The 114922-nt window shown below is 66.4% G+C and carries 110 protein-coding genes and 1 pseudogene (1 of these 111 cut by a window edge); 47 read left to right on the top strand and 64 right to left on the bottom strand.

Translation table 11 applies throughout. The annotated features are described in order from the left end of the window. The 4 genes in view from ACNQVK_RS05375 to ACNQVK_RS05360 are tightly spaced (at most 48 nt apart) and all read left to right on the top strand, a layout consistent with a single transcriptional unit that may run on beyond the window. A protein-coding gene (locus ACNQVK_RS05375) for an acyl-CoA dehydrogenase family protein (protein WP_418028698.1) crosses the window boundary here: on the top strand, positions 1-835 show its 3' portion. Its footprint begins 368 nt before the window's first position; the window shows 835 of its 1203 coding nt (coding positions 369-1203); its start codon lies off the left edge, out of view; its stop codon occupies positions 833-835. A gap of 25 nt (positions 836-860) precedes the next feature. Then, positions 861-2021, top strand: coding sequence for an acyl-CoA dehydrogenase family protein (locus ACNQVK_RS05370; RefSeq protein ID WP_418033972.1), 1161 nt, complete (start codon positions 861-863; stop codon positions 2019-2021). A gap of 48 nt (positions 2022-2069) precedes the next feature. Further along, positions 2070-2918, top strand: a complete 849-nt coding sequence (locus tag ACNQVK_RS05365) for an alpha/beta fold hydrolase (protein WP_418028697.1) — start codon at positions 2070-2072, stop codon at positions 2916-2918. Continuing rightward, positions 2915-3820 carry a fumarylacetoacetate hydrolase family protein gene (locus ACNQVK_RS05360; protein ID WP_418028696.1) on the top strand — a complete coding sequence of 302 codons (906 nt, stop codon included), beginning with the start codon at positions 2915-2917 and terminating at the stop codon, positions 3818-3820. Before ACNQVK_RS05365 ends, ACNQVK_RS05360 begins: the two co-directional genes overlap by 4 nt. Here the strand turns inward: ACNQVK_RS05360 and hrpA are convergent. Next, a pseudogene (hrpA, locus tag ACNQVK_RS05355) lies at positions 3821-7764 on the bottom strand (ATP-dependent RNA helicase HrpA). A 138-nt stretch (positions 7765-7902) separates the two neighbouring features. Between hrpA and ACNQVK_RS05350 the strand changes: the two are divergent. Next, complete coding sequence (locus ACNQVK_RS05350) at positions 7903-9732, top strand: acyl-CoA dehydrogenase (RefSeq protein ID WP_418028695.1); 1830 nt, start codon at positions 7903-7905, stop codon at positions 9730-9732. A 24-nt stretch (positions 9733-9756) separates the two neighbouring features. Continuing rightward, positions 9757-10467 (top strand): fumarylacetoacetate hydrolase family protein, encoded by a 711-nt coding sequence (locus tag ACNQVK_RS05345; RefSeq protein WP_418028694.1) that lies wholly within the window; start codon positions 9757-9759, stop codon positions 10465-10467. On the opposite strand, the gene ACNQVK_RS05340 is transcribed toward ACNQVK_RS05345, so the two are convergent. Continuing rightward, positions 10433-11263, bottom strand: a complete 831-nt coding sequence (locus tag ACNQVK_RS05340) for an IclR family transcriptional regulator (RefSeq protein WP_418033970.1) — start codon at positions 11261-11263, stop codon at positions 10433-10435. The genes ACNQVK_RS05345 and ACNQVK_RS05340 overlap by 35 nt on opposite strands. A gap of 117 nt (positions 11264-11380) precedes the next feature. Here ACNQVK_RS05340 and ACNQVK_RS05335 point away from each other — a divergent pair, with 117 nt between their 5' ends. The 3 genes from ACNQVK_RS05335 to ACNQVK_RS05325 are packed head-to-tail and all read left to right on the top strand — an operon-like array spanning position 11381 to position 13642. Further along, complete coding sequence (locus ACNQVK_RS05335) at positions 11381-12433, top strand: alcohol dehydrogenase catalytic domain-containing protein (RefSeq protein ID WP_418028693.1); 1053 nt, start codon at positions 11381-11383, stop codon at positions 12431-12433. After that, a complete protein-coding gene (locus tag ACNQVK_RS05330; protein ID WP_418028692.1) occupies positions 12430-12834 on the top strand; it encodes a nuclear transport factor 2 family protein in 405 nt (134 codons plus the stop codon). Before ACNQVK_RS05335 ends, ACNQVK_RS05330 begins: the two co-directional genes overlap by 4 nt. Further along, positions 12827-13642 carry an SDR family NAD(P)-dependent oxidoreductase gene (locus ACNQVK_RS05325; protein WP_418028691.1) on the top strand — a complete coding sequence of 272 codons (816 nt, stop codon included), beginning with the start codon at positions 12827-12829 and terminating at the stop codon, positions 13640-13642. Before ACNQVK_RS05330 ends, ACNQVK_RS05325 begins: the two co-directional genes overlap by 8 nt. A gap of 151 nt (positions 13643-13793) precedes the next feature. On the opposite strand, the gene ACNQVK_RS05320 is transcribed toward ACNQVK_RS05325, so the two are convergent. Further along, positions 13794-14687 (bottom strand): mycobacterial-type methylenetetrahydrofolate reductase, encoded by an 894-nt coding sequence (locus ACNQVK_RS05320; protein ID WP_418028690.1) that lies wholly within the window; start codon positions 14685-14687, stop codon positions 13794-13796. Between the two features lie 307 nt (positions 14688-14994). Here ACNQVK_RS05320 and ACNQVK_RS05315 point away from each other — a divergent pair, with 307 nt between their 5' ends. Next, positions 14995-15756 (top strand): alpha/beta hydrolase family protein, encoded by a 762-nt coding sequence (locus tag ACNQVK_RS05315; RefSeq protein ID WP_090429616.1) that lies wholly within the window; start codon positions 14995-14997, stop codon positions 15754-15756. A 9-nt stretch (positions 15757-15765) separates the two neighbouring features. Beyond that, positions 15766-16218: a 6,7-dimethyl-8-ribityllumazine synthase gene (locus ACNQVK_RS05310; protein ID WP_418028689.1), complete on the top strand. Its 453-nt coding sequence runs from the start codon at positions 15766-15768 to the stop codon at positions 16216-16218. Here the strand turns inward: ACNQVK_RS05310 and ACNQVK_RS05305 are convergent. From ACNQVK_RS05305 to ACNQVK_RS05295, 3 genes are all read right to left on the bottom strand, one after another. Continuing rightward, entirely contained in the window at positions 16215-17576 is a 1362-nt protein-coding gene (locus ACNQVK_RS05305) for an FAD-dependent oxidoreductase (protein ID WP_418028688.1), read from the bottom strand. The genes ACNQVK_RS05310 and ACNQVK_RS05305 overlap by 4 nt on opposite strands. 78 nt (positions 17577-17654) lie before the next feature. Continuing rightward, a complete protein-coding gene (locus ACNQVK_RS05300; protein ID WP_418028687.1) occupies positions 17655-18572 on the bottom strand; it encodes an alpha/beta hydrolase in 918 nt (305 codons plus the stop codon). A gap of 24 nt (positions 18573-18596) precedes the next feature. Further along, positions 18597-20123 (bottom strand): PPE domain-containing protein, encoded by a 1527-nt coding sequence (locus ACNQVK_RS05295; protein WP_418028686.1) that lies wholly within the window; start codon positions 20121-20123, stop codon positions 18597-18599. A 75-nt stretch (positions 20124-20198) separates the two neighbouring features. Between ACNQVK_RS05295 and ACNQVK_RS05290 the strand changes: the two genes are divergently transcribed. Next, positions 20199-20819, top strand: a complete 621-nt coding sequence (locus ACNQVK_RS05290) for a TetR/AcrR family transcriptional regulator (protein ID WP_418028685.1) — start codon at positions 20199-20201, stop codon at positions 20817-20819. On the opposite strand, the gene ACNQVK_RS05285 is transcribed toward ACNQVK_RS05290, so the two are convergent. The 17 genes from ACNQVK_RS05285 to ACNQVK_RS05205 all read right to left on the bottom strand — a co-directional run bounded on the left by ACNQVK_RS05285 (position 20798) and on the right by ACNQVK_RS05205 (position 36136). Then, positions 20798-21220 (bottom strand): hypothetical protein, encoded by a 423-nt coding sequence (locus ACNQVK_RS05285; RefSeq protein WP_418028684.1) that lies wholly within the window; start codon positions 21218-21220, stop codon positions 20798-20800. The two genes, ACNQVK_RS05290 and ACNQVK_RS05285, sit on opposite strands and share 22 nt — an antisense overlap. A gap of 74 nt (positions 21221-21294) precedes the next feature. Beyond that, complete coding sequence (locus tag ACNQVK_RS05280; protein ID WP_418028683.1) at positions 21295-21834, bottom strand: hypothetical protein; 540 nt, start codon at positions 21832-21834, stop codon at positions 21295-21297. 40 nt (positions 21835-21874) lie between these two features. After that, positions 21875-23125, bottom strand: a complete 1251-nt coding sequence (locus tag ACNQVK_RS05275) for a cytochrome P450 (protein WP_418028682.1) — start codon at positions 23123-23125, stop codon at positions 21875-21877. A gap of 9 nt (positions 23126-23134) precedes the next feature. Further along, positions 23135-23566 carry a hypothetical protein gene (locus ACNQVK_RS05270; RefSeq protein WP_418028681.1) on the bottom strand — a complete coding sequence of 144 codons (432 nt, stop codon included), beginning with the start codon at positions 23564-23566 and terminating at the stop codon, positions 23135-23137. Between the two features lie 19 nt (positions 23567-23585). Further along, positions 23586-24281, bottom strand: a complete 696-nt coding sequence (locus ACNQVK_RS05265) for a hypothetical protein (RefSeq protein WP_418028680.1) — start codon at positions 24279-24281, stop codon at positions 23586-23588. Further along, positions 24278-24406, bottom strand: coding sequence for a hypothetical protein (locus tag ACNQVK_RS05260; RefSeq protein ID WP_036430807.1), 129 nt, complete (start codon positions 24404-24406; stop codon positions 24278-24280). Before ACNQVK_RS05260 ends, ACNQVK_RS05265 begins: the two co-directional genes overlap by 4 nt. Beyond that, positions 24406-25215: a CbbQ/NirQ/NorQ/GpvN family protein gene (locus tag ACNQVK_RS05255; protein ID WP_418028679.1), complete on the bottom strand. Its 810-nt coding sequence runs from the start codon at positions 25213-25215 to the stop codon at positions 24406-24408. Before ACNQVK_RS05255 ends, ACNQVK_RS05260 begins: the two co-directional genes overlap by 1 nt. 16 nt (positions 25216-25231) lie before the next feature. Further along, positions 25232-26755, bottom strand: coding sequence for a nitric oxide reductase activation protein NorD (locus ACNQVK_RS05250; protein WP_418028678.1), 1524 nt, complete (start codon positions 26753-26755; stop codon positions 25232-25234). Between the two features lie 154 nt (positions 26756-26909). Then, a complete protein-coding gene (locus tag ACNQVK_RS05245; protein ID WP_418028677.1) occupies positions 26910-27629 on the bottom strand; it encodes a hypothetical protein in 720 nt (239 codons plus the stop codon). 79 nt (positions 27630-27708) lie between these two features. After that, entirely contained in the window at positions 27709-28308 is a 600-nt protein-coding gene (locus ACNQVK_RS05240; protein WP_044514148.1) for a TetR/AcrR family transcriptional regulator, read from the bottom strand. A gap of 33 nt (positions 28309-28341) precedes the next feature. Continuing rightward, positions 28342-29028 (bottom strand): hypothetical protein, encoded by a 687-nt coding sequence (locus ACNQVK_RS05235; RefSeq protein WP_418028676.1) that lies wholly within the window; start codon positions 29026-29028, stop codon positions 28342-28344. Beyond that, positions 29025-29951: a hypothetical protein gene (locus tag ACNQVK_RS05230; RefSeq protein WP_418028675.1), complete on the bottom strand. Its 927-nt coding sequence runs from the start codon at positions 29949-29951 to the stop codon at positions 29025-29027. The genes ACNQVK_RS05235 and ACNQVK_RS05230 overlap by 4 nt, the downstream gene beginning before the upstream one ends. Beyond that, positions 29948-30910: a hypothetical protein gene (locus ACNQVK_RS05225; protein ID WP_418028674.1), complete on the bottom strand. Its 963-nt coding sequence runs from the start codon at positions 30908-30910 to the stop codon at positions 29948-29950. The genes ACNQVK_RS05230 and ACNQVK_RS05225 overlap by 4 nt, the downstream gene beginning before the upstream one ends. Beyond that, positions 30901-31374 carry a hypothetical protein gene (locus ACNQVK_RS05220; RefSeq protein ID WP_418028673.1) on the bottom strand — a complete coding sequence of 158 codons (474 nt, stop codon included), beginning with the start codon at positions 31372-31374 and terminating at the stop codon, positions 30901-30903. The genes ACNQVK_RS05225 and ACNQVK_RS05220 overlap by 10 nt, the downstream gene beginning before the upstream one ends. Next, a complete protein-coding gene (locus ACNQVK_RS05215; protein WP_418028672.1) occupies positions 31364-32230 on the bottom strand; it encodes a DUF58 domain-containing protein in 867 nt (288 codons plus the stop codon). Before ACNQVK_RS05215 ends, ACNQVK_RS05220 begins: the two co-directional genes overlap by 11 nt. Before the next feature lie 7 nt (positions 32231-32237). Continuing rightward, positions 32238-33239 (bottom strand): AAA family ATPase, encoded by a 1002-nt coding sequence (locus ACNQVK_RS05210; RefSeq protein ID WP_418028671.1) that lies wholly within the window; start codon positions 33237-33239, stop codon positions 32238-32240. A 65-nt stretch (positions 33240-33304) separates the two neighbouring features. Next, the gene (locus ACNQVK_RS05205; RefSeq protein WP_418028670.1) at positions 33305-36136 is read right to left on the bottom strand and encodes an RND family transporter; all 2832 of its coding nucleotides are present in this window, start codon (positions 36134-36136) and stop codon (positions 33305-33307) included. A 59-nt stretch (positions 36137-36195) separates the two neighbouring features. On the opposite strand from ACNQVK_RS05205, the gene ACNQVK_RS05200 reads away from it, so the two are divergent. Next, positions 36196-36915 (top strand): TetR/AcrR family transcriptional regulator, encoded by a 720-nt coding sequence (locus ACNQVK_RS05200; protein WP_418028669.1) that lies wholly within the window; start codon positions 36196-36198, stop codon positions 36913-36915. Positions 36916-36918: 3 nt separating this feature from the next. Here the strand turns inward: ACNQVK_RS05200 and ACNQVK_RS05195 are convergent, their stop codons facing one another. Next, positions 36919-37638 carry an NUDIX hydrolase gene (locus ACNQVK_RS05195; protein ID WP_418028668.1) on the bottom strand — a complete coding sequence of 240 codons (720 nt, stop codon included), beginning with the start codon at positions 37636-37638 and terminating at the stop codon, positions 36919-36921. 52 nt (positions 37639-37690) lie between these two features. Beyond that, on the bottom strand, positions 37691-38101 hold the full coding sequence (locus ACNQVK_RS05190) for a nuclear transport factor 2 family protein (RefSeq protein WP_418028667.1): 411 nt from the start codon (positions 38099-38101) through the stop codon (positions 37691-37693). Between the two features lie 90 nt (positions 38102-38191). Here ACNQVK_RS05190 and ACNQVK_RS05185 point away from each other — a divergent pair, with 90 nt between their 5' ends. Beyond that, on the top strand, positions 38192-38887 hold the full coding sequence (locus tag ACNQVK_RS05185; protein WP_418028666.1) for a cutinase family protein: 696 nt from the start codon (positions 38192-38194) through the stop codon (positions 38885-38887). Here the strand turns inward: ACNQVK_RS05185 and ACNQVK_RS05180 are convergent. Next, positions 38838-39695, bottom strand: coding sequence for an adenylate/guanylate cyclase domain-containing protein (locus ACNQVK_RS05180; RefSeq protein WP_418033968.1), 858 nt, complete (start codon positions 39693-39695; stop codon positions 38838-38840). The two genes, ACNQVK_RS05185 and ACNQVK_RS05180, sit on opposite strands and share 50 nt — an antisense overlap. An 86-nt stretch (positions 39696-39781) precedes the next feature. Here ACNQVK_RS05180 and ACNQVK_RS05175 point away from each other — a divergent pair, with 86 nt between their 5' ends. The 5 genes from ACNQVK_RS05175 (at position 39782) to ACNQVK_RS05155 (ending at position 46964) form a co-directional block, all read left to right on the top strand. Next, on the top strand, positions 39782-40255 hold the full coding sequence (locus ACNQVK_RS05175) for a carboxymuconolactone decarboxylase family protein (protein WP_409551856.1): 474 nt from the start codon (positions 39782-39784) through the stop codon (positions 40253-40255). Between the two features lie 56 nt (positions 40256-40311). Continuing rightward, complete coding sequence (locus tag ACNQVK_RS05170) at positions 40312-42843, top strand: DEAD/DEAH box helicase (protein ID WP_418028665.1); 2532 nt, start codon at positions 40312-40314, stop codon at positions 42841-42843. Between the two features lie 115 nt (positions 42844-42958). Further along, positions 42959-45124 carry an RNA polymerase recycling motor ATPase HelR gene (gene helR, locus ACNQVK_RS05165; RefSeq protein WP_418028664.1) on the top strand — a complete coding sequence of 722 codons (2166 nt, stop codon included), beginning with the start codon at positions 42959-42961 and terminating at the stop codon, positions 45122-45124. After that, on the top strand, positions 45117-46322 hold the full coding sequence (locus ACNQVK_RS05160; RefSeq protein ID WP_418028663.1) for an FAD-dependent oxidoreductase: 1206 nt from the start codon (positions 45117-45119) through the stop codon (positions 46320-46322). The genes helR and ACNQVK_RS05160 overlap by 8 nt, the downstream gene beginning before the upstream one ends. Positions 46323-46328: 6 nt before the next feature. Continuing rightward, positions 46329-46964 carry a TetR/AcrR family transcriptional regulator gene (locus ACNQVK_RS05155; RefSeq protein ID WP_418028662.1) on the top strand — a complete coding sequence of 212 codons (636 nt, stop codon included), beginning with the start codon at positions 46329-46331 and terminating at the stop codon, positions 46962-46964. On the opposite strand, the gene ACNQVK_RS05150 is transcribed toward ACNQVK_RS05155, so the two are convergent. Beyond that, the gene (locus ACNQVK_RS05150) at positions 46929-47708 is read right to left on the bottom strand and encodes an SDR family NAD(P)-dependent oxidoreductase (protein ID WP_418028661.1); all 780 of its coding nucleotides are present in this window, start codon (positions 47706-47708) and stop codon (positions 46929-46931) included. The two genes, ACNQVK_RS05155 and ACNQVK_RS05150, sit on opposite strands and share 36 nt — an antisense overlap. A gap of 85 nt (positions 47709-47793) precedes the next feature. Between ACNQVK_RS05150 and ACNQVK_RS05145 the strand changes: the two genes are divergently transcribed. Then, positions 47794-48147, top strand: a complete 354-nt coding sequence (locus ACNQVK_RS05145; RefSeq protein ID WP_418028660.1) for a VOC family protein — start codon at positions 47794-47796, stop codon at positions 48145-48147. Here the strand turns inward: ACNQVK_RS05145 and ACNQVK_RS05140 are convergent. After that, positions 48144-49040 (bottom strand): LysR family transcriptional regulator, encoded by an 897-nt coding sequence (locus tag ACNQVK_RS05140; RefSeq protein WP_418028659.1) that lies wholly within the window; start codon positions 49038-49040, stop codon positions 48144-48146. The genes ACNQVK_RS05145 and ACNQVK_RS05140 overlap by 4 nt on opposite strands. 75 nt (positions 49041-49115) lie before the next feature. Here ACNQVK_RS05140 and ACNQVK_RS05135 point away from each other — a divergent pair, with 75 nt between their 5' ends. Next, on the top strand, positions 49116-50180 hold the full coding sequence (locus tag ACNQVK_RS05135) for an alpha/beta fold hydrolase (protein WP_418028658.1): 1065 nt from the start codon (positions 49116-49118) through the stop codon (positions 50178-50180). A gap of 75 nt (positions 50181-50255) precedes the next feature. Here ACNQVK_RS05135 and ACNQVK_RS05130 read toward each other — a convergent pair whose 3' ends face one another. After that, positions 50256-51401, bottom strand: a complete 1146-nt coding sequence (locus tag ACNQVK_RS05130) for a 1,4-beta-xylanase (protein ID WP_418033966.1) — start codon at positions 51399-51401, stop codon at positions 50256-50258. Between the two features lie 155 nt (positions 51402-51556). Between ACNQVK_RS05130 and ACNQVK_RS05125 the strand changes: the two genes are divergently transcribed. Then, positions 51557-52408, top strand: coding sequence for a class I SAM-dependent methyltransferase (locus ACNQVK_RS05125; protein ID WP_418028657.1), 852 nt, complete (start codon positions 51557-51559; stop codon positions 52406-52408). Here ACNQVK_RS05125 and ACNQVK_RS05120 read toward each other — a convergent pair whose 3' ends face one another. Then, complete coding sequence (locus ACNQVK_RS05120; RefSeq protein ID WP_418028656.1) at positions 52409-53248, bottom strand: SDR family oxidoreductase; 840 nt, start codon at positions 53246-53248, stop codon at positions 52409-52411. Between the two features lie 219 nt (positions 53249-53467). On the opposite strand from ACNQVK_RS05120, the gene ACNQVK_RS05115 reads away from it, so the two are divergent. Then, positions 53468-54331: a DUF732 domain-containing protein gene (locus ACNQVK_RS05115; RefSeq protein WP_418028655.1), complete on the top strand. Its 864-nt coding sequence runs from the start codon at positions 53468-53470 to the stop codon at positions 54329-54331. 247 nt (positions 54332-54578) lie between these two features. Further along, positions 54579-55079: a hypothetical protein gene (locus tag ACNQVK_RS05110; RefSeq protein ID WP_418028654.1), complete on the top strand. Its 501-nt coding sequence runs from the start codon at positions 54579-54581 to the stop codon at positions 55077-55079. Positions 55080-55300: 221 nt separating this feature from the next. On the opposite strand, the gene ACNQVK_RS05105 is transcribed toward ACNQVK_RS05110, so the two are convergent. Both ACNQVK_RS05105 and ACNQVK_RS05100 read right to left on the bottom strand, forming a co-directional pair. Then, a complete protein-coding gene (locus ACNQVK_RS05105; protein ID WP_418028653.1) occupies positions 55301-56110 on the bottom strand; it encodes a L,D-transpeptidase in 810 nt (269 codons plus the stop codon). A gap of 169 nt (positions 56111-56279) precedes the next feature. Continuing rightward, positions 56280-56540, bottom strand: coding sequence for a hypothetical protein (locus tag ACNQVK_RS05100; RefSeq protein ID WP_418028652.1), 261 nt, complete (start codon positions 56538-56540; stop codon positions 56280-56282). Positions 56541-57035: 495 nt separating this feature from the next. Here ACNQVK_RS05100 and ACNQVK_RS05095 point away from each other — a divergent pair, with 495 nt between their 5' ends. The 9 genes from ACNQVK_RS05095 (at position 57036) to ACNQVK_RS05055 (ending at position 65638) form a co-directional block, all read left to right on the top strand. Further along, positions 57036-57857, top strand: a complete 822-nt coding sequence (locus tag ACNQVK_RS05095; RefSeq protein ID WP_418028651.1) for a hypothetical protein — start codon at positions 57036-57038, stop codon at positions 57855-57857. Positions 57858-57946: 89 nt separating this feature from the next. After that, positions 57947-59266: an IS256 family transposase gene (locus ACNQVK_RS05090; RefSeq protein ID WP_016894482.1), complete on the top strand. Its 1320-nt coding sequence runs from the start codon at positions 57947-57949 to the stop codon at positions 59264-59266. 45 nt (positions 59267-59311) lie between these two features. After that, positions 59312-61159 carry an ATP-binding protein gene (locus tag ACNQVK_RS05085; protein ID WP_418028650.1) on the top strand — a complete coding sequence of 616 codons (1848 nt, stop codon included), beginning with the start codon at positions 59312-59314 and terminating at the stop codon, positions 61157-61159. Next, entirely contained in the window at positions 61156-61611 is a 456-nt protein-coding gene (locus tag ACNQVK_RS05080) for a roadblock/LC7 domain-containing protein (protein WP_418028649.1), read from the top strand. The genes ACNQVK_RS05085 and ACNQVK_RS05080 overlap by 4 nt, the downstream gene beginning before the upstream one ends. After that, positions 61608-61985, top strand: coding sequence for a DUF742 domain-containing protein (locus tag ACNQVK_RS05075; protein WP_110917870.1), 378 nt, complete (start codon positions 61608-61610; stop codon positions 61983-61985). The genes ACNQVK_RS05080 and ACNQVK_RS05075 overlap by 4 nt, the downstream gene beginning before the upstream one ends. Then, positions 61966-62550 (top strand): GTP-binding protein, encoded by a 585-nt coding sequence (locus ACNQVK_RS05070; protein ID WP_418028648.1) that lies wholly within the window; start codon positions 61966-61968, stop codon positions 62548-62550. The genes ACNQVK_RS05075 and ACNQVK_RS05070 overlap by 20 nt, the downstream gene beginning before the upstream one ends. A gap of 40 nt (positions 62551-62590) precedes the next feature. Further along, positions 62591-63376: an MHYT domain-containing protein gene (locus tag ACNQVK_RS05065; RefSeq protein WP_418028647.1), complete on the top strand. Its 786-nt coding sequence runs from the start codon at positions 62591-62593 to the stop codon at positions 63374-63376. 100 nt (positions 63377-63476) lie between these two features. Beyond that, positions 63477-65009: an LVIVD repeat-containing protein gene (locus ACNQVK_RS05060; RefSeq protein WP_418028646.1), complete on the top strand. Its 1533-nt coding sequence runs from the start codon at positions 63477-63479 to the stop codon at positions 65007-65009. Next, positions 65006-65638: a DUF305 domain-containing protein gene (locus ACNQVK_RS05055; RefSeq protein ID WP_418028645.1), complete on the top strand. Its 633-nt coding sequence runs from the start codon at positions 65006-65008 to the stop codon at positions 65636-65638. Before ACNQVK_RS05060 ends, ACNQVK_RS05055 begins: the two co-directional genes overlap by 4 nt. 10 nt (positions 65639-65648) lie before the next feature. On the opposite strand, the gene ACNQVK_RS05050 is transcribed toward ACNQVK_RS05055, so the two are convergent. Genes ACNQVK_RS05050 through ACNQVK_RS05040 form a run of 3 tightly spaced genes read right to left on the bottom strand, consistent with a single transcriptional unit; the run spans position 65649 to position 66882 of the window. After that, entirely contained in the window at positions 65649-66134 is a 486-nt protein-coding gene (locus tag ACNQVK_RS05050; RefSeq protein WP_409551835.1) for an SRPBCC family protein, read from the bottom strand. Positions 66135-66137: 3 nt separating this feature from the next. After that, complete coding sequence (locus ACNQVK_RS05045) at positions 66138-66476, bottom strand: ArsR/SmtB family transcription factor (RefSeq protein ID WP_211156685.1); 339 nt, start codon at positions 66474-66476, stop codon at positions 66138-66140. Positions 66477-66516: 40 nt separating this feature from the next. Continuing rightward, positions 66517-66882 carry a hypothetical protein gene (locus tag ACNQVK_RS05040; RefSeq protein WP_418028644.1) on the bottom strand — a complete coding sequence of 122 codons (366 nt, stop codon included), beginning with the start codon at positions 66880-66882 and terminating at the stop codon, positions 66517-66519. A 280-nt stretch (positions 66883-67162) separates the two neighbouring features. On the opposite strand from ACNQVK_RS05040, the gene ACNQVK_RS05035 reads away from it, so the two are divergent. Beyond that, complete coding sequence (locus tag ACNQVK_RS05035) at positions 67163-69028, top strand: hypothetical protein (RefSeq protein WP_418028643.1); 1866 nt, start codon at positions 67163-67165, stop codon at positions 69026-69028. Positions 69029-69038: 10 nt separating this feature from the next. On the opposite strand, the gene ACNQVK_RS05030 is transcribed toward ACNQVK_RS05035, so the two are convergent. After that, positions 69039-69455, bottom strand: coding sequence for a nuclear transport factor 2 family protein (locus ACNQVK_RS05030; protein ID WP_276130298.1), 417 nt, complete (start codon positions 69453-69455; stop codon positions 69039-69041). Between the two features lie 103 nt (positions 69456-69558). On the opposite strand from ACNQVK_RS05030, the gene ACNQVK_RS05025 reads away from it, so the two are divergent. Next, positions 69559-70134, top strand: coding sequence for a PadR family transcriptional regulator (locus tag ACNQVK_RS05025; RefSeq protein WP_418028642.1), 576 nt, complete (start codon positions 69559-69561; stop codon positions 70132-70134). Here the strand turns inward: ACNQVK_RS05025 and ACNQVK_RS05020 are convergent. Then, positions 70091-71308: a hypothetical protein gene (locus tag ACNQVK_RS05020; protein WP_418034592.1), complete on the bottom strand. Its 1218-nt coding sequence runs from the start codon at positions 71306-71308 to the stop codon at positions 70091-70093. The two genes, ACNQVK_RS05025 and ACNQVK_RS05020, sit on opposite strands and share 44 nt — an antisense overlap. A 111-nt stretch (positions 71309-71419) precedes the next feature. Between ACNQVK_RS05020 and ACNQVK_RS05015 the strand changes: the two genes are divergently transcribed. Continuing rightward, positions 71420-72442, top strand: a complete 1023-nt coding sequence (locus ACNQVK_RS05015) for a fused (3R)-hydroxyacyl-ACP dehydratase subunits HadA/HadB (protein ID WP_418028641.1) — start codon at positions 71420-71422, stop codon at positions 72440-72442. A gap of 15 nt (positions 72443-72457) precedes the next feature. On the opposite strand, the gene ACNQVK_RS05010 is transcribed toward ACNQVK_RS05015, so the two are convergent. The 5 genes from ACNQVK_RS05010 to ACNQVK_RS04990 all read right to left on the bottom strand — a co-directional run bounded on the left by ACNQVK_RS05010 (position 72458) and on the right by ACNQVK_RS04990 (position 78230). Beyond that, positions 72458-75355 (bottom strand): RND family transporter, encoded by a 2898-nt coding sequence (locus ACNQVK_RS05010; protein WP_418028640.1) that lies wholly within the window; start codon positions 75353-75355, stop codon positions 72458-72460. Beyond that, complete coding sequence (locus ACNQVK_RS05005) at positions 75352-75777, bottom strand: MmpS family transport accessory protein (protein ID WP_418033964.1); 426 nt, start codon at positions 75775-75777, stop codon at positions 75352-75354. The genes ACNQVK_RS05010 and ACNQVK_RS05005 overlap by 4 nt, the downstream gene beginning before the upstream one ends. Before the next feature lie 242 nt (positions 75778-76019). Next, a complete protein-coding gene (locus tag ACNQVK_RS05000; protein WP_418028639.1) occupies positions 76020-76667 on the bottom strand; it encodes a maleylpyruvate isomerase family mycothiol-dependent enzyme in 648 nt (215 codons plus the stop codon). A 13-nt stretch (positions 76668-76680) separates the two neighbouring features. Continuing rightward, positions 76681-77439 (bottom strand): SCO6745 family protein, encoded by a 759-nt coding sequence (locus tag ACNQVK_RS04995; RefSeq protein WP_418028638.1) that lies wholly within the window; start codon positions 77437-77439, stop codon positions 76681-76683. Between the two features lie 11 nt (positions 77440-77450). After that, positions 77451-78230: a DUF1906 domain-containing protein gene (locus ACNQVK_RS04990; RefSeq protein WP_418028637.1), complete on the bottom strand. Its 780-nt coding sequence runs from the start codon at positions 78228-78230 to the stop codon at positions 77451-77453. A gap of 264 nt (positions 78231-78494) precedes the next feature. Here ACNQVK_RS04990 and ACNQVK_RS04985 point away from each other — a divergent pair, with 264 nt between their 5' ends. Genes ACNQVK_RS04985 through ACNQVK_RS04975 form a run of 3 tightly spaced genes read left to right on the top strand, consistent with a single transcriptional unit; the run spans position 78495 to position 82537 of the window. Then, on the top strand, positions 78495-80576 hold the full coding sequence (locus tag ACNQVK_RS04985; RefSeq protein WP_418028636.1) for an AMP-binding protein: 2082 nt from the start codon (positions 78495-78497) through the stop codon (positions 80574-80576). Next, positions 80564-81913: an MFS transporter gene (locus tag ACNQVK_RS04980; protein ID WP_418028635.1), complete on the top strand. Its 1350-nt coding sequence runs from the start codon at positions 80564-80566 to the stop codon at positions 81911-81913. Before ACNQVK_RS04985 ends, ACNQVK_RS04980 begins: the two co-directional genes overlap by 13 nt. A gap of 57 nt (positions 81914-81970) precedes the next feature. Further along, positions 81971-82537, top strand: coding sequence for a dihydrofolate reductase family protein (locus tag ACNQVK_RS04975; RefSeq protein ID WP_418028634.1), 567 nt, complete (start codon positions 81971-81973; stop codon positions 82535-82537). A 17-nt stretch (positions 82538-82554) separates the two neighbouring features. Here ACNQVK_RS04975 and abc-f read toward each other — a convergent pair whose 3' ends face one another. After that, positions 82555-84201: a ribosomal protection-like ABC-F family protein gene (gene abc-f / locus ACNQVK_RS04970; RefSeq protein ID WP_418028633.1), complete on the bottom strand. Its 1647-nt coding sequence runs from the start codon at positions 84199-84201 to the stop codon at positions 82555-82557. Between the two features lie 150 nt (positions 84202-84351). On the opposite strand from abc-f, the gene ACNQVK_RS04965 reads away from it, so the two are divergent. From ACNQVK_RS04965 to ACNQVK_RS04935, 7 genes are all read left to right on the top strand, one after another. After that, positions 84352-86385 (top strand): toprim domain-containing protein, encoded by a 2034-nt coding sequence (locus tag ACNQVK_RS04965; protein WP_418028632.1) that lies wholly within the window; start codon positions 84352-84354, stop codon positions 86383-86385. A gap of 20 nt (positions 86386-86405) precedes the next feature. Further along, positions 86406-88535, top strand: coding sequence for a DNA gyrase subunit A (locus ACNQVK_RS04960; protein WP_418028631.1), 2130 nt, complete (start codon positions 86406-86408; stop codon positions 88533-88535). 28 nt (positions 88536-88563) lie between these two features. Beyond that, complete coding sequence (locus ACNQVK_RS04955; RefSeq protein WP_418028630.1) at positions 88564-88704, top strand: hypothetical protein; 141 nt, start codon at positions 88564-88566, stop codon at positions 88702-88704. A gap of 93 nt (positions 88705-88797) precedes the next feature. Beyond that, positions 88798-89562, top strand: a complete 765-nt coding sequence (locus ACNQVK_RS04950) for a DUF1906 domain-containing protein (RefSeq protein WP_418028629.1) — start codon at positions 88798-88800, stop codon at positions 89560-89562. Between the two features lie 39 nt (positions 89563-89601). Then, positions 89602-90645 (top strand): alpha/beta fold hydrolase, encoded by a 1044-nt coding sequence (locus ACNQVK_RS04945; RefSeq protein ID WP_418028628.1) that lies wholly within the window; start codon positions 89602-89604, stop codon positions 90643-90645. Positions 90646-90725: 80 nt separating this feature from the next. Further along, entirely contained in the window at positions 90726-91436 is a 711-nt protein-coding gene (locus ACNQVK_RS04940; RefSeq protein ID WP_418028627.1) for a class I SAM-dependent methyltransferase, read from the top strand. A gap of 65 nt (positions 91437-91501) precedes the next feature. Further along, entirely contained in the window at positions 91502-92419 is a 918-nt protein-coding gene (locus ACNQVK_RS04935; protein ID WP_418028626.1) for a serine hydrolase, read from the top strand. Between the two features lie 30 nt (positions 92420-92449). Here the strand turns inward: ACNQVK_RS04935 and ACNQVK_RS04930 are convergent, their stop codons facing one another. From ACNQVK_RS04930 to ACNQVK_RS04915, 4 genes are all read right to left on the bottom strand, one after another. Beyond that, on the bottom strand, positions 92450-93469 hold the full coding sequence (locus ACNQVK_RS04930; RefSeq protein WP_418028625.1) for a glycoside hydrolase: 1020 nt from the start codon (positions 93467-93469) through the stop codon (positions 92450-92452). Between the two features lie 140 nt (positions 93470-93609). Then, positions 93610-94200, bottom strand: a complete 591-nt coding sequence (locus tag ACNQVK_RS04925; RefSeq protein WP_418028624.1) for a TetR/AcrR family transcriptional regulator — start codon at positions 94198-94200, stop codon at positions 93610-93612. Between the two features lie 39 nt (positions 94201-94239). Beyond that, positions 94240-95358 carry an agmatine deiminase family protein gene (locus tag ACNQVK_RS04920; RefSeq protein WP_418028623.1) on the bottom strand — a complete coding sequence of 373 codons (1119 nt, stop codon included), beginning with the start codon at positions 95356-95358 and terminating at the stop codon, positions 94240-94242. 1916 nt (positions 95359-97274) lie between these two features. Continuing rightward, a complete protein-coding gene (locus tag ACNQVK_RS04915) occupies positions 97275-97667 on the bottom strand; it encodes a hypothetical protein (RefSeq protein WP_067771825.1) in 393 nt (130 codons plus the stop codon). An 81-nt stretch (positions 97668-97748) separates the two neighbouring features. On the opposite strand from ACNQVK_RS04915, the gene ACNQVK_RS04910 reads away from it, so the two are divergent. After that, complete coding sequence (locus ACNQVK_RS04910; RefSeq protein ID WP_067771823.1) at positions 97749-98408, top strand: winged helix-turn-helix transcriptional regulator; 660 nt, start codon at positions 97749-97751, stop codon at positions 98406-98408. A gap of 71 nt (positions 98409-98479) precedes the next feature. Here the strand turns inward: ACNQVK_RS04910 and ACNQVK_RS04905 are convergent, their stop codons facing one another. The 17 genes from ACNQVK_RS04905 to ACNQVK_RS04825 all read right to left on the bottom strand — a co-directional run bounded on the left by ACNQVK_RS04905 (position 98480) and on the right by ACNQVK_RS04825 (position 114864). After that, positions 98480-99613 carry an NDMA-dependent alcohol dehydrogenase gene (locus ACNQVK_RS04905; protein WP_067771820.1) on the bottom strand — a complete coding sequence of 378 codons (1134 nt, stop codon included), beginning with the start codon at positions 99611-99613 and terminating at the stop codon, positions 98480-98482. Between the two features lie 40 nt (positions 99614-99653). Beyond that, entirely contained in the window at positions 99654-100478 is an 825-nt protein-coding gene (locus ACNQVK_RS04900; protein WP_067771817.1) for an SDR family NAD(P)-dependent oxidoreductase, read from the bottom strand. Next, entirely contained in the window at positions 100475-101833 is a 1359-nt protein-coding gene (locus ACNQVK_RS04895; RefSeq protein ID WP_067771814.1) for a cytochrome P450, read from the bottom strand. Before ACNQVK_RS04895 ends, ACNQVK_RS04900 begins: the two co-directional genes overlap by 4 nt. Next, positions 101830-103173: a cation:proton antiporter gene (locus tag ACNQVK_RS04890; RefSeq protein ID WP_067771810.1), complete on the bottom strand. Its 1344-nt coding sequence runs from the start codon at positions 103171-103173 to the stop codon at positions 101830-101832. Before ACNQVK_RS04890 ends, ACNQVK_RS04895 begins: the two co-directional genes overlap by 4 nt. An 8-nt stretch (positions 103174-103181) precedes the next feature. Then, positions 103182-104972 (bottom strand): NAD(P)/FAD-dependent oxidoreductase, encoded by a 1791-nt coding sequence (locus tag ACNQVK_RS04885; protein ID WP_418028468.1) that lies wholly within the window; start codon positions 104970-104972, stop codon positions 103182-103184. Further along, positions 104965-105861: an alpha/beta fold hydrolase gene (locus ACNQVK_RS04880; RefSeq protein ID WP_231965756.1), complete on the bottom strand. Its 897-nt coding sequence runs from the start codon at positions 105859-105861 to the stop codon at positions 104965-104967. The genes ACNQVK_RS04885 and ACNQVK_RS04880 overlap by 8 nt, the downstream gene beginning before the upstream one ends. Beyond that, complete coding sequence (locus ACNQVK_RS04875; protein WP_067771974.1) at positions 105858-106757, bottom strand: alpha/beta fold hydrolase; 900 nt, start codon at positions 106755-106757, stop codon at positions 105858-105860. Before ACNQVK_RS04875 ends, ACNQVK_RS04880 begins: the two co-directional genes overlap by 4 nt. A gap of 5 nt (positions 106758-106762) precedes the next feature. Continuing rightward, positions 106763-108154: an NAD(P)/FAD-dependent oxidoreductase gene (locus ACNQVK_RS04870; protein ID WP_082957774.1), complete on the bottom strand. Its 1392-nt coding sequence runs from the start codon at positions 108152-108154 to the stop codon at positions 106763-106765. Further along, positions 108151-109551, bottom strand: a complete 1401-nt coding sequence (locus ACNQVK_RS04865; protein ID WP_082957773.1) for an NAD(P)/FAD-dependent oxidoreductase — start codon at positions 109549-109551, stop codon at positions 108151-108153. The genes ACNQVK_RS04870 and ACNQVK_RS04865 overlap by 4 nt, the downstream gene beginning before the upstream one ends. Before the next feature lie 12 nt (positions 109552-109563). Then, entirely contained in the window at positions 109564-110571 is a 1008-nt protein-coding gene (locus ACNQVK_RS04860) for a DUF2156 domain-containing protein (RefSeq protein ID WP_067771805.1), read from the bottom strand. After that, positions 110568-111029, bottom strand: coding sequence for a type II toxin-antitoxin system RatA family toxin (locus ACNQVK_RS04855; protein ID WP_067771802.1), 462 nt, complete (start codon positions 111027-111029; stop codon positions 110568-110570). Before ACNQVK_RS04855 ends, ACNQVK_RS04860 begins: the two co-directional genes overlap by 4 nt. Before the next feature lie 25 nt (positions 111030-111054). After that, positions 111055-111660: an aminotransferase class III-fold pyridoxal phosphate-dependent enzyme gene (locus ACNQVK_RS04850; protein ID WP_418033962.1), complete on the bottom strand. Its 606-nt coding sequence runs from the start codon at positions 111658-111660 to the stop codon at positions 111055-111057. Positions 111661-111781: 121 nt separating this feature from the next. Next, positions 111782-112111 carry an aminotransferase class III-fold pyridoxal phosphate-dependent enzyme gene (locus tag ACNQVK_RS04845; RefSeq protein WP_418033960.1) on the bottom strand — a complete coding sequence of 110 codons (330 nt, stop codon included), beginning with the start codon at positions 112109-112111 and terminating at the stop codon, positions 111782-111784. 238 nt (positions 112112-112349) lie between these two features. Continuing rightward, entirely contained in the window at positions 112350-112508 is a 159-nt protein-coding gene (locus ACNQVK_RS04840; protein WP_418028622.1) for a hypothetical protein, read from the bottom strand. 223 nt (positions 112509-112731) lie between these two features. After that, positions 112732-113331: an SDR family oxidoreductase gene (locus tag ACNQVK_RS04835; RefSeq protein WP_418028621.1), complete on the bottom strand. Its 600-nt coding sequence runs from the start codon at positions 113329-113331 to the stop codon at positions 112732-112734. A 211-nt stretch (positions 113332-113542) separates the two neighbouring features. After that, positions 113543-113770, bottom strand: coding sequence for a hypothetical protein (locus ACNQVK_RS04830; RefSeq protein ID WP_418028620.1), 228 nt, complete (start codon positions 113768-113770; stop codon positions 113543-113545). A 725-nt stretch (positions 113771-114495) separates the two neighbouring features. Next, a complete protein-coding gene (locus tag ACNQVK_RS04825) occupies positions 114496-114864 on the bottom strand; it encodes a hypothetical protein (protein ID WP_418028619.1) in 369 nt (122 codons plus the stop codon). Between the last annotated feature and the right edge of the window lie 58 nt (positions 114865-114922).

The raw sequence follows: 114922 nt of genomic DNA, 5'->3' as shown, positions 1-114922 counted from the left end.
ATCGGACCTGGCCGGGCTGGCCACGTCCGCGGTCCGCGACGGTGACGAATGGGTGCTGAACGGGCAGAAGGTGTGGACCAGCCTGGCGCACCGGGCGCGCTGGGGTCTGCTGCTGGCCCGCTCGAATCCCGATGTGGCCAAACACAAAGGCCTCACGTACTTCGTGCTGGACATGCACGGGCCGGGCGTAGAGACCAGGCCGCTGCGGCAGATGACCGGCCAGGCCGAGTTCAACGAGGTGTACATCACCGACGCCCGTATCCCCGATGCTCATCGGCTCGGGGAGGTCGGTAACGGCTGGAACGTCGCGATGACGACGCTGATGAACGAGCGCAGCGCGCTCGGCGGCAGCGGCAACCGTCGCGGCGCCGGGACCATCTCGGATGCCGTTGCGCTGTGGGCATCACGCCCGGATCTGCGCACTCCCGTGCTGCGGGATCGGCTGACCCAGCTCTGGCTGCGCTCCGAGGCCCAGCGCCTGACCGCGGAGCGGTCTCGTGCGGCCGCCACCGTCGGCGGGCCGGGTCCCGAAGGGTCTATCGGAAAGCTCGTCGGCGCCGAGCTCAACCAGCACATCTACCAGTGGTGCATGGATCTTCTTGGGCCCGAAGGGATCCTGTATCACGGATACGGGACGGGCGACCGAGACGACGACGAGAAGAACAGCGACTGGCGCGGCCCCATCCAGCAGCGCTTTCTGCGGAGCAAGGCCAACACCATAGAAGGCGGCACGTCAGAGGTGATGCGCAACATTCTCGGCGAACGGATCCTCGGGCTGCCCGGCGATCTGCGGGCCGATGCCGGTATGGCGTGGAAGGAGATCCCGCGTGGCTGAGAAGCTTGCGGATCAGCCCGAGAGCATGGCTGATTCTGAGTTCACGTTCACCGACGAACAGGCTCAGCTGCGGACGGCAGTCCGCAAGTTCTGTGCCGAGAACTTCGACGAGCAGACCGTGCGGGGCCTGATGGAGTCCGAACCCCGGTTCGATCCGTCGGTGTGGGCGCGGTTGGGCGCCGAGCTCGGGGTGCTCGGCCTGGCGGTTCCCGAGGCCGACGGGGGCGCGGGCGGCACGCTCGTCGACCAGGCCATCGCGGTCGAGGAACTCGGCGCGGCATTGGCGTGCGGCCCGGTGTTCGGCACCGTGTTGCTGTCGATCCCGGCGCTGGTCGCCTCCTCGGCAGGTCCGGTGCGCGACGAACTCCTCGGCGCACTCGCCGAAGGCACCCGCACGGCGGCGTTCGCGGTCCCGGATCAGGCGGGCGCCTTCGATCCCGCCGCGGTGAATGTCAGTGTCGCCGAGGATGGAACACTCACCGGCACGGTGGAACGGGTCCTAGACGGTGACGCCGCGGATGTGTTGCTGGTGGCCGCCACGGGACCCGACGGTGTGGCTCTGTACACGGTCGAGGCGACGGGCCCTGGCGTGCAGCGCAACCCGCTGACCACGCTCGACCTCACCCGGCCGCAGGCCACCGTCGTCTTGACCGCGGCCCCCGCGCAGCTGGTGGCCGGTAGCGACGAGGCCGACCGCGTCATCACCCACGCATTCCAGGTGGCCTCGGCACTGCTGGCCGCCGAACAGGTCGGTGCCGCACAGCATCTGCTGGATCTGTCCGTGGAGTATGCGAAGTCGAGGCTGCAGTTCGGCAGGCAGATCGGCTCCTTCCAGGCCGTCAAGCACCGGCTGGCGGACTGCCTGGTGGATCTGGAGCACGCCCGCTCGGCCACCTATCACGCGGCGTGGGCGCTGACAGACGGCACCGACGACCCGGCGCTGGCGGCCAGCATCGCCCAGGCCATCGCGTCGGCGGCGTTCGCAAAGGTTGCTGCCGACACCATCCAGGTGCACGGCGGGATCGGATTCACCTGGGAACACCAGGCGCACCTGTACTTCAAGCGAGCCATCACCGATGCCGCGCTGCTGGGCAGTGCGGAGGCCCACCGGTCGCGGGTGGCCGAACTGGTACTCGACGACGTGGAAGCCGAGCGCGCGCCGTGGGTGGCGACGGGTACGCAATGATCGGTTGAAAACGCGCGGCAGGCGTTGCGCGACCGTAAAATCCCGCTGATGGACAGCGCTGCCGAACACCGCACGCTGGCTGTCGACGGGGTGCGGTCGCCGGTGCTCGTTGCCGGTCCCTCGGGCCCGGACCGGCAAAGAGCATCAGAAGCAGTGGTGTTCGTGCACGGCAACAATGCCGGGGCCAAATGGGATCGGTTGCTGACGCCGGTCGCCGGTTTCGCGCGGGTGATCGCTCCGGAGATGCCTGGTTTCGGCGCGGCCGACAAGCCGGCCCAGTGGCCGTACACGGTGGCTGCCTACGCGGCACACCTCGACGCGATCCTGGACCAACTCGGCGTCGAACGCGCGCATCTGGTCGCCCATGACTTCGGCGGGCCCTGGGCGCTCGCGTGGGCCGTCGACCATCTCGACTCGGTCGCCAGCATCACGTTGATCAACGCCCCGGTGGTGATCGACCACTTCGCCGCCAAGCTGTGGCGGATACCCGTGCTGGCCGAGGCACTGTCACGGGTCGGCAACCCGGCCGTTCTACGCCGCGTGCTCGCGATGCGGGACCCGGGGCTGCCGCCCGATGCGCTGGAATCGATCGCCGAGCACATGTTCGCCCGTGGAACACCCGATGCGGTGGTGAAGCTGTACCGGTCCACCGGTCCGAATGCCCTTGCCCCGTATGTCGATCGGCTCGCCGATTACGACGGCGACGTCCTGGTGGTGTGGGGTGCCGATGACCGTTACGTGCCGTTCGCACAAACCGACGAGTACCGCCGGATCTTCCGGAACTGTGAGGTCCAGCCGGTGCCCGGTACCGGCCACTGGCCCTGGCTCGAACAACCCGATGTGGTGGCCGGGCACGTCACCGCGTTCCTGCGCAGGCAACTCGGATGTGCCCGGTGAAGCTGCGTCGTATCCGCACGGCCACCGGGCTGAGTGTGGAAGCGCTTGATTCCGATGGCAACTGGACTGCGCACTCCGACCTCACACCACTCGGCGGCCGGGTGTTCGACGACGCGTGGCTCGCCGCCTCGGCCGAACGTCAGCTGCGGCACAGCGCCCATCTGCTGCCGTTTCAGCCGCTGTCGTTCCGCGACTTCATGCTGTACGAGCAGCACAACATCGACGCCGCCCGCGGGCTGATCCGGCGCTTCCATCCCGGCCTGTACCGGGTGACGTCGCTGTATGAACGCATGACCGGCCGCCCGGTGCCGCAGTTCAAACCCAAGCCGCTGTTCTACCAGCAGCCGATCTACTACATGTCCAACGCGCAGACCTTCGTCCCGACCGGCACGCCGGTTGCGATACCGGACTATTCGCAGGCGCTCGACTTCGAGCTGGAGATCGGATTCGTCCTCGCCGCACCGTTGTTCAACGCGACGCCCGAGGAAGCGGCCGGGGCGATCGGCGCGTTCGTCGTACTCAACGATTTCAGCGCCCGCGATGTGCAGCGTCCGGAGATGCTCAGCGGCTTCGGGCCGCAGAAGTCCAAACATTTCGCCAGTTCGATGTCGGACACCGCGGTCACCGCCGATGAGATCCTGCCCCGGGTCGGCGCCCTCACCGGTTCCGTCGCTCTCAACGGGGCGGTGGTCAGCACGGTCAGCAGCGCCGGGATGCAGCACAGCCTGGGTGAGGTGCTGGCGCACGCGTCACGTAGTGAACCGCTCTCTCCCGGTGAACTTTTCGGCACCGGGACACTTCCCGGGGGAAGCGGCATGGAGACGGGTCACTGGCTGCGCCCCGGAGACACTCTCACCCTGACCCTGGACGACATCGGCCGCATCGAACACACCATCGCCTGACTACTTGATGACAGCGTCGATCGCCTTGTAGATGCGCTGCTCGCTGACCGGTCGTGGGGTGCCGAGTTGCTGGGCCCACAGGCTGACCCGTAGTTCCTCGATCTGCCACGCGATGTCACGGATGTCTGCGGCCGCCGCCGGCCCGGCGAAAGCGCCTGGACCAGTTCGTCATAGGCGTCCTCGACGGCGTGCACACGCGACATTCGCTCCCGATCGGCGGCGAGTGCCTGCGGCAACCGCTCCAACCGGCGGGTGATCGCGGTGACGTATCGGGTCAGGTCGTGCAGCCGCGCTATGCCGGTCGCTGTGACGAAACCCTTGGGCAACAGGCGATCCAGTTGCGACCGGATATCCGCGACCGCATCGGCCTGGGTGGGCGACGGCTTGTCGGGCAGCGCGACCTGCGCTTCGTGCACGGCGGCCAGCACCTTCTCGACCCGGGTCACCCCGGCTTGCGTGGTGGGGCCGAGTTCCTTGCCGGCCCGGGCCAGGATGCCGGCGAACTCGGCCTTCGTCCACACCGGCTTGGGGACCAGCACGTCAGCGGCCGCATCGGCGCAATCGTCGAGCAGCGCCGCCAGCGTGCCGTCAGGATTGGCGTTGAGCGCCAGCCGGGTACGGGTGCTCAGGCCTCGTTCGATCGCCTTGACCGGTGACGGCGCGGTCAGCCGCAGCAGCCGGCGAAGACCGGGGCGCATAGCCGCGGCCTGGTCGGCCGGATTGGCGAACACCTTGACGTCGACGGCCTTTCCGGTATCCACGAAGGCCGGGTATCCGCGCACGGTGTGCCCGCCGCTGACGTTCTCCACCGTGCGCGGCAGCTCGTCGAGGTCCTCGGGCCAGGCCCGCAACCCGGTGCGTTCAAGGTCGCCGCCCAGCGCCTCGGCCACCGCCTGGGCGACGGGCACGGCCAGCTGCTCGCGCAGCGCGTCGATGTTCTTGCCGCGGGCCACCTCTTTGCCGTCGGCCGATTCCACGGCGAACGTCATCCTCAGATGGTCCGGGATCTTGCTCAGGTCGAACGCGTCGATCGGCACCAGGATGCCACTGCGCCTGCGCAGTTCGCGCTGGATCTCGTCCAGCAGCGACCCCGCGGACGGATCGATGTCACCCAGGATGGCCCGCGCGGTGTCGGGCGCCGGGACGAAGTTGCGCCGCAGATCCTTGGGCAGTGACTTGATCAGTGCGGTGACCAGTTCCTCCCGCAAAGCCGGTACCTGCCAGGCGAAACCGTCGCCGCCGAGCCGGGCCAGCACGCCGACCGGCACGTGCACGGTGACACCGTCGTCGGCGGCGCCCGGCTCGAACCGGTAGGTCAGCGGCAGTTCGAGATCGCCGGTCTGCCAGGTGTCGGGATTGTCCGCACCGTCCTCGGACCGCAGCAGATCGTCGCGGGTGAAGGTGAGCAGGTCAGGTGTCTTGTGCCGCTGCTTCTTCCACCACGCGTCGAAGTGGCGGGCGGAGACGATGTCGGCCGGGATGCGGGCGTCGTAGAGGGCGTAGATCTCGTCGTCGCCGACCAGCAGGTCACGCCGGCGGGCCCGTTCCTCGATCTCCTCGAGTTCGGCCCGCAGCCGGGCGTTGTCACGGAAGAAGTGGTGCCGGGTCTGCCAGTCCCCCTCCACCAGCGCGTGCCGGATGAACAGCTCCCGGCACAGCTCCGGATCGATCTCGGTGTATCCGATCTTCCGGCGCGGAACCAGAGGCAACCCGTAGAGCGTGACCCGCTCGAACGCCACCACCGAGCCCCGCCGGGCCTCCCAGTGCGGCTCGCTGTAGTTACGTTGCACCAGATGTCCGGCCACCCGCTCGATCGCCTCGGGTTCGACCTTGGCGGCGATGCGGCCGAACAGCCGGCTCGTCTCGACCAGGTCGGCCACCACGATCCAGCGCGGCGGCTTCTTCGTCAGCACCGAGCCCGGCGCGAGCACGAACTTCGAGTTGCGCGCGCCCGCGTAGTCGCGGGACTCCCCCTCACGCAGCCCGACGTGGGACAGCAGGCCGGCGGTCAGCGCGGCGTGGATTGTGGCCGGCTCGGCAGCCTCGTCACTCTCGCGGATCCCGATGTCGCGGGCGATGCTGCGCAGCTGGCCAGTCAGGTCTTGCCACTCCCGGATCCGCAGGTAGTGCAGGAACTCCTCCCGGCACATCCGCCGGAAAGCACTGCCGGAACGCTGATTTCGCTGCTCCCGCAGGTAGTTCCACAGATTCAGGTACGAGATGAAATCCGAGTGCTCATCGGCGAACCGGGCGTGTTTCTGCCGCGCCGCTTCTTCCTTGTCGCTCGGGCGCTCGCGCGGATCGGGGATCGACAGCGCGGCGGCCAGCACCAGCACCTCACGCACGCAGCCCTCGGTGTCGGCCTGCAGGATCATCCGCCCGACGCGCGGGTCGAGCGGCAGCCGGGCCAGGCGCCGTCCGACGTCGGTCAGCGCGCCCGCCGTATCGAACGCGCCGAGTTCCTGGAGCAGCTGCACACCGTCGCGGATGCTGCGGGGATCCGGCGGGTCGAGAAACGGGAACTCGGCGATGTCGCCGAGCTGCAGGGCGGCCATCTGCAGGATGACCGCAGCCAGGTTGGTCCGCAGGATCTCCGGATCGGTGTAGCGCGGCCGGGATTCGAAATCCTGCTCCGAGTACAGCCGGATGCAGACGCCGGGCGCGGTACGCCCGGAGCGGCCTGCCCGCTGGGCGGCCGAGGCCTGGGAGATCGGCTCGATCGGCAGGCGCTGCACCTTGGTGCGACGGCTGTAGCGAGAGATCCGCGCGGTGCCCGGATCGACGACGTAGCGGATGCCCGGCACGGTGAGAGAGGTCTCGGCCACGTTGGTGGCCAGCACGATTCGCCGGCCGCTGCGGCTGGGTTGGAAGACTTTCTGCTGATCGGCGGTGGGCAGGCGGGCATAGAGAGGCAGCACCTCGGTGTTCCGAAGGTCCTTCAATGCTTCTGCGGTGTCGCGGATCTCGCGTTCACCTGACAGGAACACCAGCACATCGCCGGGCGGTTCGGACTCGAGCTCGCGGACCGCGTCGACGATGGCCTCGGTCGGATCCCTTACCTCGGTGCGCACGATCTCGTGGTCGGGGTCGTCGGGATCCTCGGCGTCGTCGTCTGCGCCGCGAACAGTGACTTCCAGGGGCCGGTACCGGATCTCGACCGGATAGGTGCGGCCCGAGACCTCGACGATCGGAGCACCACTGCTGAGTCCATTTTCGGCACCGCCGCTGAGTCTATTTTCGGCACCGCCGAAGTGCGCCGCGAACCGTTCCGGCTCGATGGTGGCCGACGTGACGATGACCTTGAGGTCGGGCCGACGCGGCAACAGCTCGCGCAGATAGCCGAGCAGGAAGTCGATGTTGAGGCTGCGCTCGTGCGCCTCGTCGAGGATCAGCGTGTCGTAGCGCAGCAGTCGGCGGTCCCTTTGAATCTCGGCGAGCAGAATGCCGTCGGTCATCAGCTTGATCAGGGTCGAATCGCTGGCCTGGTCGGTGAAGCGCACGGTGTAGCCGACCGCGTCGCCGAGCGGGGTGCCGAGTTCGTCGGCGATGCGCTGCGCGACCGTGCGCGCCGCGAGCCGGCGGGGCTGCGTGTGGCCGATGGTGCCGCGGATCCCGCGGCCGAGGTCCAGGCAGATCTTGGGCAGCTGGGTGGTCTTGCCCGAGCCCGTCGCACCGGCGACCACCACCACCTGGTTCTCGCTGATGGCTTTCGCCAGCTCATCGCGGTGCTGGCTGACCGGCAGGTCTGGGTAGGTGATGGCCGGGACGGCGGCCTGACGGGTGAGCACGAGGGCCTCCGCTGCCGCGACCTGCTCGGCGATCTTCTCGATCTGGGCCGGCTCGGTGCCGCGGAGATTGCGCAGGCGCCGACGCAGCCGGTCCGCGTCGCGGATGGTCAGGTCGTCGAGACGGGAGCGCAGCTCGGCGACTGACGGTTCGGACACTCGGTCAAGGATAGGTGCACGATCAAATGTGATGTAGCTCACATCCGGCGCGGAGCTGGCAACCTCCGGTTCCGTAGCCGTAGGTTGCTGCAACCTACGCTTGCGTACCCCATCGGGCCTCGTCGACGCTTGCCCATCGTGGCTCACTACATCGCCAATGTCCGCGATATCGAATTCAATCTCTTCCAGGTTCTCGGCCTGGGTCCGGTCCTCGACTCGGGCGCCTTCGGCGACCTCGACACCGAGACCGCACGGACCATGCTCGACGAGGTCGCCCGCTTTGCCGAAGGCGTCGTCGCAGAATCGTTCGCCGACGGCGACCGCAACCCGCCCGAGTTCGACCCGGCCACCCACGAGATCACGGTGCCCGGGCCGCTCGCAAAAACAGTGCAGGCCGTCAAGGACGCCGAGTGGTGGCGCATCGGTCTCGCCGAGAATGCCGGTGGGACACCGGCGCCCGCGTCGTTGGTGTGGGCCATCCAGGAAATGATCATGTGCGCCAACCCGTCGGCGATGTTCTTCTACGGTCTCGGCCCGGCGATGGCGCACACCCTGGCCGAGGTCGGCACCGAACAGCAGCAGCACTGGGCGCGCATGAGCATGGACAAGGGCTGGGCCGGCACCATGGTGCTGACCGAGCCCGATGCCGGATCCGATGTGGGAGCCGGGCGCACGAAAGCCATCGCGCAGCCCGACGGCACCTGGCACATCGACGGGGTGAAACGCTTCATCTCCGGCGGCGAGGTCGGCGACACCGCCGAGAACGTCTTCCATCTCGTCCTGGCCCGCCCCGAGGGTGCCGGGCCCGGTACCAAGGGGCTGAGCCTGTTCTACGTCCCAAAGTTCCACTTCGACCCGGAGACCCTCGAACTCGGGGAGCGCAACGGCGTGTTCGTCACCGGACTCGAGCACAAGATGGGCATCAAGTCGTCGCCGACGTGCGAGGTCACCTTCGGCGCGCACGGCACCCCGGCCGTCGGCTACCTCGTCGGCGACGTGCACAACGGCATCGCGCAGATGTTCCGCGTGATCGAGAACGCCCGCATGACCGTGGGCGTGAAATCGGCGGGCACCCTGTCGACGGGCTACCTCAACGCACTCGCCTACGCCAAGGACCGCATCCAGGGCTCGGACATGCTCAAGATGACCGACAAGACCGCACCGCGGGTCGCGATCATCGAGCATCCCGACGTGCGGCGCAGCCTGCTCACCCAGAAGGCCTACGCCGAGGGCCTGCGGTCGGTGTACCTGTACACCGCCGCGCACCAGGATTCCGTGGTGGCGCAACATGTCTCGGGCGCCGATGCCGGCCTGGCGCACCGCGTCAACGATCTGCTGCTGCCGATCGTGAAGGGCGTCGGCTCCGAACGGGCCTATGAGCTGCTCACTGAATCGCTGCAGACCCTCGGTGGATCCGGATACCTGCAGGACTACCCGATCGAGCAGTACATCCGCGACGCCAAGATCGACTCGCTCTACGAGGGCACCACCGCCATCCAGGCGCTGGACTTCTTCTTCCGCAAGATCGTCCGCGATCAGGGCGCGGCGCTGGCCCACGTCGCGGCGCAGATCTCGGCGGCGATCGAGGCCAAGACCGATGGGCTGGAATCCGAGACCGCCCGGCTGGCCACTGCGCTGGCCGATGTGCAGTCGATGGCGGCCACTCTCACCGGCTACCTGATGGCCGCGCAGGAGCAGCCCGAGCAGCTGTACAAGGTCGGCCTCGGTTCGGTGCGGTTCCTGCTGGCGGTGGGCGACCTACTGATCGGCTGGCGCCTGCTGGTCGGCGCGCAGGTCGCTCAGGCCGCGCTGGTCACGGCGACCGACCGCGACCGGCCGTTCTACGAAGGCAAGATCGCGGTGGCGAAGTTCTTCGCGCACAACATGTTGCCGCTGCTGACGGCGGTCCGTGAAGTCGTGGAGTCGGTCGACGGCGAGGTCATGCGACTGGGCAACGACGCGTTCTGAGACAGGCCGGGGAAGATGGTTCCCATGGCCGACTTCGTGATCCCACTCCCACCGCAGGCGTCGCTTCCGGTGAGCACCGGGCCTGAACGCTTCCCGGTGCGGCGGGTGTTCTGCGTCGGACGCAACTACGCGGCCCACGCGCGGGAGATGGGCAAGGACCCCGACCGGGAGCCGCCGTTCTTCTTCATGAAGCCGGCCGACGCCGTGATCGATGCGGCGGGCACTGTCCCCTACCCGTCGCTGACCTCGTCGTTTCACCATGAGATCGAACTCGTGGTGGCGCTGGGTGCCGGTGGCCGCGACGTGGCACCGGACGACGCCCTGGGCCTGGTCTGGGGCTACGGTGTCGGCGTCGACCTGACCCGGCGCGATCTGCAGGACGAGGCCAAGAAACTCAGCCGGCCCTGGGATTGGGCCAAGGGGTTCGACGCATCCGCCCCGTGCACCTCGATCCATCCGGTCGACGAAGTCGGTCACCCCGACAGCGGCGAGATCTGGCTGCGGGTCAACGGCGAGCTCAAGCAGCACGGTGACCTCAAGGACCTGATCTGGTCGGTGCCGGAGGTCATCAGCGCGATCTCGGCAGCCGTCGACCTCGCGCCCGGCGACCTGATCTACAGCGGAACCCCGGCCGGGGTCGGTCCAATGCAACCCGGCGATGTGGTGTCCGGTGGTGTCGACGGGGTTGCGGAGTTCAGCTTCACGGTCGGCTCAGCCGATCGGCGGCCCGCCTGACCCGCTGCCCCGCGGCGTCCACCTGGCGGGCGGTCATGGATCGCAGCGGGTGTACCGACAGGATCAGCGCGACCCGGCCGTGAGCGTCGAACACCGGTGCGGCGATCGTGGCCACCGGCTGCGACTTGCCCGCCGTGGCACCGGCCGGGGCCAGGCAGATGGTGGTGAACTCGGCGAGCAGTTGATCGGTGATGCCGCGGACATGGTCGGGCAGCCCGTCACTCGGTAGCGAGCCGACCATCTGCGCCGCCCGGGTCAGCTCCGGTGTCGTCCAGTCGACGTCGAAACCGCGCTCCCGGGTCTGGGCCAGAACCTCGTTGAGCCGTTCGGTGAGTGCATCGCCCGTCGTGGGCGCCCGGTCGATCCAGGCCCGTTGCTGCGAAGGCGAGTCCCAGGCTGCGAAGGCGACGCCGAACGGTGGTGCGTACCGGATGCGATCGCCCGGTGTGCCCGCGGGCCGTGGCCCGGCGCCTTCGAAGGCGGTGATCACGAGCTCGTCCGCAGCCCGCTCGACCACCGAGGCGGCGTAGCCGAGCTGCTGTGAGAGTTCCTGCGCGGCAATGCGGGCCGCATGTGCCAGCGGACGCACCGCCTCGGTTCGGGCGGCCACCACAGCCAGGCCCGGTCCGAGGGCGAACGTCTTGTCCATGGGGTCCCGGATCAGCCAGCCCCGGTCGCACAGGGTCTTGAGGATCGCATGCGCGGTGGCCTGCGTCAGGTCCAGTGCGCTGACCACGTCGGAGAACCGCAACCGCGCATCGCTTGCGCTCGCCAGCAACTCGATCACGTCGAGCACCCGACCGGTCGGCGCCGAGCCCGCACCACGCACCCTTGACTCCATTCTGGGCGGTTCCTACAGTCGGTTTTGTTAATTCGAGAGACTATCTCGATTATTCGAGAAATGGTAGGTCAGATGCGCGCAGTCGTCCTCCGGGCCGGTCAACTCCAGGTACGTGAGATCGCCGATCCCGCACCAGGTCCGGGGGAGCTCCTGCTGCGGGTGCGCAGTACCGCGATCTGTGCGTCCGATGTGCACTTCATGGACCACCCGGAACTCGGGCTCAATGATCCGACCGGCCGATCGCTGTATGACACCGCGCAGGACGTGGTGCTCGGGCACGAGTTCGTCGGCGAGGTCATCGGCCACGGGCCCGGCTGCACCGATCAGTTTCCCGTCGGCACCCGCGTCACCTCGATCCCCATCAAACTGATCAACGGCGGCGCCGACGGCGCACACATCATCGGCCAGCACCCCGATTCACCGGGAAGTTTTGCCGAGTTGGTGGTGGTCACCGAGGCGATCGCCCGTGCGGTCACAGGAGACGCCTCCGACGATGCCGTAGCGCTCACCGACGCCTTCGCGGTCGGCGAGTTCTATGTGCGCAGCGCTCGACTCGAACCCGGCGAGATCCCCATCGTGATCGGTGCCGGTGCGATCGGGCTGTCCGCAGTGGCGGCGCTGGCCCGCCGCGGCGTCGAACCGATCATCGTCTCGGACTACCAGGCCGACCGACGTGCACTGGCCTGCAAGGAGTTCGGCGCCCACATCGCCGTCGACCCGGCCGAACGCTCCCCGATGGAGGTCTGGCGCGAGGTGCGCGCCGAGCGCAACCTATGGGGAGCGGCGGTGGTGTTCGAATGCGTCGGCGCGTCAGGACTGATCCAGAAGATCGTCGGAGAATCCGACATGGGCACCCGCATCTACTGCGCCGGCGGCTGGTACACCGGGGACACCCTCGACATCACCACCGCCACCCGCCAGGGGGTGACCCTGCAGTTCGGCGGCGGGCCGTGGCCGCAGGACTGGTACGGGACGCTGGACGCCATCGTCGCCGGCGACCTGGACCCGACACCCAGCATCGGCATGGTGGTGCCCCTCGACGAGGTTCCCGACGCCCTCGACCTGGCCCGCCGGTCAGCGGGGCCGGCCCGAATCATTGTGCACCCGAACGGAGATCACGCATGACCTACCACGAAGACCGCCTGGACATCGTCGACGTGCTGGTCCGCTACGCGACCGGTATCGACCGGCGGGACTGGCCGTTGTTCCGGACCGTGTTCACCGATGACTGCGTGCTGGACTACGGCCAGATCGGCGCCTGGAACGGAGTCGACGCGGTCACCGAGTTCATGGATCAATCCCACGCGATGGCCGGGCACACCATGCACCGGCTGAGCAACCATGCCATCGCCGTCGACGGCGATGCGGCAACGGCGCGGACCTATATCGACGGCCTGATCATGGCGCAGGACAACAACTCCGGCGTCAACGCAGTCGGTTTCTACGACGACGAACTGGTGCGCACCGCCGACGGTTGGCGGATCGCACGACGGGTGTTCACTGCGGTGCGGATCGTCAATGTCTGAGAACTTCGCGGACAAGTACGGCCCGTGGGCACTCGTGGCCGGGGCCTCCGACGGGGTCGGCTCGGCGATGGCCGAAGAGCTGGCCCGGCGCGGCCTCAACGTGGTACTGCTGGCCCGGCGCCAAGCCGTCCTCGATGATGTCGCGGCAGGTATCGCGGCCCGCACCGGAGTGCGAACCCGCACGCTGGCAATCGATCTGGCCGCACCCGGCGCCTCCGGAGAGGTGATCTCGGCGACCGCGGATCTGGACATCGGCTTCCTGGTGTACTGCGCGGGCGCCGATCCCAAGTTCGCACCGTTCTTGTCCGGGCCGCTCTCGGACGCCGAATCGCTGGTGCAGCGCAACTGCATGGTGCCGATGCAGCTGTGCCACCACTACGCACAGCCCATGGTGGACAGGGGCCGCGGCGGCATCATCATCTTCGGGTCGGGCGCCGGATTCGCCGGCGGCCCGAACATGGTGGCCTACGGTGCGAGCAAGGCCTTCGACATGGTGTTCGCCGAGGCGCTGTGGACCGAACTGCACGACAAGGGCGTCGATGTGCTCGGGCTGATTCTGGGCAAGACCGACACCCCCGCACTGCGCAGGCTCGAGCACGAACGAGGCCAGATCGAGTCCGCGGAACAGACGCCGCCGGGCGCGGTCGCCGTCGGCGATGTGGTGACGACGGCATTCGCCAACCTGACCGAGGGACCGACGTGCCTGGTGGGCCTCGAGACCCAGGCCGCCGCACAACTGATGGCCTCGGTCAGCCGCAACGACGCCGTGCGGTTCATCGCGCAGGCGGTCACCGCGGCGATGGGTTAGAAAACGCGGCGGGAGCGCCAGATCCCAACTGTCACACCAGTATCGCCGCGAACGTGCAGTAGCAGATTCGAAACGTGGTACTGCCGGTGATACCAGGTTGCCAATTCACCTGTCGGTCCCCTCGCGGTGACGCGTGTGACTGACGAGGGAATTACACCCGGTCCGGCGCCCAGTAGGCGAGCATCTCGGCGAAGGTCTCGAAAGCCGGCTTCGACACCCCGTAGGCCGCCTCGAAGTGGATGCTCAGCGGGAAGCCGAGTTCGGCCACCCCGTCGATCACCCGCTTGTAGAGGTCGACCATCGCCGTGCGCTTGTCGGCCGGGTCGAGTTCGGCCAAGCGGCTGACGAACTCCTGCTCGGCGGCAACGGCCGGATTGCCCGGGTCCTGGATGAGCCAGTTGATCAGACCGACCTTGGTCTCCATCTTCGGCACGAAACCGAACGACAGCAGGATCTCGGGCCGGTGATCGGTGGTCTCGGCGAACTCGGTCAGGTATTCGACGATCGCGTCGGAGTACAGCAGCTGGGTCATGCCGTAGGTGGCGCCCTGCGCGCACTTGAAGTTGAACCGGCCCTGCTCGCCGTCACGGGTCGGGATCAGGATGGCGCCACGGTTGGGCACCAGCTCCTCATAGATCGACAGGGCATCGGTAGGGGCGACGCCCTCACCTTCGCCGTCCTTCATGGTCCGGGGCACGCCGACGAAGGCGATGCCGTCGAAACCGGCCCCGCTGAGGTCGGTCAGGCGCTTGCCCAGCGACTCCTGATCCAGGAACGAGGTGACCTGTGTGCACAAGCCGCGCAGGCCCGGCAGCTCGGGCCGCAGGATGTTCCAGTAGTCCAGGACATCCATCCGCGGCTTCATCTCGACCGGGCGGTCGTCGTCCTCGTCGATCATCCCGGGGATCATGACGTGCTGTATCCGGCCTTCGATGCCGGTTTCGGCAGCCAGGGCGAGCACTTTCCGCGCCTCGTCGACGGGGTACTGCACGCCGCGTTCCAGGTTCGGCGGGACGAGTTCCAGCGCGATGGTGTTCAGGGGCACCTATTGCTCCACATCTGACGACATACCTACCCGGCAGGCGGGCCACGCTGCCCGTCACGGACCACTGTCCGCATGCCACCGGACACTCCACATTACGGAGCCGGGCTGGCAACCGCGCGGGTACCTCCGCTCAACGCCGCATTTCGGGCTACATACGGTGCCAGGCTAACTACAGGGCCGGCCGGGTGGTCGCCGCATCGGGCCGGGAGAACGGTTGATCCCGCACGGGCTGGGTGGCACCCAACTGGATGCCGACGAGCTCCGTGGCGTCGTCGCGGCGCTGCTCGTCCCGTGGTAGACCACCGTCATGGGTGAGCGCGTCACGTTCGCGGGTTCGACCGGCCCGACGCTGGCCGGTGTCATCGATCGGCCCGACGGGCCGGTCCGCGGATGGGGGGTGTTCTCGCACGGTTTCACGCTGGGCAAGGATTCTCCGGCCTCCTCGCGCATCTGCAAGCAGCTGGCCGCCGACGGCATCGGGATGTTGCGCTTCGACGCACTGGGTCTGGGCGACTCCGGGGGCGACTGGGGCGACGGTTCGTTCACCGTGAAAGTCAATGACGTGATCAAGGCCTGCACGTTCATGGCCGAACGCGGTACGCCCGCCGAGATCCTGATCGGGCATTCGTGGGGCGGTTCAGCGGTGATCGCCGCGGCCCGGCAATCCCCCGGCGTGCGCGCCGTGGTGACGGTGGGCGCCCCGTTCGACGTCGGGCACGTCGAACACCAATACGACGCGTGCCTGGAGCAGGTGTTCGCCGAGGGCAGCGGCCAGTGGATGGTCGGAGGCAAGACGCTGACCCTCAAGCGGTCGTTCGTCGAAGATGTCCGGGCCGCCGAACTGCGCGACAAGATCGAGGCCCTCAAGATGCCGTTGCTCATCCTGCACTCCCCGACCGACAACACCGTCAGCATCCAGAACGCCAGCGACATCTTCTGGGCCGCCCGCCATCCGCGCAGCTTCGTCTCCCTGGAAGGTTCCGAGCACCTGCTGACCGGGCCCGGGCAGGCCAAACGCGCCGGACGGATCATCGGCGCCTGGGCGGACGCCTACCTCGGCGTGCGATAGCGTCGCTACATGTCTGACGCAGCCACTCAGATCGCGTTCGTGCAAGCCACCTGGCATCGCAACATCGTCGACAAGGCCCGCGAGGGATTCACCGAGCAGATCCGCACCCATGGTTTCGACGCCGCGGCCCTCGAGTTCTTCGAGGTTCCCGGGGCCTTCGAGATTCCGCTGACCGCAAAGCGTCTGGCACTCACCGGGCGTTACCGGGCGGTGATCGCGGCCGGACTCGTGGTCGACGGCGGCATCTACCGCCACGACTTCGTCGCCACCGCGGTGATCGACGGGCTGATGCGCGTGCAACTCGACACCGACGTGCCGGTGTTCTCGGTCGTGCTCACCCCGCACCATTTCCACGAGCACGACGAGCACATCGACTACTTCACGAAGCATTTCGTCAAGAAGGGTGCCGAAGCGGCCAACGCCGTCGCGGCCACCCTGGCCCTGCACAGCTCAATGGGCTAGTCACGCACGAGTGCGTCGCGACCGGCCTGGACCATGTCCTCGCGCGGCACCACTTTCACGCGTTCCCGGCCCTGCACCTCGCCCAGCGACACCTCGTGGGCGTCGAGGCGCTCCCACTCGGCCCAGGTGGTGTAGTCGACACCGCCGGCCGCCAGATGCGCGAGTATCGCGTCGGGGTCGGCGGTTTCGGGGGCGCGCAGGCCCGGCAGGTCATTGAGCAGACTCGTGACAGTTTCGGCCGCGTCGGACTTGGTGTGCCCGATCAAGCCGATCGGTCCACGTTTGATCCATCCCGTCACGTAGGCGGCATCGATCAGCCCGCCGTCGATGTCGAGCACCCGGCCCGCGTCGTTCGGGACCACCCCGGCGTGGTGATCGAACGGCAGGTTCGCCAGATGGGTGGACAGGTAGCCGACGGCACGGTAGACGGCTTCGACCGGCCAATCGGTGAATTCTCCGGTCCCCCGGACATTTCCGTCCCCGCAGAGCTCGGTTCGTTCGGTACGAAGCCCCTCGACCCGGTCGGTGCCCAGCACCGCCACCGGCGCCTGGCACAGGTGGAGATGAATCCGGTGCGGCGCGCCGGTCGGCTCACGCTGCAGATACTTCATCATCGTGTCCACCACGAGTCGGGTCGACTTGCTCGTGTTGATGGCCTGCTGGCTGGCCTCGTCGATCTCGAAACCCTCGGGATGCACGATGACATCGACGCTCGGCGAGTGCGACAGCTCACGGAACTCCATGGGGCTGAACTTGATCTGTGCCGGCCCGCGGCGGGCGAACACGTGGACGTCGGTGGCCTGATTGGCGGCAAGGCCCTGGTAGACGTTGCCGGGGATCTCGGTGCCGAGCTGCTCGTCGGCCGGCTTGGCGAGCATCCGGGCGACGTCGAGCGCCACGTTGCCCGCACCGAGTACCGCGACGTGCTTCGCGGTGAGCGGCCAGGTGCGCGGCACGTCGGGATGTCCGTCGTACCAGGACACGAAGTCGGCCGCGCCGTAGCTGCCCGGCAGTTCGATACCGGGGATGTCGAGGGCCCGGTCCGCCCGCGCCCCGGTGGAGAAGATCACCGCGTCGTAGTGACGGCGCAGATCGGCCAGGGTCAGGTCGGTCCCGTAATGGACGTTGCCGATGAATCGAACGGCGTTCTCGTCACGGGAGAGCACCCGGCGCAACGCCTTGATGATCTCCTTGATCCTCGGATGGTCCGGGGCCACGCCGTAGCGTACGAGCCCGTAAGGCGCAGGCAGCCGGTCGAATACGTCGACGCGCGCGTGCTCGTACTCCTTGGTCAGGATGTCGGCGGCATAGATGCCTGCCGGGCCCGCGCCGATGACTGCTACCTGGATCTTCCTCATGACCGCCCTTACGCATTTAGGTAAGGCAAGCCTAAATACAGAGCAGTTTCCCGCAAGACCTCCCCAACGAGATCCGCGTCACTGTGCGGTGGCGCGGCGGACGTGCCCGGCCATCCGCTCGTAGACGCGACGGGTGACCTCGGCCGCACTGCTCATGATGTTGTAGCCGTGGTCGACACCGGGCACCTCGTGATACTCGGCCAGGGCGCCCACCGCGTCGAGCTTCTGCGCGTACTGCCACGCCTCGTCGCGCAGCCGGTCGTATTCGGCGGTGACGATCAGCGCCGGCGCGATCCCGTCGAGCCCGTCGGCGTTGGTCCCCCAGACCGGGGAGACCAGCCGGTCGGTGCGCTGCGCACGATCAGGGACGTACGCGGTGTCGAAGACCTCGCCCATCCACGGCTTCAACACCGCCTTGGCGCCGACCGGGGAATGCTTGTCCTTGGTGGCGGTGACGAGGTCCAGCGGTGGGTAGTGCAGAACCTGCAATGCGATCTTCGGCCCGCCGTTCGCTGTGCCGTTCTCGAAAGCCAGCCGGGCGGCCCCGGCGGACAGGCTGCCACCCGCGCTCTGGCCTCCGACGCACAGCCGGGTGCCGTCCCAGTCCCGCTCGGGCGCCGCGGCCCAGCTGAGCACGTCATAGATCTGCTCGACCGGAGTGGGGAACCGGTGCCCCGGGGCCAACAGATAATCGACGTTGACCACAACGACATTCGCGTGTTCGGCCAGGAATCGGCACCACGGGTCGTCCTGTTCGCGGTGCCCGACGACGAAACCCCCACCGTGCACGTTCACATAGACCGCGGGCCTTTCCTCCCCCGATGGCGGGTGATACACGGTGGCGGCAACCTCACCGTGACGGGTTGGGATCTGCACAAGCGTTGTGCGGCCTGGGATTTCAGGGAACCGGACGCCCCGCATGGGCCCCGGTCTCACCCCGACCGAGAACAAGCGGGCGAGGGTATCGGCCAAGATCGGCGTGGACAGTATCGACACCGCCTCCACGCTACCAACGGGGAGTCAGCCCGCGCGCCAGCTTCCGGGCAACAGCGGGTCGGACGGACCGCCGCGAAACGGGTCGCTCTCCAGCGTGACCAGCCCCTCGGCATCGGCAACCCCGGCCTGGTGCCCGGTTCCGGCGAATCCCCCTGCCGCACCGATCTTTCCACCACCGCGGTCGGATGCCTCGGCGCGGGGAGGCGCAGCGGCGGCGGGCCCGGCGTCGTCATCCAGGGTCATGAACTCGTCGCGGTATCCCCGCTCCTTCAGATCGCCGCCGCGGCGGCGGCGCGCCTTGCGCCGGGCCCGGGTGGCAGCCAGGGCCGCCGCCGAACTCGACGCGACGATGTCGCCCGCCGGAGCCTTGGCCCCGGTGCCCTCGGTCAGCGTGGGGCCGACCCCCTCGTCCGGATCGAGTCCGGACACCGCATAGGGCGCGAAGACTGCCTGCCCGACGGCCGGCGCCGCAGTGGCCCCACCACCGGCTGCCGGGGCCGACGCGCCCGATGCGCCACCCGCACCCGTCGCTGTGGTCGGCAACGCGGCCAGCGGCTGAATGTTGTTGTGTTCGGCGCGAACCGGCGACTGTGCCGGCATGTCGGCACCGGCGGGTGGGGCATCCCCGGCCGGCGGCACCAGGCCGACCAGACCGATCAGGCCCAGCGAGGCGGCCATCAGAAGCGGCGACGCGAGCAACAGCCCGTAGATCGTCCACCACAGCGGCCAACCCCAGACCAGGTTGTAGCTGACCAGAAAGAAGGTCGGGCCCCAAGTGATGAGCGCCTGCACCGGATTCGTCGCGAAGCCCGTGAGAAATGCCCGGATCATCGCTTCCGGGTTCTTGAGGAACTCGATGGTTTCCTGACCGCCGGGGGCGGTGGCCAGATAGTCCTCCAGGAACTGCCAGATGGTGTCGGCGATGTTCAGCGAGGCCCCGGATTCGCCGGCTCGGGACTGGGCATCGGTCTGCGCCATCGAAGCCATCGCTGAACCGGTCTCGCCGGCTCCAGGGGCGACCACCATGGGTGCCGGCACAGCCTGTGGCACCGCCGCCAGGGCTGCCCCCGATACTGCCTGGTAGGTCGACATGGTGGTCGCGGCCTGGAGCCACATCCGGACGTAGTCCGCTTCGTTGATGGCGATCGGGATGGTGTTGATGCCGAAGAAGTTGGTCGCCGACAGCACGCCGTGGGCGACATGATTGGCAGCCAACTCCCCCAGTGTCGGCATCGCGGCCAACGCGGTGGAGTAGGCCGCTGCCGCCGATTCGTGTTGTGCGGCAGCCACGCCGCTGCTCACGCTCTGTGAGTTCAACCACGCGAGGTAGGGAGCGTGTGCCGCGGCATAGCGTTCGGCGCTGGGTCCCTCCCATGCCCCCGCCTTCACGACGCCGAGCACTGCGGTCAGCTCCGACGCCGCCGATGCGTACTCGGTCGCCAGGTCATGCCAGGCACCCGCGGCGACCAGCAGCGATCCAGGCCCTGGGCCGCTGGACAGCAGCGCGGAGTGCACCTCGGGCGGCGCGGCGAACCAGGTCGGTGCGGTCATCGGGCCACTCCTGGGGCTTTCGGACAATCGTTAACATGAATCGGGTTCATGTTAACGATGTGCGACGATTTGTAGGTGGTCACCCACAAGCCACTACGGCGACGCCAGCCGGTGCAGGAGCGCAGCAGACGACGGGTCGAAAGAATCCGGGCCGCAGCACTCGAGCTCCTCGAAACCCAGGGCGTAGACGCCGTCACCACCCGCGCCATCGCCCACCGGGCCGAAGTCCCGGTCGCGACCGTCTATCAGTTCTTCCCCAACCGCGACGCGATCCTCCAGGAGATCGTCGCCGACCATCTCGACCGGCGCGACGCCGAGGGCGCGGCCATCCTGGCCGCACTGGCCCCCACCAGCCTGGCCGAAGTCGCCCACGGCATCTTCGAATTCCACTACGAGCACCTGCGCAACCACCCGCACCTCGTCACCCTGCACTACACGAGCCTGGCCAGCGGGCTGCTGGCCGATCCGCGGGCGCGCCGGGCCGAGTTCGCCAACGCCCTGCACGCCGGACTGATGCACTGGGGTCTGCTGCGCGAGGGCACCGACCCCCTGGTGACGATGGTTGCGGTGGAGATGGGTGATCGCCTGCTGGAGATGGCCTTCCACGCCGGCCCGGGACAGGACCGCGCGATCCTCACCGAGGGAGAACGGGCACTGACCCAGTATCTGCAGGCCTACGCCGCGCCCACCGCCTGATCGGCGGTCCGATCCTGCTTGGCCAGGGCGAATCGCGCGAGCGTCCCGACGAACCGATCGAGATCGACGACCCGGGGACACAGGCCCGGGCCCGGAACCCAGCGCGTGCCGCGGCGTTCGAGCACCAGAGCCTCGACCGGCTCGCCGAATACCGGGGTCGCCACCCCTGGGTCGGTCGCACCCCGCCAGTCCGCGACGATGTGCACCTGCAGACGCCGGCCGTCGAGGCGGCGCACCCGCACCGATGAGGCCGTCACCGAGACGGCGACGACGGTGGTCGGAAAGTCGCCGCCGATACCCACCTGGATGACGTCGTCGACGAGCGGAACCGTCAGACAGATCGTTCCGGGTCTGAGATGGTCCAGATCCGGTGCCTGCAGGGACGACGAGCACTCACGCATACCGTTAATGATTATCATTTTCATTGCCGGCATTCAACGGCACGAGCAATGGCGCAGGTCAGCGAGCTAAGCGGTCAGCGACGAGCACCGCCGCCACCGACTTCGGCCGCCAGCGGCGGCGGTAGCGGGGTCGTCGGCGTTGGCGCCGCCGTCGCCGGAGCCGGGGCCGCGCCCGGAGACTTCGGCGAGTCCGCGGCAGCGGGCGCTCCCGGGCGGTGGAAGTCGATCATCGCCTCCTCGCGGATCACCTTCTCCCCCACGCTGAGCACGAGCGATTTCGCGGTCACCAGGTATTCGATCCCGGCGTTCTCCACGCGGAAGGCACCGTCGTCGTTGCGCGTGGCGGGCACGATCAACTTGGCACCGTCGCGCAACCGCACACCGCGGTACTCGTACTTGCCGCCCGGCACCGAACAGATCGCCACCCGTGAGGCGTCGGTGCTGCCGAACAGCACGGTCGCGTCCGTACTGGCGCACCGCGCCGTGGAATCGACATATCCCCGGGCATCACTGGCCGGGGCAGCCCAGGCCGACGGAATCCCTACCGCGAGCAACGAAATACCCGCCGTCACCGCAGCGGTGATACAGCGACGCGGGGACCAGGTTCCAGACATCGGTTACCACTGAACCACGGCTTTGCTGCTTACACGACCGTCAACCCCGAGAGACCACCGAATCGTTAGGTCCCCGCAACACAGTCGACCGCTCGCCCGCCGTGAACACGATCGGGATCCGGCGGTAGCCACGCGTCACGGAGTTGCCGTGGAACACCGCGGTGTCCTCGGGATCCAACGCGAGATCGGGCATCCGGGCGAGCACCCGCTCGAGTCCGACGGCGAACTCCAGGCGCGCCAGATTCGAGCCGAGGCACCGGTGCACACCTGCCCCGAAGCCGAGGTGCCGGTTCGCCGAGCGGTCCAGCACACAGCGATCCGGATCGGGGAACTGCGCGGCATCCCGGTTGGCCGCCGCGTAGTTGATCAGAACCGAGTCGCCAGGGCAGAACCGCTGCCCGCTCAACTCGGCGTCCTTGGCCACCGTGCGGGGCAGGCTGTGGATCGACCCGGCGAAGCGGATGAACTCCTCGACCGCCCTGGGCAGGATCTCGGGCTCGGCGATCAGCCGGTCGCGCTCGCTGGGGTGGGTGGCCAGGTAGTGGAATGCGAAAGACATTGCGCTGGCCGTGGTTTCCAGCCCGGCCTGTACCAGCAGAATCGCATTGGCGACGATGTCGTTGAACGGCAACGGTTCTCCGTCGATCTCGGCATGCAGTAGCACGTCGATCATGTCGTCGCGGGCAGGTGCGGTGGTCCGGGCCGACACCGCGTCGTGCAGATGCTGATACAACCCGCCCCAGGCCAGCATGCGAGCCTGCTCGGTGCCGCCGTTGAGCGCGGTGTCGACCAGCTCGATGCACAACGGGACGTCGCCGACAGGCATGCCGAGCAGGTACTTGAAGAACACGATGCCGGGCTGCTGCCAGGCGACCTGAGCCAGATCCCCCGCGCCGTGCTCGATGAAAGCATCGATCAGCTGGTCGGTTTCGGCCCGGATCTGCGGTGCCAGCGCCTTCATCCGGGCCGGAGAGAAGTACGGGTTGAGCACCTTCCGGAACTTCTGCTGTCGTGGCGGGTCGAGGGTGATCACCAGATCGCCGCCGGCCTGAAGGGCACCCTCGGGTGTCGGGTTGCTGGAGAAATGCTGCCAGTCCTGCGCGATCTGATAGCACTCGTCATAACCCACCGCGACCCAGGCGCCGTCGGTCGGGAAGAACGGTGACTCGGTGCGTGCGATCGGCGCCTGCCGGCGCATCACCGAATACACCTCGTAGAGCAGGTCGTGGTCGTTGAAGTCCTCGTGGCGCAGATCCCAGTTGCGGGCATGCTCTTCAGGCGATTTGGGCACGGCCGGTCCCTACCTGGGCTGCTGTTCTTGGGCCTGGCGGGCCAGGCGTTCCTCGTGACGGCGCACCAGTTCCCGGAAGCCCAACCGGTCGTACTTCGGGGTCGGCTGGATACCCCACTCGTCGCGGGCGGTGTCCTTACCCTCCGCCCCCTCCGGAGGACCGAACATCGGGTAGGGGTGCTTGCACTCGAGCGTGTCGTCGGAGTACCGCACCTTGAGCAGTTCGCTGCAGATCTCGGTCATGCTCAGCGTCGGGTAGCCGTAGTAGACGGCCATGAACGGCAACGTGAACGCGCCTTCGACGACCAGGGCGACCAGGCACACCAGCACGGCCCGCTTGATCCATTTGTGCATGTTCGCGTAGTACGGGGTGGTGCCCGGCGGTAGATCCTGGGCCGGGGTCTGTTCTGTTTCTGTGCTTTCTGCGGGGCTCGACACCATGCGCTCCTTTCGAAGTTGTTCAGTCGGAAAAGATTTCGCGGTTGACCGTGTGTAGGTACGGGATCGCCAGGAACGGGGTGATGTAGAAGATGTCGTAGAGCCACCAGCCGATCACCGGGAAGATCACCCCGGCGTAGCGGACATCGGCGAACATCGTCATGTTGAAGACGTAGACGCACCAGATGAGCACGCCCATCCAGCAGGTGACGACCATCCACTGGTGGCCCCAGCGCTTCATCTGGAGGAATCCGATGGCGGCGGCGCAGCGCATCGCGAAGACCGTGACGATCATGCCGAATACCATCGACTTCTCACCCGGCCCGGCCGAACCGCCGACCCACAGTTCGTTGTAGTGCCAGAAGTAGCCGGCGTCGAACATGTTGCCCCAGCCGACCATCAGCACGCGGTTGATCAGGGTGTGGTTGGCCACCAGGTCCAGGGCCCAGCCCAGGCTGTTGAGTGCGCCGTCGATCAGTACCAGGTAGCCGATCAGCGTGACGATCATCGGCCGTACCGACAATCCGTCGCGCTGGGCCTGGCGCTGCAGCCAAACCCCGCGCATGAAGATCGGGAAGCCGATCAGCCCGGGAATCCACATGCCCATCAGCAGCGCCCCGACGATCATCCACTTGTCGGCCCGGCGCTGAGCCAGCCGGGACTGCTCGTGATGATCTTCGAGCGACACCGAATCCGATTGGGCCAACGGCAGGTTCACAGGTCCCACCAGCCCCGGGCGAACGACATGTACAGCTGGATGCAGAACATCGCGAACAGGTAGCCGTAGATGACCACCTGCAGAACGATCAACGCCCGCTTCCGCTTTCGCTCCTGTTCGTTCATCAGACTTCCTTTCCTCGGTTCCGGGTGGTGCCGTCGAGCAGCCCTGCCGCCGCGACCTCGCGCAGCCCGTCGTTGATCGCGCCGTCGGTGCTCAGCGGTGCAAGCACGCAGGCCTGCGCGGCATCCAGTTCGGTGGCGCCTTCGGCAACCAGCTGCGCCGCGGTGACCAGCACCCGCGTCGATGGCGGCTCGAAATGGAAGGCGGCGTCCGCGCTGCGGATCGCCGTCGCACAGGCCACCAGGCGCTGCGCGGTGTCGCGGCCCACGCCGGTCTCTGCCACGATCACCTCGGCCTCGCGATCGGGCGGCAGGTAGGTCATCGGCAGCGTGGCAAACCGTTGCCGGAAGGACGGTTTCAGCTCCTTGAGCGAGCTGCGATAGGCCGGGTTGTAGGAGCACACCAGCATGAAGGTCTCCGGTGCCCGCACCACCTCCCCGGCCCGGTCGAGGTAGAGCGCACGACGGTGGTCGGTGAGCGAATGCAGGATGGCCAGCGAATCGTGGCGGGCCTCGACCACCTCGTCGAGATAGCAGATGGCGCCGGACTTGACCGCCCGGGTCAGCGGCCCGTCGGTCCACACCACATCGCCTCCGGTGACCATGAACCGGCCCACCAGATCCGAGCTGGTGAGGTCGTCGTGGCAGCTGATCGTCACCACCGGGCGCTGCAACAACGAGCCCATGTGCTCGACCAGCCGGGTCTTGCCGCAGCCGGTCGGCCCGGTCAGCATCACCGGGATCCGGCGGGCGTACGCCTGCTCGAACAGCTGAATCTCGTTGGCGTTGGAGTAATAGACATCTGTGTTCACGGTGTTCCTTCCGTCCTCAGGCCGAAACCAGCTCGCGGTGCACGTGTGCCAGGACGCGCGGCAGCTCCTCCACCCGGCGGATCCGCTGGGATCGCCGCGGCCCGAACACCTCGGGCAACGGGTCGACGCGGGTCGGCCCGACGCCGACGTAGTACACGGCGACACCGGCGTCGTTGGCCTCCTCGACCGCATGCGCGGTATCCGCCCAGGCGTAGCGACCCTCATAGCCCTCATCGGAGATCAGACCGTCGCCGATGACGATGAGCAGCCGCCGCTCCGAGGGTTGGGCCAACAGGCGACTTGTCAGATGTCGCAGGGGCGCGCCCAGTCGGGTGTATCCCCCGGTGACCAGGCCGGCCGCACTCGGCGGGACGAACCGCCGGTCCTCGAAGTCCTTGAGGCACTGCACTTCCACCCGGTGCCGGGTGTTCCCGGTGAACACGAAGATGCCGTGGCGTTCGCGGGCCTGCGTCATCGCCCGCGACAGAGCATCGGCGCAGGCCAGCTCGAGCCGGAAGATCCGGCCGCCGTGCACCCCCAGCGACGAGCTCCCGTCCAACAGCAACGCCGTGGACACGTCCCGGTTGCTGGGCAAGAGCTCCCTGAACACCCGGGGTTCGCCCGCCTCACCGGTGGCCAGGTCGATGTGGTGGCGCACATAGGAATCCACGTCCAGATCGGATCCGTCTTCCAGGCCGCCGGTCATCGCGCGGTGGGTGTGTTCGGCGAACCATGCCCGCAGATCGGCCGATGCCGGCGCCGGCTGGCCGCCGCACGGCGGCTTCGGATGCTCGACGACGGCGACGTGATCACGCAGGAAGCTGTCGGTCCACGCGTTCCATTCCGGGTAGGGGATCCCGGGGCGGTGCTGCGGGGTGACGTCGAGGTCGTTGTCCTGAGGTCGGCTCGGCGGCGGAAGGTTGGGGTTGCGCACCCCGCCGTCTCCGCCGACCGGTACGGAATAGGGCCTGGGCATGCGCTTTTGGGTACTGGTCCACGGCATCCGGCCGAACCTGCGGCGCAGCCCGTCGGCCAGGCCGGCTGGCGCGGTGTGGGCCACGGGCAGCCGGCCCAGCAGCGGATCGACGTCGAGGGACCTGTTGCTGCGCGCGAGTTCAACCGCCTGCTGCAGCATCTCAGTGGCCGGTGTATCGCCATCGGTGTGCGCCAGTTCCGGTAGTAGTCTTCGGATTTCGCCGACCAGGCCGGGCCACCGGGCGGTGACCCAACCCAACGCGACCCCGGCCTCCACCACGCTGAGGGCACGCAGCTCCCGGCCGGACAGCTCACCCAGCCGGTACTCCAGGAGTCGCTCCTTCGACGGTGCGCACTGCAGCGCCACCCCGCAGGTCAACGAGCGTCGGGTCCAGCCGGGCACCCCGGCCGGGTAGGGCACGAGCACGAGGTCGAGCACCGCGGTCAACCCGAAACCACGCTGCTCGCCGGTGACCAGCCGCGCCCCGCCGCGCCGCCCGCCGCTCAGCGCGACGGCGGTCAGTGCACAGCTGCGTTCGACGGCGATCGCGTCGTGATCGGCCATCGAAGTCAGAAGGTTCCGATGTTGGAGAACATCCAGTACCAGAACCAGATGATCAGGGCGGTGCCGCCCCACGCGCCGATGTAGCGGCAGATTTCCCAGAACATGCGCTCTCCTTCGCGGTCACATTTCTGACTTGAGTCAATATTGGAAGGCCTCAATCGGTGAAGATCTCCCGGTTGACCGTGTGTAGGTACGGGATCGCCAGGAACGGGGTGATGTAGAAGATGTCGTAGAGCCACCAGCCGATCACCGGGAAGATCACCCCGGCGTAGCGGACGTCGGCGAACATCGTCATGTTGAAGACATAGCCGCACCAGATCACCACGCCCATCCAGCAGGTGACGATCATCCACTGCTGTCCCCAGCGCTTCATCTGCAGGAACCCGATGCCGGCGGCGATGCGCATGGTGAACACCGTGAGGATGAGGGCGACCTCCCAGGCCTTCTCCCCCGGACCACCCGCACCGCCCACCCAGAGCTCGTTGAAATGCCAGAAGTAGCCGGCGTCAAACATGTTGCCCCAGCCGGTCAAAAGGACCCTGGCCAGCAAGGAATGGTTGCCGATCAGGTCCAGCGACCAACCCATCGCGTTGATCGCCGCATCGATGATGACGAGGTAGCCGAGCAGCGTGACCATCATCGGCCGCACCGACAAACCGTCCCGCTGGGCCTGCCGGAGCAACCACACGCCGCGCAGGAAGACCGGCAGCCCGAAGATGCCGAGGACCGCGCTGCCGATCAGTAGCGATCCGGCGATCAGCCACTTGTCCGCGCGGCGCTGAGCGAGCCGGGACCGCTCGTCGTGGTCGTCGATCGACTGCGCGCGCACACCTGCCGCGACCGTGCGGCGCGGTCTGATGGTCGGCAGATTCAAGGGTCCTCCTGTTAGCCGGTCCCGAACTGTTGACTGACTATAGTCAACGATTCGCCGGCTGGACAGGGACCCCGGCGGCCTAGGGGGACAGGCTCCGCATGGTTCTGACCACGTAGTCGTCCAGCAGGGCGTCGCGGGTCGGCCAATCGTTGGTGGTGATCAGCAGCGCATAGAAACCGAGCAGGAAGAACACCGCGCTGTTCCACGGGTTGACGTCGGCGGCGACCTCACCCTGCTGCTGGGCCAGCTCGATCTCGCGGGCCACCCCGGAGATCACCGGGTGCTCCTGGCTGTCCGGGGCAGGCGGCCGGGTCTGTGAGAAATGCAGGGCCAGAAAGTCTTTGAACAACACCCCGCCCAGCCTGCGCTCCAGCCCGACCACCAGCCGCATGGCCTCGCGCAGCCCTTCCTCCAGGCTGTGCGGCTTCTTGAGGAACTGGGTGTACTGCTTGGCGATCCGCTCCTCCTCGCGCTGCTCCAGTTCCAGGAGCACGTGCTCCTTGGTGGGGAAATGGAAGAAGAACGTGCCGTGTGCGACGCCGGCGGCGGTCACGATCGCGCCCACGTCCGCTTCGGCCATCCCCGCGCGCTTGAACTCCGCGATCGCCGCACCCATCAACCGCTCACGCGTCTGCAGGCGCTTCGCCTCACGCGCAGACAACCCGTCTGCCACAGCTATTCCGTTCTTTCGCTCGGATCCGACTCCCCGAATCTAGCCCCTGGCCGCATCCCGCAGGATCTGTTGCAGCCGGTCCAGCGGATCGCCGGCCTGGGGGTCGAGCCGATTCCGAGGCGGCGTGGTCGTCGCCCCGGCCTGCCCCGGCGGCGGGGCCTGCGATGCCGGCGGCGGGGATGAAGCGTTCGGCGGCGGGACGGCGCCGGCCCCGTCGATCTTGCTGTTCAGCCGCGCCGGCGCATCGTTGCGCACAGTGCGCCGATCCGGATCGGGGTCGGCGTTGCCGGCGAAGCACCCGCCGGGCGCCCGGTCCACCACATCCCGCGCGGCGAGGTAATGGGTCAGTGCCATCCGGCTGTCGGACGCCGCGCTCGCACGGTCGCCGAGGGCCTCCCGGACCAGTTCCAGATTCACCCTGGCCGAACATGATTCAGCCGTGTCGAGCCGCTCCACCGCCGCGGTGAAGTTCCGATCCGCGTCGGTCAGCCGGTCCTCCAGAACCGCCAGCGTGCCCGCGGCGAACTCCGCCTTGCCGGGTTGGACGACGTCCAGCACCTGCAGCCGCGCGACCTCACCCGCCAGTGCCTCGGTGTCACGGTCGGTGAAACTGGCGGCTGCCGAATTGCCGATCACCACGACCGACAGCAGTTTGACGACGGCGATGACCAGCAGCAGCGCCACCGGGGCCGAGTACACCAGAAGCCGACGACGGACCGTGCTCATGACCGCGGCTCCACGTCGATCGGTTGGGTGCGACGGAACTCGCGCAGCACCAGATACAGCTCGACCAGGATGAGCAGGGCCGCCACCCCGGCGAAAACCCAGTACAGCTCGACAGCGGCCGCCACCGGTATGGCCGCGGGTGCCTGGCTTCGCGTGTCTTCACCGGGGAGGTCCTCATCCAGCGGTGTCGCGTCGGTGCGCGGCACGAACGGCACCCCGATCTGTTCGGCGACCCCGCGAAGTGCCTGCGCCCCGGCGTCGTCGTACCCCAGTACCGCGCCACCGTCCACGGCATTCTCGGGCAGCTGGAACTCGCGTTGCGGTGCTTGCGATTCCGGGGCGCCCGCACCGAGATAGAACACGAGGTTTCGGGCCCTCGGAAACTGCTGCACGGCACTGATCAGCTGGTAGCGCAGAACGCTGGCGGCCGCGCCGACGTTGGCATCAGGGGCATCCGCCGTCGTAGGGTGCGCATTCGTCGCCGCCACCACCGGGCGCAGGCTCCAGGTATTGGCGGACAGCGGCCAGTCCACAGCGGGCCGGTCGGCGAAACCGATCACCGCGAAGCGGGCCTGTGGGTGGCGTTCGATCAGGGCCGCGATGTCGTCCCGTGCCACCGAGATCCGGGAACGGCCGTCGCGATCCTGCCCCGACATGTCCGGCGAACGGTCAAGGATCACAAAGATGTTGGGGTCGCGGTCGCCCGCCGGCCGGGGCACGAGGTCATCGGTCCTGCCGACGACGGGACCGAGGGCGGCCACGAGCAGCAGCAATCCCGCCGTGGTGAGTGATGACCACCGCCAGACCACCGGCCAGCCGCCGCCTTGCGCCCGGACCCGCCCGAAGGTGATGGCACGAGCGACGCCGAGCGCCACCGCGAACGCCGCGACGAGCAATGGCGGAAGGACCGGTTCGAGCCTCATCGCCGCATCACCACCGGCCACCACCACAGCACTGCCACCGCCAGCAATGCCAGCAACACGGGAATCCCTGGAGCTTCGGCGGATCGGACGTCGGCGGTCTCGCCGGTCGGCCCCGCCGGCGGTGGGTGATCCCGGATCTCCGCCAGATGCGCGGCCACGTCGGCCGAATCAGGAAACCACCGCCCGCCGGTGCTTCGGGTCAGGTCCGCCGCAATCCCGTCACCGGGGCCGGGCGTGATGGCGTTGACCTGGACACCTGCCGTCACCGCCAGGTCGCGCAGCCGGTCCGGACCGAACAACGGTGCGACTTCACCGGGGCGGGGCAGGGATTCGGGTCCGACGTAGATCACCGACCGTCGTTGTGCGGACCGTTCCGAGAACGACGGGAATCCGGTGAGACACATGGCCAGCACGTCCTCGACGCTGGCTGCGTAATCGACGTAGGACACCGGTGCGACGAACGGCCGGGCACCTTCCTGCCGGCCGAATGCGGCGAATTGCGCTGCGGCGTACTGGTAGTCACGGGTGAGCGGGATGACCCGGCGGTTGGCCGAGGTCAGCCCGACCCGTTCGGTGCCGAAGGAGCCGACCCGATCGGCGAAGTACTGCAGTGTGGCGCTGACCGCGGGATCGGTCAGCGGTCCGCCGACGCACACCATGATGTCCTCCGGGGTCGCGACGTGGGTGGCGCGATTCCACGACGGAAGGCCGGTGGGGCGTGCCGCGACCAGAGCGGACGCCGCGAAGGCGACGGTCAGCATGACCATGGCGGCCACGGCCGCCATGGTCCGTCGCCGCGCTGCCCGTGCATACTCGGGCAGCCGGGTGAGCCTGCCGGTATTGGCCAGCGGCGTAAATTCGTCCTGGTCGGCCGACTGCTTCAGCAGTAGGGCCGACGCCACGCACCCGGCGAGTGCGAGGCAGCCGGCGATCGCCACCGCCCACCAGATCAGGTCCATCCGCGGATCAACTCCTCTGCGGTGGCGCTGGCCGTGGCGGCGTCGAGTGCCGACCGGTGATTGAACTGAATATCGGTGAGCTCGGCCAGAATCGGTGCGGCTCGCGCGGCGGCACTGTCCGCGATGGCATCGACCTGCATGTACTGGGCCTGCACCCCGGTCGCGGCGTGCAGGAAGCTGCGAACTTCGCCGCTCAGTGCCGCACCTGCCCCCGCTGCCGTGAGATCGCCGTCCCGATAACGGTTTCCGATGGCGCGGACGGCGCGGGCAGACCGTCGCCGCAGCAGTTCGGCCCGTGCGGCGCCGAGGAGGGGCAGCTCCCGCACCGGGCGTCGCCGCGAGGTCAGCACGAACACGGCCGTGTACCAGGCACACAGCAGCACGATCAGGCCGATCGCGGTCCACAGCCACAGCGGCGAGTAGGGCGTCGGGCCGATCACGTGGCGCAGCAGATCATCCGGCACGGGCGTACACCCCGGTCATCGCGGTCAATGCCGCCCTGATCCGAACGCTCCCGGTGACCCGCGCGTGCGGTATCCGCTGCAGGGTCAGGAATTCGGAAAGTCGTTCGCGCCGTTGCGCTTCCGCGTGCCGGTAGGCCTCGACGACATCGGGGTCCAGCCCGGTCAGGATCGGCCGGCCGTCGGCGACCTCGTAGCTACGGCCGCTGTCCCGGTGCGCGCTCACCGCGGGCATATCGCTGAGCAGGGCCCACAACACGTCGTGACGGGCGGTCAGGGACCCGAGCACCTCGGCCAACTCGTCGCTGACCTCGGGCTCGTCGGAGACCACGAAGATCAACAGCCGGTGCCGGTAGTGCCGGGCGACCCACTCGAGCTGAACCCGGATGTCACTCGGGCCGGGTCGGTCGGTGGTGTGGTGGTCGTACCGGTGCAGCATGCTTTCGATGTGGGTCTCGCCACGGCGCAGCCGGATGTCCACATTGCCGCGGTGATCGCCGAGCACCATGGCGATCTCGTCGGACCGGGGCAGCGTCATCAAGCCGATCGCGCCGATGATGTGCAGTGCCACAGTTCTTTTGAACTCGCCCGACGGTGCGAGCGCGCAGCTGTTTCGTCCCGCGTCGGCGACCACGAGGACCTTGTGGTGTTTTTCGGAGACGAACCGCTTGGTCAGGGTGTGCCCGGAGCGCGCGGTGGCCTTCCAGTCGATGTCGCGGACGTCGTCACCGGGGACGTAGGGGCGCAGTTCGTCGAATTCGAGGCTGCGGGTGTGCACCAGGGCGTAGCGGCCACCTTCGAGGAGCCCGCCGACGTCGCGGCCGGCATATGCCTTGGCGGAGTCCAGGTATCTACCCATCCCGGCCTCACGGGACCTGCACCGCGCGCAGCACCGCATCGACGACGACGTCGGGGGTGATCCGGGCGGTGGCAGCTTCGAAGCCGAGGATCAGCCGGTGTCGCAGCACGCGATGGGCGAGCCGGGCGATGTCGTCGGGCACCACATGGTCGCGGCCACGCAGCACCGCCAGGGCGCGCGCCGTCCGGCAGAACGCGAGGGTGGCCCGGGGGCTGGCCCCGTACTCGATCACCCGGGCGAGATTGGCCGGGAGGTGGTGCCCGGGTTCGCGGGTGACGGCGACGAGCCGGCTGGCGTACTCGACCAGTGCGCGGTCCAGATACACCGCGCGCACGATGTCCTGGGCACGATGGACGTCGTCGATGGTGACGACTGGTGCGGCCTGGTGGCCCCGGTCGTAGAGCCCGGCGTCCATCCGGGCGGCGATCTCGACCTCGTCTTCGATCGACGGATAACCCACGATCTCCTTGAGCATGAACCGGTCGGTCTGGGCCTCCGACAGCGGATAGGTGCCTTCCTGATCGACGGGGTTCTGGGTGGCGATGACGAGAAAGGGTTCGGGGATGGGATATTCGACGCCGGCGATCGTGGTCTGGCGTTCTTCCATCGCCTCCAGCATCGCGCTCTGGGTCTTGGCGCTGGAGCGGTTGATCTCGTCGAGCAGCACGATGTTGGCGTGCACCGGGCCCAGCTGGGTGGCGAACGTGTTGCGGGCGGCCTCGTAGATCTGGGTGCCGATGATGTCGCTGGGCAACAGGTCGGGCGTGCACTGGATACGCCGGAAGCTGCCGTCGATGGACTCGGCGACCACCCGTGCCGCCGTGGTCTTGGCCAGCCCGGGGACGCTTTCGAGGAGCAGGTGCCCACCGGCGAGGAGGGCGACCAACATCGATTCGCGCAGATGGTCCTGGCCGACCACCCGGGTGGCGAATGCCGAACTCACCGCGGCCGCGATGCGCTGGGCTTCGGCGGCGTCGCGCTGGTCAACCTGCATTCGCGGTGCCGTCATGGATCCTCTCCGGTCGGTCGTCCCCTTTCCCCAGACCCAGTCGATGTACCCAGACTTCGCCGATCTCATGCCCCGCTGTCTGCGCCCGGCGTCGCGGGCACCCGCCGCGGCCACCAGAACCAGCGGCCGAGCAGCACCGCGATGGGCGGCACCACGAAGGTCCGCACCACCATGGTGTCGATCAGCAGGCCGATGCCGATCGTGGACCCCACCTGGGCGATCGTCACCACACTGGCACCGAGCATCGCGAACATGGTCAGTCCGAACACGATCCCCGCGACGGTGACGACACTGCCGGTTCCGGCGAATGCCCGGATCGTCGCGGTGCGCACGCCGGCCCGGGCCTCGTCGCGCAACCGCATCGCCAGCAGCAGGTTGTAATCCGCGCCGACGGCGACCAGGGCGATGAACGCCAGTGCGGGCACCGCCCAGTGCAGCGGCTGGCCGACCAGAAACTGCCAGATGGCGGCGCTGGCCCCGAGCGCCGATGCGTAGGAGATCGTCACGGTGGCCAACACCACGATCCCGGCGACCGGGCTGCGCAGCATGCCGGCCACGATCACGAAGATCAAGATGAGCGTGACGATCACGAGCAGGGCGAAGTCGTGTTGCACATACTCGATGAGTTCCGCGGTCGCGGTTCCGACTCCCGTGAGGTCGACGACGCCGCTGACCGCCAGCGGGGTGTCCTTGAGTGCCTCGGCGGCGGCGATGCGGATCTCGGCAGACCGGTCCGCGCCGTCACGCCCCCAGGATTCGCCGTCACCGTAGACCAGCAGCCTGGTCGCGTGGCCGTCGGGAGAGAACATCATGTCCATCACCCGGCGGTACTCGGGATCGTCGAAAGTTCTTGGGGGCAGATAGAACCCGCCTTCGGAACTGCCGTCGAAGTCGGTACTCAGCTGTGACAGGTAGCCGGTCATCTGTTGCATCTGTGGCCCGACGCTGCCCAGGCTGGAGCGCAGGGTGGCGGTGAGACCGCGTAGTTGGGTCAGCGCCGTGCGCATCGTCGCCACGCCCTTGGCCGCCCCGCCGAGTGAGTTGGTGGCGCTGGCCGCGCCCTCCTCGAGCGCGCCCGCCCCGCCGGCGAGGGTGCCCGTCGCGCTGACCGCGTCATCGAGGGGTGTGACGATTTTCTGTACCGCCGCGCAGATCGGGTTGGCCGCACAGTCGGGGTTGCCGTTGACGAATTGGCGCAGCGGATCCGCGTAGCCGGACACCGACTGCAGGTTGCCCTGCAACCCGGTCATACCCGCACCGATGTCCTGCGAGCCGGCCCCGACCCGGTTCAGGCCGTCGACGGCACCGGTCAACCCGCGTTGCATACCGTCGAGAGCGGCGTCGAGTTGACCGATGGTTGCCGTGACGGTGTCCACGGAGTTCATCCCGTTGAGCGCCGATTGTGCTGTGCCGTCGAGTTGTTCACCGATCTGGCCGGCCTGGTAGGTCAGCGTGCCCTGGCGCACCGGGGTCCCGGCAGGGCGACTGGCCGATTGCACGGTGCGCACCCCCCGCACCTCAAGGATCTTCCTGGTGACGCGCTCGATCGTGATCAGGCCGCCCGGGGTCCGCAGGTCCCGGTCGGCCTGGATCGAGACGATCTCGGGCAACAGCCGGTTGTCCGGGAATCGGCCATGGACGGCCTGATATCCGCGACTGGAATCGGTGCTCGCCGGCTGTGCGGACAGCTCGGCGAAGCTGACCTTGGCACCGAGCAGCGGCACCGTGCAGACGATCAGCGCGCCCGCGGCCACCACCAGGATCGGCCCCGGCCACCGGGCAACGGCCGTGCCGATCTTGCGCCACCGGCGGCTGATCCGGGCCGCCCGCGGCTCGACCCAACCGCGCCTGCTGAACAAACCGATCAGAGCCGGCGTCAACGTCAGAGCACCCAGCATCGCCGCGAGAACGCCTATCCCACTGGGTATCCCGGCACTGCGCAGGAAGTTCACCTTGGCGAAGGTCAGGCAGAACAGTGCAGTGGCGATGGTCGCGGACGACCCGGCGATCACCGGCGCAACCCGGCGGTAGGCGTCGGTCAAGGCATCCGGCGGCGCCATGCCCGCGCGCCGGTTCTCGTGGTAGCGGCCGAGCAGGAAGATGCCGTAGTCGGTCCCGGCGCCCAGCACCATCGCCGACATCAGTGCGACCGAGAACACCGACACCTCGATCACGCCGTGCTCACCGAGCAGCGCGACCAGCGGCCGCGCGACCGCCAGGGACAGCCCCACCGAGGCCAGCGGGACGGAGGCCGCGATCGGCGATCGGTATACGAAGAGCAGAAGTGCGGCGATCATCCCGACCGTGAGCACCGTGATTCGCGCCAATTGTGCATCCAGCGCATCGAATTCATCGACCAGGCTGGGCCCCGGTCCGGTGACGTGCGTGCGCAATCCCTCCGGCGCGCCGGCCGCGTCCACCGCCGCACGCAGTGCGGCCACGGCGTCGGTGGCGGTGCTGCTGCCCAGTTGACCGGACAGCCGTGCCATCAGATAGGACGCCTTGTGGTCCTGGCTTTCGAAGACGGCTGCGGCGGCGGGGTCGTCCCACAGGTCCATGACCGATTCGACGCCGGGGGTGTCGTCGCGCAGCCGGTCGGCCAGCGCACGGTAGTAGCCGCGGTCGGCTTCCCCCAGTGTCCGGTCGGCTTCGAGGACGACGTAGGCGATGTTGTTGCTGTCGGAGTCCCCGAACAGGGTCCCCATCCGTTGTGCGGCCTGAGTCGCGCCGGAGTCGGTCGGGAAGAAGGCCCGGGACTGTTCCTTCACAACGTGTTCGAGCTGGGGTACCGCGATGTTGCCGGCCCCTGCCAGCAGTATCCACGCGGCTATCAACAGGACCGCGTACCTGCTTGCCCATCGCGCAATGCTCTCCAACACCGTTCCCCGCCCGTCCATAACAATGTTATTGGCAGGTATAACATTGTTATGGCAGCATGTCCAGGACGATGTCCACCATGGGAATTCGCGAAAGCCTGATCGAGGAGAGCCTCCAGGTCCTCGAGGAGAGCGGGCCCGAAGCACTCAGTGCGCGCATGCTGGCCAAGCGGATCGGCGCCTCCACCATGGCCGTCTACACCCACTTCGACGGCATGCCCGGCCTCTACGAGGCGCTCGTCCGGGAGTCCTACGTCCGCTTCGGCGAACACCTGCGCCGGCGCCCGGACACCGACGACCCGGTGGCCGACCTACTCGCCTCCGGACTGGCCTACCGCGAGTACGCACTCACCTATCCGCAGCGCTACCGGCTGATGTTCGGCATCACCTCGCCGTCCATCACACTGCCGATCGGCCGTGACGTCACGGTCGACGGCAACCCGGCGGCCCTGTCCGAGATCAACTCGGTGTATGCGCAGATCCCCGTATTCGTACGGCGCTGCATGGACATCGGCGCCATCGACGAAGGCGATCCGGTGGTGGTCGCCGCTCAGATCTGGACCATGATGCACGGCTACGTGCTGGCCGAGATCATCGGCGTCTTCGGCTCCGAGGGGGCGGGCGTCGCCACCGTGCTCGCACCGCACATCACCAACCTCCTGGTCGGCCTGGGTGGTGACCGCGCCCGCATCCTCGAGTCTTTCCAGAGCTTGGACCCGCCGTCGACGCCGCACCCGCCCGCGGCGGACGCCGCGAAGGCGGCCCGGCCTGGCCGGCGGGCCCGCCCGGCTCAGTCCTGAGCCCTACTTCCAGGCGAACACCGGCTGTTCGAGTTCGTCCACCGGATCGGCGCGCCCCTCCAGGGCCAGCCACCGCAGCTGCAGCAGCACCGCGCCGGTCGGTGCGTGGATCAGGTCGTTGCCCAACGGAATCTGCACCACCGGGCGCGGGCTCTCGGGAATCGTGACGAACCGCGGCGAATCCTCGCGCTGCAGTTGATGCAGCCCCACCCGGTATGCCGCCACCACCTCGTCGGGCGAGGGGCGCAGATCCAGCCGTCCGCCGCCCCAGATCACCACCGGCGTGATGACGTATCCCGACCGGGTCGGATAGTCGTCGAGCAGGCCCAGCACCGCCGAGTCGGGCAGGTCGACCCCGACCTCCTCGTCGAGTTCGCGCAGCGCGGCCTCGATCGCCGATTCACCGGGGTCCAGCCGGCCACCGGGTAGCGCCCACTGTGCGGCGTGAGACGAGAGTCGAGAAGTCCTGCGGCACAACAGGAAAGCTGCCCCGCCGGAGACATCGACCATGCGTCCGTCGAGTCCGGGCTCCGGCATCGGCCGACCGTCTATCCATTCGTCGACCGGAGCCGGATCCACCCGGTCCTCGCCGAGTTCGGAGTCGACCAGGACCACCGCGACGGCCGCGTGCCGCTTGCTCGGGTCGGTCACGGCGCGGCGCTCGTGGCCCGCCAGATGCGCCCCGATGCGGTCCCGCAGGGCTTCGTCATAGGCGATCGTCACCGTTCGACCATATGCGGGACACAGACGACGCAACCGGCGAGGTCACGCCCGCTTACTGGTCCGGCTTGCGGGTCTGCTGATACAGCGTGAGCTTCCACACTCCGTCGACCCGGTGATAGACGCTGGACATGGCACCGACGAACGCGGGCTCATCCCCGTCGCGGTAGGCCGTGCCTGTGTAGACCAGGGCCGCGTTGTCGTCGTCGAGCGCGATAAGCCGAACTCCACTGATCTCATAGGCACGCCACGGCGGGGATTGCGCCAGCGCGCTGACGACGGTGTTCCGGTCCATCACCATGCCGTTGGCGAGAACCATGACGGCGTCGGGCAGCATCAGTTCGCCGTAGAAATCAGCGCCGGACGACTCGCACAGCGAGTCCCACCCTGCCCGTTCGATGTGCAGAAGTTCGTCGAGTACTGGACTGGTCACCGCATTCGGGTACCCACTGCGCGAGCTCGCCATGTCTGGGCGCCGCTGTTAAAACAGTGGTAGAAGTGATAACTGGGGATAGCGGTTCATCCGGTATCGGACAGGTCCACGTCGAGGAGAGGCATGCCTTTCGGCAGGTGGGCCCGGCGCGCGGGCAGCCGGGCCGGAGTTGCAGCGGCAGGTGCCGCCGCCGCGGTGTGCCCGATCGCAGCTCCCCTGTCTTCGGCCGCGCCGAAGTGTCCCGACATCGAGGTCGTGTTCGCGCGCGGCACCGACGAACCCGCCGGTATCGGAAATGTCGGCAAGGCGTTCGTCGACACGCTGCGCCCCATGGTCAAAGGCTCGACTGTCGACACCTACGCGGTGGAGTACCCCGCGTCGTGGGATTTCATGAAGGCCGCCGCCGGGGCCACCGACATGAGCAAGCGCATCCAGGCCACAGCGGCGCGCTGCCCCAAGACCAAGATCGTGATGGGCGGTTACTCACAGGGCGCGGCGGTGGTCGACGTCGTGGCCACCTCCCCCGTCGCCGGCCTCGGCTACAGCGCGCCACTGCCTGCCGCGGTCGTCCCGCGCGTCGCCTCTGTCGTGGTCTTCGGCAACCCGTCGGCGCGCCTCGGCCAGCCGCTGACACGGATGAGCCCGGACTTCGGCGCCAGGACCGCGGACCTGTGCAACACCAACGACCCCATCTGTTCGCTCGGCCAGGACTGGAACGCGCACATCACCTACCCGAAATCGGGCCTGATCAAGCTCGCCGCGCAATGGGTCACGCGTCACGTCCAGCCGCCGCCTCCAGCGCCCGCTGCTCGACGCTGAGCACCGGATAGAGCCGGTGGGTCCCGGGGAGACCCTTCAGTTCCACTTCGCGGGCCGCACCCAGGACGATGTCATCGAGGTGCCTGACCGCCTCCCCGACCGGTTCGCTGACCAGGATCTCGCCGCCGTCGGCCTGACCGGCGACCCGGGCCGCCATCGCGACGTCGAGGCCGAACAGGTCGTCACCACGGCGCACCGACGTCCCCATGTGCACTCCGATCCGCACCCGGATCGCCTGCCACCGCTGGGGATTCTCCGCAAGCGCGCTCTGCACGTCCGTGGCGAACCGCACCGCGTTCTCCGGGTCGGCGAACGCGATCATGAACCCGTCGCCCTGGGTCTTGACCACGTGACCGCCGTGCTTGTCGACGCGCGCCTGGACGAGCTTGTTGTGCTTCTCCAGTAGCTTCACCCAGGCCCGGTCACCCATCGCGGCGTTGTACTCGGTCGAGCCCTCGATGTCGGAGAAGACGATGACGACGCGGCCGTCCGCGGTCAGCCGGGCCAGATCCGGCCGTTCCACCTGGGCCCATCCGGCCAGGTCCTCGATCGAGTTGCGGACCGTTGCGCCCAGCCCTTTGTTGATCAGCATGTCCGCGGTCTGAAACACCGTCTTGATGGCCAACGGTGCCACACCCCGACGACGCTTCCGCCTGCGGTCATCGTCCTCGAGTTTCATTCGCTCGATCTCACGCCTGGCGTTCGTGAGCTGCCGGCGGCTCACGATGAACAGCACCAGGAACGTGACGAACGCCGCGAACAGCACGACGACCACCACCAACAGAACGGATTCAAGGGTGGTCGGCATCTGCACCCGCTGATTATCGCCGGATGTCACATTCCGTCGAATCGCGGTGTCTTGAGGGTGTAGTCACCATCAACTAGGAGTGCACCATGGATGCTCGTTTGAACCTGTTCGAGAACCCGACCGCCGTCAAGATGCTGAAGTACGTCACCTCGGCGGGCAAGGTGATCACGGACTCGGCGCTCCCGGACACCACGCACCAGCTGGTGGCGCTGCGCGCCAGCCAGATCAACGGCTGCGGCTTCTGCACCGACATGCACACCAAGGACGCCGCGGCCGCCGGGGAGACCCAGCAGCGCCTGCACCTGGTCGCGGCCTGGCGCGAGGCCACCGTGTTCACCGAGGCCGAACGCGCGGCGCTGGAGCTGACCGAGCAGGGCACGCGGATCGCCGACGCGGCGGGCGGGGTCAGTGACGAGGTGTGGGCGAATGCGGTCAAGCACTACGACGAGAATCAACTGGCCGCGCTCGTCTGCCTGATCGCCTTCATGAACACCGTCAACCGCTTGAACGTGATCGTTCAGATGCCCGCCGGCGACTACCAGCCAGGGCAGTTCGGATAACCGCGGTCGACCGGGACGATCGTCAGCAGGGGTGAACTGGCACGCTGGTCATCAATATGACCACTCCCCTGCTCGACGATCCGAACGACCTCTCGGCACTGCACGCCAAGGCCGACGACGCCGACACTCTGTTCACCGACTTCGCCGGCTGGGCCGAGGCCAACGGAACCACGCTCTACCCCGCGCAGGAGGAGGCGCTGATCGAACTGGTCAGCGGAGCGAACGTGATCCTCGCGACGCCGACCGGATCCGGTAAGTCGCTGGTGGCCACCGGGGCGATCTATGCAGCGCTCGCCGCAGACCGCGTCAGTTTCTACACCGCCCCGATCAAGGCGCTGGTCAGTGAGAAGTTCTTCGCGCTGTGCGATGTGTTCGGGGCCGACAACGTCGGCATGCTCACCGGGGACGCCTCGGTGAACGCCGACGCCCCGATCATCGCCTGCACGGCCGAGATCCTGGCCAACCTGGCGCTGCGGGAAGGCGCCGACGCGGACATCGGCCTGGTGGTGATGGACGAGTTCCACTTCTACGGCGACCCGGACCGCGGCTGGGCGTGGCAGGTGCCGCTGCTCGAACTGCCCAGGGCCCAGTTCCTGCTGATGTCGGCGACGCTGGGCGACGTCACGTTCCTGCGTGAGGATCTCACCCGCCGCACCGGACGTCCGACCGCGCTGGTCGCGGGGGCGGAAAGGCCGGTGCCACTGTTCTTCTCGTACGCCACCACGCCGATGCACGAAACCATCGCCGATCTGCTCGACACCAAACAGGCACCGATCTACGTCGTGCACTTCACCCAGGCCTCCGCACTCGAGCGGGCCCAGGCGTTGATGAGCGTCAACGTCTGCACCAAGGAGGAGAAGGCCGCGATCGCCGAGATGATCGGCGGATTCCGTTTCTCGACGACCTTCGGGACCACACTGTCGCGACTGGTGCGGCATGGCATCGGCGTCCACCACGCCGGCATGCTGCCCAAGTACCGGCGGCTGGTGGAACAACTGGCCCAGGCCGGGCTGCTCAAGGTGATCTGCGGCACCGACACCCTCGGGGTCGGCATCAATGTCCCGATCCGCACCGTGGTGTTCTCCGCCCTGTCCAAGTACGACGGCACCCGCATGCGGTTGCTCAACGCCCGCGAGTTCCATCAGATCGCCGGGCGGCGGCGCGCGGGATACGACACCGCGGGCACCGTGGTGGTGCAGGCACCCGACCACGAGGTGGAGAACCTCAAGCAGTTCGCCAAGGTGGCCGACGACCCCAAGAAGCGTCGAAAGCTGGTGCGGCGCAAGGCACCTGAGGGCATGGTACCGTGGGGCGAGGCCACCATGAACCGGCTGATCGACGCCGCGCCCGAGGCGTTGACCAGCAACATGCGCGTGTCCACGGCGATGATCCTCGACGTGGTCGACCGCCCGGGCGACCCGTTCGTGGCAATGCGACGGCTGCTCACCGACAATCACGAACCGCGCAAGCGTCAGCTCAAGCACATCCGGGAGGCGGTCGGGATCGCCCGCTCGCTGCTGCAGGCCGGAGTCATCGAGCGCCTCGACACACCCGAACCCGATGGCCGCCGGTACCGGCTGACCGTCGACCTACCGGACGACTTCGCCCTCAACCAGCCGCTGTCCACCTTCGCGCTGGCCGCGGTCGACGTCCTGGATCCGGACTCGGAAAGCTATGCGCTGGATGTGGTTTCGGTGATCGAGGCCACCCTGGAAGACCCCCGCCAGATCCTGGCCGCCCAGCTGAACAAGGCCAGGGGCGAGGCGGTGGCGCAGATGAAGGCCGACGGGATCGAGTACGACGAACGCATCGAGCTGCTCGACGAGGTCACCTATCCCAAGCCGCTGCAGGAACTGCTGGAACACACCTATGAGGTGTACCGGCAGACCAACCCGTGGGCCGCCGACGGCCATCTGTCCCCCAAGTCGGTGGTGCGCGAGATGTGGGAGCGGGCCCTGACCTTCCGCGAGTACATCAGCGTCTACGGGCTGACCCGCTCCGAAGGCGCCGTGCTGCGCTACCTGTCCGACGCGTTCAAGGCGCTGCGCTCGGGCGTGCCGACGGCCGCCCGCACCGAGCAGCTCGCCGACATCGTCGAATGGCTCGGCGAGCTGGTGCGCCAGGTCGATTCCAGCCTGCTCGACGAGTGGGAGCAGCTGACGAGCCCGGACCAGCCTCACGATGTTCCGGTTGCGGTGCCGGCCCGGCCACGCCCGCTGACCGGCAACGAGCGGGCGTTCACCGCGATGGTCCGCAACGCTCTGTTCCGCCGGGTCGAGTTGTTCGCCCGGTCGCGCTGGGACGAGCTCGGGGCGCTCGATACGGCATCCGGCTGGACGGCGCAGCGCTGGGCCGACGCGGGCGAGGCGTACTTCGACGAGCACGCGGAGGTGGGTACCGGAGCCGACGCCCGTGGCCCGGCGTTGCTGATCTTCGACCGGCAGCCGCAGGCGTGGCGAATCCGACAGATCCTCGAAGATCCTGCCGGAGATCACGATTGGGGCTTCGACGTGGAGGTCGACCTGGCTGCCAGCGATGAGGAGGGTGCCGCGGTGCTGCGTATCGTGGACGTGGGCCGGATGGGGTGAGCGGTTGCTGACCTCGATTTTATCGCGACCCCGGGGCCTTGCGGCAAGGCCCCGGTGATGGCGCACAATCGCTGGCCGAACCAAACCACGGATAAGCGAGGTAACTGTGGGGAACGTGCCAGCTGACGAGCACGACATCGAAGTCCAGACCGAACAGACCTATGTCGACGGGCTCTACTCCCGCTTGGACGCCGAGCGCATCCGGGTACGTGACCGGTACCGCACCGCGCTGCGCGAGCACGGCGGTTCCGCGGTGGAGCGCGACGCCGAGGTGCGGGCGCTGGCCAAGGAAGCCAACCGGCTCGACGTGGCCGACAACGGCCTGTGCTTCGGGCGGCTGGAAACCCTTGCCGGAGAACATCTCTACGTCGGTCGCCTGGGCCTCTTCGACCGTGAGGACGACTACGAACCGTTGCTGCTGGACTGGCGGGCGCCGCTGGCCCGGCCGTTCTACACCGCGACCGGGGCCAACCCCGAGAACATGCGCCGGCGCCGCCAGTTCCGCACGCTGGGGCGTCGCGTGCTCGATTTCACCGACGAGGTGCTGGGCCGGCCCGCCGAGGGTGACGAAGGTGATGCCGCACTGCTGGCTGCGGTGAACGCCCCGCGCGGCGAGGGCATGCGCGACATCGTCGCGACGATCCAGGCCGAGCAGGACGAGGTCATCCGTAACGAGCACACGGGTGTGCTCGTGGTCGAGGGCGGCCCGGGCACCGGCAAGACCGTGGTGGCACTGCACCGCGTGGCCTATCTGCTCTACACCCACCGCGAGCGGATCGAACGTCACGGCGTTCTGGTCGTCGGGCCCAATGAGGCGTTCCTGGACCACATCGGCCGGGTGCTGCCCTCGCTGGGTGAATCCGATGCGGTGTTCATGACACCCGGCGACCTGGTCCCCGGTCTGCACGTCACCGCCGAAGACGCGCCCGAGGTGGCCGCGATCAAGGGCTCGCTGCAGATCCTCGACGTGCTGGCCGCCGCGGTCGCCGACCGCCAGGAGGTGCCCGCCGAGCCGATCTTCATCGAGTTGCCCGATGTCACCGTGCGCATCGATGCCGAAACCGCGCAGTGGGCCATCGAGGAGGCCCGTGAGACCGGGCTACCGCACAACGAGGCCCGCGCGACGTTCCGCGATATCGTCACCTACGTCCTGACCGAACGCGCCGTGGCCCGCATCGGCAAGGGATGGCTGAGCCGCGCGGACAAGGCGGCGTGGGAGGAGCTGCGGGCGAGTGTGGTCAGCGAACTCGACGACAACGCCGCGTTCGCCGAAGCACTCGATCGGCTGTGGCCGATCCTGACCCCGGAATCCCTGCTGGCCCCGCTGTACTCGTCACCCGATCGGCTGTCGGCGGCCGGCGCCGATCCCCGGCTGCTCCGCGCCGAGGGCAGCGCCTGGACCATCTCGGACGTGCCGTTGCTCGACGAGTTGGTCGACCTGCTGGGCCGGGACAAGGCCGCCGACGAAGCCGCGGAACGCGAACGGCGGGAGGAAGCCGCCTACGCCGCGGGGGTGCTCGACCTGATGATCGCCCGCGAGGATCTGATGGACGACGAGGATCACCTGCTGGCCAGCGACCTCATCGACGCCGAGGACCTGGCCGACCGGTTCCTCGAGCGCGACACCCGGGAACTCGCTGAACGTGCTGCGGCCGACCGGGATTGGACCTACGGTCATGTTGTGGTCGACGAAGCCCAGGAACTGTCCGAGATGGACTGGCGGATCCTGATGCGTCGTTGCCCACGCCGGTCCTTCACGGTCGTCGGCGATCTGGCCCAGCGCCGCTCGGCCGCCGGTGCCCGGTCCTGGGACCGGATGCTCGAGCCGTACGTGCCGGGCCGGTGGATCTACCGGACGCTGTCGGTGAACTACCGCACCCCGGCCGAGATCATGGCGGTTGCCGGTGCGCTGCTGGCCGAGTTCGCGCCCGGGGTCCAGCCGCCGGAGTCGGTGCGGGCGTGCGGCGTGCGGCCGTGGTCGAAGCAGCTGACCGCCGACGAAATCCCATCTGCTGTCGAGGAATTCATGCGAGATGAAGCCAACCGAGAGGGCACCTGCGTGGTGATCGGCCCGCCTGGGGTGCCCGGCGCGGTGGCCGCGTCCGAGACCAAGGGCCTTGAGTTCGACGCGGTACTCGTCGTGGAGCCCGCACACATCCTGACCGACGGCGACCGCGGCGCGGCCGAGTTGTACGTCGCACTCACCCGCGCGACACAGCGCCTCGGCGTGCTGCACACCGAACCCCTACCCGACGCTCTGAACGGACTGGCCCATGCCTGACACCACATGTGCGATCGTCGGCGGCGGGCCCGCCGGCATGATGCTCGGCCTGATCCTGGCCCGGTGCGGGGTCGCGGTGACCGTGATGGAGAAGCACGCCGACTTCCTGCGCGATTTCCGCGGGGACACCGTGCATCCGAGCACCATGCGCCTGCTCGAAGAGCTCGGGTTGTTCGGCGAGTTCGACAAGATCGACTACAGCAAGGTGGAGAAGGCCGAGATCCCGGTCGACGGTAAGCCGGTGACGCTCGTCGACTTCCGGCGGCTGCGCCAGCCGCACCCGTATGTGGCCATGGTGCCGCAGTGGGATTTCCTCGACCTGCTGGCCGACGCCGGCCGAGACGAACCCAACTTCACCCTGCTCATGCGGACCGAGGTGACCGGGCTGCTGCGCGACGGCGAGCGCATCACCGGCGTGCGTTACACCAGCCCCGACGGCGACGGCGAGCTGCGCGCCGAACTCACCGTGGGCTGTGACGGGCGCACGTCGGTGGTCCGGCGGGAGGCCGGGCTGCAGACCAAGGACTATCCGGTGCCGTTCGACGTGTGGTGGTTTCGAGTGCCGCGCACCGAGGACGGCCAGTACTCGCTCATCCCCCGCACCGGACCCGGTCGCGCGTTGATCATGATTCCTCGCGTCGGCTACTTCCAGGTGGCCTACCTGATCCCCAAGGGCAGCGACGCCGCGCTGCGGGCGCGCGGACTCGACATCTTCAAAAGCGAACTCGCCGAGCTCATTCCCGAGGCCGATCCGGATGCCCTGTCCTCCTGGGACGACGTCAAGCATCTCGACGTCCAGCTCAACCGGCTGCCCACCTGGTACCGGGACGGACTGTTGTGCATCGGTGACGCGGCGCACGCCATGTCGCCGGCCGGCGGGGTCGGCATCAACGTCGCCATCCAGGACGCCGTCGCCACCGCCCGCCTGCTGTACCAACCGCTACGCGAGCACCGGGTCAGCCAGAAGGATCTGGCCGCGGTCCAGCGCCGTCGCATCGTGCCCACCGCTGTGACACAAGGCTTCCAACGCATCCTGCACCGCCAGGTCCTCGAACCCGTGCTGGCCGGCGGTGAGATCACCCCGCCCGAAGCGCTTGGGAAGATCTTTCAGCTGCTGCCTCAACTCTCGGCGATACCCGCCTATCTGGTCGGCACCGGTGTGCGACCCGAACACATCCCCTCCCCGGCCCGCCGTTAGGCGCATATGGGAGGCAAACAGAACCCCGAGCAACGTCGACGCGAATTGTGCGATGCGGCAATCGCTCTGCTCGCCCGCGAGGGCATCAAGGGGGTCACCCACCTCAAGGTCGACCGCAAGGCCGGAGTTGCCGACGGGACCACGTCGTTCTACTTCCGCACCAGTTCGGCGTTGATCCGTGCGGCCGCCAACCGCATCGCCGATCTCGACCTGGCCGATCTCACCGCGGCCACCCGATCGGACAACGGCGGCGACAGCCCGTCACCGGCGGCCGGCCTGGCCCGCCTGGTCATCCGCTCCGGAACGGGTGCGCGCCTGCTCCGGAGCAAGGCCCGCTATGAGCTGGTGATGCCGTCCAGCCGGGACGCAGGCCTGGCCGAGGCATTCAGCCACAACCAACAGCGGTTCTTCGAGCTGCACCGAAACGTCGTGGTCGCGCTCTGCCCGGCCGGCACCGGTCCGGACCTGATCGATGAAAAGGCCTACGTACTGCTGACTTTCATCAGCGGACTGATGCTGGCCCTGGCCCGCGGCGACCGCACCATCAACTCCGACGAAGAACTCCACGACATCATCACGGCGATCGTCGCGGCGGCCCCGGCCACCTCACATCGCGAAGGAGTAGCCGCCGTTGACCGGTAGCGTCTGGCCGGTGATCCAGGAGCCGTGGTCACTGGCCAGCAGCACCGCAAGGTAGGCGACATCCTCGGGCAGGCCGGGCCTGCGGATGGGGTAGCGCGACAGGATCGCCTTGGCCTGCGGGGAATCGCCCATCTCAGACCACAGCGGCTCGGTGAGCGGTGTGCGCATGGTGCCCAACGCGATGTTGTTGGCGGTGATGCCGTAGCGGCCGTTCTCCAGGGCGATCGACCGCGTCAGCCCGGCGGCACCGGCCTTGGCCGCCGCGTACACCGCACCGCTGGCGTCCCCGGTCCGTCCGGCATCCGACACGATCGTCACGACCCGGCCCCATTGCCGCTCCACCATCGTCGGCAGCACTGCCCGCGTGCAGTGCAGCACCCCGTACAGATTCACCTGCAGGAACGGATCCCAGTCCGCGGGAGTGGATTCGGCGAACGGCATCCTGGCGGCGAATCCCTCGGCCCCGGCGTTGCCCGCATTGTTGACCAGGGTGTCGATCGGGCCGGCCCCGTCGATCGCATCGGTGACCGCCTGGTAGTCGGTGACGTCGAACGGCACCGCCAGCGCATCGCCGCCCGCTTCCCGCAGCTCTGTGGCCACAGCCTCAGCCCGGTCACCTCGGAGGTCATTGACCAGCACGGTGGCACCCGCCGCGGCGAAGGCATCGGCAAGGCCCCGGCCGACACCCTGTCCGGCACCGGTGATCAGCACCCGGCGGTTCGACAGATCGAATTGCAGCGTCATCGTCTCTCTATACCAGTAGAGACTTGAAAGCTGTTCGGGCGGGGCGGGCTGCCATAGTCTGAGGGCTCGTCCAAAGGAGGAACCGATGAGCGACCACGACGTGCGGATGATCATTCTGTCGACCGACGACCTGGATGAGTCGATCCGCTTCTACACCGAGACGCTGGGAATGCCGCTGAAGTTCCGCGACGGCGCCCACTTCGCCGCGCTCGACGGTGGATCGCTGACACTCGCTCTGGCCACTTCGGTGGATCACCCGATCCCCGGTCAGGTCGTCGTCGGGATCAAGACCGCCGATGTGGACGCCGCGGCCAAGGCCATCGAGGAAAGCGGCGGCGGAATCATCAAGCACCCGTACGACGATGCTCACGAGCGCCGGGCAGTGGTCTACGACAACAAGGGCAACGGTCTGGTGTTCTACAGTCCGCTGGCTCGCTAACCGCTCGGCGAAGCCGCGGCGTCGAGCAGGGTTTCGGCCAGCCGCGCCGCGGCCGGTGTCATCCGCTCGACCGGCGGCGCGGCGAGATAGACCTGCCATACCGGCGGGTCGCGCAGCACAACGGTCCCCAGATCGCCGTAGCGGCGCGCCTCGGACGCCGGCATGAAGGCGGTACCCAGTCCGTTACCGACCAATTCGGCGATCGCGGCGAACCCGGCCGGAACCTCGTACTGCGTCTGCGGTTGCACACCGGCACGGTGAAACGCCTCGTCCATCAGGCGCCGCAACCCGAATTCGGGTGGGAAGCCGACGAGTTCCTCGCCGGCCAGGTCCGCCAGCTCGAGACGGCGACGACGAGCCAGGGCGTGGTCGTCACGGCAGACGAACACCATCGGCTCCTCGAACAGCAGCTTCATGTCCAGCTGCGCCGGGAACCGGTTGGGCAGCGAGACCAGGGCCAGATCCAGCGAGCCCTCCAGGAGCGCTGCCAGATAGGCCGACGCGCCCGATTGACTCAACCGCAACCGCAGCCGGACGAACGGGTGGGCACGGTGGAAGTCACCGAGAGCACCGCCGACATCGACCGGCCCATAGGAGATCAACGAGCCGAATTCGACGGTGCCCATGAGAGATCCGCGGAACTGACCGGCAGATTCGGCCGCCGCCCGGGCCGCGTGCAGCACCTCGTAGGCGTGCGACCGAAAGGCCTCCCCCGCTGCGGTCAGGCTGATCCGTTGCCGCGACCGGTCGAACAGCTCCACGCCGAGTTCACGCTCCAGCTTCGCAATCGAGGTCGACAACGCCGACTGCACGACATGCGCCCGCTCGGCGGCGCGGGTGAACTTCATCTCGCCGGCCACGGCGATGAAGTGTTCGATCTGTCGTAACTCCACGGTGTCAGCCTATCTACCCTGTCGATGGGGCTCATCACATTCAATCGTTGGACTTGATGTGTCCGGACGGGTGAGATGGACACCGAGACCCCGCGAGAAGGAGCAGCAACGGTGAATGGTTTGAGCAGAAGGAACTTCGGCTTCCTGACGGCAGCCGCCGCCGGGGCAGCGACGCTCGCGGCCTGCGGCACCTCACCCGCGCCTGCTCCGCCGGCCGGGCCGCCGGCCAGGCCGTCGCACACCATGAACCCGGTCAAGCAGATCGACGCGGGCGAACTCAACATCGGCTACACCGAGGCCGGTCCCGCGGATGGACAGCCGGTGATCCTGCTGCACGGCTGGCCCTACGACATCCACAGCTACGCCGACGCCTCGGCACTGCTCGCCGATCAGGGCTTCCGCGTCATCGTGCCCCACCTGCGCGGCTTCGGGTCCACCCGGTTCCGCTCCGCCGATACCGTGCGCAACGGGCAGCAGGCCGCACTGGCGCACGACGTCATCGCGCTGATGGACGCCCTGAACATCCCCAAGGCGGTGCTCGGTGGGTACGACTGGGGCGGGCGCACGGCCAACAACGTCGCGGCCCTGTGGCCGCAGCGCTGCGCGGGACTGGTCGCGGTCAGCGGCTACATCACCGTCAACCTGGCCGCCAACTTGAAGCCGCTGGCGCCGGAGGCCGAATTGGGTTGGTGGTACCAGTACTACTTCGCCACCCCGCGCGGTGAACTCGGCTACCGCGAGAACACCAAGGAGTTCAACAGGCTGATCTGGACCAAGGCCTCACCGCTGTGGCATTTCGACGACGCCGCCTATGACCTGTCGGCTGCGGCGTTCGACAACCCCGATCACGTCGCCATCGTCGTACACAACTACCGGTGGCGACTCAGCCTGGCCCCCGGCGAAGCCCGCTACGACGCCGACGAGGCACGCCTGGCCGGCAAGCCGCCCGTCACCGTGCCGACCATCACGATCGGTTCTGACTTCGACGGGGCCGCCAAGGACGGCACCGGCTACCGCACGCTCTACACCGGGCCCTACGAACACCGCATCCTCAACGGCATCGGACACAACGTGCCCCAGGAGGCGCCCGAGCAGTTCGTCGCCGCGATCACCGATGTCAGTCGCATGGGTGGCCGCTGACCTCACGCTCAGGCGACTCCGGCCCGGCGATCACCAGCGCGGCGCGCTTCCCGCCTGTCATGGACAGTCCCGTCGTCAGGGATAAGGCCGCCCGGTCAGCTTCCGGATCGTGCGGATCTCACCGTCCCGATAGGGCCGTCCATCCGCATGGAACAAGTCATGGAACCACACCGGTGGGGGCGACTTGTACGGTCGGTCCCAGGAATCCCACGGTAGGTAGGTCTGCGTCTTACCCGCGACCAGTCCCCAGTTGTACGCACCGACGTTGTGCCGTTTCGCGATCGGCAGGACGCCCTCGATGGTGCTGCCCTCACCTCGGGCCAGATATTCGGTGCACAGGATCGGGCGTCCCATCGGGGCCAGCTCACCGATCCGGGCCTCGAACCCCTCCGGATGGTCGTAGCTGTGGAAGGTCACCACATCCGAGAGGTCGAGCTGCAGCGTGGCCATCCGGCTGCGTACCTTCGGGTCCGCCCACGGGCCGTCCCAGACACCGCTGGTCAACGGCTGCACAGGGTCGACCGATCGGGCCCAGCCGAAGACCTGCGGCAGCAGCTCCTCGATCAGAGCGACCTTGTCCTGCCGTTCCACCTCCCGGTAGTTCGCCGCGGGATTGTCCGGCTCGTTCCACAGGTCCCACCCCAGTACCCGCTCGTCGTGTCGGAACTGGCTGATCACGCCGACGACGTACTCGCGCAACATTCGCCGGTACCGGTGATCGTCCAGGTGCTGTGCACCCGGGCCCTGCACCCACACCGAGTTGTGAATCCCCGGCCGCGGCCGCCGCTGATGCCCCAACCGAGGAAACGGATCCCAGCAGGAATCGAACAGCACGAACAGCGGTTTGATGCCGTGGCTGGAGGCCAGAGCAACGAATTGGGCCAGCCGGTTCTGAAAGCCCAAATGCCCCTGCGCCCACAACTGGTCGTGCAGGAAGACCCGAACCGTGTTGAAGCCCGCCAACCGGGCGATCCGCAACTCATTGTCGATCTGCTGGGGGTCATAGGTTTCCGGCTGGAACATCTCCAGTTGATTGCCGGCGTTCGACGGAATGAAGTTGGCACCGACCAGCCAACCCTGTGCCGCATACCAACGGTGCGCCCGTTCCGGTGACCAGCGGGTCCCGTGTCCGTCGATCTGCGCGTGCGCCGACGGCGACCTGGTCACCGACAACCCTGCGGTCATGAGGAGCGAGAGCTTGAACGCGGCACGACGGCCCACACCGGGACCGTCGTCTTTCCTGTTGACCTGCATGACTTTACGAATCAAATGGCAATCTCCTGTACGAAACTCTGACGCTCGGCGAGTACCCACCACAAGGGATCCCAACTCCACGGTGAGTTGTCGACTCCGCATCCGCCGGTAGCGTTGTCCAGGTGGAGCACGCAGACGGCGAGAAGGTCCCCGAGACGGCCGCGGCCAGCGCCCTGACCGGCGTTTCGGAAACCGCACTGCTGACCCTGAACGGCCGGGCCACCCAGGCCCGCCATCCCCACCCCATCATCGATGATGCCATGGCCGTCCAACTGGCCGATTCCATCGCCTATGACTTCGCGAAATTCGGCCGCCGGACGGGCCAGGAGATGGCATTGCGCTCGCTGGCGTTCGACAGGGCCGCCCGGCATTACCTCGGCAAACACCCGTCCGCCACGGTCGTCGCGCTCGCCGAGGGACTGCAAACGAGTTTCTGGCGGCTCGACGCGTCGCTGCCCGGCGCCCGATTCCGTTGGCTGAGCGTCGACTTCCCGCCGATCATCGAACTGCGCGAGAAGCTGCTCCCCACCTCCGACCGCATCGTCACCCGGGCGCAGTCCGCGCTGGACTACAGCTGGATGGACGCGGTGGACCCCGCAGACGGCGTCTTCATCACCGCGGAGGGATTGCTGATGTACCTGCAGCCCGAGGAGGCACTCAGCCTGATCGCCGAGTGCGCCAAGCGTTTTCCCGGCGGGCAGATGATCTTCGACCTGCCGCCCGTACTGGTGAAGAAGTTCGCACCGAAAGGCATGCGGTCGTCACGGCACTACCGCGTTCCACCGATGCCGTTCAGCCTGTCGCCCGCCCAGTTGGCCGACCTGGCGCACACCGTGCCCGGCATCAAAGCCGTGCACGATCTGCCGATGCCGCGCGGGCGCGGATGGTTCTTCCGTACCGCATTTCCGGCGTTCTGGCAGTTCAAGCCAACACGACAGATTCGCGGGGCCTACACCCTGCTGGAGTTCGGCTGACTAGCTACCCGCAGCGGCCAACCGGGCGCGTTCCCGCATCGAGGCGACGACGCCGCCGTCGTTGAGGATGTCGGTGCCGGTGAGGTAACCGGCCCGCTCGCTGGCGCAGTAGGCCAGCAGGTCCGCCATCTCCTCCGGCTTGCCCCACCGCGGCACCGCCGCATCGGCGACCATCGCGCCTGCCCCGGCCTGCTCCTCCAGCCGGCCCATCTCGGTGTCGATGGAGCCCGGGGAAACCGACAGGATGCGGAGACCGCGACCGTTGAACCGCTCAGCCTGCGACGAGCTGTACCACTTCACGAAAGCCTTGCTGATGGCGTAGGAAAACCCGGATCTCATGTCTTCGGGAGCCATGCCGCACGCCGCCAGCATCTCGCCGAGGAATCGGTCCTGGTCCTGCAGTGCCAGCGGAAACTGCTGAGCGGGAATGACTTCCTCGGGCAACAGGTGTGCCGCCATCGACGCCACGTTGACGATCGCCGCACCCTCGGGCGCGGCCGTGAAGAAGGACTCGTTGACATGCAGCGTGCCCAGCGCGTTGGTTCTCATGACGTACTCGGCGTCACCCATGCTGGGACTGACCCCGGCCGCGTGAACGACGGCGCTCACGGTACCGAGCCCGGCCGCCGTCTCGAACAACCGGTCGACAGCGTCGCGATCGGTGACGTCGGCGTTGACGATGGTGGCCGGGATACCCAGGTCACCCAGCGCGGTCGCCGCGTCGTCGAGGCGATCCTGCCGTACATCGCACAGCACGACCGCCTGGTCGCGGCCCACCACCGTGGCCGTCGCCAGACCCATGCCACCCGCGCCGCCAGTGATCACCGTCACCCGTGTCATGGCTAGCACGGTAATACGGCAGATCCGCGGCCGAGCTTCAGGGGGTCGTGCGACTGCTCAGCGGTCACCTGGGCGGCCGCACCGGGATTTTTCCGGCAACCAAATCTGAGCGGCGCGCTGTGCAGGCGGACCGACCGGCATATAACGGGTAGTGATGACAGATGGCCCAACGATGACGCCGGCGAACCGTTGTCGATTGCCCGTAGCGGATCGCGCGCTATGACCTGCCCGTATTGCGGGTCGCCACTCGATGACAGCGACACCTGCAGCCGCTGTGGCCAGGTCCGGTCCAGGTCGACCGGTTGGCGCCCGGACCCGACGGCTCGCCACGAAGGTCGCTACTTCGTCACCGGACATCCGACGAATCGGGTCCGCGACGGCCGGACCGCATCGACCGACCCGGCCGGCGGCCGGATGCTGCCCGATTACCTGGAGTTGAAAACCGCTGGCATCAGGTCGACCTGGCTGGGAACGACCGCGGCAGCGGTGATCATCGTGATGACCGCCGCGGTGGTGTGGGTCCTGCTCGTGGCGGGCCGCAGGCCGCCACCCCCGCCGGAGACCGGATACCTTGCGGCTCTGCGGGATGCCGGGCTAATCGATCAGTTCAATTCCGACGCCAACGCCGTCGCCCACGGGCGGCAGGTGTGCCGCCGGATGGAAGACGGTGAACCGCAGCAGGGCCTGCTGGCCGACAAAATCGCGGTCGACACGTTCTGCCCGCATTTCTCCAAAGGTTTCCGCGTACTCGAAAAAGCCACCGTAAACGGCACTTTCGTCCTCTCCGACAACGTCGGCGCGGAGGGCATCACCTCCGACGGAACAACATGCCAGGGCGCCAACGGATACTCCGATGTCAATTCCGGCACCCTCGTCACCGTCAAGAACGGCAAGGGCGCTGTCTTGGCGAGCACCACCCTGGGGCCGGGCAAGAGCGGCGAATCCAACTGCACGTTCTCCTTCACCGTGTCGTTGACCGAAGGCGAGGACCGCTACGTTCTGTCCGTCGGACGGCGTGGCGAATTCAGTTACAGCTTCGAACAACTTGTGGCCAAAGGGATCCTGATGCAGCTCGGCCATTGATGTTTGCGTATTCAAAATTTGCGAGAACCGCTCCCCGGCAAAGATTTGTGACGTAGACACGCACTGCCATAACACGCACCACGGACCCGGTTGGAAACGATACGGTCACGAGTGCGGCTCCGTCACGTGTCAACCGCGCAACCATCTGAGAACTTGTCTGGACTCCCATTTCTGGGAGTCCTACGGTTGCGCTCGTCACAATTTTCATCGATGTAATTTCCGCACGAACCGAAGGAGCTGATCGGGGATGGCCATCTTTGCTCATATCACGGTCAAAACTGTTGTCAGCGCTGGATTGTGCGCGACCGCAGTAGGCGCAGCAGTAGTGCTGAGCCCGCACGCGGCGGCGGCACTCCAACTCAAGACCGGCGGCTACAAATGCCTTGACACCGCCGCAGGTGCGGCCGGTGCTGCGCCCGCCGCACCGTGTGCGGCCGCGGCGGTCGAAGCTGCAGGAGTCGTCCCGGCTGCGGCGCCTGCCGCGGTTCCGCCGGTGCCTCTGGCGCCACCGCCGGTGGTCCCCCCGGTACCCCTCGCGCCACCGCCGCTGGTGCCGCCGGTACCCCTGGCGCCGCCTGTGCCGGTCGTGCCGGCCGCCGCTCCCATCCCCGCCGCAGCACCCATCGCTGCCCCGGTGGCCATCGCGGCAGGGACCGGTAAGGGCGTGCCGACCGTTTCGCCCGGGGGCGGACCGGTCGCCGGAACGCCGACACTGCCCGGTCCGGCGGACACGTCCCCTGCCGGCTAACCCAACCCAACAACACAGCGTCAGAAAAGGCGCCTGGCTCGCCGGCCAGGCGCCTTTTCTGTGCCTTCTGTTTCGCCTCTTTGTTCCGCTCCATCTGTGGTCAACCATCAACGCCGCGGATCACCGACTGACGGTGACTGCAATCCGCGGCGCTGAGTGCCGAGACAGGCCAAGGGCCGCAGCTATCGTGCGCTGGTTCGCCTGGACCGCAGCAGGATTCGCTACTCCTGCACGATCACCGGATCGCCGATGTTGACCGTGTTGAAGTACCACTCGGCGGCCGCCGGGATCAGGCTGATGCAGCCGTGGCTGGTGTTGTCCAGTCCCATCGACGGGACAGCCCACGGCGCCGAATGCACGAACAGTCCGCGGTGGGTGAAACGAACCGCATAGTCCACATCGAGGAGATAGCCGTCAGGGGCCTCGACGGGAATACCGACGCTGCTCGAATCCATCTTCACCGTACGGTCTTTCCCCAGCACGGTGTAGGTACCGACCGGGGTCGGGTATTCCGGACGCCCCATGGAGGCCAGCAGCACACCCGGTTCGCCGGCGTGCGGCAGATGATGCGGTGCCGGCAGAGCGATCGGCGGGTCTTCACCCAACCCGTCGATGGTCACGGTGAAGGTGTGGTCGGATATGTCGGCGACACCGATAACTGCTGGGCCGGTTTGGAATTCCGTCCGCAAACCGCCTACCGACAGCATCATCGTGCTGTGCGCCGGCCAGAACTGGGCGGGAGTCCACGACACGGTTTTTGCGTCGAGCCACTCGTATGTACCCGTGCGTGCCGGCGTCGACTTCATCCCGAGGGCGCGTTCGACGACGGGCCGGTTCGAGACCGGATTCTTGAACGTCACCACCACCGGATGGCCCACACCGACGACGGCACCTTCGGCGGGCGCGATCGATTCGATCGTCGACGTCAACGGCATGCTGACCGCCGCCGTGTCGACGCTATTCGCACCGCCGGAGAAGAAGGTCATGGCAACCACGACCACTACGAGAACACCCTGAACAACCGCGCGCATCAATTCGATCCCTCTGCGATGCCCCCATGATCTTGAACGATGTCATGGTATTGGTCTGCAGCGGTCCGAATGTGTAGTCACACGTAGACAATTCGGTCAAGCGTTCGTCACGTTTCGGCCACGGCGCCTGGCCGTCGCACGTTCTGAACGCTCCGATCTTCCGGAAGCGTCAGTCCGCGACGGCCTCGCCGCGGGCGGCGTTCAGCTTGAGGACCCGAGCGCACGAGAGCGGGGTCACCAGAGCGTTGGTCCGCAGGCTCGACTGAGGCGGCCGCTGGGATTCGAGTGCGTCGTCGTCTTCCTCAAGCCGATAGGAGGACGGATGCCTGCGCTTGGCCGCGGCCAGCTCACGCGAGTACCGCTGCGACGAACACCAGAGCGGATGCGTCGCCAACTCGATGACCGTCGAGCCGGCAGCTTTTGTCGCCATTTTCAATGACCTCCAGCGGAGCTTCACGACACTTCTACACAGTGGCAAGAGTGCTCGGCCAAGCTGAGACGATGCACTGAGTTGGCCGTGGACACATTAAGGATCGCTCTTAAACGGCGTTTACACACTAGAAAGAGCCTCGACAGAGACGTAATTCACACTCCCGGATTTGACTTTTTTCGCCCTTATGTTTGCTATCTACGGCGACCGGGCCGGGCTGATCGAGCGATAAACGTCATCGCCACCGGCGGTGCCAGCTACCGAAGTCGGGGCAGAACCTCGAACCCCCACCTTTGGGGCCGGCCTCAATCGCGGCAGTTTCTTACATTCGCAAGAAACCCGCATGTAGGGCGACTGCACAAATTAAGGAAGCACGCCAGCGAACGCGCCGCCGTTAGCCCCGTCGATGCAGAATCGTTACCCGTCATTTACCCTGTCCCGTGGCCGAGCACCCCTGCTGGAACGTCAATTAGCTCGGTGAAGGGTGGTACGGCTGTGGATGCACATGATCCGAACGTCGGAGAACATGCGCGTCCGACCGTGATTCGCGCGTCTCGCGCGTCGATCGAGAGCTGGCCGCTGCGGTGGAAGGTCGCCGCGACCCTGGTGTTGCCGATCCTGCTCGCGGCGACGTTCGGTGCGGTCCGTATCTACAACGAACTGTCCGCCGCGTCGCGGTTGAACCTCGCGTCCGACAACGCCGTGATCGTCGTACCCGCCGTGGAGCTGGTCGACCGACTCGACGGGCTGGCCTACGCGGCCGCTTCGGGCGCTCCCCTCGACGAACCGCTCGCACAGTTCGACGAGAGCGCGAAGACCCTGGACACGCTGATCACGTCCGCCGAGTTCGACCCGGCCGTCGCCGCACAGCTGACAACCGCATCATCGACCGCCAAGACGTTGCGCGACGACATCACATCGAGCCCGTTGCCCCAGCGGGTAATCGCCGATCGAGCATCCACCGTCGCGTCCGGCGTCGTCTCCGCGATCGCCACGACCACCAAAACGGTCGACGACCGCACCGTGCGCCCGCTCGCGGACCAACTCGTGGACGCCCTCGCGGCCCAGCGAGCATTGACGACGCAGCGGGTACTGATCGCCGCACCCGACTTCGCCGATTCGGACGAACTGCGCACCGAGGCGGCCGACGCGGCGGGTGCGGAGGCGGCCGCCATCGATCGGCTCAACCGGCTGACGCCCACGGACGAAGTCGCGGCCCTGTCCAAGGAATCCGACGTTCGTCGCGACAGCTATACGCAGCCGTCCGGCGAGAGCAATGATCAGAACCTGTGGATGAGCCTTGGTAGGGCGGCGTGAATGTGGGCGCGCCTTCCCGGGGATGATCACAAGTCCAGTTCGTTTCTGATCAAGACCGGCGTTGGCGCGCTGGTTGGGAAGGCACGCCCGTGCTCACCGTAGTTCACGATGTCGCGCAGGCCAACGACACCCGCAGCGGTGCCGGTCGGTCGTTGTTGGATGAGATTGTCCGCGACGGTGCCCGGCAGATGCTGGCCGCCGCTTTGCAGGCCGAGGTCGCCGCCTATGTCGACCAGTTCGTCGATCAGGTCGACGAGAATGGGCACCGGCTGGTGGTCCGCAACGGCCACCACAACGTCCGGGAGGTGCTCACCGGCGCTGGGGCGATCGAGGTGAAGGCGCCGCGGGTCAACGACAAACGGGTCGATCCGGAAACCGGTGAGCGGCAACGATTCTCGTCGAAGATACTGCCGGCGTGGGCGCGTAAGTCCCCGCAGATGGCCGAGGTGCTGCCGTTGCTGTACCTGCATGGCCTGTCCAGCAGCGACTTCGGTCCGGCGTTGGAGCAGTTCCTCGGCTCGGGGGCGGGGCTCTCGGCTCCGGCGATCACCCGACTGACCGCGCAGTGGCAGGACGAGGCCGCCGCGTTCGGCCGCCGGGACCTGTCGGGCACCGATTATGTGTACCTGTGGGTGGACGGCATCCATCTCAAGGTCCGCCTGGAGCAGGACAAACTGTGCCTGCTGGTGATGCTGGGGGTGCGCGCCGACGGCCGCAAGGAACTGGTCGCGCTGACCGACGGGTACCGCGAATCAGCGGACTCGTGGGCGGATCTGCTGCGGGACTGCCGGCGCCGTGGCATGCGCGCCCCGGTGCTCGCGGTCGGGGACGGTGCTCTGGGGTTCTGGAAAGCGGTCCGTGAGGTGTTCCCCGATACCCGTGAGCAGCGGTGCTGGTTTCACAAGCAGGCCAATGTCCTTGCCGCACTACCGAAGTCGGCGCATCCGGGGGCGATCGCGGCGATGCGGGAAATCGCGGGCGCCGAGGACATCGACCACGCGCAGGTCGCGGTCAAAGCCTTCGAACTGGACTACGGCGCCAAGTTCCCCAAGGCCGTGGCCAAGATCGTTGACGACCTCGATGTGCTGCTGGAGTTCTACCACTATCCCGCCGAGCACTGGGTACATCTGCGCACCACCAATCCGATCGAGTCGACCTTCGCCACGGTCCGGTTGCGCACCAAGGTCACCAAGGGGCCGGGTTCCCGCGCGGCGGGTATCGCCATGGCCTACAAGCTCATTGACGCCGCACAAGCCCGCTGGCGGGCGGTGAACGCCCCGCACCTGGTCGCCCTGGTCCGGGCCGGAGCGGTGTTCCACAAAGGCAAACTGCTCGAACGACCCGTCGACATCACCCCACCCGAACCGGCCGACAACCCGGCCACCCCGACCGGAACGGAGGTCGCCTGAAAAACACCAATCCACAGGTATTGACAATTACTCTCCGGCGACGGCGTGCAAACGCCCGCGTTCACCGACGCGATGCGCACCAGCGTCGAGCAGTACCGCGCCATGACACAGCGCCTGTCCTCCGATCTCGACGGCACGCTGCACCATCGGGCCAACGCATTGCGGTCCGATGCCCTGCGAGACACCGCGATCATCCTCGGCGCCGTGCTGGCCGCCCTCGTCTTCGCACTCGCGGTCGGGCGCTCCCTCATCCGGTCGATCGGCCGGCTACGCCAGGGCGCGCTACAGGTCGCGCAGGTCGAGCTGCCCGAGGAGATCGAACGCCTCAGCAAGGGCGGCGGCATGCCGGAGATCCACACGCTGCCGTTCCGTACCAATGAAGAGGTCGGGCAGCTCGCTCGCGCGATCGACGACATCCACTCCCAGGCGGTGCGCCTGGCCAGTGAGCACGGTGTCCGTCTGCAGATCGGCGACATGTTCGAAACCCTGTCCCGCCGGAGCCGCTCACTCGTCGAAGAGCAGCTGACACTCATCGAGACGCTCGAGCTGGACGAGGAAGATCCGGTCCGGCTCGATCACCTCTTCCGCCTCGACCACCTTGCGACGCGCATGCGCCGCAACGGCGACAACCTCCTCGTCCTCGCCGACACCGTGGAACGCCACCGGGCGTCGGCGCCCGTCGCACTGCCCGACATGCTGCGTGCCGCGATGTCCGAGGTCGAGGAGTACCGCCGGGTCCAGGTCGGACACATGGCCGACGTCTCGATCGCCGGCTCGGCCGCAAGCGACATCGGCCACCTGATCGCCGAACTCCTCGACAACGCCCTCCGCTACTCACCGCCGGACTCGCCGGTGATGGTGACGGTCGGCCGCGCGGTCGACGCCGGCCTGCTGGTCGAGGTTGCCGACCGCGGACTCGGCATGTCCAAGGAAGACTTGACCGCCGCGAACGAACGGCTCGCGCTCGGCGGCGAGGTGACCTCCGAAACCGCCAAGCGGATGGGCCTTTTCGTGGTCGGCCGGTTGGCGCGACGCCATGAGGCCACGGTGCGGCTGCGTACCACCTCTGCGTTGACCGAACGGCCCGGTGTGACGGCGAGCGTGCACCTTCCGGGCACACTGGTCTCGCCCATCGGGATGGGTGAAACACTCGATGATCTGCGGACCGGTTCGTTTTCCGAATCACGCCCGCGAGCCGCCGCAGCGGGCCGGGGTGCGCACACCGACGCAGGTCGCGCGGCGCTCCCCGAGACGGGCGGCTCGCAGACAACGTCGCTGCCGGAGCGCGGATCAGACACCCCAGCGAAGGCGACCGCCAACGGACTGCCGAAACGATCACCCGGTGCCAGCGGTGTCAACGGACATCCAGCGACCGTCCCGGCTGCCGCCCCGGCCGCAGTCCCCGAGGAACCCGAACCCCGGCAGCGAGGAAATCCGCTTTCCTATTTCACCTCGGGCAATTCCGGCCCGGGCAATTCGAATCCGCCGGGCCCGGAACCCGTACCGGCCAGGGAATCCAGTTGGGTGGATATCGAGACGGAGAGTTTGGAGAGTGCGCCCATCTTCGAGCGGATGGCCTCGGAGTGGCTGATGGATCCGACGACGACGGAGTCCCGCAACCGCGTCTGGGCCAGCGCCGCCGACGCCGGCTGGGCGGCCGCCGCAAAGGCCGTCGAGCAGGAACCCAAGCGGCACACCGCATCCGGATTGCCGATTCGCGAACGCGGAGCGCGCTTGGTGCCGGATGAGGCAAGATCGGAAACCCAGGCCAGGCCCGACGGCGGGAACGATCCCGCGGCGATCCGAGACATCCTCAGCCGACAGTTGGCGGGCGTACGCAGGGGCCGGGCAGAAACCGACGCAGCACAAAGCCGAATCGAAGGAGATCGATGAACACCGGCACGCAACCACATGACCGGTCCGCGGGCTCTGCTGCAACGCCGTCAGGGAAGTCCGGCACCCTCGACTGGTTCGTGTCCAACTTCGTGCGTGACGTACCGGGCGTGTCACACGCGATCCTGGTGTCGGCCGATGGTCTGCCGATGGCTTCGAACTCCCACCTCCCGGCCGATCGGGCCGAGCAATTGGCAGCTGTCACATCCGGATTGGCGAGTTTGTCGGCCGGTGCGGCCCGGCTGTTCGAGGCCGGGAACGTGCGCCAGTCGATCGTCGAGATGGATGACGGGTTCCTGCTGTTGATGGGCGTCGGCAACGGCTCGTACCTCGCCACCCTGGCGTCGATCTCGTGCGACATCGGACAGGTCGGATACGAGATGGCGCTGCTCGTCGACCGGGTCGGCAAGACCGTCGAGGCGACGCCGCGCGCCACGCATGGGGCTCGATGACCCTGAGTATGGACAGACCTGAGCAGAAACAGTCCGCCAGTCGCGCGCGGCCGTACACCCTGACCGGCGGCCGAACCCGCGCCCGGGTGGAGGTGCCGATCGAAGCTCCGGTGGAGGCCCTGCTGTCATCCGGTGAGCTCGACTGCGCGCCAGGCGACATCCCCGCCGTCATCGTCCGGCTGTGCGGCAGCCGACCGTCCATCGCCGAGATCTCGGCGTATGCCGGTCTGCCCATCGGGGTGACCCGGGTGCTGGTGAGCGACCTGGTGGACAGCGGCCACCTTCGTGTTCACGCCACGTTGACCGACCGCTCGACCGTCGCAGAACGGCGCCTACTGATCGAAAGGACCCTCAGTGGATTACGCGCACTCTGACTCCGGCCCCACGGTGTCGTCGACGAAGATCGTGATTGCCGGCGGCTTCGGCGTCGGCAAGACCACGTTCGTCGGCGCCGTGTCGGAGATCGTGCCGTTGCGCACCGAGGCTCTCGTCACGAACGCGTCGCAGGGCCATGACGACCTGGAGGCGATCCCCGGCAAGGAGACCACCACGGTCGCCATGGATTTCGGCCGTATCACGATCGCGGACGACCTCGTGCTGTACCTGTTCGGGACACCCGGGCAACGGCGTTTCTGGTTCATGTGGGACGACCTGGTCCACGGCGCCATCGGCGCGGTGGTGCTCGTCGACACCCGCAGGCTCGAGGACAGCTTCGCGGCCGTCGACTTCTTCGAGGCCCGCAGCCTGCCGTTCCTGATCGCCGTCAACGAGTTCGACGACTCCCCGACCTACAGCATCGAAGAGCTGCGCGAGGCGATGTCGGTGTCCCCCACTGTCCCGATCATCAATGTCGATGCACGGGAACGCGATTCGGCGAAGAACGCGCTGATCGCCATCACCTCGTTCGCGCTGGAACGCCTTCCGTCGACAGCCTTCTAGATCCACCGCCCGTCAGTCTCACAGTCTCGAGGATCCCGTCATGAACCACCAAGTACATCACTTCGACATGGGCCTCTGGCTGCTGTTCCTGGCGTACATCGTCTCGGTGACCGGCTCGGTCGTCGGCCTGGCCTGCACTCGTTGCGGCGCCACCGCGACGAGCGGACGTGACCGGCTCCGATGGCTGCTCATGGCCTCGATCGCCATCGGCGGCGTCGGCATCTGGCTCATGCACTTCATCGCGATGCTCGGCTTCGCGATCCCCAGCAGCATGGTGCGGTACAACCTCGGCTGGACGGTCGCGTCGGCCGTGATCGCGATCGCCGCGGTGTTCGTCGGGCTGATCACCATCGGCCGGGACTTCGATCTGCGCCGGCTGCTGGCCGGCGGCGTGATCACCGGTCTGGCGGTCGCGGTGATGCACTACACCGGCATGTGGGCGGTCCAGATGCAGGGCACGATGACCTACGACACCACTCTCGTCGTCCTGTCCTTCGTGATCGCCGTGGTGGCGGCCACAGCGGCGCTGTGGTTCACGCTCGTCCTCGAATCACGCGGACTCCGTTTCGTGGCCGGGCTGGTGATGGGCGTGGCGGTCGTCGGCATGCATTACACCGGCATGGCCGCGGTGCGGGTGAATGTCGATCACACAATGCCGGTTCCCGGTGGGCCCGAAGTGTTCTCGTTCCTGTTCCCGGTCTTCGTGATCGGCCTGCTCGCGCTCGGCGTCCCGATCACCGCCGTGATGCTGGCACCCGATCGCGACGCCGAGGAGGCCGCGGCCGAGTCACGCCCCGTGGCGGCGGCGACCGGGCGGCACCGGTAGGCCGGCACCCACGGGCGCAGCTGCGCCACCCGATCGAAAAACTGTCAGAATCTGACAGTTTTTGTCCGCAACAGCTCTCCGCAATGCCATGATGCGATCGATGCTGGACAACCTCCTCCGCGCGGTATGCGTCGCGCTTCTCGTGGCCATCGCCGGACTGGGTCCATCCGCAGCGGCCCACGCCGGGCTTCCGCCGGGATACGACACGCGTTTCGACATCTGGCCGACCGCGGTCGACAAGGCGCAATGCCGACCGGGCGACCGGGTCGAAACCGGACTGCAGGGCGAGGTGCCCGTCGCAGACCGGGAGTCGCACCGCAGCGCGCAGGGCTACAACTGCAACATCGACCTGGTGGGTCAGTACCAGGGCACCGGCGCCGGCATCACGAGTGCTTCGTACAAGAACTGCACCTACGTCGGCTCTACCTGGCCGTACACCAACGGCGTCCAGGTGATCGACGCATCCGATCCTGCCCACCCCGTCCAGGCCGATCTGCTCACCGAGCCCGCGATGGTCGGCGGCACCTGGGAGTCGCTGAAGGTGCACGCGGGCCGGGGGCTACTGGTCGGCACCGGAGTTCCCCTGTTGTTCGGCGGCGGCTACATCTCCATCTACGACATCTCGCAGGATTGCCGGCACCCCCGGCTGCTCAACGAGGGCGCCGGTTCCCTTCCTGGCGTACGGATCCCGATGCTGACCCATGAGGGCAGCTTCTCGCCGGACGGCAATACCTACTGGGCCGGGGGCATCATCTGGAACAGTGCGGTGGACATCACTGATCCGACCGCTCCGCATGTGGTGTGGAGCGCGCCGGTCGGCTGGGCCTCGCACGGCATGGGTTTCGCACCAGACGGCCGGACCATGTACATGTCGCAGTTCAGCGGATTGACGGTGCTCGACACCTCGGCTGTGCAGGACCGGGTCGCGCCTGATTTCACCATGCACCAACTGCTTCCGGCCTACAGCCACAAGGCCTGGGTGGACGGGCAGGAAGCTCAGCACAGCGTCTACGTCACCTACCGAGGCGTACCGCACATCTTCACCATCGACGAACTCGGTTCCGGAGGCGTCAAACTGTTCGACGTTTCCGATCCCGCAGACCTCAAGCTGCGCAACATCATCAAACTCGAGATCAATCTGCCCGAGCACATGGACAACTGGACGAGCAGCGGCGGGTTCAACGGCGTCTTCGCCTACGACTCGCACTACTGCTCCGTGGACCGGCAAGACGATCCGACGGCTCTGGCCTGCGGGTGGATCCAGTCGGGTATCCGGATCTTCGACATCCGTGACCCCGAGCACATCACCGAACTCGCCTACTTCAACCCACCGGCACAGTCCGACAAGAAGTACGAAGACCTGCCCAATTCGATTCACGTCTACAACCTTTCGGTTCTTGCCACCCCGCCACTGACCGGAATTTTCGGAGTGGGACGGGCCGCTCTCGACGGGAAGATCCAGCTGTCCGACATCGTTCTGGGCAACCGTCCGGACTGGGGCCAGCCGGCCGATTTCTCCGCGGACTGGTGCATGTCACCGCCGGAGTTCCGGGGAAACCTGCTCTACGTGACGTGTTCGGACAACGGATTCATGACCCTGAAGCTGGACCCGACCGTCTACCCGCCACGATGAGTGCAACGCTGCCCGCCCGAATATTCGGTGCCACCGTCGTCATCGCCGCGGCTGCGTTCCTCGGTGCATTCGCCGAATCCCACCGGCAGGGCAGCGCACCGCCACTGATGTCTGAGGCCGACGTGAGCTTTGCGCAGATGATGATGACCCACCATCAGCAGGCGATCACCATCTGCGACCTGCTCAGTGCGGACGCCGCGCCCGAAATACGCACGCTCGCAGACCAAATCCGACTTCAGCAGCAGGCAGAGGTCGGCACCATGATCGGGTGGTTGCAGCTGGCGGGTCAGCCCCTCAACCCCACGGTGCCACCACCGGCCGACGGGCACGGCATGTCTCATCACGATGACGCCGGACAGCACACCGGCATGCAGATGGGCATGGCGTCCCCAGATGAACTGGGCCGCCTCAAGCACGCCACCGGCCGCACCAACGAAGCCTTGTTTCTCCAGTTGATGACCCGCCACCACCAGGGCGGCGCCGAGATGGCCTTCGACGAAACCCGCGATGGCTCCAACGAAGCGGTCCGGCGAACAGCCCTGGCCATGGTCAACGAGCAAACGCAGGAGATCCAGCTCATGGAACACCTGATGAAATCGCGGGACGCCTCACCACTGCCCTATCCGTGAAGCGGACGCGTCACCCCCGGATCAGCTCGTCGATCTGGTTGATCGCCAACGAGGCGCCCTCGACCACGCCCATGTCCAACACCTGCTGAAGCGCATCGGCGGACGCGTAGGTGCTCACGTAGATCGCCCGCGTGCCACCGTTGTGTTCGGCGAAGGTGTAGACGTTCTTGGACACCGGCATCTCCGGGTTCGGGTTGAAGTCCTCGTCGGCGAACCCGTCGTCGAACGAGAAGCTCGACGGCTCGTCGACGGCCGTGACCGCCCAGTACCCCGCGTGCTTGTCGCCCTCCGGGCCGGTCATGAAGTAGGTGACGCGGCCACCGGGAGTGAGGCTGTGGTCGACCACGGTCGCCGGGTAAGTCGGTGGCCCCCAGACCTTCTCCAGCTGACGCGGGTCGGCGTAGACCTGCCAGATGCGCTGCACCGGTGCCGCGAAGTCGGCAGTGATCGTCAGCGTCAGATTGTCGAGGTCGTGTTGGACGTCGGTAACGGGCATGGTTCAGTCCTCCTTGGGATCGGATGCGATCAGCTCATCGATGCGTGCGATGCGGCCACGCCAAACCTGTTCCAGCTCAGTCAACATGGACGCCACCGACCGCACCGCCTCCACGTCACCGCTGGCCAGCTGCTCACGACCGTTGCGTCGCTTGGTGATCAGCCCGGCCTTCTCCAGCACGGCGACGTGCTTTTGCACTGCGGCGAAGCTCATGTCGTACTTCGCCGCGAGCACGGAGACCGAGTGCTCCCCCGCCAGGACCCGGCGCATGATGTCTCGCCTGGTCCGGTCGGCGAGCGCGTGGAACAGGGCGTCGGCCTTGTCCTCGTCGCTCTCGGTCACCACACCAACATACAACCGATCGGTTGTATGTCGTCAAGTGCTAACCCCAGTAGGAGAAGCTGCACACGGGCTTCACTTCCGTCTTGAACGACACGAGTTTGTCGCCGTCCATCGTGATCGTGCAGGTCAGCGAGGTGCTCCCGGCGTCCGCGGCGACCTCCGATTCGAGTTTGTCGTAGACGGAGTACTGCTTCTCCCATGGCAGCATCACATTCGTCTCGGTCTGCTCCGCACCGCCGTTGATGCGGTAGCGGATGGTCACCGGGGCAGTGCCTCCGGTGACCTTCATGACCGCCGTACCGACCGGTGCGCCGGTCGGCTCTGCCGCCTTCGGCGACTCCGTCGTCGCGCGAGTCGGTTCGGTCGTCTCCCACGAGGACGCTGTGGCACTGGTGGTTTGCGCCACGGGTGTACCCGTGGTCGTGCTGCACCCCGCGGACAACACGGCGGCTGACACGACGCTGACAGTTACCCCGACGACACCCCTGAGTGAACCCATACCCGACCCTACGACGGGCCGGGGCCGGTCCGAATCGGAAATTCTGCAGCGCCGACCGAGCTGAGCAAAACGCCTGAATGACATCGGCCGATGTCATATATTGGCCCGGCATGTGTTCGCGGCGGCTGGCATTCCCGTCACCGGCAGATCCGGACACCATCGCGGAATGTCAAGGGGGACATCGATAATGGCGCACGGTTCACGCTGCCCGGAAACCGCCGAACGTCTACCGCTGCGGTACGGCCTGTCCGTCATAGCGGTCGGCATCGGTGTCGGCATCGCCGGCGCCAGCGGACATCCGGTGGCCTGGGCGGATCCCGGGTCGTCGGGCTCGTCGGGCACATCGGGTCAGTCGTCGAGCCATTCGAGCGCGGGAACCGGCCACGGTCCCAAGAAGCCGGCCGACCGCCGCGGTATCCGACCGAGCCGGACATCTCCGTCGTCGCCGAAGAAGACCCCAACCGCCGACACCACGTCCCCCTCGTCGGCCTCGTCGGACGATGACGACGACACATCGGCCGTACAGTCCCCCACCACCTCCAAGCCGAATTCGTCAGCGCCGCAGCTGGAGTCGATCGCCGACTTCGTCCGCGGGAAACTCCGCGACATCAAGCCGGCCGCTCCGGTCCGGCCCGATGGCACGCAGCTCGCCAACTCCGACTTCTCGTCACCAGCCACCGCGAAACGCTCGGCCGCGATCACGTCGTCCCCGCTCCCGGGCGCCACGCCGTCGCGGGCGCAGGCATCGGCTCCGGCACTGGCTCCGGCATTGGTTCAAGCTCCGGCGATCAAGGCCACGCTGCCGGATCTCACCGCGATCGTCCGGACCGCCCCCGCCACCGCCGCGAACGCGAACCCCCTGACCGCGAAGGTCGCCGCGGTAACCACCACGACCAAGACGACTCCGAACCCTCCGGAGCCGCTGTCGCCCATCGCCAAGATCGCCGAGCTGCCCGGGCGCATCGTCAACACGGTGCTGCAGGTGCTGGACATCACCGTGTCCGCCAACGGTCCGAAGAGCCCGATCAATTTCGCACCGATCAACGACGCCCTCTTCGCGGCGTTCCGTGAGATCGAAGGCCAGCTGGGGCTGACCAAAACGCCTGCCGTGCAACCGGTACCGCCGACGATGACATACAACGGGCCCACCACCGGCAAGACCCCGACGGTCTCGCAGTTCCTCAACGCCGCGACGGCCGCATACGTGTGGGGCGGCACCCCGGGCGACCTGAAACCGTTCGTGGTCAACGGCAAGCAGATGGAATCCACCAATGTGCTGACCGGCATGTCCGGCAAGGCGTGGGTGACGCCGGAAGGCCAGATCATCATCGCCTACCAGGGGACGACAGGTGGCACGAACCTGCTGCACAACCCGCTGATCGCGATCTCCCAGGTGATCGCGGACACCCAGGTGATCTTTACCGACACACCGCCCCAGGCTTTCTACGACGCGGTGGACTTCCAGCAGGAGGTGGAGGCCGCCGCTATCGCGCAGGGCTACCGCAAGGAAGACATCTTTGTCACCGGCCACTCACTCGGCGGATGGGAAGCCGCATACGTGGCACAGCAGACGGGCGTGGGGGGAATCGGTTTCGAGAGCCCCGGGCTCAACACCACGGTGCCGGGCAACGGCGCCGACTCCGGATTCGTCAACGTCCTGACCTACGGCGACACTGCGGCCTACTTCTCCACGGACCTGCCCGGACTGCAGCCGTTCATGCCCGAGTACGTGCCCGGCGGAGGAAGCAAGCCGCACTACGGCGCGATCGTGATGATCGGCAATCCCGACGCCGCCATCCCGCTGATGAACTCGGCAGCGCTGTTGAGCACCGGACCGATCGGCGGCGCCATCTTCGTCGTCGACATCCTGGTCAACTTCCTGCAGTACCACCTGCCCGGCGTCCAGGCCTACCACCTGGGCGTCACCCCGGACCCCGGGGTGGTGCCGTGGCTGGGGAACCCGTCGGGTCCGGTCAACGCCGACTACGCCGACATGACGATCCCGGAGCTGCAGAAGGCGGCGTCGGACGCGGGGACCCTGATCAGGCCCTGAGCGGGCCGGGTCAGGCCTGCGCGGACTCTCGCTGAATCTGTTCTGCGGCTTCTTGTTTGATCCGCTCGAACTGTGCGGCCATGGCCTCGGAAAGCGCTGTCGCACCCGACAGCGGCCTGACCATCACCATGAAGTCGTCGATCTTGCCGTCGGCATCGTGATGCAGGAAGTCACATCCGGTGATCTTCTTGCCGTCCACCGTGGCCTCGAAGACCAGGGCGTGATCCTGCCCCGATGCGTCGGCGATCTCCCGGATGTACCGGAAGTCCTCGAAGACCCGCATGACGGCGCGCAGGATGGCTGCCGTGATGGGCTTGCCCGGATACGGCTTGAATGCCACCGGGCTGGTGAACACCACGTCGTCGGCCAACAGCGCCTCGATCGCGACCTCGTCGCGGGCCTCCACTGCCTTCCTGAACGGATGCATACGCCACCTCCAATACCCGATTCGTCAACTAGCGGCGATGCTAGGCGCGACCCCTTTCAATAGTCAACATTTTGAATAATCACTTCGCTGCTAACATCTGCTCATGGCGCTACGCGACGCAGTCCTGGCCGCGCTCCTCGACGGCGAGGCATCGGGCTATGACCTGGCGAAAGGGTTCGACGCGTCGGTCGCCAACTTCTGGATGGCCACGCCCCAACAGCTCTACCGCGAACTGGATCGCATGGCCTCAGAGGGACTCATCGCCGCGCGGCTCGTCGAGCAGGACCGGCGGCCGAACAAGCGCCTGTACTCCCTGACCGAACAAGGCAGACACGCCTTGCTCGAGTTCACCGAGGTGCCCCCGAAGCCCGGCGCGATCCGCGAAGATCTCCTGGTTCAGGTCCAGGCGGTGGATTCGGGCAACATCGAGGCGGTCCGCGACGCGCTCACCGAACGCCGGCAATGGGCCACCGCCAAACTCGCGCGCTACCGCCGTATGCAGGACCACCTGCTGGCCGGCCGCACCGAAGCCGCCTACCTGGCCGAGTCCGAGCGCATCGGTCCGTATCTCACGCTGCTGCGCGGAATCCGGTTCGAGGAGGAGAACATCGACTGGGCGGCCCGGGCTCTGGCCGTCATCGAACAGCGACTGGGCGCGGCGGGCCGGCCGCTTCGATGACCGTCTCCTGTGGCTCGGTGACCCACGCGCTGAATATCGGCACTCCGCGCCACGGCTCCGGCCCGTCGTAGCGGCCCGCACAGGCCAGGACCGCGAACGGGCGGTTGAACCGCACGTCGATCCGGCGGACGAGCACCTCATGGAACCGGGGCACCGACCCGGCGACCATGCCGATCGCCGTCACCGCGGCCGCCTTGAACCCTTCTCGCGTATAGGAGGCGACGGCCGACTGCCTCGCACTGAGTTCCACCGGCAGATCCTCTGCCCTCGCGAAGCCGGTGATCGTGTCGAACACCGGGGCCACCCCAGGTGCGTTGTCGAGATCGTGGTCGCCCGTCGCCGACCAGGCCGGCAGGTAACTGCGCCACTCGGCGTGTACGCCCGGATCACCGACCCGGCGTTCCCGTCGCTCCGTCACGGTCCACGCGTGCCCGTCGGTCAGCTCTTCGATCGGGACCCGGCGGGCGGCGCGATCATCGCCGCGCAGCATCGCCGCCACCTGGTGTGCCGCGGCGTCGACATCGTGGGGCGCGACGCCGGGCTCCGCAATGACGGTGAAGACGTCGAGCGCCGACGACGAAGGCGGTGCGGCCACCGCCACCAGACCCGCTGCATCGGTGTCGACCACCAGATGGATTCCGTCCCGGAACGTCAACGCCGTGCGTATCCGTTCGCCGAACGACCCGCCCAGTTCGTTCGTGGTGCCGAGCGGTTCCTCCCAGCTGATGTCGGTGGCGAGCGCGGATGCGAGTACCAACCTGGTCAATTCATCGAGCTGGAGCGGGAAGCGGTCGATCAACCCGTTCGTCCGGGATCGCGCCCAGGCATCGGCCTGCGTCTGATCCGGGACCGGTCCCCGCTCTACCACGTCGGGCAGCGTCCGCGCCCATTCGTCGAACGCCGGCCCCAGCTTGCGGTCCCACACCGAGGCGAGTGCCGACACCGCCGGGTGCGGGTCACGCAGCAGGGCGCAGGCCCGCGCGGCAGCGTCGTCGACCGTCGTGCCGAGGACCGCTTCGAGACGGCGACGGGGCTCTCCCGCGGTCGCCGGTCCCACCAGTGCCAACAGCAGCCACAGACCCAGCGGCGAGGCCACCGTGTGCCTGTCGAGCACTGACCGGTTGAACTGGGCCGCGTAGGCAGACACGATCTCGGGGTTGTCGAGGCCGGGCATGGCCGCACCATATCTGCTGATCGCGGCCGGTTGTACGCGTAACGGCGGTCAGACGTTAGTGTGCTTTCGTCGGCTTCAGCGAACAGGCCGATAGAAATGTTGAGCAAATTCATGACCGCAGCACCAGAAGCATCGGCGCTCGAAGCCCGCGTCGGCCACTATTACGAGGCAGACGGCCTCTACCTGGTCGGCCGCGAGAAGGTCCGCGAGTACGCCCGGGCCGTGCAGGACTACAACCCCGCACACTGGGACGTCGACGCCGCCGCGAACCTGGGCTACTCGGGCCTGGTCGCGCCGCTGACCTTCACCTCGACCCCGGCCATGGCCTGCAACCGGCGCATGTTCGAGTCGATCGTCGTCGGTTATGACACCTACCTGCAGACCGAAGAGGTCTTCGAGCAGCACCGCCCGATCGTGGCGGGCGACGAACTGCACGTCGACGTCGAGCTGACGTCGGTCCGCAGGATCGCCGGTCGGGACATGATCACCGTCACCAACACCTTCACGGACAGGGCCGGCGAGCGCGTGCACACCCTGCACACCACCGTCGTCGGCGTCACCGCCGAGGATCTCAATCCGGAGATCAAGACCGCCGTACAGCGGGCCATGATGCACGACGTCGACATCTTCGGCATCGGCGACGACGAGTACGAGAAGACCGTCCGCCCCGAGGGCGAGATCCGCATCGCCGAGGACACCGCCCGCGCGCCGGGCACCCCCTCCTTCGATGACCTGAAGGTCGGCGACGAGATCGGCTCGCACCACACCCGACTGTCCCGCGGCGACCTGGTGAACTATGCCGGCGTGGCCGGCGATGCCAACCCGATCCACTGGGACGAGGACATCGCCAAGCTGGCCGGGCTGCCCGACGTGATCGCACACGGAATGCTCACCATGGGCCTGGGTGCCGGATTCGTCTCCACCTGGTCGGGCGATCCGGGGGCCGTCACCCGCTACGCCGTGCGGCTGTCCCAGCCCGCGATCGTGTCGGCCAAAGAGGGCGCCGACATCGAGTTCAGCGGCAAGATCAAGTCGCTGGACCCGGAGACCCGCACCGGCGTCGTCATCGTCGCCGCAAAGGCCGACGGCAAGAAGATCTTCGGCCTGGCGACGATGAACATCCGCTTCAGCTGACCCGCTGACGCCGCGTCACGACGCCACCTCGGCCGGATCGCGCTGGATCGGCTTGGGCCACGGCGAGCGCGGCGGACGGGGACGGACCCGCTGCGGCCACCAGAACCACCGCCCGAGCAGGGTGGCGATGGATGGTGTCATCAATGCCCGGATCACGAACGTGTCGAAGAGCAGGCCGAGGCCGATTGTGGTGCCGACCTGGCCGATGACGATCAGCTTGCTCACTGCCATCGACGCCATGGTGAACGCGAACACCAGCCCGGCGGCGGTGACCACCGGGCCGCTGCCGCCCATGGCGCGAATGGTGCCGGTCTTCAGCCCGGCGTGGATTTCCTCTTTCATTCTCGACACCAGCAACAGGTTGTAGTCCGCGCCGACGGCCACCAGCACGATGACCGACATCGGTAGCACCATCCAGTGCAGCGGTATCCCGATGACGTGCTGCCATATCACCACGGAGAGCCCGAAGGCGGTGGCCAGGCTGACCACCACCGTGCTGACGATGACAGCCGCGGCCACCAGAGCCCGGGTGAGGATCATCATGATGATGAGGATCAACATCAGCGCCGCCGTTGCCGCGATCAACAGGTCGTAGTCGGCACCCTGCTGCATGTCCTTGAACATCGCCGCGGTACCGCCGAGGTAGACCGAGGATCCCTCCCACGGTGTTCCCCTGATGGCCGCGGCCGCAGCGTTCTTGAGCAGCTCGGAACGGGCCGTGCCTTCGGGCGTCAGCGGGTCGCCTTCATGAATGATGGTGAACCGCACGGCCTTTCCATCCGGCGACATCATCAGCTTCATGCCACGCTGAAAATCGTTGGTTTCGAAGGCTTCCGGGGGGATGTAGAACGAATCATCGTTCTGGGCTTTGTCGAACGCCTCTCCCATCGCGGTGCTGTCCTTCTGCTGCGCCATGGTTTGGTCCTGCTGCGTCTTCTGAACCTGATACTGATTGAGCATCATCTGCTTCTGGTTCTTCATCGACTGGATCATCGACGGCATCAACGCGACCAGCTGCGGCATCAGGGCGTCCAGGCGCTCCAGGTCGGGTACGAGATCCTGAATGTCGTCGGACAACGTGTTGATTCCGTCGAGAGTGTCGAATATCGACCGCAACGCCCAGCACACCGGGATATCGAAACAATGTGGCTCCCAATAGAAGTAGTTTCGGAGCGGCCGGAAGAAGTCATCAAAGTCGGCAATGTGGTCGCGGACCTCATTGGTATCCGTCGACGTCTTCTTCGTCTTCTGCACCATGCTGTGGGTGACCGCAGCCATCTGCTGGGTGATGGACTGCATCTTCTGCATCGTGTCGATGGAGGTCTGCATCTCGCCGGCCTGGGCCAGGATGTTGGCGATGACGCCCTGCTGGTAGTCGTTGCCCATGATCTGGCCGGTGCCGCTCTGGCTGAGTGTGTACGGGATCGTCGAGTGCTCAATGGGTTTGCCATCGGGGCGGGTGATGGTCTGCACCTGGGCGATACCCGGCACCTGCGCCAGCGCCTTCGCGATCTTGTTGATCACCAGGAAGTCAGCTGGATTCCGCAGATCGTGGTCGGTCTCGATCATCATCACGTCGGGGTTCATCCTGGCCTCGGAGAAGTGTCTGGTCGCGGCCGCGTAACCGACATTCGCCGACACATCAGGGGGCAGATATCTCCGATCGTTGTAGATGGTGTGATAACCGGGCAGCGCGAGCAGACCGAGCAGGCACGCCGACACCGCGAACACCAGCAGCGGGCCAGGCCAGCGGACTGCCGCGGTGCCGACCCGGCGCCATCCTCTGGCCTTCGACTTCCCGCGCGGCTCCAGGAACTTGCCCCACCGGCTGGCTATCGAGATGAGTGCGGTTCCGAACGTCAGGGCTGTCGCGACAACGAACGCCATACCGACGGCCAAGGGGTAGCCCATCGTCTGGAAGTAGGGCAACCGGGTGAAGTGCAGGCAGAAGGTGGCGCCCGCGATGGTCAGACCGGAGGCCAGTACGACGTGGGCAGTCCCTTCAAACATGGTGTAGTACGCCGATTCTCGATCCTCGCCGGCCCGGCGCGCCTCGTGATATCGACCGACCAGGAAGATCCCGTAGTCGGTTACCGCGGCGATGGCCAGGGTCACCACCATGTTGGTCGCGAAGGTTGTCAGGCCAAAGACGTTGTAGTAGCCCAGGAATGCGACCAGCCCACTGGCACCCGCCAGTCCGGCGATGAGCAGTACGCACAGGAGGAGCGTGGTGGTCACGGAGCGGTAGATCACCAACAGCATGACGACGATGACCCCGAAGGTGACCATCTCGATCATCCGCATGCTCTGGTCGCCGATCCTGTTCTGATCCGAGCTCGTCGCCGCCGCGCCCGTCACGTAGGCCTTGACCCCCGGCGGTGCCGGGCTCTCCTCGGCGATCTGACGAACGGCGTCCACCGATTCATTGGCCAATGCCTCGCCCTGATCGCCCGCGAGGTAGACCTGGACATACGCGGCCTTGCCGTCGACGCTCTGAGCGCCCGCCGCCGTGAACGAGTCGCCCCACAGGTCCTGTACGTGCTCTACGTGTTTGGTGTCGGCGCGCAGGTCGCGGATCATCTTGTCGTAGTAGGCGTGCGCGTCGGCACCCAACTTGTCCTGCCCCTCGATCACGATCATCACCGAGCTACTGCTGCGGTATTCCTCGAATTTCGTGCCGATACGTTTGATGGCGATCATCGACGGCGCATCGTTGGGACTCATCGACACCGACCGCATCTTGCCCACTTCCTCAAGTTGGGGCACGACGGTGTTGAGTATTGCGATCAAGGCGATCCAGACCACGATGATCGGGACAGCGAAGATCCGGATGAACCGGGGAATGACGGGCCGCGACTTGTGACGCGGGCCCGGAACGGGAGCGGTCGGGGCGTCGTCCACCGGCGCGCTCATGCTGCCTTCACCAGGCAGAAGGTTTGTGCGTTCACTCCGGTAGCCGTCCTCTCGTCCTTGACGACGTCGTCGACGGTGATCCGGCAACCGATGCTGTCACCGTCGGTCTGGGCCAGGATGTTCGGCGACGCCGAGGGGGCCGTGGTCGTCAACGTCAAGCTCCAGGGCAGCCCCACGGTTCCGGCGCGCTGTGGATTTCCGTCAAGGTCCTTGTAGTTGATCACCGCCGTACCACCCGAGCCGTACACCTCATAGGTGACCACCTTGGGATTGAACTTCTCCGCGGTGTCAGCGCCGATCGGTGTCACCAGCACTGGATGCGCGCCGAAGATGGTCCTCAGGTGCGACACCGTGAGAAAGCCGACGGACAGGGCAACCACGATGGCGATCGGCAGCCAGACCTTCCGGAATATTTTTGTCAGCATCGCTGCCTCCCGAAGTTGACCAATGCAACCTTCGGCCACCCGCTGACCCGACCCATTTCCCAAGGCCATCGAACACGTGACCGCGGTACACGTGTCGGAAACCTATTGGCAGCTGTCATCGTCCGGCCTTTCGAGGTTTTCGAATGGCCACAGGATCTGGTGGTCGTGGTCAGCTTAAGGAGCAAACCTCGACCGCCGGACGAAAACGCAACGAAATGCGTGGTCGAGAGCTCGGTCCGCTATCGCAGGCGAGAGTCCAGGACAGCAAGTCCAGGGCCGGACAGGCGGTCGAACGCGACGGTACGTCCGCACACCGCCAGCATCAGCGCGACTCCGGGACCGGCAATGACCTGGCCGTCACCCCACGTGCGCCCGGTGTCCTCGTCGTGCAGCGCGATACCGCGCAGGCGCCGGTGCGGGAAGAAGCCCATCTGCGTTCGACTGGTGAGGAAATCGAGTACCCGCGCGACATGCTGCGGGTCCGGGTGATGCGGAAGTCCCAGCGGTATCCGCATGTCGGCACCGTGTACCAGCACGTCGGTCAGTCCTGACAGCGGCCCGGTAATGGGCGGACTCAGGCGATGGTCGGCTCGACTGCGCAGCGTCTCGGCGATCTCGGCGGCGGACGCTTGCGCCCGGCTACGCGCCAGCGCGTCGATCCCCCGGTCGATGCTGCCATGGCGGACACCGCTGGCCAGAAAGCCCCAGAACCCGTCGGTGAAATCGCTGACCAGGTGCGCCGCAACGGTTTTGACGTCCCATCCGGCGCACAGGCTCGGCGTGGCCAATTGGTCTGCATCGAGCCCTTCGATCAGGGTGGCGATCGAGCGTCGCCCGTCGGCGACCGCGGCGAACACCCGCTCGCGTTCCTCCGGGCTCAGCCGCATCGGACGATCCCGCTCACCGCGGGACGTTCGCCTTCAACGACTCCAGTGCCTCCGTGCTCAACTTGGCCAGTTCCCCGGCCTCGGCCGGATCGAGAGCGGCCGTGAAGATCTCCGCCATTCGCCGGTTGGTGACCTGCTCGATCTCCGCGTAGCGGTCCTTCTTGTCCGCGCCGTCCGCGAACGGCTCGGGCCAGCCGAACATCGTGGTGTACTGCGGTCCCTTGTTGAGCATGTGCGCCTCCACCGGGGCGATACCGGAAATCGTCAGCGCATTGAAGTGCACCCCGGCGCGCAGTTCGCGGAGCACGAACATCACCTGCAACGCGCGGGCGGCCGCATCGTCGGCCAGCGGCATCGCACGCCAGCCGGCGAACAACGGCAGCCCCGCGATCGGCGTCGCGGCGATGATCTTCTCCCCCAGCGCCGCGACCCGATCAAGGCCCTGGGCACCCGACAGGTACTTGCGTCCGAACTCGGCTGCCTGCTCCCAATACTGTTGCGCCGCACCGGCAGCACCGCGCACCGCGACACCCTCGTCCCACATCGCCGCGAGCCCGTTGGGTTCGAACACCGCGAAGACGGCACTGACGGTGGCGCCGGAGGCCTCACCGAGCACTCCGCCACGGCCGGCGACGTAGCCGGCCAACGGGTTCTCATACCCGGCGGCGACGCTGGCACCGAAGTTCTCCGGGTGCAGCATGAAGACCGCGACGGCCTGCTCCATCGCCGTTCCCGTGGTTGCGGCAGCGTCCAGCACGTCGGTGTTGCTCATGACGGTGACTCCTATCTGGCGAGATCCCATTGGCCGTAATCGGCTGCGAGAACGTCGTTCACGTCAACATGGATGCCGTCGATCACGAAGCCCGGATCGGACGCGGTGACGACTTCCCTCTGGAACAGTACGGCGGCCGGTTCACGCTCCCCCCGCGACCATGCCTTGGTCTGCCACGCCCACCGATGACCCGGGCTGGTCGATGCGCCGACCACACCGTCGGCGATGGCCCAACCGCATTGGCTACGGCCACCGTAGATTCCGGTGCGGCCAACCCCCAGCACCGAGTTGATTCCCCGAAACCATTGGACTGCCGGACTTTTCCACGTCTTGGCATCGATGTCCTCATCGACGCTGAAGAAGATCGGCGCCGACGCCGGCCCCCCGGCCGCGGTGTGCAGGCTCAGTGCCGTCTGAGCGTCGGCCACTCCCCCGTCGTAGCCGCGGGTGAAGTCCGACGGCGTCGGCCACCCGGGCTTGCCGAACTGGTAGCAGCTGACGACCTGCAGTCCGGCCGATCGGAGGCGGTCGGCGTAGTCGCGGGTCACCGGCTTGAAATCGAACGTGGCCCCCGGCCGCAATTCGGAAACGTAGACGAGCGCGCCCCCGAAGCCCGCGGACTTGATCTGTTCGGGCTGGACCAGCCGGTCGGCGAAATCGACGAGCTGCAGACCGTCGGCGGACGCCGTCTGGGTGCCGACCGACGCGGCCAGCGCACCCGGAACTGCCAAAGCCGGGGCAAACAGCGCTGCATACCTGAGGACTTCACGCCGCGAAGCGGATCGCGTCACGGACCGAAGCGTATCCGCGGATCTGGCGCAACTCCACCCCCGCCCGATATCGGAAATGCCACTCGGCCATATCGAGGGTAATCATCGGACTCGACGCCCGTCGTCCAACGCCTACCTGCGGAATCCCCCGGATTCGCCGGGCATCGAACTTTGCTCAGGGAAACGGTTACATCTGCGTTCGTCGGCGAAACAGGCCCGTGCCAGGGACAGATGAACCACAATGGCTAGTCGCAGCTAACTACCGACCCCCTGGCAGAAACCACCGTGGCCCGAGACGTGATCGCCGTCGACACGACGCTCGATCACCCATGCCCGGACATCTGGTCCATCCTGGCGGCGCCGGATCTGTACCCACGGTTCTTTCGTGGCCTCGGTTCGTGCGAACACGTTGCCGGCGACCCGAATCTCTTCGAGGTGCGCCTGTCCACCTCCCGCGGTGCCGTCGTCGTGCAGGAGATGCGCCGGACAGTCCGCCTGTCGGGCATGGAGTTGCGCCTCGACGCGACGCAGACGGGTCGCTGTTTCGCCTCGATTCGCCTGACTCCCGAAGGGGCCGGCGCTCGGATCGCATTGCGGATCTTCGCGGTCGGCACCCTGCATCCCGACATCGCGAAAGCCAGCGACAGTGCCATCGAGAGCTGGATCCACGACGGCCTCCAGCGGATCTCGGACTCCCTTGCGGGTAAGCCGTCCTCACAACTGGTCAACATGGGCGACGGGCGATCCCTGCAACTCAACGTCTTGAAGACCATGATCACCAGCGGTGTGGTGCGCGCATCTCGACCCGATCGTGGTCTTCGCCAACTCAATTCGCTCGCCAAATGGGGATTCACGCTCGCGGGCGGGCTCACCGCTGCCGCCGCGCGCTCACCGCGCACAATCGCGTCGATCGACCGGTACGGGACCTCGACCTACGGGGACGTGGCCGAGCGCACCAACCGCTTGGCATCGGGCCTTGCGGTGATCGGTTTCAGCAGCGAAAGCACGTTCGCGGTTCTCGCCCGCAACCATTCGGCGATGGTCGAGTGCATGGTGGCGGCGAGCAAGTTGGGAGCGGACCTGGTGTTGCTCAACACCGGCCTCGCCGCCCGGGCGATCGAAGAGATCGTGAAACGACACGACGTCGACGCCATATTCCTCGACGGCGACTTCGAACCGGAGGTGCGGTACGTCTCCGCGGACATCCCGCGAATCTCGATCCACGCCAATTCGGCTACCCGGCACCGGCGTTCGATCGACGATCTCATCTCCACCGGCACCGGCGCCGCACCGGTGGCACCGCCGAAACAACCCGGCAAACTGGTCGCGCTCACCTCGGGCACCACCGGCACGCCCAAGGGTGCCCGACGGCCCACGCCACCCGGCTTCGGCGCCATCGCCGCGATGTTGTCGCGCATGCCGCTGCGTCACGGCGAGGTGATGCTGATGTGCGCCCCGATGTTCCACACCTGGGGTCTGGCCGCGCTGCAAGTGAGCACGCCGCTGCTGGCGACCGTGGTTCTGATGGACCGGTTCGGCGCCGAAGAATGCCTCAAAGCCATTGAGCGCCACCGCTGCACCGTGGTGATCCTGGTTCCGGTGATGTTGCAGCGCATTCTCGAGCTGCCCGCCGCCGTGGTCAACCGGTACGACACCTCGTCGCTGAAGGTGGTCGCCAGCAGCGGGTCGCCGATTCCGGGCGCAGCCGTCACCAAGTTCATGGAGATCTTCGGCGACGTTCTCTACAACTTCTACGGATCCACCGAGGTGTCCTGGGCGACGATCGCCGATCCCGCCGACCTGCGCGTCGCCCCGACCACGGCCGGCCGGCCACCACTGGGCACCCGCATCGCCATCCTCGATGACGCGGGCGCCATCGCGCCGGCCGGCGCTGTCGGTCGCATCTTCGTCGGCAACGACATGCTGTTCGACGGTTACACGAATGCCGCATCGCCTGCCGTCGAAGACAGGCTGATGGACACCGGCGATCTCGGATACCTCGACGGCAGCGGACGTCTCTTCGTCGCCGGTCGCGACGACGACATGATCATCTCCGGCGGCGAGAACGTTTTTCCGCGGCCTGTCGAAGAAGCCATCGCCGTGCTGCCACAGGTCGCCGACGTGGCGGTGGTCGGCGTTCCGGACCCGGAGTTCGGCCAGCGCCTTGCGGCGTTCGTGGTCCGCACCGAGGGGGCGTCACTCGACGCGGACACCGTCAAGAACTATGTCCGGAACCGCCTGAGCCGCTTCTCGATTCCGCGGGACGTCACGTTCGTCGATCAACTGCCACGAACCGCCACGGGGAAGGTCCTGAAACGTCATTTGATCGAGGGCCAGTTTCCCCTGGAGATGGGGTGGCCGGGCTGACTCGCTGGATACTCGCGGCGATCTCCATCGCGCTGTTCTGCGTGCAGATCGACTACTTCGCGGTGAACCTGGCGCTGCCCCGGATGGCGTCGGATCTGCACAGCAGCACCACCGACATGCAATGGGTGGTGAGCATCTACATGCTGACGCTGGGCGCCTTCATGGTGCCCGCGGGTCGCATCGCAGACATATTCGGCCGACGACGTGTGCTGCTGTCCGGCATCGCACTGTTCGCGGTGGCGTCGGTGCTGTGCGCCGTGGCTCCGACGCCGGCCGCGATAGTCGGGTTCCGCGCGCTGCAGGGTATCGGGGCGGCGATGATCTTTCCGGTCTCGGTGAGCGTCCTGACCAATGCCTACCCCGCGGCCAGTTCGGGCAGGGCCATCGGCACGGCCTACGGCATCGCCGGGCTGGGGAACGCTGCCGGTCCGTTGGTGGGCGGCGTGCTGACCGAAACGGTTGGATGGCGCGCGGTGTTCTGGCTGCTGGTGCCCTTCACCCTCATCTCGCTGGTCATCGGTGCCCGCGTGATCCCCGAGAGTCTCGACGAAAGTGCCCCGCGCCGAATCGATGTGAGTGGATTGGCGCTGATCACGGCGGGCATCGGCCTGTTCACCCTGGCTTTCGATCGTGCGCCCACCTGGGGTTGGCTGTCGCCGGCGACCATCGGCGCCGGAATCGCCGCGGTTGCCCTGCTCACGGCGTTCGTGGCAGTCGAACGACGAACGCGCCACCCGCTGGTCGACCTCGGGTTGTTCGGCAACCCGGGCTTCGCGGTGCTCGTCGTTGCCGGCACCGTCGCCAATATCGCGTACGTGGTCACGGTCTTCCTGACCACGCTGAATCTGCAACAGGTCCGCGGTCTCGATCCACTGATGGCGGGCGTGGTGTTCCTGGGGCCGTCGGCCGGCGCCGCGCTGGGAGGCACGCTCTCCGGCCGGCTGCCATCGGCGTCCTCTCCCGTCCGCGTGATGGCCGCCGGATGTATCGCGGCCGCGATTTCCCTTGCCGTACTGACTTTTTCCGGCGGGTGGGTGGGGTACACGATTGCGCTCACGGCGTGCGGCTTCACCATGGGATTCGTCTACGCGTACACCACGGTCGCCACTCAAGCGGTGGTCCCGCCGGCGCGAGCCGGCGAGGCAGCCGGAGTCACCCTGACCGCGCTGGTGACGCTGGCCGGCGTCGGCGTCGCCGTGTCGGGCACCGTCCTGGAGGTGCTCCAACTCGGCGGGATGGGGACCGGCGCGGGCATCGACGCGATCTTGACCGCCATCGCCTTGGCGTTGTCGGCGGCCGGGTTGGCCGTCTGGATCAGGGCCCCCGGACACCGATGAGTTTTTCGCACTGCACCGGTCACTACGCCTGAGACCAACATCCGGGAGGCTGACACCATGCGCAAGCTGCGCTACGGCATGAACGTGACTCTGGACGGCTACATCGCCGCGCCCGGCGATGACATCGCCTGGGGCGGGCCACCGAGCGACGAACTGTTCCAGTGGTGGCTGGACCACGACCGCGCCAGCAGCGTGGCACTGTACGGCCGCAAGCTCTGGGAGACGATGAGCTCCTACTGGCCGACCGGCGACCAGCAGCCCGACGCAACCCCGGCGGAGATCGAGTTCGCCCGGAACTGGCGGGATACACCGAAAGTGGTGTTCTCTTCGAGGATCGAGAAGGTCGATTGGAACACCCGCGTGGTCACCGGCGATGCGGTTTCCGAGATCACCCGGCTCAAGGCCGAAGACGACGGCCCGATGAGCATCGGTGGCGCAACGCTCGCCGGGGCTGCCATGCGAGCCGGGCTGATCGACGAGTACATGCTGGCCACCTACCCGGTCCTGGTGGGAGCAGGCACGCCGCTGTTCACCGCGCTGGACAGCTGGGTGAACCTGAACATGGTCGAGACGCGGACGTTCCCCGGCGGCGTGGTGCTGACCAGGTACGAAACGAGGCGCTGAGCGTTCGTCTGCTCGGGTTACAACTCCGCCACCTGGCCGTTTTCGACGGACCACGAGCGATCCAACCGGACGTTCTGCAGCATTCGACGGTCATGCGTCACCAGAAGCAGGGCACCGTCATAACTTTCGAGGGCCTGCTCGAGCTGCTCGATGGCGGGAAGATCGAGGTGGTTGGTCGGCTCGTCGAGCACCAGCACATTCGTGCCACAGGCCTGCAACAACGCCAGGCCCGCGCGGGTGCGCTCACCGGGAGAGAGATCGTCGACCGCACGTTCCACGTGGTCGGCCTTGAGCCCGAACTTCGCGAGCAGGGTCCGGACATCGGCCGTCGGCCAATCCGGCACGTGCCGCTCGAACCGATCGACGAGCCGATCGGGCCCGGTGAAAACAGAACGGACCTGGTCGATTTCGCCGATGGCGACGTTCGCACCCATGCTCGCGCGTCCCTCGTCAGGTTGCCGGCGGCCGAGGAGTAGCCGCAGCAACGTCGACTTGCCTGCTCCGTTGGGACCGGTGATCCCGATCCGCTCGCCGGCGTTCACCTGCAACGTGACCGGCCCCAGGACGAAATCGCCCTGCCGCACAACAGCATTGTCGAGGGTCGCCACGACCGAACTCGACCGGGGCGCGGCCCCGATGCTGAACTGCAGCTCCCATTCCTTCCGAGGCTCTTCGACCTCCTCCAGGCGGGCGATCCGGCTCTCCATCTGCCGAACCTTCTGCGCCTGCTTCTCACTGGACTCGGATTGCGCCCGGCGCCGGTTCTTGTCGTTGTCGGGCGCCTTGCGCATCGCGTTGCGAACACCCTGGCTCGACCACTCCCGCTGGGTTCGGGCCCGCGCCACCAGATCGGCCTTCTTCTCGGCGAACTCGTCGTATTCCTCGCGGCGGTGCCGCCGGGCGACTTCCCGTTCCTCCAGATAGCTTTCGTACCCACCGCCGTACACGGTGGTTCTGTTCTGCGCCAGGTCCAGCTCCAGGACGCGGGTTACGGTGCGGGACAGGAACTCCCGGTCATGACTGACCAGCACCACGCCGCCGCGGAGCTCCCGGACGAAATCCTCCAGCCGGGCCAGTCCGTCGAGGTCCAGATCGTTGGTCGGCTCGTCGAGCAGGACGATGTCGAAGCGCGACAACATCAGCGCCGCGAGTCCGACTCGCGCCGCCTGCCCGCCCGACAGAGCGGTCATCAGGGTCGACTCCGGCCGCACCGCGTCGACATCGAACCCCAGGTCGGCCAGCACCCCGGGCAACCGTTCGTCGAGGTCGGCGGCGCCGGTGGCGAGCCAGTGGTCCAGCGCGGTGGAGTAGGCGTCGGCATCGGCCGCCGGATCCGCCAAGGCTTCGGCCGCGGCTTCCATCGCCAGGGTGGCCGCGGTGCAACCTGTACGGCGCGCGATGTAGGCCGCGACGGTCTCCCCCGGCACCCGCTCGTGCTCCTGGGGCAGCCACCCGACGAACCCGTCGGCCGGAGCGAGATTGACCACACCTTCGAGCGGAGTGAGATCTCCGGCGAGGATGCGCAGTAGTGTGCTCTTGCCCGCACCGTTGACCCCCACGACCCCGACGACGTCGCCGGGTGCCACGGTCAGGTCCAGCCCCTCGAAGAGCGTGCGGTGGGCGAATCCGCCTGCCACATTCTTCGCGACAAGCGTTGCGGTCATGGCCTCATCGTCGCATTTGCCGGGATCTCAGCCCGCATCGCCAGGTTCAGCGCCGTTTCAGCCGCGGCGGTGAGACGGGGCGTCGGCGGACCAAGGCAGAATGCTTAGGCCACCCGCGGGATCCGGAGTGGTTGGTGGAAAGGACCAGCAGTGAGTTACAACGCCGCGGACATCACCGAGCTCGATGATGTCCAGCACACGCGCCTGCGGCCGGCGGTGAACTTGGGCCTCGACGTGCTCAACACCGCGTTGCGCGAGTTGGTCGACAACGCGATCGAAGAGGTCGCCGATCCCAGCCACGGCGGGTCCACCGTGACCATCACCTTGCACGCCGACGGATCTGTCAGCGTCGCCGACGACGGGCGCGGCCTGCCCGTCGACTCCGACCCGGTGACCGGGAAGAACGGCATCGTCAAAACACTGGGCACCGCTCGGGCGGGCGGCAAGTTCTCCGCCCACAGCGACGCGACCAGCACGGGTGCCGGATTGAACGGGATCGGGGCCGCCGCGGCGGTGTTCATCTCCGCCCGCACCGACGTCACGGTGCGCCGCGCCGGAAAGACCTACCTGCAGAGCTTCGGTCACGGTTACCCCGGGGTCTTCGACGGGAAGGACTTCGACCCGGACGCGGAGTTCACCCGTGCCGACACGCAGAAGCTGCGCGGCGCCGGTAACCGTAAGCCCGACGCACACGGCACAGAAGTGCGCATTCTGTTCGACCCGGCCGTGGTGCCCGACTCCAGCCTGGATGTCGGGGAGGTGCTGTTGCGGGCGCATGCCGCATCGCGGATGTCGCCAGGGGTGAACCTGATCGTCGTCGACGAAGGCTGGCCGGGCGAAGACATCCCGCCCGCATTGCTCGAGCCGTTCAGCGGCCCCTGGGGCACCGATACCCTGCTCGACCTGATGTGCACCGCCGCAGGCACTCCCCTGCCCGGGGTGCGCGCGGTGGTGGAGGGCCGCGGTGAATACTCCACCGGACGCGGCCCCACCCCGTTCCGCTGGTCGTTGACCGCGGGCCCGGCCGAACCCGCGACGGTGGCCGCTTTCTGCAACACCGTGCGCACCCCGAACGGCGGGTCACACCTGACCGCTGCGGTGAAGGGGTTCTCCGAAGCCCTGGCCGACCGCGCGTCCCGGATCCGCGACCTCGGGCTGGCCAAAGGCGAGGACGGGCCCGAGGCACAGGATTTCGCCGCCGTCACCGCACTGGCGGTCGACACCCGCGCACCCGACGTGGCATGGGACTCCCAGGCCAAGACCGCGGTGTCGTCACGATCGCTGAACGTGGCGATGGCCCCGGATGTGGCGCGCAGTGTCACCATCTGGGCGGCCAACCCCGGAAACGGCGACGCCGTCACGCTGTGGACGAAGCTGGCACTGGAAGCGGCCCGGGCCCGCCGCAGCGCCGAAGGCGCCAAGGCCCGTTCTCGTGCCGCGTCGAAAGCCAAAGGGCTGGGCACGAATCTGTCGCTGCCGCCCAAACTGCTGCCCAGCCGGGAGACCGGTCGTGGGTCCGGTGCCGAGCTGTTCCTGTGTGAGGGCGACTCGGCGCTGGGCACCATCAAGGCGGCACGCGACGCCACGTTTCAGGCGGCCTTCCCACTGAAAGGCAAGCCGCCCAACGTTTATGGCTTCGCCCTGAGCAAGGCGCGGGCCAAAGACGAGTTCGACTCGATCGAACGCATCCTGGGCTGCGGGATCCGGGACAGCTGTGACCCCGAACTGTGCCGGTATGACCGGATCCTGTTCGCCTCCGACGCCGACCCCGACGGCGGCAACATCAACTCCAGCCTCATCTCGATGTTCCTCGACTTCTACCGGCCGCTCGTCGAGGCCGGGATGGTCTACGTGACGTTGCCGCCGCTGTTCGTGGTCAAGGACGGCACACAGCGGATCTACTGCCAGGACGAGTCCGAGCGCGACACTGCCGTGGCCCAGTTGAAAGCCACCTCCAAGCGCAAGGTGGAGGTGCAACGCAACAAGGGTCTCGGCGAGATGGACGCCGACGACTTCTGGAACACCGTGCTGGATCCACAGCGCCGCACAGTGATTCGGGTTCACCTCGATGACGGTGAGAAGAAGCTGCACCACACCTTGTTCGGCGGGCCGCCCGAGGGCCGGCGTACGTGGATGGCCGATGTCGCCGCCCGCGTCGACACCTCCACGCTGGACTTGAGCTAGGGACGTAGGAGAGACCGGCCGTGACATCGCTCATCGAACAGAACCCCGACCTGGTCCTCGACCAGAGCGCCGATGACTACTGGAACCACTACCAGCTGACCTTCGCGCTCTACAGCGTCAGCGACCGCGCCATCCCGTCGGCATTCGACGGGCTCAAGCCGGGTCAGCGGCGTCTGCTCTACCAGATGCACGACTCCGGACTGCAACCCGGAAACAAGCCGCAGAAGTCCTCGAAGATCTGCTCGGCCGTCACCGGCAACCTGCACCCGCACGGTGGCGCGTCGATGTACGGTGCCGCCGCCCTGATGGCCGCTGACTTCCAGCGTGTGAAAGTCATTGACGGACAAGGTGCGTTCCCGCGTATCCAAGGTGACATTCCCGCGGCTGACCGGTACACCGAGATGCGGCTGTCGGCACCCGGAGCCGCGCTGACCGCAGAACTCAACGACCACGCGGTGCCGATGGTGCAGACGTTCGACGGCGAGTGGACCGAGCCGACGATGCTGCCGGCACAGTGGCCGGTGCTGCTGTGCAACGGCGCCATGGGCATCGCCGAGGGCTGGGCCACCAAGGTGCCCGCGCACAATCCGCGTGAGGTCATGGCCGCGTGCCGGGCGCTGCTGAAAACCCCCAACATGACCGACGACCGGTTGCTGAAACTCATCCCCGGCCCCGACTGGGGATGCGGGGCCACCGTCGTCGGCACCGCCGGGCTGCGGGAGTACATCACCACCGGCCGCGGCGCGCTCACCGTACGCGGCACGGTGTCCGTCGACGGCAAGAACTGCATCATCACCGAGCTGCCACCCGGCGTCGCGAGTAACACTGTGCAGGACAGGATCCGGGCCCTGGTCGAATCCGGCGAGATGTCGGGTGTGGCCGACATGTCGGACCTGACCGACCGCCGCAACGGACTGCGCATCCTGGTCACCGCCAAACGCGGCTACAGCGCCGAGCAGATCCGCGAGCAACTGCTCGCCCTGACCCCGCTCGAGTCGACCTTCGCCGCCAGCCTGGTCGCGCTCGACGAGGACCGGGTGCCCCGCTGGTGGAACGTCCGCGAACTGATCGGCGCCTTCCTGCACCTGCGCGATTCTGTTGTGCTGCACCGCAGCGAGTACCGGCTGGAGAAGGTCACCGCCCGCAGGCACCTGGTGGCCGGCCTGATGAAGATCCACCTCGACATCGACGCCGCCGTCGCGGTCATTCGCGGTTCCGACACCGTCGACGACGCCCGCCAGGGTCTGCAGGAACACTTCGACATCGACGAAGAGCAGGCCAATTACGTTCTGGCACTGCAGCTTCGCCGGCTTACCAAGCTTGACGTGATCGAGCTGCAGGCAGAGGCGGACAAACTCGACGCGGAGTTCGCAGAGCTGACCGAGCTGGTGTCCAACCCCGACGCGCGCCGGGTGGTGATCGACAAGGAACTCGTCGAGACCGCCAAACTGTTCAAAGGGCCCGAGTTCGACCGCCGCACCGTGCTGGACTCAGAGGCCACGCCCGTGGCCTCGTCTGCCGACGAGGACGGGCCGCGCGAGCGCAAGGTCAACGCCGCATGGCGCCTCGACGATCGCGGGGTGTTCTCCGACAGCCACGGCGACCTGCTCACCTCAGGTCTCGGTTGGGCGGTCTGGACCGACGGGCGGGTGAAGTTCACCACCGGCAACGGCCTGCCGTTCAAGATCCGCGACATCCCGGTGGCGCCGGACATCACCGGGCTGCTGCGCTCCGGTGTGCTCGCCGAGGGTTACCACCTGGCCCTGGTGACGCGCCGCGGGAAGATCCTGCGGATCGACCCCGCCGCGGTGAATCCCCAAGGCGCGGCCGGCAACGGTGTGGCCGGGGTGAAGCTGGCGGGCGACGGCGACGAAGTGGTTGCCGCGCTGCCGATTTCATGCCAGAACGGCGAGGCGATGCTGTCGATCTCCGAAAAAGGTTGGAAGGTCACCGAAGTCGCCGACATCCCGGTCAAGGGCCGGGGCGGCGCCGGCGTCGGGTTCCACCCGTTCGTCAACGGCGAGAACGCACTGCTGTCGGTGTCGATCTCCCCGACCGGGTTCGTGCGGGGCAAGAGATCGGTACGTGCCGAGAATCGCGCCAAAGCGTCGGTCAAGGGTGCCGGGACGGACGTGACACCGGCGCCGTAGCCTGGCGACAACAGCATGAGGGGGCTCCATGGTCAGCGCGGAACCGCACATCTACATCACCGTGCCGTCGGTACGGATCTGGGTCAGGAACAACCGCTGGGCAGCCTTCGCGGTGGCATTCGTCGCTGCCGCAGTGCTGCTCGCGGCGGTCGCCTTGTTGTTGTCGTGATGCCCGCACCGGCTGGATAACGGTGCGGCATCGAACTGAAACCGGCGCGTGAGGCAACAAGAGTCACAGCCGTCACTTTGTTAACATCACGCCGTGCAGGTTTCCAGGCGTGACGCCTTGCGCTACGCCGCTGCGGCCTCAGCGCTGGCCGGTCTCGGCGTGGCATCGGCAGCGATGCCCGTCGCATCGGCCGCCGCCCCCACGCTGATCGACTTCGCCATGCGCCAGATCCCGGCGCGGGACATCCGGGCCGCCGGCCACTCCGGGGTGATCAACTACGTCTCGACTTCACGGCCCGGCTCCTCCATGGGCGCCAAGCCGATCACCCTGCCCTACGCCCGTGAGCTGACCGCCGCCGGTTTGGTGATCGTCAGCAACTACCAATACGGCAAGCCGGGCGGGACGGCACCGTCGGACTTCACGCGCGGCTTGGCCGGCGGCGTCGCCGACGCTCGCACCGCCTGGCAGCTGCACACCGCCGCAGGTGGCGGCCAGAGCGCCCCGGTCTTCTTCAGCGTCGACGACGATATCGACCGCAACACCTGGAACACCGTCGCGCTGCCGTGGTTTCGCGGAATCAACTCGGTGATCGGCGTGCAGCGCACCGGCATCTACGCGGGTATCAACCCGTGCCAGTGGGCCATAGCCGATGGGGTTGTCGGGCGGTCGGGCACACCGGGCAAGGCGTGGGCGTGGCAGACCCGGTCCTGGTCTGGCGGAAAGGTTCACCCCGCCGCGGTTCTCTACCAACGCATAGTGAGCACCGTGTCGAATCCGGGCCCCGTGGTCGGCGGGCTCGAAGTCGACGTCAACGACGCTCTGGCCGCCGATGTCGGCCAGTGGAACCTTCATCCGTGACGACACCGTCGAGGTAGGGACCGGATTACGCTCGTGGGCGTGCTGGAAAAGTCCGGGATCCAGTTTCTGCGCGTCAGCGGCCGCCGCATCGCGTACGAGGTGCGCGGGCAAGGACCACCGCTGGTGGCCCCGGCATGGTGGGTGAGTCACCTCGAACTCGACTGGCAGGATGCGGACTACCGGCGATTCTGGAACGGCGTCGCCGACGGATACACCTTGATCCGCTACGACCGGCTCGGCGTCGGCATGTCGGATCGCACGCTGCTCGAGTCCGATCTGAACCTCGACTGCGAAGTCTCGACACTGCGTACGGTGCTCGACGAGCTGGGGCTCGAGCGCGTTTCGCTCATCGGCGGTTCATCCGGCAGTTGCACCGCTGTGGCATTCGCCGCGGCGTTCCCCGAACGCGTCGAGCGCTTGGTGTTGTACGGGTCGTACCCGCATGGGGCGGCACTTACGGCGCCGGGTGTGGGAGACGCGATATTGACTGCGTTACAAGCACATTGGGGGCTCGGTTCACGCCTGCTCAGCGACATCTTCCTCAGCGGGGCCGACGGCGACGATCAGGACCGCTTCGCCAGGTTGCAGCGAGAGGCGGCGACGGCCGAGACCGCCGCCGCATTGTTGGCCATGGTCTATCGCCTCGACGTCGGCGATCATCTTGCGCTCGTCCGATCTCCGACGCTGGTGGTGCATCGCCGGGACGACCGAGCCGTGCCGTACCAGCTGGGGCGCGAGGTGGCTGCCGCGATCCCGAACGCGGCATTCATCCCGTTGAAAGGGAGCGCTCACTTCCCGTGGCACGGTGACGTCGATTCCGTCGTCCGCGCGTGCCGCGAGGCTCTGGCCCCGGGTCAGCCGCCACCGCACCAGGCGTGCGCGCCGGAACAGGTCGTACTGTCCGGTCGCGAGCAGGAGATCCTCGCTTGCGTCGCACGCGGTCTCAGCGACCGCGAGATCGCCGATCACCTGGTGCTCAGCCCACACACCGTTCACCGCCACGTCGCGAACATCCGCCGCAAGCTGGGCCGGACCTCACGAACCGCTGCCGTCGCGGAAGCCGGCCGGCTCGGCCTCCTGTGAGATAGCCGAAACGGGCCATCGGCAGAAGATGGCCGGATCGGGCGATGCGCGAACGATGCGGCCGTTCCTACGTTTGGGACATGACCGAGATCGCCGCTCCTCAACCGGGAACCCAATCCCAGCCGAGTCCGTCGTCTGCGACATGGCTGCGGACCTTCGCCCTCGCGTACGACTCGCTCCTCTGGCTGGGTGAGGTCGCCGGCATGCGCCGTCGGCGCAGCACCCTGCTGAGCCACGCCTACGGGAACGTCGTCGAGATCGGCGCCGGGACCGGGTTGAACATTCCGCACTATCCGGAGGCAGTGACCGAGGTGGTGCTCACCGAGCCGGAGCCCGGCATGCGCAAGCGGCTCTCGCGCCGTGTCGCGCAGTACGACTGCGCGGCGCGGATCGTCGATGCGCCGGCTGAACATCTACCGCTCGCCGACGCGTCCGTGGACACCGTCGTCTCGACGCTCGCCCTGTGCACGGTCGACGAGCCGGAACGAGCGCTGCGCGAGATTGCCCGCGTACTCCGCCCGGAGGGGCAGTTGCTGTTCATCGAACACGTGCGGGCGAGTTCGCGCCTACTGGCGGCGTGCCAAGACACGTTGCACGAGCCGTGGCGCCGCTTCGCCTGCGGCTGCCGGTGCAACCGCACCACCGTTGAGTTGATGCGCGCCTGCGGTTTCCAGGTCGCGGCTCGAGACGACGCGTGGCGCCGCATGCCGGCGATCGTCCGTCCACTCGCAGTCGGCCGCGCAACCCCGGCTGATCCGGGCCGTGTCGCTGGCTGCGCAATGCCCGGTTAAGCTGGGATAACCGGTGGGCGCAGCGTCCATCCCGGCTCACCTGGCTCAGAATCTTCGGGAGACGTATGCGGCGGCGACTGTCCAAGCGGGCGATGACGAGCATGGCGGTCCTCGGTGCCGCGATGCTCGTCAATGGTTGTCAGGCGCAGGTCACGAGCATGCCGTCAAGCCCTGCGAACACCGCCCGGGCAACAGGTGTCGCGCCGCTGGGCACACGTGCCGTGTTTCCTCAGACTCCGCCGGCCGAGTTGGACGACCTCGACGTCCGCACCCGTCGGGCCACCACGGAAGCGGCCACATCAGGGGCCGACATCGAGGTCGTCGTGCTGGACCGCGACACCGGCCAGATCATCTCCAACGGCGCCAACCAACCGTTCCCGATCGCCTCTGTGGTGAAGCTGTTCATCGCCGACGACCTGCTGCTGCAGGAATCGAAGGGCGAGACGAAACTGTCTCCTGCCGACCGCAAGTCGCTCGACATCATGCTGCGCTCCTCCGATGACGGTGCGGCCCAGACCTTCTGGGACCGCAGTGGAGGAAACGCCGTCATCTCACGCATCGTTGCGCGGTACGGATTGAAGGGCACCACAGCGCCCTACAACGGACACTGGGACGTCACGCAGAGCACCGCAAGCGACCTGGTCCGCTACTACGACATGCTGTTGGACGGCAGCGGTGGGCTGCCCCCCGAGCAGGCCGAGGTGATCATGAGCAACCTCGCGCAATCCACGCCGACGGGAACCGACGGTTACCCCCAGCGCTTCGGCATTCCCGACGGGCTCTATGCCGAGCCGGTCGCGGTCAAGCAGGGCTGGTTCTGCTGCTGGAACGGCTCCAACCAGTTGCACGTGTCCACCGGCGCGATCGGACCCGAACGCCGCTACGTCATGGCGATCAGCTCCCTGGAACCCGGCGACGCCGCGGCCGCACGCAACACCATGACTCAGGCCGTCAAGACGATGTTCCCCGGCGGGCGCATCTAGACACTTTGCGGGGAGTTGCCGAGCCGTGGGTCAGTGGCGAGGTGTCGTAGTGATGTGCACGTGGTCGTAGTGACCGTAACCAGATGCCTGCGGGCCCGATGGCGTGTAGTAGGTGCCACGCCAGATCACATCCTGTAACCCGAATCGGGCCGCGTTGCTCATCGCGAACGCGAGAATCTCGTCTCCGAGCGCGATGCCCTCGGGGCTGCTGGGGTTGGGGATCATGATGTCGATCGCCAGACCGCTGGGATGCCAGGGCTTCGAATCCGGCCGCACCCCATCGATGTCGGCGATCTGGGGAAACCTCGCGCTGACGGCCCGGGCGGCCACGATGGTGTTGGCCTGCAACCCGGCCTCGGACGCGACGCCGACGGGTAACGACTCCGGGAGATCGACGGGCGGCGCCGCGGCCGCGTTGTCGATCACCGCCCGCTGACCTGGAGTCAACGCGGCGTACTGCGCCTCCGCGGCGGCGATCTGACGCTGCAGTTCACTCCATTTCGCCTGCAGGTCTGAGCGCACCGCGGCCGACCGCTCGGCTGCGGCGCGGGCCTCGGCGGCCGATACCTCTGAGGCCCGGACGGCGGCGGCCGCGCGCTCACGTCCTGCCTGAAAAGCCTTCATCTGTTCGGTCGCCTCTGTGGCCACCACCCGCCGCAGGGACAGGTGGCCTATCAGCTGTTGCGGGGAGCCCGCGGTCAGCACCGCCGCCATTTGACCGGTGCCGCCGCTCATGTAGGTCATTGCCGCCACCCGGTTGGCAGCGGCCTGATGGGGCTGCAGCTGGGCGTTCGCGACATCCAGGGCCGTGAGATCGGCGCGGTGGCGGTCTTCTGCCGCTGTCTGGGCAGCCATTCTGGCGTCGGCGTCGCGTTGGGCCGTTGTGACGGCATCGCGACTCTCGACCGCCTGACGCGACAAGTCGTTGAGCTTGGACAGTGCGTCGGCCGCGGGGTCCGCCAACACGTCACCCGTCGACATCCCCAGCACCAGCACCGCGGCTGCCGAGCCGTACGCCGCTCGCCGAAGTGAACGGCGTACCCGGGTCATTCGGATTGTCACGATCCTTCGGTGCGGGGACCGATCGTGGTCCGGCTAGGTATGTCCCGGACAGGCTACGAACTGGCACCGGCGATGTCTACTCATGCGCCACTGCGATTGCCGCCCAGCCGAGCGGTGCATCCCTGGTGTCAGCCCTGCTGCGACCGGCGGGCCGGCCCGAGTTCGGCGGTAATGGCCCCGGCCAGGAGGTGCTGGGCGCGTTCGAGGGTGATCGATCCGCTCAGCCATCGTTCGCTGAGACCTTCGACTAGCGCGGTGAGTCGTTCGGCGGCGTCGGTCGGGTCGATGCCGGGATCTGCCATGCCGCTGTCTTGGGCCATCGTGATGACCTCTCGCAGATCCGCTGACCACTGCTGGGTCGCGTCGCGCAGCTGCTCACGCAGCTCGCCGTCGAAGACGGCGCTGGCTCGCAACTCGCCCCAGGCGATGCTGTTCTCGCGCACCGTCGGCGTGCCCTGGATCTCCAGCAACAGCATCTGTTCGATCTGTGCCCGGGGATCTTTCGATGCCAGAGCTTGCCCGGTGTAGCGGGCGGCGCGATCGTTGATGTGTTCGAGAGTCCGGCGGATCAGCCCTGCCCGACTTCCGAAGTGGTAGTAGATCAACGCGGTGGAGATGCCTGCCTCGGCGGCAAGCTTCTCGACCCGCAGCCCGCGGACACCGCTTTGGGCGATCACCCGGATCGCCGCGTCCAGGATCATCGTCTGACGATCAGACACCGACCTCCCCTTCCCAGGAATCCTTGATCATGGTCGGCCTCAGTCGACGGGTTCCTGCTGGGTGGTGCAATGAATGCCGCCACCTCCGGCAGCGATGGCATCGATGTTGATCTGCACGACGCGGCGATCGGGGAACAGCCGCTCCAATTCCTGTTTGGCGGCCTCATCCGTCTGCGGGTCACCGAATTCGGGTGCGATCACGGCGCCGTTGCAGACGTAGAAGTTGATGTAGCCGGCGGCGAAGTCGTCGGATTCGAATTCGGGCCGGACGACACTCGGCGCTTCGAGCACGACAACCTCCAGCTTGCGGCCCTGGGCATCCGTCGCGGTCTTGAGAATGTCGAGATGACGCTTGGTCACATCGTGATCCCACGAATCCGGGTCAGTGTCCAGACCGGCCACCACCACACCCGGGCGGACGAAGCGGGCATAGAAGTCGGTATGACCGTCGGTGATGTCCTTGCCCTTGATTCCGGGTAGCCAGATGATCTTGTCCAGTCCCAGCAGCGGGCCCAGCTCGGCCTCGACATCGGCTTTCGACCATCCCGGGTTGCGGTTCTTGTTGAGCACGCAACTCTCGGTGATCAGTGCGGTGCCCTCACCGTCCACCTCGATGCCGCCACCTTCGAGGACGAGGTCAGTGGGCAGCGATTCCACACCCGCGCGCTCTGCGACGAAATCGGCGACACCGGCATCCTCGTCGTAGTCCTGCTTCTCGCCCCAGCCGTTGAAGTTGAAGTTGACGCCGGCCTTGGTCCCGTTGCCCTTCACGAACACCGGCCCGGTGTCGCGCATCCAGAGGTCATCGAGCGGTGCCTCGATGAGCTCGACCGACGGGCCGACGAGGCCACGGGCCAGGTCGAGGTCCTCTGACCGGACCAGCATCGACACCGGCTCGAACTGCGCGATCGTCTGGGCGATGCCGGCCAGGTTGCGCTGGACTTCGGGAAGCAACGAAGCACCCCAAATCGCCTCGCTCGCACCGAAAGCCATCCAGGTCCGCTTGTGCGGATCCCCCTCTTCGGGCATGCGCCAGGTGCGCTCGTCATCCTGGCCGCGGTCGTCTCCCGCAACCGCATCGGTGGGGTCGGTGCATGCCGCTGCCAGCAGTGCTCCCATCGCGGCCGCACTGAACTGCAGAAACTTTCGTCTGACCATCACATGCATCTCCTCGCCGTTTCAGGCAGGCGCCGGCACCGCGTCGCCTGACCGTCAGGCGCATTCGATGTCCAGCGCACCGCGCCGGTCACCCGGAGAGCCTACATCGGTCCTGACTAAACTTTCAGTCGAGCGTGGGTCACGGCGATGAAGGGGCCGTCGGGCCGCAACGGATCCGCGTCGGCAGGTTTCCGAGTCTGTGCGCACCCAGCTCGCCGATGGTCGCCGGCCCGGGCCGGTGTCCTTTGGGGCCTCCTCGGCCAATCAAGGAGGTCTTTACCAGGCCATACACGACATGGCGTGCGCGCCGCCGTCCGCACCTTCACCCTCGAGCCAGTCGCGGTTGCAGTCGCGCCAAGAGACGCCGCGCTGCAGCCGCCAGTTGGCCTCCGCTGGCAGGATGCGGGCAAACTAGAGAGATCATTGACTAATTTTTCAGGCAGTGTGCGGATCGTCTCATGACTGACACCGCGCAGCGAGCGAACGGATGCGGCCGATCATGCAACGCCGATCTCACCTCGGGGGGCGTGCATGCGGCAGCACGAACCCGAAGCCCTGGGCGAAGTGGGCGCCGCCGGTGCTGCAGCGTCCCTTCTGCGGATAGCCGTCGTAGAACACGGAGAAGCACTTGTTGCAGAAGGCCGACAGGCATCGCCTGCCTACTTTGGCAGGATCACCGCGGGTCGCGAGCGCTTGTTGATCTTCGCTGCCTGCCAGGAGCGGCCGACCTCGAAAAGTGTTCGCCGCATCTCGCCAAGAGAGAGCTGTAGGTTCTCAAGTTTCGCTGCATATGGCCGTGGCTGTGACCTGCGGTTGTCAGATTTGTCTCACGCCGTCTGCACCGAAGTTTGTCTCACGAAACACTGCATTTCCTACGCGCAGGTTTGAGTGAGCTCAGCCTTACCTAGTGGCGATACGCCTCCGAAGATGCGTGGCATCTTGATATTTCGTCACTGTGACGATGAATCGTCTCGGTCAGAGCATTGTCATAGGGTTGCCCATGGCACCGATCGAGGCACCCGATGCCGGTCGCGAGAAGCCGGTCGGCGATGTCCGGTGCCACGGTATTTGAGGTTTGCCAACCGATCTGATGCGACAACGTGATTTTCCCATGTGATTGAGATCGTATTAGAGACCGCCAAGACTCGGGCACAGAGGGGCGAGACACCGCGAGATTAGACGACGGTGTGCACCGCTTCCTTTCAGGCGGCCCGCGGAGGTTGCCAGGACCGTAGGCTCAGGCGATGCGGTCGTATCCCACTCTCTACCGGGGCGTGGAGTATCGTTCCCGGCTCGAAGCTCGTTGGGCAGCGTTCTTCACCGAGATCGGGTGGCGAACCACGCGAATCCACTGCCAAGCCAACTCCGACCCGTCTTCCGCCGCAGATAGTCAGTTCCATCCTCCCGCAGGCGTTCTCGGCGAATTCTGGCACGATTCCGGGACAGGTTGGAATGACGGCGAGAAGTTCGGCGCCAACTCGAGGTGGTCTTGGGACACCGGTCTGTAGTTCGTTTGCGAAGAGTGCAACGGCATCAGCGTCTACCAGCAGATCCACTCGTGGACAGGCCGCCCATGCAGGCACTACGACGGGGACCGGCTTCTCGGCCACATCAGCACCGACGTGCTCGATCAGCACTGGGCGCGTACCTGTAACGAGGTTAAGTGGCACGGCAGACTTATCTAGCTTGCTAGATCCGGCGAAGCCGGATTATTGAGTCAAGTTTTGTGGTGCGTGGGTCAGGTTTAGTCGAATGGTCTTGTGGAGGTTGGTGTTTCGTTTCGTGATTATGGCGCCGTGGTGAGGTTTTCGACTGCGGCGCGGTATGCGGTGGCGGCGGACCTATTTCTGCCTCTTGCCACGCGGTGACGACGAATTGCGCACTGGCGCTTGGCGCACACGCTCCGGAACACCTTGTCAGAGTCGAAACATTTCGCGAGCCATCGCAGCATCGGCGATGAAATCAGGACGCTGCGGACATCCCGGCTGTTCCGGTTGCTTGCGATTGTCACGTTTGGGTGCGTGTTCGATCGTGCGGTGATCTGTTCGGTGGAACATGTCGGCGATTCGTGCCCATATGGAGGTGCGTTGCGTGCACTCCGGGGCGTTCAGGTGGGTGGCGTCTGGACCGAGGGCCGCCTGACTGCGGGACGATGGCGCATGTGGCGGCAGCGCTTCGAGTCGATGTTCCACCGGCCCAGTAATTTTCGCGGTCGGGGTGTTGACCGTGGGGGCAGTCTCACGCGCCGGCGCAGTCACCGTGTCACGCTCGGCGGAGGCCACGGTAGCGGAGGCAATCCGTGCGTTCATAAATCGGACGCTACTACTTCTTATTTTTGAAGTCCATACTCTTTTTGAAGTCGATGATTCAGATGTTATATTCAGATCACCATGGCGAAGAGGTCGTACGACGAGTACTGCGGACTCGCGGTTGCGCTCGACCTGCTGGGCGAGCGCTGGACGATGCTGGTCATCCGCGAGCTGCTGATGGGCCCGAAACGCTTCACCGACCTGCTGGGCGGACTGTCCGGCATCGGCACCGGTTTGCTTACTCAGCGACTGCGGCAGCTCGAAGAAGCACATGTCATCGAGAAAGCCGTCCTCCCGCCGCCGGCCGCCTCGGCGGTCTATCAACTCACCGCCGATGGCGAGATGCTGCGACCAACTCTTCTCGGACTGACCCGATGGGGATTGCGGCGGCTGGGAACGCCGACCGAAAGCCAAACGCCCAACGCTAACCTGCTCGCTTTCGCGATGGCGGCTCGCTTCAACCCTGCCAGCTCACCAGCCGCCGACGGCGAGCACGAATTGCATGTCGAGGGTTCGATGTTCCAGATCATCATCGAGAACGGCGCCATCCAGATTCATCCAGGACCTGCGGAGCGCGCCCAGGCGACCATCACCACCGACATGGCCACGCTGATCGCCATCAACAATGGCTCGTTAACACTGGCTGAGGCGATCAGCGCCCAGACGCTGGTCGTCGACGGCGACGCGGAGGTGATCACGGCACTTGCTGACGCGTTCGAGCTGGACGCACAGGTCGCATAGCAGAGCCGAATCTCACCCGCGTCGAAGCGGCTGGGTGGCCTTACGCCCAGGGCTTAAGTCAACGCGGAAAATTAGCGGTCGGCGTCGGTGTAGCGGATGACGCCGCGGATGTTGCGGCCCTCGAGCATGTCGGCGTAACCGTCGTTGATCTGCTCGAGCTTGTACTGCCGGGTGACCATGTCATCGAGGTTCAACCGGCCGACTTTGTACATGCTCAGCAGCTGCGGGATGTCGTGGTGCGGGTTGCCGCCGCCGAAGATGGTGCCCTGCAGGCGCTTCTGCAGCAGCGTCAGCATCGACAGGTTGAGCTTGACGTCGTTGCTGGCCATGTTGGCGACGGCGGTGGCCACCACGGTGCCGCCCTTGGCGGTGATGTTCATGTAGTGGTCGATGTCCTCGCCCTTGAGCTCGCCGACGGTGACGATCGTCTTGTGCGCCATCCGACCCTGGGTGACCTCGACGACGCCGGCCATCGCGGAGAAGATGTCCGGGTAGGCGTGCGTGGCACCGAATTTCAGCGCGTTGTCGCGCTTGAACTCGACCGGATCCACCGCGAATACGTTGCGTGCGCCTGCGGCCAGCGCGCCCTGCAGCGCACCGGTGCCCAAGCCGCCGACACCGACGATGACGACATCCTCACCGGGGCGCACATCGGCGCTACGCACCGCCGAACCATAACCGCTTGTGACGCCGCAGCCAACGAGGCAGGCCACCTCGAACGGGATGGACGGATCGATCTTCACGACCGAGCTCTTGTGCACCACCATGTACGGGCTGAACGTGCCCAGCAGGGTCATCGGGATGACGGGCTGACCGTTCTTGACCGCATGGATGCGATGGGTGCCGTCAGACACCGACGTTCCGGATAGTAATAGGGCGCCGAGGTCGCACAGGTTGCGCAGACCTTCCTGGCAAGCCGGACACTCACCACACGACGGGATGAACGACAGCACTACGTGATCGCCGGGGGCGAGGTGCTCGACACCGGGGCCGACCTCGGTCACGACGCCGGCGCCTTCGTGGCCACCGAGGACCGGGAAGCCCGCCGCTGGGATGTCGCCGGTCACCAGGTGGTGATCGGAATGGCACATGCCCGAGGCTTCCATCTGAATCTTGACCTCATCCTTGACGGGGTCACCGATCTCGATCTCCTCGATCGACCACGGTTGATTGAACTCCCAGATCAGAGCGCCTTTGGTCTTCATATCTCCCTCTTCCTGGATGTCGTTGGCTGTAGATGGGTCGTTATGCGCCAAATGGATTAGCACGTACCAGCAGCCGCTGATAGCTCGGCCCCATCAACCGAACGAGTGCATCCAACGCGTGTGCCTCCGAGCCGACGAGGACTCGGGTACGGCGCTTGGACACTCCGTTGAGGATTGTTTCGGCTGCATTGTCTGCGGTGTGTCGAGCCAGTTTGGTATCGAATATTTGTGCAATGGCTGCAGAGTCGACGTCGCGGGCGGTAACGGCGTTGCGCGCGACTGCGGTCTTGATCCCACCTGGATGAACGCAAGTGACGCGCACCGGTATTCGCGCAGCGTACATTTCCTGAGCTAGGGCTTCGGTGAAGCCTCGCACTGCGAATTTAGCGGCGTTGTAGGCACTTTGGCCGCTTACAGACAGGAGCCCGAAGAGGCTGGAGATGTTGATGACGTGTCCGTCGCCAGAGGTGATCAGGTGCGGTAAGAATGCTTTCGTACCATGTACCACGCCCCAGTAATTGACGTCCATGACGCGTGCGACGTCGGCGATCTCGCTTTGAAGCACGGTGCCGAAGTAGGCTACGCCTGCATTGTTGTAGATCTGGTTCACGCCGCCGAATTCTTCGGCCACCTCTTCCGCGTGTGCCAACATAGCCGCATAGTCGGTGACGTCGACTTTGTCTTCGCGCACGCCGACGCCGTACGCCAGGCATGTACTCGTCGTCTCAGCAAGGCCCGCTGTGTCGATGTCAGATAGCGCGAGTGAAGCTCCTTGTCGCGCGAGCCCTTCTGCTAGAGCACGGCCCAGGCCCGAGCCTGCACCCGTGACGACGCAGACCTTGCCGTCGAATGTCGATGTTGTCATGTGTGGTCCTTCTTGCTGTCGGAGCGGCGCGTTGCGATGATTCGGCCTCCGCGTGCTGGCACGGTGATGATGTTCTTGGCTTTTCTCGTTTCCGGTGCACGGCGATGGGGCCTGAGATCGTAGGTCTGCAGGACCGTCTTCAAGACGATCGTCATCTCCATCACGGCAAAGAGTGCCCCGATACAACGGCGAGCTCCGCCGCCAAACGGTATCCAGGTGTTGGCTTCGGGTTGTTGGCCCAGGAATCTGGACGGCTCAAACTCGGTGGGTGCGGTGTGTCGTGCCGGATCGGCATGCACCAGAGCAATGGCTGGCAAGACAGTGATCCCTGCGGGCAAGTGGTACTCGCCGATACGGACCGGTTCCGTCAATTGCCTTGCCACATCGTTGATTACTGGCTTGATCCTCAAGGTCTCTTTGGCAACCGCAGCCAGGTAGTCGTCGTCATTATCGAGTGCGGCCTGCTGGGCGGCGGCGAGTTGCTCTGGGTTACGAACCAGTTCGTGTAGAGCCCAGGCCAGTCCGGCTGCGGTGGTGTCATGTCCGGCGAGCAACACCGAGATGATGTTGTCCCGCAATTCGACATCATCGAGGCCGCGGCCACTGTCGCCATCGGAGACCTGCATCAGCCGGGACAGCACGTCGTGGCGAGTGCGGTAGCTGCCGCTGGCGCGGCGCTCCGCGATCTCGGCGTAGGTGATCTCGTCGAACTTTCGCTGATGCCGCAAGTGTGTACGCCAGGGCGGTAGCCGGTGGAGGCGCGGGTAATGCAGTCCCATCAGCGTGACAGGGTCGATGCCGGTGATGTGGTGAATTGCTGGCCTCAGCTGCGTAAGCCGCTCCCTGGACGTCACACCCAGCACGACGGACACGATGACTTCGAGCATCAACTCTTGCATGCGGTCGAGGGCGCTAAGTGGCTGTCCGACAGGCCATCTAGAAACCGCATGGCGGGTCCGCTCGGTGACCATCTCGCGATATCCGTCCAATGCGCGACCAGTGAAGGCCGGGGCGAGTAGACGGCGGGTGCGTTTGTGCTCGTCTTCGTCGGTGAGCAGTACCGAGTGATCGCCCATCGCGGGCCTCATGATCGAGTTTCCCTCACCCGCATGATAAACATCGGGAGCCCCCGCGAAGACCGTCTTGATGTCCTCCGGTCTTCCCAACACCACCATGTGGCGGTACGGCGCAGTCGGTTTCAGCAGGAACGTATCGCCGTACTTGCGCCTCATCGCAGGGTAGAGTCGATGCCGCGCCAGCGTGAACAGCAGCGTCTGCAACCAGGCTGGCAGACGTGGGCCCGGCGGCAGCCTTAACTCTTGCCCCCGGCTTGCGGAGAGGTCGGTGACGGTCATCGGCGGCCTCGCTCGATAGTGCAGCCCAGGCCGGCGGCTTCGTAGATGCGGTTGGCCCGCAGCGTTTCTTCCTCGGACTCCTGCGACTTGCGCATTGCGCGGCGAAGAATGGGTGGCGCCATGATGGAAGTCACCACTGCCATCAGCACCAGGATTGTGTACGCCTCCGGCCCGAGTACACCGAGCTGCAACCCTACTGTTGCGACGATCACTTCGACGACGCCGCGCGCGTTCATGCCCGCGCCCAACGCAAAGGAATCGTGGCGGCTCAGTCCACTGAGTTTGCCTCCGAGGAACGCGCCGAGGAACTTGCCGATGATCGCTGTACCGATAACACCGATCGCGGCGAGCAGCACAGGCCATTTGACCAGTGCCGATAGGTCCATTCGCAGGCCGGCAGTGGCGAAGAACACTGGTGCGAGGACGGATAGGACGACCGTGTTCAGCGGAGCGATCGCCTTGGGTTCGAGCCGAGTACGTCCCAGGACGATGCCGATCACAAAAGCGCCGAGCAGAGCTTCCAGCTTCATCGCCTGGGTCACCGCCGAGCTCGCGATGATCAGGACGACGACAGTGGCTCCGATCGTCCCGGAATCTCCGGAGCGACTTACCCAGTCCACGATGCGCTGCGCAAGGAATCGCCCGATCGTCATCGCGAACAGGACGACCGCGGCCAGCGCGGCCAGAGGTAGCAGGATCGCTGTGGCGTGAAGGACTCCAGCGGTGGCCACGGCGGACACCAGTGCAAGCAGGAACCACGCCAAGAGGTCGTCGATCATCGCTGCGGTCATGATGAGCTGCCCGACGTTGCGGTGAGTCATCTTCAGTTCCATGAGCGTCTTGGCGATTACGGGGATCGCGGTCACGCAGACCGCGACCCCCAGAAACAGGGCAAACACGCTAGGGCTGATGTGCTCGGGACGAATGGGTTCCGGCAGCGCGAACCCGATCGCCAATCCTGCTGCAAACGGGATGACTACCCCGAAGAAACTGACCATGCCTGCGCTGCGCGCCTTGCGACCAAAGCCGCGGGTCTCGAGCTGGATGCCGGCGAGGCCGACCAGCAACAGGACGCCGAGTTGCCCAACGGCGTCAAGCAGGTGCGTTTGTATGCCGTCGGCCCGAAACAGCCAGTTCCACAGCCCCGGGAGGGCGTGGGCCAGAACTGTCGGGCCAACGACTATGCCGGCCAGAAGCTCGCCGGTCAACGCGGGAAATCCCCATCGCAGCGCTAATCCACCCAACAATCGCGCAGCCGTGAGAACCACCGCAAGCTGGATGAGGAAGACAAGCAACGCGTGCGCGGTCAGGGGGGCGATGAGGTTCACCGAGGAAGTCATCTGCGCGCCTACAGGATTCCGCCGACGTGTCGCCAGTCCTTATTGCGGTAGGTCAGCATATCGCGAACAGGTTGGGCGGCCACAGACGCGCCTGCCTGCACTTCGGCCAGGGTCAACCGTGCGGCCTCCTTACTGACATCGGCGAATCCGCCGGTGAAGTAGGTACCCCGAACATGGCTGGGGCTTCCATAGCGCCCCCAAAGCAGAACGCGTGTCATGCTCAGCAGGGTGAACGTGCCTGTGGGAAGCCGACTATCGGGGTCCAGAGCGCGCCACCCTGTCCAGGTCGACGAGGGCACCAGCCCGCTTTCCCGCAATGCTGCGTGGATGCGGTGGACAGCTTCCGGGGAGTCGATCTCCTTGTCTTTGACGGCCTGAACTGCGGCGCACGCTCGGGTGAACAGCGCCTCGAAACGCGGGTTGTCGATCGCCTGCAGGCCACGGTAAGGCGCCTGTTCGAGTCTGTTGAAGACCTGCGTGTCCTTGGACTTCTCGAATTCGATGATTCTCTGCAGTTGCGCATTGGCGCCGTACATGGTGCCCAGGCACCACACCCGAAACCATGCGTTCCACAGGTCGAAGTCCTGGAATGCGGTGTAGGAATTGGCCACCAGGCTGTCGTAGTAGTCGAACGACTTCTTGGTCCAGGTCTGCAGATACTCGAATCGATCGGTGGAGAAGTCATCTTCGCGGACAGCATCAATCAAGCGGTGCCCGAGCGCATTGAGGATCATGACGGTCACCGCGAGCCCGCTGGAGAACAGCGGGTCGATGAAGTCGGAGGCGTGGGGCAGCAAGCACCATCGGTCACCGATGATCTGCTTTGAGGCGAATTGGCTGCGGTTGGACGACATGTAGGCCCGCACCGCTGAGGCTTTGCGCATCTGCTTCTGGAACGTGGGAAATCTGTTGATGTGAGCCCAGAATTCCTGTTCGGCCGACTCACCGTCACGTTGCGGGTACATGTCGATATCGAGGTTGATACCGACGCTGCACAGTTGGCTGGTGGTTCCGACATGGTTGTCGAAAGGAATCACCCAGGCCCAGCCGCCCTCGAACAGATGGTGCAGTGTTCCCTGGGAGAAGGGGCTGGGCATGCGATGCTCGCGCCGCGGGGCGATCACCCGGTCGAAAGGTTCGACCCCGACGAAATGGTTGAAAATGGTGCGAGAGCGGGTTTGGTAGGGCGCCGGGTCGATCCGAAGACCGAGTTGCTCACCGAGCAGGCTGCGCATGCCGCCAGCATCGACGACATAGAGTGCGCGGTATTCCCCTGCGGTGGCTGTACGAATGGTGGCGCCGTCATCGTCGAAGTCGACGGCGACCACTGGGGTGTGGGTCAATCCGGTGGCGCCGTAGGACAATGCGACTTGATAGAGGTACGCATCAACGTCCTGGCGGAAGAAATGTGAGTCGGGCCCGATCGGCGGAGCCCAGGTGGGGTGCTGATTGCATTCCTCGGGCCGGAACGGCTCCCCTTCACGATGGTAAGCAAATCCGAAGTTGCGTTTGACACCTGAACTAGCACTCACCTTGCGTCGCAGGGTGTGATGACCGGCGAGAAATCCGAGCTCCGGCACGTCGTATCGGCGAGCTAGGACGCGCAGCCCCACGATCGTCTCGGGTACCGTCGATTCCCCGATCGCAAATCGCGGATGCCCCCCGGCCTCGATGATGGCCACCCGCACACCGTGGCGAGCCAGAATGGTCGCCAAAGTGCTGCCCCCGATGCCACCGCCGACGATGACGACGTCGAACTCCCGGCTGCCCTCTACGTCGAGCCTCGATGCCTTAAGCATGGGTGTTCACCTCTTCTTTCAAAAATTGTGTGATGAGCTCGGCGAGCTCGAACGGCTTGTCCTCAGGCAGCAGTGAGCACGAGTTCGGTATCCAGCGAAGTTGAGAGTTCGGAAAGTCTGCCGCCAGCCGCTCGGCATGGGCTGCGGGAAACGTCCGGTCCTGAGGTGACCAGACCACCAGAACCTGTCCGTGAAATTCCTTGAAACGCGTTGCTGCGGAAAGAACGTCCTGACTGTCGAGGCTTCGCAGCATACGTTGAAGGTCGGTAAAGATCTCACCGTCGACGATGGCGGGTAAGGCCCATGAGTCCGAGGTCGCCGGTTCAATCGGGCGCCGGGTCAGCCATCCATAGGAGAACGGCAGCGCGCGCAACGCCCGGATGCGCAACGGCCCCAACATCAACAGTTGCGCGCCGGGAGAATGCGCGATGACCTTCAGTACGGGGCGGTAGCGCTTAGGTGGGGCGTTGTCGTAAGCCCCGCCGGACGCCAGCACCAGTCGTGCCACCAAGTCGGGGCGGGTGACGGCCAGAAGCTGAGCTACCGGCGTGCCCCCGTCGTTTCCGATGACGGTGGCGGCACTTATCCCCAGAGCTTCCAACGTCTCCGCCACCAGGCCGGCCAGCCCAGGGAAGGACAGATCCGCCTCCGGCATGGGCGTCTGATGAGCCCCATACGGTAGGTCGATGCAGATGCAGCGATACCGCCCGGCTAGCGTGGCGACGACCTTGCGCCAGACGTTGCTGTTCATCAGCGGGCCGTGCAGGAAAATCAGCGGCTCACCAGCTCCTACGTCGAAGTAGGCGATCTCACCAGAGGACAACGTCAGGCGGTGTCGTTCTCCGAGGCTGCGGTGGCGCCACCACGGGCGGGCATCTTCATCAATCACGAGGTGACCTCCAGGGCGTTCGATTCAATGAAATGTGTGACGAGTTCGGCGATTTTGGCTGGCTGGTCTTCTGGAGCGAACGTGTAGGCATCCGAGATCCACTCGAGGTTCGCGTTGGGGAAGTCCCTCTTCAGCCTGTGGGCGTTGGCTATCGGACAGAATCGGTCCTCGCTCGACCACGCGATCAGAACCGGGCGGGTGAACCGTCCGAAATGACGGGCAGCGGCCTCGGTGTAGCGCGACTGCAACCCGTCCAAGACCCGGCGTAGGTCGTTGCGGACAGCCTTATCCAGCACAGCCGGCAATACGTAGGTGTCGGCCGCACGATGGTCGATAGGCCGGCGGGTTAGCAAGCCATGCGCCACGGGCAGCCGCCGAAGAGCACGGAGGCGCAGCGGTGTCAGCAAGGCCAGGAGTCCGCCTGGGACGCGGGCGATCCACTTCATGGGAATGTATTCGCGTGGCGGGCAATCGGTGTAGGCATCACTCGATGTCAACACCAGGCGGCCTATGAGCTCAGGACGTTGGGCCACAACCAATTGCGCCACTGCGCCCCCGGTATCGTTGGCGACGATCGTCGTGCCGATCAACCCAAGCTCATCAATGGCATCAGCGACGAGGCTCGCCAGCCCGGGCAGCGACACATCGGCTGCGGGCAGGCCGTGGTCATGAGAGCCGAACGGTAAGTCGAAGGTGATGCACCGGTATTTCTTGGCGAGGAGGGGCACGACTTTTCGCCAGAGGTTCGCATTGACCAGCGCACCGTGTACGAACACCACGGGTTCGCCCTGCCCGGATTCGAAGAAACGGACCGCCCCCTTCGCAAGTCGCCTCGATCCTTCGGCGCCTAGAGCACTGTCGCGCCACCAGGTGCGTTGCCATCCTTTGGGTGTCATCGTGGTCACCTCGCCTGCTTTCGGCCGAACTGGCGGTACATCGAAGCTTGCGCGTCTGCCAAGACCGTTGAGAAGGAGTTGCCTGGGCGACAGACTGCGCGGGCAAAGGAGACAGCTGCCGGAAGCCCCATCAGGCGCCGTGGGTTGTACTCGTGCCGAAGCATCAAGGTGAGATTCCGGCGGCGCCGTTCAGACCGGCTGATATAGCGGAAGAGTTCGACGTCGATCGAATTTGTCGGCAGCCCCAAACCGATGGAACGGGAGAAGAAGTACATCGGTCGTGCGTCCGCGTCGCGGTGTCCCCACCACCGGGCGGTAGCCGCATCGATAGTGCGTGGGCTTCCGTAAGCCGGTGTCAGATGCGCCGACAGCGACCGCACCTGACGTAACGCGTCGGAGATCCCCTGTCCGGTGATGACGTCCTTGAAGTGCCCGGAGTCGCCGACGAGTACCCAGCCCTCGCCGGCGGCCTCGCGGAAGAAGCCGTCCATCCTGCGCACCGCGCAGACTTCGCCCACCTGTTGCGCGCGGTCAAACAGCCCTTGCAGCGTTGGGATGATGCGCTGGGCGTTCTCTTCGAACACCTTTTTGTCCCGGTAGTCGCGCGGATCATCACGGGGAGGTTGCGCCACGACGAGGGTCATGCCGCTATCGCAGGGCACCATGAAGTAGATCTGGCGGCCGTCACGGACGAGCTGAAACTCATGCGGGACAGGCAAGTTGGCGTAGTACCGCCAGATCGCATCACGGTCGTTGGTCGTCACTGCGTACTTGGCGGCACCGACCAGCCGGGCAATTGTGGAGTTTCGACCGTCGGCGCCGACCACCAGGGGCGCACTTATGTGATGCTGGTTGCCGTCAGGATCCACGGCGACCACGCCGCGCACTCTGCCGTTGTTCTCGGTGAGCAGCCGGGTGACCGACATGCCTGTGCGCACGTTGACCTGCGCGCGTTCCACGCGCTTGCGCAGCATCTCATCGAGCAGAATCCGTCGGACGCACATGCGAGGCCACTGCGGATGGCGGACGGACATGTCCACGCCGTCCATGACGGTTCGGGTGGCGTGCAGCGGCGGCGCTCCGAGAGCGTGAAGCTCGTTAAGGATGTCGAGCTCGTCCCACAGCCGTAGATCTTGCAGGTAATGGGTTGACAGCACATCGGTTTCGCGTTCGCCGCGGTCTAAGAGAATCACCGATTTACCGGCGTCAGCCATGCGGATGGCCAGTGCGCAGCCAGCGATGCGGGCTCCGACGATGATGATGTCTGCGCGCTCGTGTGTGACAGCAGCCGTGGCGCTGCTCGATGTCACAGGCGCCGGTGTCTTTTTGGGTGGCGATTCCGCGCGGTCCTTGCTCGCGTCGACGTCGGGTTCGCGGCTGATCGCTTGTTCGGTCATGACAGGGCGACCTTTCTCGTCGCGGCGGGTTTGTTCGGCGATGGTTGCGGTACGGCGACGGCGATGTCTCGGCCCTCACGTCGATCGGCGAAATCGAGCAGCTTCAGATACGCCTTGGTTCCGAAATACAATGCTGGACGCGGCATCGACAGCGCGCGCCGCCGCGACCATGGCAGCGTCTCAGCAGGGTGCCCGCCGAGCTGTCGGGCGAACCTCCACGCCGCGTCGACAGCGAGGGCAAGCCCATGTCCGCACCACGCACCCGCGTGGTAGACGCCGGTGTATCCGGGAACGGTACTAACCATCGGTAAGCGGTCTTGGGTGCTGGCGCCCAATGCCGACCATCGGGCACTGACCCTGACACCCGCGAGGGCTGGGAATCGCTCTGTCAGCTCGCGATAAAGCCGTTGCTGGACCGCGTCGGCACTTCGTGAATCCGGTACTGGATCCCCGGTGGGCACGATCACCGGACCACCGCCGAATACCAGGCGGCCGTCAGCCGACATCCGGTAGTAATTGAAGAAGTTGCGCTGGTCGATCACTCCGCCCCGGCCGTTCCATTGCAGTTGTTCTTGCTGATCGGCGGTCAAAGGCTCGGTGGCAAGAACGTGCGCGCGGATGGGCACCACGCTGTGTGGGAACGGGTTGAGATCGTGGGCATAGCCGTCCATGGCGAGCAGCACCTTGTCCGCGACGACCGAGCCTGTCGCCGTGCTGACGCGCGTACCGCGTCCGGTGGCCAGTGGCTCCATCGTTAAGGCGCGGCTTTGTTCGAACACGGTGACGCCAAGAGTGATGACGGTGTCGGTCAAGCCCACTAGCAATTGGTAGGGATCGACCAACATCGTGTTGTCGTAGGACAATCCAGCCAAAAATCCTGGCCCGGCCCGTTCAGTGAGTTCGGTGTCGCTGAGGCAGTCGACGCCGCGGTCCAGCTCAGCCAGTGCTTTCAAATGTGTTTGCATGCGGTGTTTTTGGCCGACGGTCGTCGCGGCGAGTGTGTGCGGTTCATCGCGTTGGTCACAGTCGATGTGTTCTGCGTTGACGATCTGACGGAGCAGGTCGACCCCGTGCTGGGATGCGTCAAATGCCGCGCGCGCCCCTTCGTCTCCGTACTTGCGCCGTAACTGGGGCAACGCCATCTTCAAGCCGGGGCTGACGATGCCGGTGCATCCGCCGGTCGCCCCCGCGCCTATCCGCCCAGCTTCCAAGACTGTGATCGACAGTCCTGGTGCATATTTGGACACGTAATACGCTGTCGCCAGTCCTGCCAGGCCGGCGCCGATGATGGCCAGGTCGGTCTCAACAGTGCCGTTGAGCTGCGGCTTGGGGGTGACGAACTCTGATATCTGGAACCAGATCGGTGCGGTGTCGAGGCACCTCGTCGCGTCTACCATTGTGTCCTGTCCTCAGAGTGAATTGGTTGCTCGTGCCAGCCACCACATGTCCCGCAGGCGTATTCGGCCCGGGAAGGCGATGTATTCGGGTTCGATCTGGTGGGGACGCCATTTCAGCTTGAAGGCCAGCTGGCTTTGTGCTGGGTAGAGGAAGGCGCCGCGCTCACGTATCAGCGAGATTGCCTTGCTCAGAATCGGGCTGGAGGCGCCTGGCAGTTCGTGTTCGGGGTCGATTCCCACGAATGGCGTGAGGCCGAGATGGATCCATTCGGCCCCGCCAGCACGAAGCACGTCGGCTGCTTCGACGAAGATGTGCTCGATGACACCCGGCGGAGCATCGGGCAAGCGGCGAGTGAGGTCGTAGAGCCAGCCTGGCTGCGGGCCATAGGCGGGCGAGAACGAGATGTAGGCGACGACGTGGGTGCCGAGCATCGCGACGAAGAGCCGACGATGATCCTGTACGGCGTCGTTGCGTTCGCCAACCATCAGACGTAGTTCCTTGACATGGCGGCCTTTATTGCGTAGCCATTGCTGGTCGATGCGGTCGAGTTGTTCGGCGAATCGCAGGTCTTGCTGCATGTCCGCGGTCGCCTCGACGACATGCACGCCCTCCCGGCGCGAACGCGCCACCATGTTGCGGGTCTTGACGAACTTCTGACCGCGCAGGCTGAACTGGGATAGGTCGATGCTGTAGGTGCACCCGAACTGGTTGACGACCCAACCGTCGTTGGCGGCGCGTTCGGCGTCGTGTCGGGACAGTTGCACGGCGATGATGCGCTTGCGTTGTGACGCAGCCGACTGTGCGAACGCCTCTGTCAGAACGGCGCGGTCAGCGTCGGTCGCTGCACAAGGTCCGGTGAACTGGATCCAGCACTGCCGCCCGACTGGACGGTAGGTGATCATGCCTGCCGCCTCATCGACGGTGAAGTACTTGTTCCCCGCGTTGAGCGACAGGAACGCCGATGCGCTTTGTCCTTGGTTTTCCAGGATGGCCAGTGCGTCGTGCGTCGTCTGAGTCATGCTGCGATGGTCGGGTCGACTTGACGGACCGCGCCGAATAGTCCGCCCAGGATCAGCTCGATGTTCTCGGCCAGCGCGGCAGCGGCGATGGGATCGAGTAGCTCTGCAAGAGAAGGCATTCCGAGGTCGAACTCGGCGGTGAAATACACGATCGTGGCGCCCTGTTCTTCTTCGCGGACCCGCCACGAGCCCTGAAAAGTTTTGAAGTCGCCGCTGACTTGGCAGAAGTCGATCGTGGCAACGTCGCGGCGGATGTCGTCGCGTTCGGTCCACCGGAGCAGGCCCTTGCGGAACCGCACCGTCCATACGGAGATCACCGCGTGCGGGTCATTGTCTTCGATGTCCACCGATACGACCGCTTCGGTGTATCGGGGATAGCTTTCGAAGTCTTGGATCCGGTCGAAGGCGGCGGCCGGGGTGATCGCCTCGCAGTGGAATGCTAGTTCGATGGTGGGCATGAATTGTTCTCCTTCACAGAGTCGTTCACAGAACGTCAGTGATCGTGTGTTCGAACGCGGACATGAAGTGGTCGAGGTCAGTGTCGGAGGCGATGGCCGGTGGTGTCAGACGCAGGACGGTTGAGGAGTTGAGCGAGTGGTTGACCAAAACACCGCGCTCGACGAGCCCCAGATAGAGCTCACCGACGACCATGGGGTCGTTGAACTCCATGCCGATCAGCAGCCCGCGCCCGCGCAGGTGTACCCGGCCATCGAGGCCGTGGTTGCGCAGCAGGTCCCCGAGATCGTGCATGAGTCTGGTTCCCAGGGTGGCTGCCTGCTCAATGAGACCGTCCTCGCGCAGCACCTGCACCGTTGCTGCGGCGGCAGCGCATGCCACCGGTGAGGCGGCGAAGGTAGAAGAGTGCAGGTAGGGATCCTCACCAAAAGGTTCATAGACTCGTGCGGTGGCGACCATGGCGGCTACCGGAACCACGCCGCCGGACAACACTTTTCCGACTAACAGGATGTCGGGGATGACGGCTTCAGGGTCCGCCCCCCACCAAGTACCCAGACGCCCGAGGCCTGTTTGGATTTCGTCGAGGATCAGCAGCGCCTGGTGGCGTGCACAGAGTTCGGCGGCGGCCTGCAGGTAGCCACGGGGAGGAATGTTGACCCCGCCCTCGCCCTGGACCGGTTCGACGATGAAGCATCCGCGCCCCCGTGTTTGTGCCAGCGCGGCGTCCAGGCTCTCGATGTCGCCGAACGGGACGCTACGTCGCCGGCAGCAGAGGTTCGAAGGGTAGCTGGTACTTAGGGTTCGCGGTGACGCTCAGCGCACCCAGCGTCTTGCCGTGGAAGCCCCGGTCGGTGGTGACCAATGCGGTCTTTCCGTGTGCGCGCGCCAGCTCGATCGCCGCTTCGGCTGCCTCAGCACCTGAGTTGACGAAGTGCACGAGGTCAAGCCCGTGGGGCGTGACCGATGACAACGCCGCAGCGGCGCCGATGGCTACCGGATCGAAGAACACACGGGTGGCCATGGGGTGATTGTCGAGCTGGTGTTTCACTGCGGCAACAACTTTGGGATGTCGGTGGCCGAGCAGGTAGACGCCGTGGCCGCCGAAGTTCAGGTAGCGGCCACCAGTTGGACATCGTCAACCAGGCACCCTCGGAGGCCACCTCTTGCATGCCGCCGAGCAGGCGTGCCCAACGTGGCCTTCCCCCGAACCTTGATGCGCGCGGCACAGATCCTCGGTGTGGGTGGTGACGATGGTTGTGGCGGTCATGCGACCTGCTGGTCGCCACCACCAGCGATGAGGCCTTTTGCAGCTGCCCAGTACATCATCGATTTCGTCGAACAGCGCGCAGGGCGCTGCCGGTGATGCGCTCCTGTAACCCCAGTGCTGCGTGCGAGTTGGGAAGCGGCTCGCTGGTCTGAAACAGCCAGGCGAATTCGAGTAGGTCGCGGAACTTGCTTTGCAGCGACAGCGGCAGCAGCATCGAGCAGCGGTAGAATCAGTCTGTCCACGGCTTCCCCCGGGATGAATCGCGGTGTGGGCAGGGAGAGTTTGATGTCGGAGGCGATCCCCATGCACATCTCCCGGATCTCGAGAGCATGTAACGCATGGTGGCCGGCAGTCAGCCAGTATTCGCCTTGATCGGTTCCCTCTCGCAGCATCTGGCCCAGGGCTCCGGCCGGCCGGATCTTCTGGCACGAAGTCGATCAGCGCATCTTCGGCGCATGGGCAGGTCGACGCTGCCCCGCACGATGGCGCCCGCACAGCATGAAGCCCCTGAAATCCGGCCATTCGGCCGCTCTGCGAGTCCCGGATACGATGGACGGTCGCACAATCACGCGGTGCGGGCAGGGTGCTTGCCGAACGAGCTGCTCGGCATCGATTTTCGACCGTACGTAGGCCGCCGCGCCCGGTGAATGTCCATTGGGTGCCGGCGGGTTGGCCACGAACGCGGTGCTCAAGAAGTACAGCGGAGCATCGGCTACCGTGGCCAACTGAAGCAATGCACGCGGCGCCCGCCGAGGTTCACTTCGCGGATCCGCGCCGGGTCTTCCTTCCAACTGGTCGCGGCTGCTACGTGGACAATGGCGTCGGCACGCCTGGCCAGTAATGCATAGTCGCTTGAGGGACATGCCCAGCATGGGCTGTTCGAAGGACCCTACGAATTCGCTGACCCGCACGTCGGCGACCGGTGTCCGGTTGCGCATGCAGACGATGTCGAAATCGCCTGCCAGCTCGTCGATCAAAGCTCTTCCCACCACGCCGGAGGCGCCGGTGACCAGGATCGTCTTTTTCCGCCAAGTCATTCGTGAACTCCTTAACTGATCTGAAGGGGGGCCCCGGCGAAGTACCGGGCTAGCGGACCGGTCATACGCGCTCGTGACGGCGGATGGAATCCCAGGCCGTTGACCGCTGCTGCGAGGTACCCGATGTCGTCGAACCCATGAATTTCAGACCACAGCAGTTCAGTGGCATAGGGCACCACCGCCGCGATAACGTCTTGAACGGCGTACCTCGCTAGCAATGTGGCGACGAGAAGTTCCTGTGTGCGTGCGGATTGGGCGCCTGCCGGGCAATGTTCTCGATGGCAGCCATCGCGGTCTCGACCCGCGACGTTAACGCCAGCTGGTCTGTATCAGATGCAGTCGGGCAGGTCATCGCCCCTTCGACGACCGCGCTGGCGGCACCGAGGTAGGACGCCATCATCAGGAGCTCGAACCACACGAAGCCCGCCGTTTGGATCATCGGGCAGCTCCGGTGTCGGTTATGTCGGTTAGGACAACCAGAAGCTCTTGCGGAACTAAGACGTCGTCGATGTCGATCTGGTCACTTTCAGCGCCGGCAAGGGCGAAACTGGACCAGAACGGAGTGACCGTGACGCCCGGATCCGACGCGCGATCAGCGCGATCGCCAGTCGCTCGCCGTTGCCGTCGGGAGCTGGCAGCAGCAGGCTGGCAGTAAGGAGATCCATCGACCGAGCCAGACTGCACGGCTTCTTGGAGCCGCTGACGCGACACCCTCAGGAACCAATACCGATTTCATGGTGGGCGTCAGGATGCGACCGTCAGACCTGCCCTCGGCGAAACCAGATGCCAACAGCATGTTCTGAGTGGCGGTCACCTCCAGGCGGCATGCATTTCCTCCCAGTTCCGCCAGGACCACAAGGCTGGCCACAGAGAAGTGATGCATGGTGGTCGCCACAGCGAGCGATGGCGAGCGTGAGCCGATCGCACGTTGCACGCGCACCTTCTCCAGCGCTGTAGCGCCCTTGCCCTGGTATTCCGTTGGTATCGGGTCAGCCCCGGCCCGCCAGCAGCTTCGGAACAACCCGGCCCCAGGTGCGTCGGGCCCGACTCGATCCCCAGACCCTGGGCTGTCAGCGCCTAATGAGTCCGGGTAGCAAGACGATTCGGGTCCGCACGTTCCCGCTCAAGGAATCTCACCGCGCGATCGGGTTCCGAAGGCATTGTTTAGACCTCAATTTCCTTGTATTCACGCTCGAACTGCACGAATTCCTGCAGGATGGCGGGCTCGAACGGCACACCGAATGGCTTTGTCGTATTGCCAAACAGGGCACGATCACCGAAAAGGTGGATAGGTAGTGCAAGCAGCGCCCACTCGGGTTGAAACACGATCGACCATACGCCGGCGATCAATGCGGCAGTTAAAAGGCTGTGCATCACATTGTAGGCGACGTAATAACCTCGGCCAATCTTCCCTGTTTGGCTTCGACGGAAACGGAATCGCACCGGAAGGTACCCCAATACGTCAATTACAGCGAAAAACCCAGCGAAAGCCAACCAATTGATCTCACCCCAGTGAAGTAGGGCCAGAGTCACTGATCCGCCTAGGCAACCAGCCATTCAGCACGCGAGATCAGATGCGTGGTTCTCGTCT

This window comes from Mycobacterium sp. 134, from assembly GCF_048282715.1.
Taxonomy (GTDB): Bacteria; Actinomycetota; Actinomycetes; order Mycobacteriales; family Mycobacteriaceae; genus Mycobacterium; species Mycobacterium septicum.
The sequence above is the reverse complement of the archived record's forward strand: the minus strand, read 5'-3'. Positions and strand labels throughout refer to the sequence as shown.

Bases quoted from the DNA above. Each gene is read 5' to 3' on its own strand.
- ACNQVK_RS05370 (WP_418033972.1), top strand. From the start codon at position 861: ATGGCTGATTCTGAGTTCACGTTCACCGACGAACAGGCTCAGCTGCGG.
- ACNQVK_RS05365 (WP_418028697.1), top strand. From the start codon at position 2,070: ATGGACAGCGCTGCCGAACACCGCACGCTGGCTGTCGACGGGGTGCGG.
- ACNQVK_RS05345 (WP_418028694.1), top strand. From the start codon at position 9,757: ATGGCCGACTTCGTGATCCCACTCCCACCGCAGGCGTCGCTTCCGGTG.
- ACNQVK_RS05335 (WP_418028693.1), top strand. From the start codon at position 11,381: ATGCGCGCAGTCGTCCTCCGGGCCGGTCAACTCCAGGTACGTGAGATC.
- ACNQVK_RS05330 (WP_418028692.1), top strand. From the start codon at position 12,430: ATGACCTACCACGAAGACCGCCTGGACATCGTCGACGTGCTGGTCCGC.
- ACNQVK_RS05325 (WP_418028691.1), top strand. From the start codon at position 12,827: ATGTCTGAGAACTTCGCGGACAAGTACGGCCCGTGGGCACTCGTGGCC.
- ACNQVK_RS05315 (WP_090429616.1), top strand. From the start codon at position 14,995: ATGGGTGAGCGCGTCACGTTCGCGGGTTCGACCGGCCCGACGCTGGCC.
- ACNQVK_RS05310 (WP_418028689.1), top strand. From the start codon at position 15,766: ATGTCTGACGCAGCCACTCAGATCGCGTTCGTGCAAGCCACCTGGCAT.
- ACNQVK_RS05305 (WP_418028688.1), bottom strand. From the start codon at position 17,576: ATGAGGAAGATCCAGGTAGCAGTCATCGGCGCGGGCCCGGCAGGCATC.
- ACNQVK_RS05295 (WP_418028686.1), bottom strand. From the start codon at position 20,123: ATGACCGCACCGACCTGGTTCGCCGCGCCGCCCGAGGTGCACTCCGCG.
- ACNQVK_RS05285 (WP_418028684.1), bottom strand. From the start codon at position 21,220: ATGCGTGAGTGCTCGTCGTCCCTGCAGGCACCGGATCTGGACCATCTC.
- ACNQVK_RS05280 (WP_418028683.1), bottom strand. From the start codon at position 21,834: ATGTCTGGAACCTGGTCCCCGCGTCGCTGTATCACCGCTGCGGTGACG.
- ACNQVK_RS05270 (WP_418028681.1), bottom strand. From the start codon at position 23,566: ATGGTGTCGAGCCCCGCAGAAAGCACAGAAACAGAACAGACCCCGGCC.
- ACNQVK_RS05260 (WP_036430807.1), bottom strand. From the start codon at position 24,406: ATGAACGAACAGGAGCGAAAGCGGAAGCGGGCGTTGATCGTTCTGCAG.
- ACNQVK_RS05250 (WP_418028678.1), bottom strand. From the start codon at position 26,755: ATGGCCGATCACGACGCGATCGCCGTCGAACGCAGCTGTGCACTGACC.
- ACNQVK_RS05235 (WP_418028676.1), bottom strand. From the start codon at position 29,028: ATGAGCACGGTCCGTCGTCGGCTTCTGGTGTACTCGGCCCCGGTGGCG.
- ACNQVK_RS05230 (WP_418028675.1), bottom strand. From the start codon at position 29,951: ATGAGGCTCGAACCGGTCCTTCCGCCATTGCTCGTCGCGGCGTTCGCG.
- ACNQVK_RS05225 (WP_418028674.1), bottom strand. From the start codon at position 30,910: ATGGACCTGATCTGGTGGGCGGTGGCGATCGCCGGCTGCCTCGCACTC.
- ACNQVK_RS05215 (WP_418028672.1), bottom strand. From the start codon at position 32,230: ATGGGTAGATACCTGGACTCCGCCAAGGCATATGCCGGCCGCGACGTC.
- ACNQVK_RS05210 (WP_418028671.1), bottom strand. From the start codon at position 33,239: ATGACGGCACCGCGAATGCAGGTTGACCAGCGCGACGCCGCCGAAGCC.
- ACNQVK_RS05205 (WP_418028670.1), bottom strand. From the start codon at position 36,136: ATGGACGGGCGGGGAACGGTGTTGGAGAGCATTGCGCGATGGGCAAGC.
- ACNQVK_RS05200 (WP_418028669.1), top strand. From the start codon at position 36,196: ATGGGAATTCGCGAAAGCCTGATCGAGGAGAGCCTCCAGGTCCTCGAG.
- ACNQVK_RS05190 (WP_418028667.1), bottom strand. From the start codon at position 38,101: ATGGCGAGCTCGCGCAGTGGGTACCCGAATGCGGTGACCAGTCCAGTA.
- ACNQVK_RS05185 (WP_418028666.1), top strand. From the start codon at position 38,192: ATGCCTTTCGGCAGGTGGGCCCGGCGCGCGGGCAGCCGGGCCGGAGTT.
- ACNQVK_RS05180 (WP_418033968.1), bottom strand. From the start codon at position 39,695: ATGCCGACCACCCTTGAATCCGTTCTGTTGGTGGTGGTCGTCGTGCTG.
- ACNQVK_RS05175 (WP_409551856.1), top strand. From the start codon at position 39,782: ATGGATGCTCGTTTGAACCTGTTCGAGAACCCGACCGCCGTCAAGATG.
- ACNQVK_RS05170 (WP_418028665.1), top strand. From the start codon at position 40,312: ATGACCACTCCCCTGCTCGACGATCCGAACGACCTCTCGGCACTGCAC.
- ACNQVK_RS05160 (WP_418028663.1), top strand. From the start codon at position 45,117: ATGCCTGACACCACATGTGCGATCGTCGGCGGCGGGCCCGCCGGCATG.
- ACNQVK_RS05155 (WP_418028662.1), top strand. From the start codon at position 46,329: ATGGGAGGCAAACAGAACCCCGAGCAACGTCGACGCGAATTGTGCGAT.
- ACNQVK_RS05150 (WP_418028661.1), bottom strand. From the start codon at position 47,708: ATGACGCTGCAATTCGATCTGTCGAACCGCCGGGTGCTGATCACCGGT.
- ACNQVK_RS05145 (WP_418028660.1), top strand. From the start codon at position 47,794: ATGAGCGACCACGACGTGCGGATGATCATTCTGTCGACCGACGACCTG.
- ACNQVK_RS05135 (WP_418028658.1), top strand. From the start codon at position 49,116: ATGGACACCGAGACCCCGCGAGAAGGAGCAGCAACGGTGAATGGTTTG.
- ACNQVK_RS05120 (WP_418028656.1), bottom strand. From the start codon at position 53,248: ATGACACGGGTGACGGTGATCACTGGCGGCGCGGGTGGCATGGGTCTG.
- ACNQVK_RS05115 (WP_418028655.1), top strand. From the start codon at position 53,468: ATGACCTGCCCGTATTGCGGGTCGCCACTCGATGACAGCGACACCTGC.
- ACNQVK_RS05110 (WP_418028654.1), top strand. From the start codon at position 54,579: ATGGCCATCTTTGCTCATATCACGGTCAAAACTGTTGTCAGCGCTGGA.
- ACNQVK_RS05105 (WP_418028653.1), bottom strand. From the start codon at position 56,110: ATGCGCGCGGTTGTTCAGGGTGTTCTCGTAGTGGTCGTGGTTGCCATG.
- ACNQVK_RS05100 (WP_418028652.1), bottom strand. From the start codon at position 56,540: ATGGCGACAAAAGCTGCCGGCTCGACGGTCATCGAGTTGGCGACGCAT.
- ACNQVK_RS05080 (WP_418028649.1), top strand. From the start codon at position 61,156: ATGAACACCGGCACGCAACCACATGACCGGTCCGCGGGCTCTGCTGCA.
- ACNQVK_RS05075 (WP_110917870.1), top strand. From the start codon at position 61,608: ATGACCCTGAGTATGGACAGACCTGAGCAGAAACAGTCCGCCAGTCGC.
- ACNQVK_RS05065 (WP_418028647.1), top strand. From the start codon at position 62,591: ATGAACCACCAAGTACATCACTTCGACATGGGCCTCTGGCTGCTGTTC.
- ACNQVK_RS05060 (WP_418028646.1), top strand. From the start codon at position 63,477: ATGCTGGACAACCTCCTCCGCGCGGTATGCGTCGCGCTTCTCGTGGCC.
- ACNQVK_RS05055 (WP_418028645.1), top strand. From the start codon at position 65,006: ATGAGTGCAACGCTGCCCGCCCGAATATTCGGTGCCACCGTCGTCATC.
- ACNQVK_RS05050 (WP_409551835.1), bottom strand. From the start codon at position 66,134: ATGCCCGTTACCGACGTCCAACACGACCTCGACAATCTGACGCTGACG.
- ACNQVK_RS05035 (WP_418028643.1), top strand. From the start codon at position 67,163: ATGGCGCACGGTTCACGCTGCCCGGAAACCGCCGAACGTCTACCGCTG.
- ACNQVK_RS05030 (WP_276130298.1), bottom strand. From the start codon at position 69,455: ATGCATCCGTTCAGGAAGGCAGTGGAGGCCCGCGACGAGGTCGCGATC.
- ACNQVK_RS05025 (WP_418028642.1), top strand. From the start codon at position 69,559: ATGGCGCTACGCGACGCAGTCCTGGCCGCGCTCCTCGACGGCGAGGCA.
- ACNQVK_RS05020 (WP_418034592.1), bottom strand. From the start codon at position 71,308: ATGCCCGGCCTCGACAACCCCGAGATCGTGTCTGCCTACGCGGCCCAG.
- ACNQVK_RS05015 (WP_418028641.1), top strand. From the start codon at position 71,420: ATGACCGCAGCACCAGAAGCATCGGCGCTCGAAGCCCGCGTCGGCCAC.
- ACNQVK_RS05010 (WP_418028640.1), bottom strand. From the start codon at position 75,355: ATGAGCGCGCCGGTGGACGACGCCCCGACCGCTCCCGTTCCGGGCCCG.
- ACNQVK_RS05000 (WP_418028639.1), bottom strand. From the start codon at position 76,667: ATGCGGCTGAGCCCGGAGGAACGCGAGCGGGTGTTCGCCGCGGTCGCC.
- ACNQVK_RS04995 (WP_418028638.1), bottom strand. From the start codon at position 77,439: ATGAGCAACACCGACGTGCTGGACGCTGCCGCAACCACGGGAACGGCG.
- ACNQVK_RS04975 (WP_418028634.1), top strand. From the start codon at position 81,971: ATGCGCAAGCTGCGCTACGGCATGAACGTGACTCTGGACGGCTACATC.
- abc-f (WP_418028633.1), bottom strand. From the start codon at position 84,201: ATGACCGCAACGCTTGTCGCGAAGAATGTGGCAGGCGGATTCGCCCAC.
- ACNQVK_RS04955 (WP_418028630.1), top strand. From the start codon at position 88,564: ATGGTCAGCGCGGAACCGCACATCTACATCACCGTGCCGTCGGTACGG.
- ACNQVK_RS04940 (WP_418028627.1), top strand. From the start codon at position 90,726: ATGACCGAGATCGCCGCTCCTCAACCGGGAACCCAATCCCAGCCGAGT.
- ACNQVK_RS04935 (WP_418028626.1), top strand. From the start codon at position 91,502: ATGCGGCGGCGACTGTCCAAGCGGGCGATGACGAGCATGGCGGTCCTC.
- ACNQVK_RS04930 (WP_418028625.1), bottom strand. From the start codon at position 93,469: ATGACCCGGGTACGCCGTTCACTTCGGCGAGCGGCGTACGGCTCGGCA.
- ACNQVK_RS04920 (WP_418028623.1), bottom strand. From the start codon at position 95,358: ATGGTCAGACGAAAGTTTCTGCAGTTCAGTGCGGCCGCGATGGGAGCA.
- ACNQVK_RS04915 (WP_067771825.1), bottom strand. From the start codon at position 97,667: ATGAACGCACGGATTGCCTCCGCTACCGTGGCCTCCGCCGAGCGTGAC.
- ACNQVK_RS04910 (WP_067771823.1), top strand. From the start codon at position 97,749: ATGGCGAAGAGGTCGTACGACGAGTACTGCGGACTCGCGGTTGCGCTC.
- ACNQVK_RS04905 (WP_067771820.1), bottom strand. From the start codon at position 99,613: ATGAAGACCAAAGGCGCTCTGATCTGGGAGTTCAATCAACCGTGGTCG.
- ACNQVK_RS04900 (WP_067771817.1), bottom strand. From the start codon at position 100,478: ATGACAACATCGACATTCGACGGCAAGGTCTGCGTCGTCACGGGTGCA.
- ACNQVK_RS04895 (WP_067771814.1), bottom strand. From the start codon at position 101,833: ATGACCGTCACCGACCTCTCCGCAAGCCGGGGGCAAGAGTTAAGGCTG.
- ACNQVK_RS04890 (WP_067771810.1), bottom strand. From the start codon at position 103,173: ATGACTTCCTCGGTGAACCTCATCGCCCCCCTGACCGCGCACGCGTTG.
- ACNQVK_RS04885 (WP_418028468.1), bottom strand. From the start codon at position 104,972: ATGCTTAAGGCATCGAGGCTCGACGTAGAGGGCAGCCGGGAGTTCGAC.
- ACNQVK_RS04875 (WP_067771974.1), bottom strand. From the start codon at position 106,757: ATGACACCCAAAGGATGGCAACGCACCTGGTGGCGCGACAGTGCTCTA.
- ACNQVK_RS04870 (WP_082957774.1), bottom strand. From the start codon at position 108,154: ATGACCGAACAAGCGATCAGCCGCGAACCCGACGTCGACGCGAGCAAG.
- ACNQVK_RS04865 (WP_082957773.1), bottom strand. From the start codon at position 109,551: ATGGTAGACGCGACGAGGTGCCTCGACACCGCACCGATCTGGTTCCAG.
- ACNQVK_RS04860 (WP_067771805.1), bottom strand. From the start codon at position 110,571: ATGACTCAGACGACGCACGACGCACTGGCCATCCTGGAAAACCAAGGA.
- ACNQVK_RS04855 (WP_067771802.1), bottom strand. From the start codon at position 111,029: ATGCCCACCATCGAACTAGCATTCCACTGCGAGGCGATCACCCCGGCC.
- ACNQVK_RS04840 (WP_418028622.1), bottom strand. From the start codon at position 112,508: ATGCTGCTGCCGCTGTCGCTGCAAAGCAAGTTCCGCGACCTACTCGAA.
- ACNQVK_RS04835 (WP_418028621.1), bottom strand. From the start codon at position 113,331: ATGACTTGGCGGAAAAAGACGATCCTGGTCACCGGCGCCTCCGGCGTG.
- ACNQVK_RS04830 (WP_418028620.1), bottom strand. From the start codon at position 113,770: ATGATCCAAACGGCGGGCTTCGTGTGGTTCGAGCTCCTGATGATGGCG.